The 114,464-nt window shown below is 68.5% G+C and carries 104 protein-coding genes, 1 tRNA gene and 1 pseudogene (2 of these 106 cut by a window edge); 48 read left to right on the forward strand and 58 right to left on the reverse strand.

Translation table 11 applies throughout. The features are described 5' to 3' along the window. The 3 genes from EV643_RS01600 to hutH all read right to left on the reverse strand — a co-directional run. Positions 1–223, reverse strand: partial view of an ABC transporter ATP-binding protein gene (locus EV643_RS01600; RefSeq protein WP_133798114.1) — the beginning only. It extends 785 nt beyond the left edge of the window; 223 of the gene's 1,008 nt are visible here — the first part of the coding sequence; its start codon is at positions 221–223; its stop codon lies off the left edge, out of view. A gap of 138 nt (positions 224–361) precedes the next feature. Beyond that, positions 362–2,017: a urocanate hydratase gene (gene hutU, locus EV643_RS01605; RefSeq protein ID WP_133798115.1), complete on the reverse strand. Its 1,656-nt coding sequence runs from the start codon at positions 2,015–2,017 to the stop codon at positions 362–364. A gap of 15 nt (positions 2,018–2,032) precedes the next feature. Then, positions 2,033–3,577 carry a histidine ammonia-lyase gene (gene hutH, locus EV643_RS01610; RefSeq protein ID WP_133798116.1) on the reverse strand — a complete coding sequence of 515 codons (1,545 nt, stop codon included), beginning with the start codon at positions 3,575–3,577 and terminating at the stop codon, positions 2,033–2,035. Positions 3,578–3,683: 106 nt separating this feature from the next. Between hutH and EV643_RS01615 the strand changes: the two genes are divergently transcribed. From EV643_RS01615 to EV643_RS01630, 4 genes are all read left to right on the forward strand, one after another. Next, positions 3,684–4,583 (forward strand): GNAT family N-acetyltransferase, encoded by a 900-nt coding sequence (locus tag EV643_RS01615; protein WP_238165282.1) that lies wholly within the window; start codon positions 3,684–3,686, stop codon positions 4,581–4,583. A 1-nt stretch (position 4,584) separates the two neighbouring features. Further along, positions 4,585–4,779: a hypothetical protein gene (locus EV643_RS01620; RefSeq protein ID WP_133798117.1), complete on the forward strand. Its 195-nt coding sequence runs from the start codon at positions 4,585–4,587 to the stop codon at positions 4,777–4,779. 24 nt (positions 4,780–4,803) lie between these two features. Continuing rightward, complete coding sequence (locus tag EV643_RS01625; RefSeq protein ID WP_133798118.1) at positions 4,804–5,562, forward strand: IclR family transcriptional regulator; 759 nt, start codon at positions 4,804–4,806, stop codon at positions 5,560–5,562. 67 nt (positions 5,563–5,629) lie between these two features. Next, a complete protein-coding gene (locus EV643_RS01630; protein ID WP_133798119.1) occupies positions 5,630–7,168 on the forward strand; it encodes a carboxylesterase/lipase family protein in 1,539 nt (512 codons plus the stop codon). A gap of 87 nt (positions 7,169–7,255) precedes the next feature. On the opposite strand, the gene rpsN is transcribed toward EV643_RS01630, so the two are convergent. Continuing rightward, positions 7,256–7,561 (reverse strand): 30S ribosomal protein S14, encoded by a 306-nt coding sequence (gene rpsN / locus EV643_RS01635; protein ID WP_133798120.1) that lies wholly within the window; start codon positions 7,559–7,561, stop codon positions 7,256–7,258. A 4-nt stretch (positions 7,562–7,565) separates the two neighbouring features. Further along, entirely contained in the window at positions 7,566–7,733 is a 168-nt protein-coding gene (rpmG, locus tag EV643_RS01640; protein ID WP_133798121.1) for a 50S ribosomal protein L33, read from the reverse strand. Between the two features lie 142 nt (positions 7,734–7,875). On the opposite strand from rpmG, the gene EV643_RS01645 reads away from it, so the two are divergent. From EV643_RS01645 to EV643_RS01655, 3 genes are all read left to right on the forward strand, one after another. Further along, on the forward strand, positions 7,876–8,985 hold the full coding sequence (locus tag EV643_RS01645; RefSeq protein WP_133798122.1) for a CobW family GTP-binding protein: 1,110 nt from the start codon (positions 7,876–7,878) through the stop codon (positions 8,983–8,985). Continuing rightward, positions 8,982–9,227: a type B 50S ribosomal protein L31 gene (locus EV643_RS01650; protein WP_133798123.1), complete on the forward strand. Its 246-nt coding sequence runs from the start codon at positions 8,982–8,984 to the stop codon at positions 9,225–9,227. The genes EV643_RS01645 and EV643_RS01650 overlap by 4 nt, the downstream gene beginning before the upstream one ends. A 355-nt stretch (positions 9,228–9,582) precedes the next feature. Beyond that, positions 9,583–10,995: an aromatic amino acid ammonia-lyase gene (locus EV643_RS01655; RefSeq protein ID WP_133798576.1), complete on the forward strand. Its 1,413-nt coding sequence runs from the start codon at positions 9,583–9,585 to the stop codon at positions 10,993–10,995. 13 nt (positions 10,996–11,008) lie between these two features. Here the strand turns inward: EV643_RS01655 and EV643_RS01660 are convergent, their stop codons facing one another. The 8 genes from EV643_RS01660 to kdpF all read right to left on the reverse strand — a co-directional run bounded on the left by EV643_RS01660 (position 11,009) and on the right by kdpF (position 21,024). Continuing rightward, positions 11,009–12,256 carry an SGNH/GDSL hydrolase family protein gene (locus EV643_RS01660; protein WP_133798577.1) on the reverse strand — a complete coding sequence of 416 codons (1,248 nt, stop codon included), beginning with the start codon at positions 12,254–12,256 and terminating at the stop codon, positions 11,009–11,011. Positions 12,257–12,323: 67 nt separating this feature from the next. Further along, the gene (locus EV643_RS01665) at positions 12,324–13,175 is read right to left on the reverse strand and encodes a prenyltransferase/squalene oxidase repeat-containing protein (RefSeq protein WP_133798124.1); all 852 of its coding nucleotides are present in this window, start codon (positions 13,173–13,175) and stop codon (positions 12,324–12,326) included. A gap of 53 nt (positions 13,176–13,228) precedes the next feature. Continuing rightward, a complete protein-coding gene (locus EV643_RS01670; RefSeq protein WP_133798125.1) occupies positions 13,229–13,906 on the reverse strand; it encodes a response regulator in 678 nt (225 codons plus the stop codon). Further along, positions 13,903–16,545, reverse strand: a complete 2,643-nt coding sequence (locus tag EV643_RS01675; protein WP_133798126.1) for a sensor histidine kinase — start codon at positions 16,543–16,545, stop codon at positions 13,903–13,905. The genes EV643_RS01670 and EV643_RS01675 overlap by 4 nt, the downstream gene beginning before the upstream one ends. 4 nt (positions 16,546–16,549) lie before the next feature. Then, entirely contained in the window at positions 16,550–17,182 is a 633-nt protein-coding gene (gene kdpC, locus EV643_RS01680; protein WP_133798127.1) for a K(+)-transporting ATPase subunit C, read from the reverse strand. A 16-nt stretch (positions 17,183–17,198) separates the two neighbouring features. Continuing rightward, on the reverse strand, positions 17,199–19,277 hold the full coding sequence (gene kdpB / locus EV643_RS01685) for a potassium-transporting ATPase subunit KdpB (protein WP_133798128.1): 2,079 nt from the start codon (positions 19,275–19,277) through the stop codon (positions 17,199–17,201). After that, a complete protein-coding gene (gene kdpA, locus EV643_RS01690; RefSeq protein ID WP_133798129.1) occupies positions 19,274–20,935 on the reverse strand; it encodes a potassium-transporting ATPase subunit KdpA in 1,662 nt (553 codons plus the stop codon). The genes kdpB and kdpA overlap by 4 nt, the downstream gene beginning before the upstream one ends. Then, positions 20,935–21,024 carry a K(+)-transporting ATPase subunit F gene (gene kdpF, locus EV643_RS01695; RefSeq protein ID WP_133798130.1) on the reverse strand — a complete coding sequence of 30 codons (90 nt, stop codon included), beginning with the start codon at positions 21,022–21,024 and terminating at the stop codon, positions 20,935–20,937. Before kdpF ends, kdpA begins: the two co-directional genes overlap by 1 nt. Before the next feature lie 326 nt (positions 21,025–21,350). Between kdpF and EV643_RS01700 the strand changes: the two genes are divergently transcribed. After that, a complete protein-coding gene (locus EV643_RS01700) occupies positions 21,351–21,977 on the forward strand; it encodes a hypothetical protein (protein ID WP_133798131.1) in 627 nt (208 codons plus the stop codon). Here the strand turns inward: EV643_RS01700 and EV643_RS01705 are convergent. From EV643_RS01705 to EV643_RS01735, 7 genes are all read right to left on the reverse strand, one after another. Then, positions 21,974–22,783 carry a PhzF family phenazine biosynthesis protein gene (locus tag EV643_RS01705; protein WP_133798132.1) on the reverse strand — a complete coding sequence of 270 codons (810 nt, stop codon included), beginning with the start codon at positions 22,781–22,783 and terminating at the stop codon, positions 21,974–21,976. The two genes, EV643_RS01700 and EV643_RS01705, sit on opposite strands and share 4 nt — an antisense overlap. A gap of 91 nt (positions 22,784–22,874) precedes the next feature. Beyond that, positions 22,875–23,270 carry a RidA family protein gene (locus EV643_RS01710; RefSeq protein ID WP_133798133.1) on the reverse strand — a complete coding sequence of 132 codons (396 nt, stop codon included), beginning with the start codon at positions 23,268–23,270 and terminating at the stop codon, positions 22,875–22,877. Positions 23,271–23,408: 138 nt separating this feature from the next. After that, positions 23,409–24,287: a bifunctional helix-turn-helix transcriptional regulator/GNAT family N-acetyltransferase gene (locus tag EV643_RS01715; protein ID WP_133798134.1), complete on the reverse strand. Its 879-nt coding sequence runs from the start codon at positions 24,285–24,287 to the stop codon at positions 23,409–23,411. Between the two features lie 271 nt (positions 24,288–24,558). After that, positions 24,559–25,116, reverse strand: coding sequence for a bifunctional DNA primase/polymerase (locus EV643_RS01720; protein WP_238165283.1), 558 nt, complete (start codon positions 25,114–25,116; stop codon positions 24,559–24,561). Further along, positions 25,109–26,008, reverse strand: a complete 900-nt coding sequence (locus EV643_RS01725) for a class I SAM-dependent methyltransferase (RefSeq protein WP_133798135.1) — start codon at positions 26,006–26,008, stop codon at positions 25,109–25,111. The genes EV643_RS01720 and EV643_RS01725 overlap by 8 nt, the downstream gene beginning before the upstream one ends. A gap of 135 nt (positions 26,009–26,143) precedes the next feature. Beyond that, positions 26,144–26,707 carry a cysteine dioxygenase gene (locus EV643_RS01730; protein ID WP_133798136.1) on the reverse strand — a complete coding sequence of 188 codons (564 nt, stop codon included), beginning with the start codon at positions 26,705–26,707 and terminating at the stop codon, positions 26,144–26,146. 84 nt (positions 26,708–26,791) lie between these two features. Beyond that, the gene (locus EV643_RS01735) at positions 26,792–27,682 is read right to left on the reverse strand and encodes an amidohydrolase family protein (protein ID WP_133798137.1); all 891 of its coding nucleotides are present in this window, start codon (positions 27,680–27,682) and stop codon (positions 26,792–26,794) included. Positions 27,683–27,819: 137 nt separating this feature from the next. Here EV643_RS01735 and EV643_RS01740 point away from each other — a divergent pair, with 137 nt between their 5' ends. Further along, the gene (locus tag EV643_RS01740; RefSeq protein WP_133798138.1) at positions 27,820–28,830 is read left to right on the forward strand and encodes a LacI family DNA-binding transcriptional regulator; all 1,011 of its coding nucleotides are present in this window, start codon (positions 27,820–27,822) and stop codon (positions 28,828–28,830) included. A gap of 99 nt (positions 28,831–28,929) precedes the next feature. Here the strand turns inward: EV643_RS01740 and EV643_RS45330 are convergent, their stop codons facing one another. Beyond that, positions 28,930–29,754 carry an SDR family NAD(P)-dependent oxidoreductase gene (locus EV643_RS45330; protein ID WP_133798139.1) on the reverse strand — a complete coding sequence of 275 codons (825 nt, stop codon included), beginning with the start codon at positions 29,752–29,754 and terminating at the stop codon, positions 28,930–28,932. 266 nt (positions 29,755–30,020) lie between these two features. Next, positions 30,021–30,605, reverse strand: a pseudogene (locus EV643_RS45335) (SDR family NAD(P)-dependent oxidoreductase); the annotation flags it as partial. Positions 30,606–30,739: 134 nt separating this feature from the next. Here EV643_RS45335 and EV643_RS01755 point away from each other — a divergent pair. After that, the gene (locus EV643_RS01755) at positions 30,740–31,333 is read left to right on the forward strand and encodes a PadR family transcriptional regulator (protein ID WP_133798140.1); all 594 of its coding nucleotides are present in this window, start codon (positions 30,740–30,742) and stop codon (positions 31,331–31,333) included. Here EV643_RS01755 and EV643_RS01760 read toward each other — a convergent pair. Beyond that, the gene (locus tag EV643_RS01760) at positions 31,323–32,768 is read right to left on the reverse strand and encodes a helix-turn-helix domain-containing protein (protein ID WP_133798141.1); all 1,446 of its coding nucleotides are present in this window, start codon (positions 32,766–32,768) and stop codon (positions 31,323–31,325) included. The genes EV643_RS01755 and EV643_RS01760 overlap by 11 nt on opposite strands. A gap of 114 nt (positions 32,769–32,882) precedes the next feature. Between EV643_RS01760 and adh the strand changes: the two genes are divergently transcribed. Both adh and EV643_RS01770 read left to right on the forward strand, forming a co-directional pair. Continuing rightward, positions 32,883–34,406 carry an aldehyde dehydrogenase gene (gene adh, locus EV643_RS01765; protein ID WP_133798142.1) on the forward strand — a complete coding sequence of 508 codons (1,524 nt, stop codon included), beginning with the start codon at positions 32,883–32,885 and terminating at the stop codon, positions 34,404–34,406. A 5-nt stretch (positions 34,407–34,411) separates the two neighbouring features. Continuing rightward, positions 34,412–34,792 (forward strand): DUF779 domain-containing protein, encoded by a 381-nt coding sequence (locus EV643_RS01770; protein WP_133798143.1) that lies wholly within the window; start codon positions 34,412–34,414, stop codon positions 34,790–34,792. 194 nt (positions 34,793–34,986) lie between these two features. On the opposite strand, the gene EV643_RS01775 is transcribed toward EV643_RS01770, so the two are convergent. After that, on the reverse strand, positions 34,987–35,400 hold the full coding sequence (locus tag EV643_RS01775) for an RbsD/FucU family protein (protein WP_133798144.1): 414 nt from the start codon (positions 35,398–35,400) through the stop codon (positions 34,987–34,989). Positions 35,401–35,714: 314 nt separating this feature from the next. Here EV643_RS01775 and EV643_RS01780 point away from each other — a divergent pair, with 314 nt between their 5' ends. The 6 genes from EV643_RS01780 (at position 35,715) to EV643_RS01805 (ending at position 45,364) form a co-directional block, all read left to right on the forward strand. Further along, a complete protein-coding gene (locus EV643_RS01780; protein ID WP_238165284.1) occupies positions 35,715–36,545 on the forward strand; it encodes a hypothetical protein in 831 nt (276 codons plus the stop codon). A gap of 138 nt (positions 36,546–36,683) precedes the next feature. Continuing rightward, the gene (locus EV643_RS01785) at positions 36,684–39,554 is read left to right on the forward strand and encodes a M36 family metallopeptidase (protein WP_238165285.1); all 2,871 of its coding nucleotides are present in this window, start codon (positions 36,684–36,686) and stop codon (positions 39,552–39,554) included. Between the two features lie 140 nt (positions 39,555–39,694). After that, entirely contained in the window at positions 39,695–41,854 is a 2,160-nt protein-coding gene (locus EV643_RS01790) for a (Fe-S)-binding protein (RefSeq protein ID WP_133798147.1), read from the forward strand. Positions 41,855–41,944: 90 nt separating this feature from the next. Beyond that, positions 41,945–42,730 (forward strand): SCO4651 family lipoprotein, encoded by a 786-nt coding sequence (locus tag EV643_RS01795; protein ID WP_133798148.1) that lies wholly within the window; start codon positions 41,945–41,947, stop codon positions 42,728–42,730. A gap of 120 nt (positions 42,731–42,850) precedes the next feature. Beyond that, on the forward strand, positions 42,851–44,491 hold the full coding sequence (locus EV643_RS01800) for an alkaline phosphatase D family protein (RefSeq protein WP_133798149.1): 1,641 nt from the start codon (positions 42,851–42,853) through the stop codon (positions 44,489–44,491). An 18-nt stretch (positions 44,492–44,509) separates the two neighbouring features. Beyond that, positions 44,510–45,364 (forward strand): galactose-binding domain-containing protein, encoded by an 855-nt coding sequence (locus EV643_RS01805; protein WP_133798150.1) that lies wholly within the window; start codon positions 44,510–44,512, stop codon positions 45,362–45,364. A gap of 65 nt (positions 45,365–45,429) precedes the next feature. Here the strand turns inward: EV643_RS01805 and EV643_RS01810 are convergent, their stop codons facing one another. Next, complete coding sequence (locus EV643_RS01810; protein WP_133798151.1) at positions 45,430–46,224, reverse strand: SDR family NAD(P)-dependent oxidoreductase; 795 nt, start codon at positions 46,222–46,224, stop codon at positions 45,430–45,432. A gap of 112 nt (positions 46,225–46,336) precedes the next feature. On the opposite strand from EV643_RS01810, the gene EV643_RS44630 reads away from it, so the two are divergent. From EV643_RS44630 to EV643_RS01830, 4 genes are all read left to right on the forward strand, one after another. Further along, positions 46,337–47,095, forward strand: coding sequence for a hypothetical protein (locus tag EV643_RS44630; protein ID WP_202869346.1), 759 nt, complete (start codon positions 46,337–46,339; stop codon positions 47,093–47,095). Next, entirely contained in the window at positions 47,092–47,919 is an 828-nt protein-coding gene (locus EV643_RS01820; protein WP_133798152.1) for a DUF4097 family beta strand repeat-containing protein, read from the forward strand. The genes EV643_RS44630 and EV643_RS01820 overlap by 4 nt, the downstream gene beginning before the upstream one ends. Positions 47,920–48,024: 105 nt before the next feature. Continuing rightward, entirely contained in the window at positions 48,025–48,309 is a 285-nt protein-coding gene (locus EV643_RS01825; protein ID WP_133798153.1) for a hypothetical protein, read from the forward strand. Positions 48,310–48,449: 140 nt separating this feature from the next. Then, entirely contained in the window at positions 48,450–49,985 is a 1,536-nt protein-coding gene (locus EV643_RS01830; protein WP_133798154.1) for a hypothetical protein, read from the forward strand. Positions 49,986–50,071: 86 nt separating this feature from the next. Here EV643_RS01830 and dcd read toward each other — a convergent pair whose 3' ends face one another. Together dcd and EV643_RS01840 are read right to left on the reverse strand one after the other, a co-directional pair. After that, complete coding sequence (dcd, locus tag EV643_RS01835; RefSeq protein WP_133798155.1) at positions 50,072–50,647, reverse strand: dCTP deaminase; 576 nt, start codon at positions 50,645–50,647, stop codon at positions 50,072–50,074. Between the two features lie 102 nt (positions 50,648–50,749). Beyond that, positions 50,750–51,190, reverse strand: a complete 441-nt coding sequence (locus EV643_RS01840) for a MarR family winged helix-turn-helix transcriptional regulator (RefSeq protein ID WP_166665278.1) — start codon at positions 51,188–51,190, stop codon at positions 50,750–50,752. 222 nt (positions 51,191–51,412) lie between these two features. Here EV643_RS01840 and EV643_RS01845 point away from each other — a divergent pair. From EV643_RS01845 to EV643_RS01855, 3 genes are all read left to right on the forward strand, one after another. Next, positions 51,413–51,483: transfer RNA gene (locus tag EV643_RS01845), tRNA-Gly, on the forward strand. A gap of 282 nt (positions 51,484–51,765) precedes the next feature. Then, positions 51,766–52,188, forward strand: coding sequence for a hypothetical protein (locus EV643_RS01850; protein WP_133798157.1), 423 nt, complete (start codon positions 51,766–51,768; stop codon positions 52,186–52,188). Positions 52,189–52,328: 140 nt separating this feature from the next. Next, positions 52,329–54,827: a polysaccharide lyase family 8 super-sandwich domain-containing protein gene (locus tag EV643_RS01855; RefSeq protein ID WP_133798158.1), complete on the forward strand. Its 2,499-nt coding sequence runs from the start codon at positions 52,329–52,331 to the stop codon at positions 54,825–54,827. Positions 54,828–54,838: 11 nt separating this feature from the next. Here the strand turns inward: EV643_RS01855 and EV643_RS01860 are convergent, their stop codons facing one another. From EV643_RS01860 to EV643_RS01875, 3 genes are all read right to left on the reverse strand, one after another. Then, entirely contained in the window at positions 54,839–56,692 is a 1,854-nt protein-coding gene (locus tag EV643_RS01860; protein ID WP_133798159.1) for a DUF8094 domain-containing protein, read from the reverse strand. A gap of 136 nt (positions 56,693–56,828) precedes the next feature. Beyond that, positions 56,829–57,590, reverse strand: coding sequence for an MFS transporter (locus EV643_RS01865; RefSeq protein WP_370452212.1), 762 nt, complete (start codon positions 57,588–57,590; stop codon positions 56,829–56,831). A 16-nt stretch (positions 57,591–57,606) separates the two neighbouring features. Next, positions 57,607–58,680 carry a DNA polymerase III subunit beta family protein gene (locus tag EV643_RS01875; RefSeq protein WP_133798162.1) on the reverse strand — a complete coding sequence of 358 codons (1,074 nt, stop codon included), beginning with the start codon at positions 58,678–58,680 and terminating at the stop codon, positions 57,607–57,609. A 275-nt stretch (positions 58,681–58,955) separates the two neighbouring features. Here EV643_RS01875 and EV643_RS01880 point away from each other — a divergent pair, with 275 nt between their 5' ends. Next, positions 58,956–59,429, forward strand: coding sequence for an AAA family ATPase (locus EV643_RS01880; RefSeq protein ID WP_238165286.1), 474 nt, complete (start codon positions 58,956–58,958; stop codon positions 59,427–59,429). A 9-nt stretch (positions 59,430–59,438) separates the two neighbouring features. Here EV643_RS01880 and EV643_RS01885 read toward each other — a convergent pair whose 3' ends face one another. Together EV643_RS01885 and EV643_RS01890 are read right to left on the reverse strand one after the other, a co-directional pair. Then, complete coding sequence (locus EV643_RS01885) at positions 59,439–60,602, reverse strand: anhydro-N-acetylmuramic acid kinase (protein ID WP_133798163.1); 1,164 nt, start codon at positions 60,600–60,602, stop codon at positions 59,439–59,441. A gap of 1 nt (position 60,603) precedes the next feature. Then, positions 60,604–61,902, reverse strand: coding sequence for an MFS transporter (locus EV643_RS01890; protein ID WP_133798164.1), 1,299 nt, complete (start codon positions 61,900–61,902; stop codon positions 60,604–60,606). Positions 61,903–62,007: 105 nt separating this feature from the next. Here EV643_RS01890 and EV643_RS01895 point away from each other — a divergent pair, with 105 nt between their 5' ends. After that, positions 62,008–62,544: a SigE family RNA polymerase sigma factor gene (locus EV643_RS01895; protein WP_238165287.1), complete on the forward strand. Its 537-nt coding sequence runs from the start codon at positions 62,008–62,010 to the stop codon at positions 62,542–62,544. Continuing rightward, positions 62,541–63,878 (forward strand): hypothetical protein, encoded by a 1,338-nt coding sequence (locus tag EV643_RS01900; RefSeq protein ID WP_133798166.1) that lies wholly within the window; start codon positions 62,541–62,543, stop codon positions 63,876–63,878. Before EV643_RS01895 ends, EV643_RS01900 begins: the two co-directional genes overlap by 4 nt. 39 nt (positions 63,879–63,917) lie before the next feature. On the opposite strand, the gene EV643_RS01905 is transcribed toward EV643_RS01900, so the two are convergent. After that, positions 63,918–64,430, reverse strand: coding sequence for a histidine phosphatase family protein (locus EV643_RS01905; protein ID WP_238165288.1), 513 nt, complete (start codon positions 64,428–64,430; stop codon positions 63,918–63,920). A gap of 112 nt (positions 64,431–64,542) precedes the next feature. Between EV643_RS01905 and EV643_RS01910 the strand changes: the two genes are divergently transcribed. From EV643_RS01910 to EV643_RS01930, 5 genes are all read left to right on the forward strand, one after another. Then, positions 64,543–66,402, forward strand: a complete 1,860-nt coding sequence (locus EV643_RS01910) for an acyl-CoA dehydrogenase (RefSeq protein WP_133798168.1) — start codon at positions 64,543–64,545, stop codon at positions 66,400–66,402. A 244-nt stretch (positions 66,403–66,646) separates the two neighbouring features. After that, positions 66,647–67,906 carry a hypothetical protein gene (locus tag EV643_RS01915; RefSeq protein ID WP_133798169.1) on the forward strand — a complete coding sequence of 420 codons (1,260 nt, stop codon included), beginning with the start codon at positions 66,647–66,649 and terminating at the stop codon, positions 67,904–67,906. Continuing rightward, positions 67,903–68,580 (forward strand): hypothetical protein, encoded by a 678-nt coding sequence (locus EV643_RS01920; protein WP_133798170.1) that lies wholly within the window; start codon positions 67,903–67,905, stop codon positions 68,578–68,580. The genes EV643_RS01915 and EV643_RS01920 overlap by 4 nt, the downstream gene beginning before the upstream one ends. Positions 68,581–68,606: 26 nt before the next feature. Next, positions 68,607–69,842, forward strand: coding sequence for a hypothetical protein (locus EV643_RS01925; protein WP_238165289.1), 1,236 nt, complete (start codon positions 68,607–68,609; stop codon positions 69,840–69,842). 130 nt (positions 69,843–69,972) lie between these two features. Next, the gene (locus EV643_RS01930) at positions 69,973–70,746 is read left to right on the forward strand and encodes a DUF4097 family beta strand repeat-containing protein (protein WP_133798172.1); all 774 of its coding nucleotides are present in this window, start codon (positions 69,973–69,975) and stop codon (positions 70,744–70,746) included. A gap of 1 nt (position 70,747) precedes the next feature. On the opposite strand, the gene EV643_RS43965 is transcribed toward EV643_RS01930, so the two are convergent. Next, the gene (locus EV643_RS43965; protein WP_166665279.1) at positions 70,748–70,885 is read right to left on the reverse strand and encodes a hypothetical protein; all 138 of its coding nucleotides are present in this window, start codon (positions 70,883–70,885) and stop codon (positions 70,748–70,750) included. Positions 70,886–70,958: 73 nt separating this feature from the next. Between EV643_RS43965 and EV643_RS01935 the strand changes: the two genes are divergently transcribed. Further along, positions 70,959–71,207, forward strand: a complete 249-nt coding sequence (locus EV643_RS01935) for a DUF6458 family protein (RefSeq protein WP_133798173.1) — start codon at positions 70,959–70,961, stop codon at positions 71,205–71,207. Between the two features lie 8 nt (positions 71,208–71,215). Here EV643_RS01935 and EV643_RS01940 read toward each other — a convergent pair whose 3' ends face one another. The 9 genes from EV643_RS01940 to paaN all read right to left on the reverse strand — a co-directional run bounded on the left by EV643_RS01940 (position 71,216) and on the right by paaN (position 83,191). After that, positions 71,216–72,991 carry an NHL domain-containing thioredoxin family protein gene (locus tag EV643_RS01940; protein ID WP_133798174.1) on the reverse strand — a complete coding sequence of 592 codons (1,776 nt, stop codon included), beginning with the start codon at positions 72,989–72,991 and terminating at the stop codon, positions 71,216–71,218. Between the two features lie 208 nt (positions 72,992–73,199). Then, positions 73,200–74,834: a hypothetical protein gene (locus tag EV643_RS01945; protein WP_238165290.1), complete on the reverse strand. Its 1,635-nt coding sequence runs from the start codon at positions 74,832–74,834 to the stop codon at positions 73,200–73,202. A 175-nt stretch (positions 74,835–75,009) separates the two neighbouring features. Further along, on the reverse strand, positions 75,010–75,915 hold the full coding sequence (locus EV643_RS01950) for a carbohydrate ABC transporter permease (RefSeq protein WP_133798175.1): 906 nt from the start codon (positions 75,913–75,915) through the stop codon (positions 75,010–75,012). Next, positions 75,912–76,811, reverse strand: a complete 900-nt coding sequence (locus tag EV643_RS01955; protein WP_133798176.1) for a carbohydrate ABC transporter permease — start codon at positions 76,809–76,811, stop codon at positions 75,912–75,914. The genes EV643_RS01950 and EV643_RS01955 overlap by 4 nt, the downstream gene beginning before the upstream one ends. A gap of 43 nt (positions 76,812–76,854) precedes the next feature. Then, entirely contained in the window at positions 76,855–78,132 is a 1,278-nt protein-coding gene (locus EV643_RS01960; protein WP_133798177.1) for an ABC transporter substrate-binding protein, read from the reverse strand. A gap of 216 nt (positions 78,133–78,348) precedes the next feature. Beyond that, positions 78,349–79,380, reverse strand: coding sequence for a zinc-dependent alcohol dehydrogenase family protein (locus EV643_RS01965; RefSeq protein WP_133798178.1), 1,032 nt, complete (start codon positions 79,378–79,380; stop codon positions 78,349–78,351). A gap of 160 nt (positions 79,381–79,540) precedes the next feature. Beyond that, positions 79,541–80,059 carry a flavin reductase family protein gene (locus EV643_RS01970; RefSeq protein ID WP_133798179.1) on the reverse strand — a complete coding sequence of 173 codons (519 nt, stop codon included), beginning with the start codon at positions 80,057–80,059 and terminating at the stop codon, positions 79,541–79,543. 77 nt (positions 80,060–80,136) lie between these two features. Further along, entirely contained in the window at positions 80,137–81,525 is a 1,389-nt protein-coding gene (locus EV643_RS01975) for a serine hydrolase domain-containing protein (RefSeq protein WP_133798180.1), read from the reverse strand. Next, on the reverse strand, positions 81,518–83,191 hold the full coding sequence (paaN, locus tag EV643_RS01980) for a phenylacetic acid degradation protein PaaN (protein WP_133798181.1): 1,674 nt from the start codon (positions 83,189–83,191) through the stop codon (positions 81,518–81,520). Before paaN ends, EV643_RS01975 begins: the two co-directional genes overlap by 8 nt. A 103-nt stretch (positions 83,192–83,294) precedes the next feature. Here paaN and paaI point away from each other — a divergent pair, with 103 nt between their 5' ends. From paaI to paaK, 3 genes are read left to right on the forward strand one after another with little or no spacing between them, the layout of a single operon-like run. Beyond that, positions 83,295–83,720 carry a hydroxyphenylacetyl-CoA thioesterase PaaI gene (paaI, locus tag EV643_RS01985; RefSeq protein ID WP_133798182.1) on the forward strand — a complete coding sequence of 142 codons (426 nt, stop codon included), beginning with the start codon at positions 83,295–83,297 and terminating at the stop codon, positions 83,718–83,720. Continuing rightward, positions 83,717–84,922, forward strand: coding sequence for a 3-oxoadipyl-CoA thiolase (gene pcaF, locus EV643_RS01990; protein WP_133798183.1), 1,206 nt, complete (start codon positions 83,717–83,719; stop codon positions 84,920–84,922). The genes paaI and pcaF overlap by 4 nt, the downstream gene beginning before the upstream one ends. A gap of 18 nt (positions 84,923–84,940) precedes the next feature. Next, the gene (paaK, locus tag EV643_RS01995) at positions 84,941–86,248 is read left to right on the forward strand and encodes a phenylacetate--CoA ligase PaaK (RefSeq protein WP_133798184.1); all 1,308 of its coding nucleotides are present in this window, start codon (positions 84,941–84,943) and stop codon (positions 86,246–86,248) included. A gap of 120 nt (positions 86,249–86,368) precedes the next feature. Here the strand turns inward: paaK and EV643_RS02000 are convergent, their stop codons facing one another. Both EV643_RS02000 and EV643_RS02005 read right to left on the reverse strand, forming a co-directional pair. Continuing rightward, positions 86,369–87,097 carry a MerR family transcriptional regulator gene (locus EV643_RS02000; RefSeq protein WP_133798185.1) on the reverse strand — a complete coding sequence of 243 codons (729 nt, stop codon included), beginning with the start codon at positions 87,095–87,097 and terminating at the stop codon, positions 86,369–86,371. Positions 87,098–87,163: 66 nt separating this feature from the next. Continuing rightward, positions 87,164–87,784, reverse strand: a complete 621-nt coding sequence (locus EV643_RS02005) for a TetR/AcrR family transcriptional regulator (RefSeq protein WP_133798186.1) — start codon at positions 87,782–87,784, stop codon at positions 87,164–87,166. 162 nt (positions 87,785–87,946) lie between these two features. Between EV643_RS02005 and EV643_RS02010 the strand changes: the two genes are divergently transcribed. The 4 genes from EV643_RS02010 (at position 87,947) to EV643_RS02025 (ending at position 92,145) form a co-directional block, all read left to right on the forward strand. After that, positions 87,947–88,744 (forward strand): SDR family NAD(P)-dependent oxidoreductase, encoded by a 798-nt coding sequence (locus tag EV643_RS02010; RefSeq protein WP_133798187.1) that lies wholly within the window; start codon positions 87,947–87,949, stop codon positions 88,742–88,744. Position 88,745: 1 nt separating this feature from the next. Beyond that, on the forward strand, positions 88,746–89,861 hold the full coding sequence (locus tag EV643_RS02015) for a DUF5938 domain-containing protein (RefSeq protein WP_133798188.1): 1,116 nt from the start codon (positions 88,746–88,748) through the stop codon (positions 89,859–89,861). Positions 89,862–89,923: 62 nt separating this feature from the next. Next, entirely contained in the window at positions 89,924–91,507 is a 1,584-nt protein-coding gene (locus tag EV643_RS02020; protein ID WP_133798189.1) for an acyl-CoA synthetase, read from the forward strand. 113 nt (positions 91,508–91,620) lie between these two features. Further along, on the forward strand, positions 91,621–92,145 hold the full coding sequence (locus EV643_RS02025; RefSeq protein WP_133798190.1) for a DinB family protein: 525 nt from the start codon (positions 91,621–91,623) through the stop codon (positions 92,143–92,145). Positions 92,146–92,295: 150 nt separating this feature from the next. Here the strand turns inward: EV643_RS02025 and EV643_RS02030 are convergent, their stop codons facing one another. Continuing rightward, entirely contained in the window at positions 92,296–93,645 is a 1,350-nt protein-coding gene (locus EV643_RS02030) for a serine hydrolase domain-containing protein (protein ID WP_133798191.1), read from the reverse strand. Positions 93,646–93,718: 73 nt separating this feature from the next. Here EV643_RS02030 and EV643_RS02035 point away from each other — a divergent pair, with 73 nt between their 5' ends. Next, a complete protein-coding gene (locus EV643_RS02035) occupies positions 93,719–96,964 on the forward strand; it encodes an ATP-binding protein (RefSeq protein ID WP_133798192.1) in 3,246 nt (1,081 codons plus the stop codon). 36 nt (positions 96,965–97,000) lie between these two features. Here EV643_RS02035 and EV643_RS02040 read toward each other — a convergent pair whose 3' ends face one another. The 5 genes from EV643_RS02040 to EV643_RS02060 all read right to left on the reverse strand — a co-directional run bounded on the left by EV643_RS02040 (position 97,001) and on the right by EV643_RS02060 (position 101,807). After that, complete coding sequence (locus tag EV643_RS02040) at positions 97,001–97,627, reverse strand: TetR/AcrR family transcriptional regulator (RefSeq protein WP_133798193.1); 627 nt, start codon at positions 97,625–97,627, stop codon at positions 97,001–97,003. A 213-nt stretch (positions 97,628–97,840) separates the two neighbouring features. After that, entirely contained in the window at positions 97,841–98,662 is an 822-nt protein-coding gene (locus EV643_RS02045) for an ABC transporter permease (protein WP_133798194.1), read from the reverse strand. Continuing rightward, complete coding sequence (locus EV643_RS02050) at positions 98,659–99,645, reverse strand: ATP-binding cassette domain-containing protein (protein ID WP_133798195.1); 987 nt, start codon at positions 99,643–99,645, stop codon at positions 98,659–98,661. The genes EV643_RS02045 and EV643_RS02050 overlap by 4 nt, the downstream gene beginning before the upstream one ends. A 105-nt stretch (positions 99,646–99,750) precedes the next feature. Beyond that, the gene (locus tag EV643_RS02055) at positions 99,751–101,067 is read right to left on the reverse strand and encodes an MFS transporter (protein WP_133798196.1); all 1,317 of its coding nucleotides are present in this window, start codon (positions 101,065–101,067) and stop codon (positions 99,751–99,753) included. Further along, complete coding sequence (locus EV643_RS02060) at positions 101,064–101,807, reverse strand: GntR family transcriptional regulator (protein WP_133798197.1); 744 nt, start codon at positions 101,805–101,807, stop codon at positions 101,064–101,066. Before EV643_RS02060 ends, EV643_RS02055 begins: the two co-directional genes overlap by 4 nt. 227 nt (positions 101,808–102,034) lie before the next feature. Here EV643_RS02060 and EV643_RS02065 point away from each other — a divergent pair, with 227 nt between their 5' ends. The 3 genes from EV643_RS02065 (at position 102,035) to EV643_RS43970 (ending at position 104,721) form a co-directional block, all read left to right on the forward strand. Then, entirely contained in the window at positions 102,035–102,637 is a 603-nt protein-coding gene (locus tag EV643_RS02065; protein WP_133798198.1) for an NmrA family NAD(P)-binding protein, read from the forward strand. A 135-nt stretch (positions 102,638–102,772) separates the two neighbouring features. Continuing rightward, positions 102,773–104,227, forward strand: coding sequence for a S8 family peptidase (locus EV643_RS02070; RefSeq protein ID WP_133798199.1), 1,455 nt, complete (start codon positions 102,773–102,775; stop codon positions 104,225–104,227). 344 nt (positions 104,228–104,571) lie between these two features. Beyond that, a complete protein-coding gene (locus EV643_RS43970; protein WP_166665280.1) occupies positions 104,572–104,721 on the forward strand; it encodes a hypothetical protein in 150 nt (49 codons plus the stop codon). Positions 104,722–104,775: 54 nt separating this feature from the next. On the opposite strand, the gene EV643_RS02075 is transcribed toward EV643_RS43970, so the two are convergent. The 5 genes from EV643_RS02075 to EV643_RS45340 all read right to left on the reverse strand — a co-directional run bounded on the left by EV643_RS02075 (position 104,776) and on the right by EV643_RS45340 (position 109,730). Then, positions 104,776–106,203, reverse strand: a complete 1,428-nt coding sequence (locus EV643_RS02075; RefSeq protein WP_133798200.1) for a dihydrolipoamide acetyltransferase family protein — start codon at positions 106,201–106,203, stop codon at positions 104,776–104,778. Continuing rightward, the gene (locus EV643_RS02080) at positions 106,203–107,180 is read right to left on the reverse strand and encodes an alpha-ketoacid dehydrogenase subunit beta (RefSeq protein ID WP_133798201.1); all 978 of its coding nucleotides are present in this window, start codon (positions 107,178–107,180) and stop codon (positions 106,203–106,205) included. Before EV643_RS02080 ends, EV643_RS02075 begins: the two co-directional genes overlap by 1 nt. 5 nt (positions 107,181–107,185) lie before the next feature. Then, on the reverse strand, positions 107,186–108,358 hold the full coding sequence (gene pdhA / locus EV643_RS02085; protein WP_133798202.1) for a pyruvate dehydrogenase (acetyl-transferring) E1 component subunit alpha: 1,173 nt from the start codon (positions 108,356–108,358) through the stop codon (positions 107,186–107,188). Between the two features lie 356 nt (positions 108,359–108,714). Continuing rightward, positions 108,715–109,563, reverse strand: a complete 849-nt coding sequence (locus tag EV643_RS02090; protein ID WP_238165291.1) for a phytase — start codon at positions 109,561–109,563, stop codon at positions 108,715–108,717. Next, positions 109,515–109,730 (reverse strand): hypothetical protein, encoded by a 216-nt coding sequence (locus EV643_RS45340; protein WP_238165292.1) that lies wholly within the window; start codon positions 109,728–109,730, stop codon positions 109,515–109,517. Before EV643_RS45340 ends, EV643_RS02090 begins: the two co-directional genes overlap by 49 nt. A gap of 327 nt (positions 109,731–110,057) precedes the next feature. On the opposite strand from EV643_RS45340, the gene EV643_RS02095 reads away from it, so the two are divergent. Beyond that, on the forward strand, positions 110,058–111,044 hold the full coding sequence (locus EV643_RS02095; protein WP_133798204.1) for an EamA family transporter: 987 nt from the start codon (positions 110,058–110,060) through the stop codon (positions 111,042–111,044). A gap of 508 nt (positions 111,045–111,552) precedes the next feature. Further along, the gene (locus tag EV643_RS02100; RefSeq protein WP_133798205.1) at positions 111,553–112,167 is read left to right on the forward strand and encodes a hypothetical protein; all 615 of its coding nucleotides are present in this window, start codon (positions 111,553–111,555) and stop codon (positions 112,165–112,167) included. Between the two features lie 127 nt (positions 112,168–112,294). On the opposite strand, the gene EV643_RS02105 is transcribed toward EV643_RS02100, so the two are convergent. Continuing rightward, positions 112,295–113,044 carry an SDR family NAD(P)-dependent oxidoreductase gene (locus EV643_RS02105; protein WP_370452188.1) on the reverse strand — a complete coding sequence of 250 codons (750 nt, stop codon included), beginning with the start codon at positions 113,042–113,044 and terminating at the stop codon, positions 112,295–112,297. Beyond that, complete coding sequence (gene hisC / locus EV643_RS02110) at positions 113,041–114,129, reverse strand: histidinol-phosphate transaminase (RefSeq protein WP_133798207.1); 1,089 nt, start codon at positions 114,127–114,129, stop codon at positions 113,041–113,043. The genes EV643_RS02105 and hisC overlap by 4 nt, the downstream gene beginning before the upstream one ends. A gap of 262 nt (positions 114,130–114,391) precedes the next feature. Here hisC and EV643_RS02115 point away from each other — a divergent pair, with 262 nt between their 5' ends. Further along, positions 114,392–114,464: the 5' end (the start) of a dimethylarginine dimethylaminohydrolase family protein gene (locus EV643_RS02115; protein ID WP_133798208.1), read on the forward strand. It continues 803 nt past the right edge of the window; the window shows 73 of its 876 coding nt (coding positions 1–73); it begins with the start codon at positions 114,392–114,394; its stop codon lies off the right edge, out of view.

A 114,464-nucleotide genomic window follows, 5' to 3' on the forward strand; every position in this document is an offset into this window, starting at 1 on the left:
GCAGCGACACCGGATCCTTGGCGTTGATGTCCTCGCCGTCGATCGAGATCCGGCCACTGGTCCGCTCGATCGTGCGGTTGATCATCCGCAGCGAGGTCGTCTTCCCGCAGCCCGAAGGCCCCACAAAGACAGTGATCTCGTTGCTCGGGATCCGCAGTGACAGGGTGTCGACGGCGACAGTGCCGTCCGGATACCGCTTGGTGACGTCTTCGAACTCGATCATGGCGCCCCTTCGCGCTAGTCGTAGATCGCCCGAACGATCCTAGGTGACCGAAAGCCCCATGCCACGCGATCAGCGCCTTTCTCAGTCTTCGGGAAAGTGCACCATAGCGGTACGAATTGCTACGGTCGCACTGTGGAGTCAGGACTCCTGCATCGGAATCCTGACCCCCTTGCTCTCGGCCACTTCGGCCGCTTTCTCGTACCCCGCGTCCACGTGCCGGATCACGCCCATACCGGGGTCGTTGGTCAGCACGCGTTCGAGTTTCTGCCTGGCCAGCTCGGTGCCGTCGGCAACCGATACCTGGCCGGCATGGATCGATCGGCCCATCCCGACGCCGCCGCCGTGGTGGATCGACACCCAGGACGCGCCGCTGGCCACGTTGACCATCGCGTTCAGCAACGGCCAGTCCGCTATCGCGTCCGAGCCGTCCAGCATCCCCTCGGTCTCCCGGTACGGCGAGGCGACGCTGCCGGTGTCGAGGTGGTCCCGGCCGATCACGATCGGCGCCTCGAGTTCACCCGAGGCGACCATCTCGTTGAACCGCAGGCCGGCCTTGTCCCGTTCGCCCTGACCCAACCAGCAGATCCGGGCCGGCAGCCCCTGGTACGCGACCCGCTCCTGGGCCATCTTGATCCACCGGGTGAGGTGGTCGTTGTCCGGGAAGAGGTCCAGGATCGCCTGGTCGGTCTTCGCGATGTCGGCCGGGTTGCCCGACAACGCGGCCCACCGGAACGGGCCCTTTCCCTCGCAGAACAACGGCCGGATGTACGCCGGCACGAAGCCCGGGAAGTCGAAGGCACGGTGGTAACCGGCCTTGCGCGCCTCGTCGCGGATGGAGTTGCCGTAGTCGAACACCTCGGCGCCCGCGTCCTGGAAGCCCACCATCGCCTCCACGTGCCGCGCCATCGACTCCTGCGCCCGCTGGGTGAACCCGGCCGGATCCTTCTCCCGCGCGGTCGCCCAGTCGGCGAAGTCCACCCCGACCGGCAGGTACATCAACGGGTCGTGCGCCGACGTCTGGTCGGTCACGATGTCGATCGGCGCGCCCCGCTCCAGCAGGTCCGGCACGATCGTCGCCGCGTTGCCCAGTACGCCGATCGACAGTGGCCGTCGAGCCGCTTTCGCCTCCTCGGCCAACCGCAACGCCTCGTCCACCGAGTCGGCGCGGACGTCGAGGTAGCGGTGCTCGATCCGGCGATGGATGCGCGAGTCATCCACATCGACACAGATCGCCACGCCGTCATTCATGGTCACGGCGAGCGGCTGCGCGCCGCCCATCCCACCGAGTCCGGCGGTCAGCGTGATGGTCCCGGCGAGCGTTCCGTTGAAGCGCTTCGCGGCGACCGCCGCGAACGTCTCGTACGTGCCCTGCAGGATGCCCTGCGTGCCGATGTAGATCCAGGATCCGGCCGTCATCTGGCCGTACATCGTCAGGCCCATCGCCTCGAGCCGGCGGAACTCCTCCCAGTTGGCCCAGTCGCCGACCAGGTTGGAGTTCGCGATCAGCACCCGCGGCGCCCACTCGTGCGTTTGCATCACGCCGACCGGGCGGCCCGACTGCACCAGCATGGTCTCGTCGTCGCGCAACGTGGTCAGGGTGCGGACCATGGCGTCGAACGAGTTCCAGTCCCGGGCGGCCTTGCCCGATCCGCCGTACACGACCAGTTCGTCGGGGTGTTCGGCGACCTCGGGGTCGAGGTTGTTCTGCAACATCCGCAGTGCGGCCTCCTGAGGCCAGCCCTGAGCGGTCAGGGTGGTACCGCGAGGAGCGCGCACGGGACGGGGTCCGGACATGGGTGATCCAGCCTTTCAGTTCAACGGGCCGGTGACGGCCTGGACAGCGGACAAATAGGAGCCGTCGGCAACCAGTCCGACGGAGTACTCGATCTCGGGCCCGAGGTGCCGATCGGTACCGGGCCCGGCGACGTGCTCGCGCAGTACAGCCCGTACTGCGGCTGTGGCGGGCGCCGGCGTCAAGGGGGCGCGCAGGTCGAGCGCGCGTGCTGCGGTGAGGATCTCGATCGCGAGCACCCGCTGCAATCCGTCGATCGCGCGGCGCAGCTTGCGGGCGGCGGACCAGCCCATCGAGACGTGGTCCTCCTGCATCGCGCTGCTCGGGATCGAGTCGACGCTGGCCGGGACCGCGAGCCGCTTCAGCTCGGACACGATCGCGGCCTGGGTGTACTGCGCGATCATGTGGCCGCTGTCGACGCCGGGATCGTCGGCGAGGAACGCGTTCAGCCCGTGGTTGCGGGCGACGTCCAGGAACCGATCCGTACGCCGTTCGCTGATGCTGGCCACGTCGGCCACGGCGATCGCGAGGAAGTCCAGCACGTAACCGACGGGTGCGCCGTGGAAGTTGCCGTTCGACTCGACCCGGCCATCGGGCAGCACGACCGGGTTGTCGATCGCGGCCGCGAGCTCACGGTCGGCCACGGTCGCGGCATGCGTCGCCGTATCCCGGGCAGCTCCGTGCACCTGCGGCGAACACCGCAGCGAATACGCATCCTGGACCCGGTTACACTCCGGCCCTCGATGACTCGCCACGATCGCACTGTCCGCCAGTACTGCGCGGAGGTTGGCGGCCGCTGAGGCCTGCCCCGGGTGCGGGCGGAGTCCTTGGAGGTCGGCCGCGAACACGCGATCCGTGCCGAGCTGGCCTTCCACGCTCATTGCGGCGGCGACGTCGGCGGTCTTGAGCAGGCGATCCAGGTCCGCGAGTGCGAGCACGAGCATCCCGAGCATGCCGTCGGTCCCGTTGATCAGCGCCAGGCCCTCCTTCTCGGCCAGCACGACCGGCCGCAACCCGTGCGCCTCCAACGCGGCCCCGGCTTCGAGGAGGTTGCCGCCGGCGTCGCGGACCTGTCCCTCACCCATCACGGCAAGGGCGACATGGGCCAACGGCGCAAGGTCACCCGAACATCCGAGGCTCCCGTACTCGTGCACGATCGGGGTCAGCTGGGCGTTCAGCAGCCCGGCGTACGCCTGAGCCGTCTCCACCTTCACCCCGGTCCGCCCGGTCGCCAGGGTCGACAAGCGCAGCAGCACGAGGGCGCGGACCACTTCGGTCTCGACCTCGGGCCCCGAGCCGGCCGCGTGCGACCGGACCAGGCTGCGCTGCAACTGCGCCCTCAACTCAGGCGCGATGTGCCTGGTCGCGAGCGCCCCGAACCCGGTCGAGATGCCGTAATGCGGGGTGTCCGCATGCGCCAGCGCCTCAACGGCTGCCCGCGACTTCGCGATCTCCTCCAGGGAGTGATCGTCGATCCGCACTTTGGCGCCGTACCGCGCTACCGCGACCACGTCCGCCGCGGTCAGCGGCCCGACGCCTACGATTACCTCAGCTGTTTCCACCCGTTCATTGCACCGCGCTGCACCGACAGTAGACAGCACTTCCACCGACTTCCCGTCTCGAATTCGAGACACGACGCTGACCCCCAGCGCGGCCTACGCTCAGGGGATGGGGTTCGAGGTGCGCCGAGCGGTGCCGGAGGACGCAGCTGGGATCGCTGCGGTCTGGGCCGCGGCAGTGCCTTATCTGGTGAAAACGGCCAAGGGGATCGAGGCCGAACTGCGGGTGCGTGGGTCGTCCCGGGCGCAGTTGGTGGCTGTCGACGGCGGGCGCGTGGTCGGATCCGGCTCTGCGTATCTGCCAGACCCCGCAGACGTTGCGCCTCGGGTGCGGTTCAGCGTGCAGGTGCCACCGATTGAGCGCGGACGTGGAGTCGGGAGTGACCTGACGACGGCAGCGATCGAGGCCGCGGTCGAGGCGGGAGCACGGTCGTTGCTGGTGGTCGTCGCCGATGACGAGCAGTCCAAGGCGTTCGCCGAACATCGTGGTTTTGCGATCGGACGGGAGATGAGTCACTCGCGGGCGGAGCTGGCCGAGGTGCCCGCGCCGGCGGAGGTGCCGAGCGGGTTGCGGCTGGTCGATTTCGGGGAACTGACACCGCAGCAGGTGTACGACGCGACGACGGCTGTTGCCGGTGGAGATCCGAGTGGACTGTCCCACGTCCCGCCGTACGACGAATGGGTGGCGGGGGGCTGGAGCAATCCGGATCTGCGCCGCGATTTGAGTGTGGCCCTGCTCGACGGGTCGGCCGTCGTGTCGTTCGTGGCCACCACGGCTGACCCGGAGCGCAAGGTGATCTGGTCGAATCTGACCGGCACCGTCCCGGCGTACCGGGGTCGTGGACTGGCGAAAGTGGTGAAGTCGCACGCGCTCAACCGGAGTCACGCGGCCGGGTTCGAGGCGGCGTACACGGGGAACGACGCGAACAACTTGCCGATGCTCGCCGTGAACGCCTGGCTCGGGTATCGGGTGGTCGGATCGGCCTGGACCGCGGAGAAGACGCTCTGAGATGGTCAGACTCACCCTGTCGCTCGTGTTCTTCGCGGGCCTGTCGATCGGTGTCGGCTTCCTGCTGTCCGGCGACGACCAGCTGATCGACTGGCTGCTGGCCGGTGGGCTGTTCGGGATCGCACTGGCCGGCGAGCTGACCCGGCTGCGGATCCGCCGCAGCCGCGCCCAAAATGGTCAATCGACTGGTTTGTGAGGACCCGCCGCTACCCTCGCAGTTGTGAGCGGCAACGTTCCCGCCTCGACCCGCACTCTGCGGGTGCTGACGTTCCTGGCCACCCAGCCCGGTCCGGTACCGATGGAGCGCATCGCCTCCGCGGTCGGACTGCCGCGCTCGTCGACCTATCACTTGCTCAAGGCAATGATCGCCGAGGGCTTCGTCGTGCACCTGCCGGAGGAGAAGCGGTACGGCCTCGGGGTGGCCGCATTCGAGATCGGGTCGGCCTATCTGCGGCACGATCCGCTCGAACGACTGGCCCGACCACTACTCGCCCAACTGGTCGCGGACGTCGGCCAGACCGCCCATCTCGGCGTCCTGCACGGGCGTGAACTCGTTTATCTGCTGAAGGAACAGCCGCCCCGGCCGGTCACCCTCGTCACGGACATCGGCGTCCGCCTGCCGGCCACGCTCACCGCGTCGGGTCGTGCACTACTGGCCGCGCTGCCGCCTGCTCAGGTGCGTGCGTTGTTCCCGACGCCGGAGACCTTTGTACGCCGGACCGATCAGGGACCGCAGACGCTCAGCCAACTGCGTCGATTGCTCGCGGACGAGCGGCGACAGGGCTACGCCGTCGAGGACTCACATGTCACACCTGGCGTCGCGTCGGTCGCCAGTGCCGCCCTCGACCATGCCGGTCACCCGGTCGCCTCGATCAGCGTCTCGTTTCGCAGTGAGGCGATCCCGCCGCCCGAGCGTGCCCTGCTGGCCCGCCGGGTCCGCCAGACCGCGGACGCGTTGACTCGTCGGCTGCGGGGCTGATTTCGCTGCACTAGTGCGCCTGCCTTTCCGGGGTCGAGATACCCGCGATCCGAGGAAAGCTGGCGCAATGAAGAGACGAATCCCGGCAATCGCTGCCTTACTCGCCCTCCCGGCTACCTTGCTCGCCGTCCCCACTGTTGCGGCGGCCTCGGACGACAGCGTCGTGCGGACTGACACCGGTCTCGTGCGCGGCATCGTCGGTGACGAAACCCGAACGTTCCGAGGCATTCCGTACGCCGCGCCGCCGACCGGTGAATTGCGTTGGCGTTCGCCACGTCCGGCCGCGAAGTGGGACGGGGTCCGCGACGCGACGCGGTACGCGGATCCCTGTGTGCAAGGAGAACACCCGGTCGGTGTAGCGAGCACCAGCGAAGACTGCCTCTACCTGGACGTGACCACGCCCACCGAGTCCGGGCAGAACCGGCCGGTCGTCGTGTGGATCCACGGCGGCAGCTTCAAGCACGGCGCAACGAGCGTCTACCAACCGGAACCACTCGTCACCAAGGGTGACGTGGTGGTCGTCGAGGTGCAGTATCGGCTGGGGGCGCTCGGGTTCCTCGCCAGCCCGTTGCTGGAGCGATCCGGCACCTTCGGCCTGGAGGATCAGCAGGCGGCTATGCGTTGGGTCCAGCGGAACGCGGCCGCCTTCGGTGGGAATCCGCGCAACGTCACGATCATGGGCGAGTCCGCAGGTGCCTACAGCGTTTGCGACAACATCGCGTCGCCGACCGCGGCCGGGCTGTTCCAGCGGGCGATTGTGCAGAGCGGTCCGTGTGCGCAGGAGTACTCGGCCATCAACTACGCCGGACCCCGCCCGCGCGAGGTCGCCGAGACGTACGGCCGTGAGCTGGCGGAGTCACTCGGATGTGCGACCGCCGACTGTCTGCGGGAGGTCCCGGCGGACAGGCTGCTGGCCGCGACGGACGAGGCCGAGTTCAGTCCGGTGCTCGGCGGGCCGGTGCTGCCGATCCACCCGGCGAAGGCGTTGCTGACCGGCGGGGTCAACAAGGTGCCGGTGTTGCACGGGATCAACCACGACGAGGAACACGGCCGATACGGAGCGCAAGAGGCCGCGACCGGCGTACCGATCACGACTGCGGAATACGAAGGGGAGGTACGGCGGATCTTCGGCGCCGATGCTGATCGGGTGCTGGAACGGTATTCGGACGTGCAGCCAGCCGGGTTGGCGTTGTCGACCGTGTTGACCGACTCGCAGTGGGCGTATCCGGCCGCCCGGTCGAACCGGTTGCTGTCGCTGCGGATGCCGACGTACACGTTCGAGTTCGCGGGCAAGGCGCCTTGGTACAACGGACTCGCGGAGCCGGGATGGCCGGTCGGGTCGCATCACATGAGCGATCTCGCGTACTTGTTCGACCTTGGCCTGCTGCAACCGCTGAACGCCAGTCAGCAGCAACTGGCGGACGAGGTGATCGCCCGATGGAGTGCGTTCGTCCGGACCGGGAACCCGAACGCCGACGACACGCAGTACTGGCCGCGAGCGACTCCGTCGGACCGGACGGTTCAGTCGCTGAACCCGGCCAGGGTCAAGCGGACCAACTTCCTCGCCGAGCACCGGATCGGGTTCTGGCGGTCGCTGGAGGACTGAGAACGTGACGGCGGGCCGGGAACCACCTGATCCCGGCCCGGGCGTCGCTGGAGGACGGCCCGGCTGATCTCGGCCGGGCTGTCTGGATTACCAGGAGGACTTGGTGATGCCGGGGAGTTCGCCTCGGTGGGCCATGGTGCGGAAGCGGACTCGGGAGATGCCCGCCTTGCGGAGGTAGCCGCGTGGGCGGCCGTCCGCGACGTCGCGGTTGCGGATCCGGATCGGGCTCGCGTCGCGCGGCAGCTTCTGCAGTTTGAGCTGCGCCTCGCCGCGCGCGTCGAACGAGCTGGCCGGGTCGGCGATGATCCGCTTCAGCTCGGCCCGGCGCTCGGCGTACAGGGCGACCTTCTGCTTACGCTGCTCGTTCTTGACGATCTTGCTCGTCTTCGCCACCGGGTTACCGCTCTTCCCGGAAGTCCACGTGCTGCCGGACGACCGGGTCGTACTTGCGCATGGTCAGCCGGTCGGGGTCGTTGCGCCGGTTCTTGCGGGTCACGTAGGTGAACCCGGTGCCGGCGGTGCTCCGCAGCTTGATGATCGGGCGGATGTCGTTGTGCTTGGCCATTGCATCTTCCTTCCGGGCGCTGTCCCGCGCCTTCGCACTCGGTACCGTGAACGTCTGCGCCGGGTTCGCGTATTCCGGTCCGGGCAGGATATGTTCTAATGGTTATCGTTTTCAATAAGATCGTACAGGGAAGAGGGTACGGATGCTGCCGGTCACCTTGGTCGCCGGGGTCGGCGAGACCACCCGCGGAACCGTCGCCGGCACGCTGCTCGGCCCAGGCACGGTCCTGGTCGAGTACGACGTGAGCGGGCTTGCCGGCGGCACGGTGATCCGGATCGCGCGGACCACGTCGGCCGTGATCGACCGTGAGGTGATCCGGATGGGCCACCCGTGCATCTCGTGCGCGATGCGGGGATCCCTGGTTCCGTTGCTGGTCAGCATCGCGGCGGTCGAGCGGTACCGGTCCGTGATCGTGTCGATCCCGGGTGCGGGTGACACGCAGGCGCTGGCCGAGGAGATCGCCCGGGACGCGAGCAAGGATCTCCGGGTGGACGCGGTCCTCGCGGTGATCGACCCGTCTTCCTTTGTGGCCGACGTATCTGGTGACGAACTGCTCCGGGACAGCGGGGTCGCGACCGCCGCCGAGGACGGCCGGGCCCTGGCCGAGGCGATCATCCGGCAGCTCGAGTACGCCGACGCGGTGGTCCTGAGCGAGCCGGACGAAACAGCTCGCGCGTTGGCGCAGGCGATCAACCCGCAGGCGTTGGTACGGACCGGTGACGAGGCGGTCGAGCTGGTCGGCGTACGGCTGCATGATCCGGATGCGGCGGAGACTCGGGTGGAGCCGGGATCGATCAGTGCGCCGCTGGTGGAAGAAGCCGGGCCGGTGCGGACGTTGGTGTGGCAGTCGGATCGGCCGTTCCACCCGGAGCGGCTGTACGACGCACTAGAGGACCTGGTCGCCGGGACCGCGCGAGGCAAGGGCACGGTCTGGCTGGCGTCGCAACCACGGGCTCGGCTCGGCTGGGACAACTTCGGCACCAACATCGCGATCGGCGTACTCGGCCGGTGGCTCGTGGATCTGTCGGCCGATCGGTGGTCCGAGGTGAGCCAGACGCATCAGGCCCGGTCGGCGCTGGAATGGCATCCCGAGCACGGCGACCGGGCGTCGTACCTGTCGATCACCGGGGTCGGGCTGGACCTGTGGGAATTACGGCGGCGGCTGGACGGTTGTGTACTACGTGCGGACGAACCGGCCGAGACGCTGACCGATCCGTTCGCCCCCTATCTGGAAGGAAGTACCGCAGCATGAAGAAGGCTATCCACCCCGACTACCGTCCGGTCGTCTTCCGGGACAAGTCGGCCGGCTTCAGCTTCCTCACCGGCTCGACCCGGGAGAGCGCCGAGACCGTGACGTGGGAGGACGGCAACACCTACCCGGTCGTCGACGTCGAGATCTCGTCGGCCAGCCACCCCTTCTACACCGGCCAGCAGCGTGTGATGGACACCCAGGGCCGGGTGGAGAAGTTCAAGAAGCGCTACGGCCAGAGCTGACCAATCCGATCCGGCCTGGCGCCACCGGCCGGATCAGGTTGTCAGCCGCTGAGCCGACACAGCCTTGGCACGCCTGCCGCTCGCCCGGCGGCGCTGCCACCCAGGGCCCGCCGATCACCTCATGATCGGCGGGCCCTGTTCGTTGTCTCCGTACAGCTCGACATGAGGTAGTCCCCGAAAACGCCGCGGATCGGGATGCGCTGAGCGTGGGACCAGGCCGTCGACCCAACTACCTCATGTCGAGCTGCACAGCCTTGATCAAGCAGGACGCCGTTGTCTCGAATTTGAGACAGAAACTCGGCTGGGGTGATGCGCATTTGGGGGGTGTGAGACTCACACTGGGCGGGTGGAGCCGATGGAGATCTCCGGGGGTGGATTGTCGCCGTTGAACGCCGTGGCGCTGGGGCAGCGGCGGACTCCGGTGCGGCTGGGGGAAACGTCGCGGAAGCGGATGGCCGAGTCCGCGGCCGCGGTGGCGGAGATCGCGAGGCACCGGCCGGTGTACGGGCGGACCACCGGGGTCGGCGCCAACCGGGACGTGCTGACGAACGACCCCGAACACGGTGCGCGGTTGCTGGCGTCCCACTCAACGACCGGGACCACGTCGTACCCGAAGGACGTCGTCCGCCTCGGCCTGCTGATCCGGGTCAACCAGCTCGCCACCGGCGGGTCCGGACTGGCCCCGGAGGTCGCCGACGCGATCGTTGCCCTGCTCAACGAAGACGACCTGCCCGACCTGCATCGCGGTGGCGCGATCGGCACCGGCGACCTCGGCCCGCTGGCCGAACTCGGCCTCGCCCTCGGCGACGTCATCGACGGGACCAGCACACTCCCCCTGCTGTCCAGCAACGCGCTCACCCTGGCCGACTGCTGTCTCGCGTACGTCGAGGCCGCCACCCTGATCAACGTCGTCCCACTCGTCGGCGCCCTGTCGCATGTCGCCCTCCGCGGCAACCTCGAGGTGTACGACGAACGTGTGCACGAGGCGCGACCGCAACCAGGTCAGGTCCGGGTGGCCCGCCGGATGCGCGGCTTGCTCGACGGGCTGCCGATTCCACCGGCCCGGGTCCAGGATCCGTTCGGCCTGCGGGCGTTCGCGCAGGTGCTCGGGCCCGCGGTCGACCATGTCGATGCCCTGGGCAACGCTCTCACGATCGACATCAACGCGTCCGCCGAGAACCCGCTGGTGGCCGGCGACACCGTGCTGCACAACGGCAACTGGCACGCGATGCCGATCGCCCTCGCCCTCGACTCACTCCGGCTCAGCCTGCACAGTGTGGCGACCCTGTCCACGTCCCGAGTGGCGAACCTGGTCGATCCGGACTTCACCGACCTGAGCCGGTTCCTCGCCAGCGGGGCGGAGGCGAGCTCGGGCGTGATGATGATCGAGTACGTCGCGCACGACGCGCTCGCCTCGGTCCGTTCGACGGCCCAGCCCGCCACCCTCGGTACGGCGACCCTGTCCCGCGGCGCCGAACACCACGCCAGCTTCGCCCCGCAGGCCGCCGTCCTGACCAAACAACTGCTGGACGCGCTCCGAGACGTGCTGGCCTGCGAGTTGGTCACCGCGGTCCGGGCGATCCGGTTGGCCGGCCTCACCCCTGAAGATCTGGCGCCCGCGGTGGTCGCAGCCTGGCTGGCGGACGCGCTGGCGGCGTTGCCCGCCGACCTGACCGACCGATCGTTGCGCGACGACCTGGAGATCGCCCGCGGTCTGCTCACGCAGTGGGGCGATCGCCAGGTCGAGCACCCCGCCGAAGCCGGCTAGCGGCGAGGACCGGTCAGTCGCTGGTCAACATCAACAGGTCGACGGCCCGCGCCATCGCCGTGAACCCCTTGGCATTGGGATGCAGGTGATCCCCGCTGTCGTACGCCGGCAGCAACCGCAACGGCTGCTTCGGATCGCGGACCGCGTGCTCGAAGTCCACAAATCCGTCGTACTCACCCGACGTGCGGATCCACTGGTTCAACGCCTGCCGGGCGATCTCGCCGCCGACGGTGTAGTGCGAAGTGGCCCAGTACGGCGTGAGGGTCGCTCCGTACGCCTTCAGGCCGGCCGCGTGCGCCCTTGCGATCAGCTTGCGATGCGCGTTGATCAGCTGGGTCGCGGAGATCGAGCCGCGAGTGGCCCGGATGTCGTTGATCCCTTCGAGGATCAGGACGCCCTTCACACCTGGCCGGCGGATCACGTCCCGCTCGAACCGGGCCAGCCCAGCCTCACCCGAGACGCCGCCGTTGGACAGCAGCCGGTTGCCGCCGATGCCCGCGTTCAACGTGCCGAAGCCCTGCAGGAGAAGGAGATCCGCGAGCTGGTCGGGATAACGCTGGTTGCGGTCCACCGGCGAGGACGCGCCGTCGGTGATCGAGTCGCCGAACATCACCACCGAGCCGACGGCATCCGACCGCACGTCGACCCCTTCCACCACGAACCGCGCCATCCCCGGGATCTTCCGGTACGGCGCTCCGCCGGCGCCGCTCTGATTCCCCCGCGCCATGAACGCGGACGCGTAACCGGCCGGGTGCTGCGTCAACGGACCGGTCGCGCGCGGGAAGTACGTGCTGATCACCACGTCGCTGTCCTCGGCGACCGGCACGTCGATCTGGTCCGAGACGAAATCGGCGCCGGCCGGGATCGTGACGCCCGGCTTGCCGCGGAAGGTGACCGGGACGATCCGGAGCAGCTCCACGTTCGGCGTACCGGCGGCCGAGTCCTTGCGCGGTGCGACCGTCACCCGGCCGACCACGAGCGGCCTGGTGCCGAAGCGATTGGACAACCGGACCCGGATCGAGCTGCCCCCGATGGACAAGTGGGCGACCTGCCGGATGGTCATGTTGCTGACACCGGTCGCGGACAAGCCGGACGGACTCGCCTGGGTCATGGACACGCCCCAGCTACCGACCCAGGTCTTGACCACGGCGGTGGTCGGCTCCGGCTGGGCGGCAGGTTCGGGCGCGGTGGTCCCGGGGAGGGAGGAGGCGATCACAGCGATGGCGGTGACCAACGACTGCAACCAGCTCTCAGCGAGCATCACGGGTTGTCGGCCACCTCCTCACCCGCCGATTCTCCCACAGCCCCCGGTGCAGCCCACCCGCGTTTCAGCTCACCTTCAGCCGCCCGTACGCCTGCAGGGTTCGCAACGCCCCGACGGTCACGATGCCGCGGTACTCCAGCGTTGGGACGGTGCCTGGGGGTTCCCAGGTGAGGGACCAGCCGCCGTCTTGCTGTTGGTCCGCGAGTAGGCGGTCGAGGTGGGCCTCGATTTGCTGGTCGTTGAAGAGTTGGCGCCAGAAACTGTCCGGTGTCGGCGCGAAGTGCAGCGGGGTTACGCCGTACGACGGGTCGGCGGCGTCGGCGCGGTAGTGGGACAGCTTGGGGAGCCAGTCCTTTACCGCGGCGACGTCCACGTCGGGCTGGTGCTCGAGGAATTCCATCGACTCGTGCATCCCGTGCGCGTCCTCGGGGAATCCCTGGGCCAGCTTCGCCTTGCACCACTGTTCGGCCTGATCGCGCCACGGGTGCTTGACTCCGAGTTGGTGCAGCCGTCCGACCAGTCCGGCCGTCGGGTTGAGGTCCGGCTGGTACATCCACTCGCCGATGTGCTCGGCCCGCGGGTAGCCCTCCACCGCCGGTGTCCCGAGTGACACCGCGCCTTCGGGAGTCGCCACCGACTGCAACCAGTCGCAGGCACCGCGCACCAGTTCGTCATCCCGGGCACCGGCCGCGAGCAGTACGTCGAAGGCCATCTCGACGTCGAGACCTTGACTGTCCGGGCATCGCTTGTCCGGTTCGAGCCCGTGCCCGAATCCACCATCGGCGTTCCGGTAACCCCGCAACGCGTCCACCACCCCGGCCGGGTCCGCGCCCTCGAACAAGGTCGCGAACAACCGCCGCTCCACCAACCGGCCCTCACGCCGGACGAACTCACGAGCCGCTTCGAAGATGTCCATACCCCAACCATGCCCGCCGGGCCGGCCCGTCGTCTTGAAGGAATCGGACACTACTAGGGTTCGAAGCGGTAGCCCATGCCCGGTTCGGTGAGCAGGTGCTTGGGGCGGCCGGGGTCGGCCTCGAGTTTGCGGCGGAGCTGGCCCATGTAGAAGCGCAGGTTGCCGCCCGCGTTCTCGTACCCGGGTCCCCAGACCTCGGTGAGCAGTTGCCGCTGGGACATCAGCTTGCCGGGGTGCCGGATCAGCACCTCCAGAAGATGCCATTCGGTGGGAGTCAGCCGGATGTCGTCGCCACCTTCCAGTGTCACGCGTTTGGCGGACAAGTCCACCTGCGCGCCACCGACGGTGACGACGGGCTCGTCCTGGCCGAGGTTGCTCCGGCGCAGTACGGCACGCATCCGGGCCAGCAGCTCGTCGATGCCGAACGGCTTGGTGACGTAGTCGTCCGCGCCCGCGTCCAGCGCCTCCACCTTGTCGGTGCTGTCGGTCCGGCCGGACAGCACCAGGATCGGCGCCTCGGTCCAACCGCGCAGGCCGCGGATCACCTCGACGCCGTCGAAGTCGGGCAGGCCGAGGTCGAGGATGACCAGGTCCGGCGGGTACTGGGCGGCCACCTTGAGGGCGGCCGTCCCGCTGCCGGCCACGTGCACCTCGTACCGCCGGGCCTTCAGATTGATCTGCAGGGCCCGCACGATCTGCGGTTCGTCGTCGACCACCAGCACCCTGGTCATCGGTCCCCTTCCAGCCGGCTCTGTTCGGCTTGGCTCTGCTCCAGCCGGAGCTGCTCAAGCGTGCCGCGCTCGAGCCGGCCGGGGACCGGCGCCTCGGCCTGCCTAGTTGTTGCCGCTGGCATCGAAACGACCATGGTGAGACCGCCGCCGGGTGTGTCCTCCGGCTGCAGCGTCCCGTGCATCGCCTCGGCCAGGCCGCGGGCCAGGGCCAAGCCGAGACCGACGCCGGTGGTGTTGTCCGTATCGCCGAGCCGCTGGAACGGTGCGAACACCCGATCCCGATCCTCCCGCGGAATCCCCGGGCCCCGGTCGATCACCCGGATCTCGACCACGTCACCGAGCGAGCTGCCGGTGAGCAGCGGCGCCTGGCCCGGTGGGGAGTGCCGAATCGCGTTGGCGAGCAGGTTGGCGACCACCCGTTCCAGCAGGGCCGGGTCGACGTCCACCAGGGGCAGGTCTTCCGAGACCTCCACGGTGAGCTGACGCGCCGACTCGCCGAGCTCGGCCAGCACCCCCGGCATGATCTCGTCCAGCGCCGTCGGCCGGGTGAAGACGGGCAGTACGCCGGCCTGCAGGCGGCTCAGGTCGAGCAGGTTGTCCACCAGCCGGCTGAGCCGGTCCAGTGACTCGTCGGCCGTCTCGAGCAGCTCTTCGCGCTCCGCCGGGGTCCAGTCGACGTCGGAACTGCGCAGGCTGGTCACGGAGGCCTTCGCCGATGCCAGCGGCGACCGGAGATCATGGCCGACCGCGCGGAGCAGCGCAGTACGGAGTTTGTCTGCTTCTGCCAATGGCTTCGCCTCCGCTGCCGCTTCGCTCAGCCGGGTCCGGTCGACCAGGGCAGCCGCGTGGGCTGCGAATGCACCGACCAGCCGGCGTTCGTCGGCGGCCAGCTGACGACCCTGCAGAACCAGGACGAGATCCTCCCGCCCGGGGATCTCGGCGTCGCCGTCCTCGGGGCGGCGACAGGTCGGCGTACCGGCCCCGGCAAGCGGGCGCCACGTCTCGCTCATCTCGTCGTCATCGATGCGTTCCATCAGGCAGGCGCCCGTCATCCCGAATGCCTCCCGGACCCGCTCGAGCAGAGCGGGCAGCGCCGTTTCGCCGCGCAGGACGGTGCCGGACAGCGTTGCCAGCGTCTCGGACTCCGCCGCTGCCCGGGCCGCCTGCCTCGTACGCCGGGCGGCGCGGTCCACGACCGAGGAGACCAGCGCCGCGACCGCGACGAAGATGCCCAGGGCAAGCGCGTTGTTCAGTTCGGCGATCGTGAAGGTTCCGACCGGCGGGGTGAAGAAGTAGTTGAGCACCAGCGTGCCCGCGATCGCCATCAGTATCGCCGGCCACAGCCCGCCGACCAGGGCGACCACGACGACCGCCAGCAGGAAGGCCAGCACATTGCTGGTCAGGTTGAGCGTGTCGCCGCCGAGACCCAGCAGCAACGCGAGCAACGGCGGCAGCAGGACGGCCAGGGCGAAGCCGTAGATCAGGCGGCGCTTGGACAGGTTGCCGCCGGTCAGCCGGGGCAGCCGGCCGCGACCCACCTCGGAGTGCGTGACGATGTGGACATCGATGTCGCCGGACTCCTGGATCGAGGTGAATCCGATCCCCGGACCGGTGAGCAGGCTGCCCAGCCAGGTGCGGCGGCTGGCACCGATCACCAGCTGGGTGGCGTTCTCGGCGCGGGCGAAGGACAGAAGTGCGGCCGGGATGTCGTCACCCACCACCTGGTGGTAGGTGCCGCCGATGCTCTCGATGAGCCGGCGTTGCTGGGCCAGCCGGGCCGGATCCACGCCGGTCAGTCCGTCGGACCGGGTGACGTGGACGGCGAGCAGGTCCCCTCCGGAGGACCGGGCGGCGATGCGGGCGGCACGCCGGATCAGGGTCTCGCCTTCGGGACCACCGGTGAGCGCGACGACAACCCGCTCGCGCGCCTCCCAGGTCGAGTCGATGTCATGTTGCTCACGGTACTGCTGCAGACCGGCATCGACCCGGTCGGCGAGCCAGAGCAGCGCGAGTTCGCGCAGCGCGGACAGGTTGCCGACCCGGAAGTAGTTGCCGAGGGCAGCATCCACCTTGTCGGCGGTGTAGACGTTGCCGTGCGCCATCCGGCGGCGCAGCGCCTCCGGGGTCATGTCGACCAGCTCGATCTGGTCCGCGGCCCGGACCACCCGGTCCGGCACGGTCTCCCGCTGCGGCACCCCGGTGATCTTCTCGACGACGTCGTTGATCGACTCCAGGTGCTGGATGTTCACGGTGGAGATCACGTCGATCCCGGCGCTGAGCAGATCGTCGATGTCTTCCCAGCGCTTGTTGTTGCGGCTGCCCGGCACGTTGGTGTGGGCCAGCTCGTCGACCAGCACCACCTGGGGCCGGCGGGTCAGGATGGCATCCAGGTCCATCTCGGTGAAGCTGGCGCCGCGGTGATCCAGGATCTTCCGCGGCACCACCTCCAGCCCTTCGAGCATCTCGGCGGTGTGGGAACGGCCGTGGGTCTCGACGAAGCCGACCACTACGTCGGTTCCGCGCTCATGCCGCCGCTGCGCCTCGCCCAGCATCTTGTACGTCTTGCCGACACCGGGCGCGGCGCCGAGGTAGATCCTCAGATGCCCCCTCGGACGCGCGCTGCCTGCCATACCCCCCATGATCTCAGTTCAGTTCGGCCAGATCGCGGTTCAGGGTGACAACGTTGACCCTGGGCTCACCGAGGAAGCCGAGCGTCCGGCCCTGGGTGTTGTCCTCGACCAGCTGCTTCACCTGGTCGACGCTGAGGTTGCGCTCCCGCGCAATCCGGTTCACCTGCAGCGCGGCGTACTCCGGGCTGATGTGCGGGTCCAGGCCACTGGCGCTCGCGGTGACCGCATCCGCCGGAACCTGTGACTCGTCCACCTGCTCGAGGGCGGCCACCGCCTTCTTCCGCTCCTCGACCAGCGCGAGCAGATCCGCGTTGTTCGGGCCGAGGTTCGACCCCGAGCTGGCGCCGGCGTCGTAGTCGACCGCGGACGGCCGGGTCTGGAACCACTTCGGGTCGGCCTCCATGATGGCGTTGCCGTCGGCGTCCTTCTGCCCGGTGTCGCGGGTGTAGGCCTGGCCGATCAGATCCGAGCCGGCGTCCTTGCCGTCGACCTGGAACATCGAGCCGTTCGCGTTGTCGTTGAACAGGACTTGTGAGACGCCGGTCATCACCAGCGGGTAGAGCACCCCGACCAGCACGGTCAGCACGATCATCGCGCGGACCCCGACGGCCAGCTGGCCCAGGGCGCCCCTTCTTGTGCTTGCCATTCGTCTATGCCTTCTTCTAGCCGATGCCCGGGATGACCGAGATCAGCAGATCGATGAGTTTGATGCCGATGAACGGGCTGACCAGACCGCCGACGCCGTAGATCAGCAGGTTCCGCCGCAGCATCGCCGACGCGGACGACGGCTTGTACCGGACACCCCGCAGGGCCAGCGGGACCAGGGCGACGATCACCAGCGCGTTGAAGATGACCGCCGACAGGATCGCCGACTCGGCCGACTCCAACCGCATGATGTTCAGCTTGTCCAGACCCGGGTACGTCGCGGCGAACAGGGCCGGCAGGATCGCGAAGTACTTGGCCACGTCGTTCGCGATCGAAAACGTGGTGAGCGATCCGCGGGTGATCAGCAACTGCTTGCCGATCTCGACGATCTCGATCAGCTTGGTCGGGTTGGAGTCCAGGTCGACCATGTTGCCGGCCTCCTTGGCGGCCGACGTACCGGAGTTCATCGCGACACCGACGTCGGCCTGCGCGAGCGCGGGCGCGTCGTTGGTGCCGTCACCGGTCATGGCGACCAGCCGGCCGCCCTCCTGCTCCTTCTTGATCAGCGCCATCTTGTCTTCCGGCGTCGCCTCGGCCAGGAAGTCGTCGACCCCGGCCTCCTCGGCGATCGCCTGGGCGGTCAGCGGGTTGTCGCCGGTGATCATCACGGTCCGGATGCCCATCGCGCGCATCTGGTCGAACCGCTCCCGCATGCCCTCCTTGACGACGTCCTTGAGGTGGATCACGCCGAGCGCCCGGACAGCGCCATCCTTGCTGGAGGCAACCACCAGCGGGGTGCCGCCGGAGGCCGAGATGCCGTCCACGACGTTGCCCAGGTCGGCCTCGACGGTGCCGCCGTGGCTCTGGATCCAGGCGCTGACGGCACCGGCCGCACCCTTGCGGATCTGCAGGCCGTCGACATCGACGCCGCTCATCCGGGTCTGCGCGGTGAACTCGACGAACGTTGCATGCGGCAACTCACCGGTGTGCCGCTCACGCAGCCCGTACTGCGTCTTCGCCAGCACCACGATCGACCGGCCCTCCGGCGTCTCGTCCGCGAGGCTGGACAGCTGAGCCGCGTCGGCCAGCTCGGTCTCACTGACATCGCCGAGCGGGATGAACTCCGAGGCCTGCCGGTTGCCCAGCGTGATCGTTCCGGTCTTGTCGAGCAGCAGCGTGTTCACGTCGCCTGCGGCCTCGACCGCACGGCCCGACATGGCCAGTACGTTGCGCTGAACCAGCCGGTCCATCCCGGCGATACCGATGGCCGACAACAGCGCGCCGATCGTGGTCGGGATCAGGCAGACCAGCAGGGCGACCAGGATGACGGTGCTGATCTCGCTGCCCGCATAGTTCGCGAACGGCGGCAGCGTCACGGTCGCCAGCAGGAACACGATGGTCAGGCTGGCCAGCAGGATGTTCAGCGCGATCTCGTTCGGCGTCTTCTGCCGGGAGGCACCTTCCACCAGGGCGATCATCCGGTCGATGAAGCTCTCGCCCGGCTTGGTGGTGATCTGGACGACGATCCGGTCGGACAGCACCTTCGTACCGCCGGTGACAGCACTGCGGTCACCGCCGGACTCGCGGATCACCGGCGCGGACTCGCCGGTGATGGCCGACTCGTCCACGGAGGCGACACCCTCGACGACGTCACCGTCGCCGGGGATGATCTGCCCGGCCTCGACCACTACCCGGTCGCCGAGCTGCAGCGCGGTGGCCGCGACCTCCTCCTCGATGCCGTCGGCCTTGAGCCGGCGGGCCGTGGTCTCGGTCTTGGCCCGCCGCAGCGTGTCGGCCTGCGCCTTACCGCGACCTTCGGCGACCGCCTCGGCCAGGTTGGCGAAGATCGTCGTCAGCCACAGCCAGATGACGATCAGCCAGACGAAGACGCTGGAGTCCGTGAAGGCGAGCACCGTGGACACGACCGCGCCCACCTCGACCACGAACATCACCGGGTTCTTCATCATCACCCGCGGGTCGAGCTTCTTCAGCGCGTCTGGCAATGAGGTGAGCAGCATCTTGGGGTCGAAGAGCCCACTCGGGGCCTTCTTGGCAGGAGCCGCCTTGGACGCGGGCGGCTTCGTCAGCGTGGTCACAGTCCCTCCGCGAGGGGTCCGAGAGTGATTGCGGGGAAGTACGTCAGGCCGGTGACGATCAGCACGACACCGACGAGCATCGTGACGAACAAGGCCTTGTGGGTGGGCAGCGTGCCCTGGGTCACCGGTACCGGCTGCTGCTTGGCGAAAGAGCCGGCCAGCGCCAGTACGAGCATCATCGGGACGAACCGGCCGAGCAGCATCGCCAGCCCGAGCGCGGTGTTGTAGAACAGCGTGTTCGCGCTGATACCGGCGAACGCGCTGCCGTTGTTGTTCCCCGCCGAGGTGAACGCGTAGAGCACCTCGGAGAACCCGTGCGGGCCGCCGGTGTTGAGGATCGACGCGCGAGCGGTTTCCAGTCCCATCGCGATCGCAGTACCGATCAGCACGATCGCCGGCGTGGTCAGGATGTACAGCGAGACCAGCTTCATCTCGCGCGCGGTGATCTTCTTGCGCAGGTACTCCGGCGTCCGCCCGACCATCAGGCCGGCGACGAAGACCGCCAGTACGGCGAGCACGAGCATGCCGTACAGACCGGAGCCCGTACCGCCTGGCGTCACCTCACCCAGCATCATGTGGAACAGCGCCGTACCTCCGCCGAGTGCGGTGTACGAGTCGTGCATGGAGTTGACGGCGCCGGTGGAAGTACCCGTGGTCGAGGTGGCGAACAGCGCGGACGCCCACTCACCGAACCGGGTTTCCTTGCCCTCCATCGCAGCGCCTGCCGCCCGGGCCGCCGTACCGGCACCCTGGTTCTCGAAGAACGTGGCCGAGAAGGTGAACAGGGCCCAGATCGTGCCCATCGCGCCGAGGATCGCGTAGCCCTGCTTCTTGTCCTTGACCATCACGCCGAAGGTGCGGGTCAGGCAGACCGGGATCACCAGCAGCAGGAAGATCTCGAAGATGTCGGACAGCGGGTTCGGGTTCTCGAACGGGTGCGCGGAGTTGGCGTTGTAGAAGCCACCACCGTTGGTGCCCAGTTCCTTGATGATCTCCTGGCTGGCCACCGGGCCACCCGGGATGTTCTGGGTCTGGCCGGCGACCGTGGTCACCTCGTGCATACCGGAGAAGTTCTGCACGACACCCATCGCGACCAACACCAGGGTGCCCACGACAGCGATCGGCAGCAGGACCCGCAGTACGGTCCGGATCAGGTCGACCCAGAAGTTGCCGAGGCGGTCCGTCTTCGACCGGCTGAAGCCGCGGATGAGCGCGATGGCCACGACGATGCCGACGGCGGCCGAGACGAAGTTCTGGACGGCGAGGCCGGCGAACTGGACCAGGTGGCCCATCGTCACCTCGGGCACGTAGCCCTGCCAGTTCGTGTTCGACACGAACGAGGCGGCCGTGTTGAAGGCCGAGCCCTGCTCGACGTTCGGCAGCCCGAGCGACAGCGGCAGCTGCGCCTGGAATCGCTGCAGCAGGTAGAGCAGGATGACGCCGACCGCGGAGAACGCCAGCACCGACCGGGCGTAGACCGCCCAGGTCTGGTCGGCCTTGGAGTCGACGCCGAGGAGCTTGTAGGTGACCTTCTCGACCCGGTTGTCCTTCTCGGAGCTGTAGACCCGGGCCATGTACCCCCCGAACGGCCGGTACGCGGCCGCCAGGAGCAGCACTAAGAGGCCGACCTGGAGTAGGCCGGCTGCGGTGTCCGACATCAGAACCTCTCGGGGAAGATCAGGGCGGCGACGAGGTAGACGACCAGCGCTGCGGCGATCACCAGACCGGCCACGTTTTCGGCGCTCACAGCTTCTCCACTCCCCGCAGGGCGAACCAGATGGTCGCGAAGACGGCTACGGTGACGGCGAGGTAGATCAGGTCCTTCACGGCAGGACCCACCCCTCAGAGAAAGTGCTCATGAGTTCACTGCACACCGCTGGCTGCCCCGTCAGTAGTTCTCTCGCAGGGCTCTCACACCCGCTGACGGAGCTCTCACGGGCCTCTCACATGCCCTCTTTCCGGACAGGACTTCGGTCTGCGGCGCTCAGACCACATACTTACGCCTGGCAACCAGCAGCCCACGCGCCGTCCGGACGATCCGGCGCGGGGCACGACAGTTAGGGACAAGCAGCAGTGACTGAAGTAGACGACCAGCAGCTCAACTCCCAGGGCTTCACCGAAGAGACCCGGAAGGCTCTGGCCGAGGCGAGCCGGCTGCTGGCCGAACGTCTGCAGGCCCACACCGAGGCCCTGCTGGCGATGACCGGCGCCGAGGAGCAGACCGTCCTGTACGAGCAGAACGCCGCCCTCGAGGAACTCGTCGAGGACTGGAACGACGCCGTCTTCGAGCACACCGGCACCGCTCCGTTGCTGCTGGAGGACGATGTCGAGGAAGTTGACGAGGAAGCCGAGGAAGATCAGGAGCAGCTGATCAGCGTGGTCTCCCGGTTCGACCTGCGGGTGGTCGATCTGGACGCGCTGCTCGACGCCGGCCGGTCCGCCCAGCAGCGGCACCCGGTCGAGGCGGAGGAGTCAGGCGACGCCGAACCGGTGGACACCGCCGAGCAGGCGATCTACGAGATCACCCGGGAGACCGGCGAGGCGTGGTTCGAGCTGCCCGGGGTCGACCTGGTCGCCGGCGCCCGCGCGTACGTCGTACCGGAGCACCCGTTCGAGCCGCTGGAGGCGGACGCGGACGACGTGATCACCGAGATCAGCGCCCCCAACGGCACCGTCACCCATGCGGAGACCTGGGCTTAAGCCGATAGTTCTCCGTCCAGCACGGTGACCGCGCGGCCGATCAGGTGGACGCGGTCACCGGCCAGGGCGACCCGTACGACGCCGCCCCGGGCGGACGCCTGGTACCCGGTCAGGTGATCCCGCCCGAGGCGCCCGGCCCAGAAGGTCGCGAGCTCCGTGTGCGCGCTGCCGGTCACCGGGTCTTCCGGGATCCCGTGGTCCGGCGCGAAGAACCGCGAGACGAAGTCGTACTCATCGGCGCCCGCGGCAGTGACGAGAACGCCGCGGTAGTCCTGGCTTCGGGTGAGCTGCGCCACCGCACCGAGATCCGGGGTGAGTGACCTCAGCTGCTTCTCATCGGCCAGTTCGACCAGCAGATCTCCGAGCGGGCTGGTCAGGTAGACGCCGACCGCTTCGCAGCCCAGGATCTTGGTGAGTCCTTCCGGCGGGTCGATCGGCGCGATGGACGAGGCGGGGAAGTCCAGCTTGATCTCGCCGTCGGACGTGGCCGAGGCGACCAGGATCCCGCTGAGCGTGCTGAACCGCACCTGCCCTTTGAGCAAGCCGTCGGTGAGCAGGGCGTGCGTGGTTGCCAGCGTCGCGTGGCCACACATCCGGGATTCGACCGCCGGGGTGAACCAGCGCAGATCCCAGTCGGCGTCGGCCTCGGACGGCCGGGCGAAGGCTGTCTCGGAGAGGTGCAACTCCGCGGCGACCTGCCGCATCCACTTCTCGTCCGGCCACGGTCCGTGCGGCAGCAGGCAGACCCCCGCCGGGTTACCCGCGAACGGCTGGTCGGTGAACGCGTCGATGATCCTGATCCGCATGCGCCTGACGCTAGGTGGTCCGGCAACCCCGGATCCAGATCCACTTGCCGGCGACTGGCCTGCTCGAGGACTGGCCTGCTCGTGGTTCGGATCAGCCGACCGCGACCGCCTCGATCTCGAGCAGCCACTCCTCGGCGTAGATGTCGCAGATGATGATCGTCAGCGCCGACGCGTGGTCGCCCAGCACCTCCTCGCGGATCTTCGAGTTCGCCGCCCGGTACTCCCGGTCGGACAGATAGGTCGTCACCTTGACCAGGTTCCGCACACCCAGATCGGCCTCGGCCAGCACCGCGAGCACGTTGCGCCAGACCAGCCGGCACTGTTCCTCGAAGTCGTCCGGGATCGAGCCGTGCTCGTCCGCCCACGGCACCTGACCGCTGACGAACACCATCCGGCTGCCACCGTCCACCTGGACGCCGTGCGTGTAGTTACCCGTCGCGGCCGGCAGGATCGCCGGGTTCAACGGGCTGATCGCGAGCTCTGACATTCGATCCCCCACCCTTGAGTTCGGTCTCCGGCATGTCTACCCCGAGATCGGTTGAACCGGCCACCCGGTTCTTCCGTGTTAGTTGACATGCGGGTGTGGTTCGAGGAGTCCAGGGAGGGAGCCCCTCGAACCACACCGTCAACCACCGAGCGGCTTCTCGAACCAGTGGTGGGCGTACGGCTCGTCGTTGAAGGCGGGGACCTCGGTATAGCCGGCTGACCGATAGAGCGCGATCGCCTCGGTGAGATTGCGATTGGTCTCCAGCCGCACTACGGACGCGCCGTACGCCGCCGCCTGGTGTTCGAGCTCGGTGAGCAGCCGTCGGCCGAGACCCAGCCCACGAACGTCGGCCGAGACCCACATCCGCTTGAGCTCGGCCGGCTCGTCGCCATGGAACTTGAGCGCACCGCACCCGACCGGCTGGGAGTGCAGGGTCGCGACCAGCAACAGCCCGGCCGGCAAGGTGAGCTCATCGCTCGTCGCGGACAGACTCCGGGCATGCTCGAACCCGTCGTCGAAGCGCGCACCCAACTCGTCGAAGTACGACCGCAGACAGTACTGCGCATCCGCGTGCCGCGGATCGGTGACGGCAACCTCGACCATCGAGGCCACCAACAGCCGCTCGACCTCGCCCATCGCGGTGATCAACCGGGTCCGCTGGGATTCGCTGAGTGGTTCCAGCATGGACGCGGCCAGCTCATCGGAACGCCGGTCGAGCACGCCTCGCTCGGCCAGGCCCTGCCGGGTGAGCCGGGCGGTGCGGACCCGACCGTCCGCGCCGTTCTGCTCGACCACGACCAGTCCGTCGCTCTCCAGCGATCGGAGCAACCGGCTGAGGTACCCGGAATCCAGGTCCAGCCGCGATCGCAGTACTCGCACATCGCAGCCGTCCGCCCCGATCTCCCAGAGCACCCGGGCCTGACCGAGCGGCCGGTCCCGCGCCATATAGGCGTCGTTCAGCGCCCCGATCCGCTGACTGACGGTCCGGTTGAACCTCCTGACCTCATCAATCCCCATTCTCTGACTATAGTCAGAGAAACCCACACACCACAGCCCCGCCCCCGAACCACCAACGCCGCACACCCCAGCCGCCCCGCACCCGACCGCCCCCACCCCCAGGCACCCGGCCGCCCCGCAACTCGGCCGCGCCGCACCCCACCCCCCGGCACCCAGCCGCCCCGCACCCCAGCCGCCCCGCAACCCGGCCGCCACCCAATTTCAGGGGTTGACCACCGGGATCTGGGGTTGCCCCTCCAGATTTCGATGGGGCAACCCCAGATCCCGGTGGTCAACCCCTGAAATTGGGCGCTCCGAGGACCAGGTCGATGGGGTCGCGGCGTTCGTAGGGCTGCCAGGCGGTTAGGTGTGGGTGGACGAGCCAGCGAATCCGACCGCTTCCGTCCAGTACCGTGCCCGGGGCGGGGACCCAGCCGTCGGCGCCCGAGTGGAGTACGCCGCCCGCCTGGCTGACCTGGTCGGGCGAGATCGAGCCCGGCGCCAGGAAGAACCACCAGCGACGCCGGGCCGGTGCCATCGCTGTCGGACACGTTGCCTTGAGCAACTGGTTCAGCAGGGCGCCGTACTCGGGTGGCAGGTCCACCACGTCGAAGTCGGCGGTGACGAGCGCGATGTCCCATGGGCAGGCCCGCCAGGCTCCGGCGGCGAGGAACCCGTTCCGGATCGGTTCGCCGACCAGGTGCGGATCCACGCAGTCGCCCAGGTCGCACGGGCACACCCCGTGCCGCGGGACCGCCAGGGGAGCCACCGGCCACCCGTTGGCGGCGTACCGGGTGGCTCGCTCGAACACGCGCTGGGCGTGCCGGCGATGGGTCAACCGGTCAAACACGCTGGCCGACCGCGAACAGCAGCGAACTGGACGGCACCAGTTCGGGAAAGCGGTCGGCGAGGCGCGAGCACTCCAGCGCGGTCTGCAGCGGATCCGGCTCACACAAGCTCGCCGGCAACACGGCGTCCAATTCCTCTGCCACCCCACCGCCCCGGTCGCTTGAATCCTCCGCCACCCCACCGCACCGGTCGTCTGGTTCCTTCCCCAGCCCACCGCCGTAGTGCGCGTCGATGGTGACCGTCAGCCAGCCGCCCGGACCGGTCAGCCCGTGGACCGTCACGGACCGCAGCCCGGCGCTGACCAGCTCAGTCCGCAGTTGCGTGACCGTGTGGTACGTCGTCTGCGCCATCCGCTCGTTGTCCGGGCTGAACCCGGTCTCCAGGATGTCGGTGACGATCCCCTGTCGCTGCAGCAACTTGTTCGCCAGCGTGGACCCGATCAGGTTGGCTGCCCGGTTGATCGCGATCACCGCGATGAACCCGCCGGGCCGGAGTACCCGGATCGCCTCCCGCAGCGCCAGCCGACGGTCGGCCGCCTCGGGCAGGTGGTACATCGGCCCGGCCAGCAGTACGGCGTCGAAGTACTCGTTCTCCCACGGCAACCGTCGCGCGTCTCCTTGTACTGCGGTGATGCCCGCGGCCGTGGCCTGTTCGATGTGCCGTTCAACCGGGTCGAGGAGCTCGACCGAGTACCCCTGCTCGGCCAGCCAGCTCGCGTGGATCCCCGGCCCGCCACCGATGTCGGCAACCGTCGCCGGCGGCTCGGGCAGATACCGCCCGAGCAGGTCCCGTACCCGGATCGCCTCCAGCCGCCCCTTCAACGTGGAGCTCAGCCGGGCCGCCTCGTCATGCCTGGTGGTGTAGTGCGTCTCGATATCCAGATCAACCGTCATGCCGATCGAGTCTGTGCACCCGAGCCCGCCCCGAGGAGGGCAGATCACGGGCAACCTGGGGCAGATCCCAATCTGCCCCACTCATAGCAAAGCGCCGGACTCCCTTTACTTGTAAGGAATCCGGCGCTTTGATCGTCAGTCGAGGGGGCGCAGTTCGTCGGCGTAGGAGACGGAGACGCGGCGGAGGACGCCGTCCTTGACGGAGTACTGGCCCATCCGCCACAAGGGTGGGCTGTACGCGTGGACGGTGACGGAACCCTTGTCCAGGCCGGTCAGCCGGTGGATGTGATCCGGGCCGAAGCCGTACACGTCGCCGGCGTTGACCTCGGTCTCGACCGACTCGGTGCCGATCGCCAGGTTGTGCTCGACCAGCTTGCCGCGGGCAACGGCCACCGCACCGGACGAGATGTCGTGATCGTGCCAGCCGGTGTCGTTGACCGGGGTCCAGCAGATCAGCCAGACGTCCACGTTGGCGTCCCGGTGCAGCGAGGCGAAGACACGCTCCTCGTCGCTGTAGGCGACCTTGTCCTCCCACAGATGCGGCTGCGCGGCGATGGACGCGGCCAGCTCGGTCAGCTCCGCGGGGTCGAGGTCGCGGCCCGGAAGGTTGTCCAGCGACAAACAGTTGTTGAGCTCCACGAGCCGGCTGGCCTGGCGCGCGGGAACGACGGGTGCGTCTTGAACGGGCTGAGCAGTCACTGCACTCCCCTCTCGGAGAAGGCCGGCCACGGCCGGCGCTTGGTTGGTCACCCGCCGCCGGTTTGGGGCGGGGTCAGGTGGTCATCAGCGGTTCGGCGTGGGGGTGCCGAACAGGAGGCGGTGGGGGTTGTCGTGGCGGATCACCGCGGTGGCGGCTGCGCCCTGACGGAGCTCGGTGATTCCGGCGTACGGGCGGTCGGTGCCGTGTACGACCTGGTCGATGCCGAGGATCCGGGCGACCGCGTCGATCCCCTGCGGGCCGTAGCTCGAGGTGTCGACGTACAGGTTGGGGTCGATGGTGCCGAGCCGGCCGCCGCGGGCAGCGAGGCGTTCATGGTGCACCGGCGCGAGTCCGGCCGCGGCGACGAAGCACAGCCGCAACCGCGGGAACTCCCGACGACCGCCGTACGCATGCCACGCCCACCAGGCCGCCTGCAACTGCAGCGTGTAGTCCACCACCGGTGCCCACCAACCCGGCACCTCAACAGCCGGTACTGCGGGACCGGGGTGCACCAGGATCGGCTTGCCGGCCCCCTCGGCGACGGCTAGCAACGAGCCGACCTCAGCCCAAGCCTCCGGCGTACCGAGAACGTTCGCAGGCAGCTGAAGACCCAGAAAACCCTCGGAAAACAAGGCTTCCAGACCTTCGACATCCGGGGAGAGCAAGTTGACCGAGGCCCAGGCGTGGAACGGTTCGGGCAGGGCGGCGGCGCCCGTGTGCCAGGCATCGAGCAAAGCGGTGTCGCCGAGCTGCTCGATTCCCAGCGGACTGGACAGCGAGACGGCGGCCAGGGTGGTGCCCGCGTCCTGCTCCAACGCGACCCGCTTGTCCACCTCATGGGCGGCGGGGTCGATCTCGTACGGCGCTTCGCCGGCGGTGTGGAGCATCCAGCCGGTCAGGTACGGCGGCTCGGTGCGGGCGCGCAGAGAGTCGATGAACTCGGCCGGCCACAGATGCTGGTGGACGTCGATCACGCGCTCATCTCCTTCCGCCGGCGCTGAATTTGAAGCGCTTCACGCACACCTGAGTGAAGCGCTTCAAAGGAGCCGTTGTCAAGCGGTATCTCACGGCGGACGGAAATGTGTCCATGGTCATGGTTAGGCTCAGCCGCATGTCCGGTACTGGCCGCAGGCCGACCCTCAAGGACATCGCCGCAGACACGGGCCTCTCGATGGCGGCGGTCTCCTACGCGCTGCGCGGTCTGCAGGGCACTCCCGAGACGCGGCAGCGCGTGCGGGAGGCCGCCGAGCGGCTCGGCTACCAGGCCGACCCCGTCGCGCGGGCGCTCGCGTCCGGCCGGAGCGGGTCGGTCGGCGTGCTCTGCGCGTCGCTGGAGGATCTCTGGCAGCAGCGACTCGCCGCCGCACTCGGGCGCGAGCTGCTCAGCCCGGAGCGGAACGCCTGGATCATCGACTCCGCCGGTGACGCCGACCGGCAGCTCGAGCTCGCCCAGCACCTGGTGGACCACCGCGCCGACGCGATCGTGGTGATCCCGATCGACCCGGCCGCCAAGGGCTGGGCCGAGATCGCCCGGCAGGCCCCGGTGATCGCGGTCGGCGACGCGCTGCCCGCGGCCAAGGCGAAGTCCGAGGTGCTGTTCGACAACGAGACAGGCATCAGTACTGCGCTCCGCCGGCTGGCCGAGGCGGGTCACCAGACCGTCGCCGTACTGAGCCCGTCGCGCCGATCCGTGGAGCGACCGGCCGAAGAGATCGCGCAGCGGGTCGCGGTCAGCCTCGGACTGAACGTCAACCTCGTCCCATGCCCGCACGATCTCGCCGGCGCGACCGAGGTCGCCCGCGCGGTGTTGACCGGTACGCCGCGGCCGACCGGGATCCTCGCGTTGGCCGATTCGATGGCGTTCGGGGTCTACGCCGCCTGCTCCGAGCTCGGCATCCGCGTGCCCGACGAGCTGTCCCTTCTCGGGTATGACGACCAGCCGATGTCCCAGCTGCTCACGCCGCCGCTGTCCACCTTCCACTGGCCACTCGACGAACTGGTCACCGACGTCGTCGCCCGCGTCACCTCGGCGATCGACACGAACCGCCGGGTCCGCCGGACCACCGTCGTCCCCGAGCTGATCGAACGCGGCTCGGTCGCCGCCCCGCCCGCGAAGGCCTGACGGCGACCTCCAGTCACCCAGTACAACCACACCCGCGAAACTAGACCAATCTGGTCGACTTAAATCCCACCGTCCACCATGTGAACAACCTGCCCAACTTCAGGGAGATGGGCTGCGGAGTTTCTCTGTGGTCACCCACAAGCGCCTGGCGAGCGACTCGTCGTACGAGGCCGGCGAGGACCGGACGGGGGTGAAGCGTTCGTAGTACCCGCTCGGGACTTCTGGGCCAACGGCCAGGCGGACGACCGGTTCGGCGCCGCGGCGGGCCGACAGGGCGAAGGCGTGGATGGCGGCGACCTGCAACTTCGGGAACTGCCGGCCAAGGTCGGTGCGAACCACACCGGGATGCAGTGCGGTCACCGCCAACTCGGGGCGGCGGCGCTGGAGTTCGTAGCTGAACAGGAGGTTGGCGAGCTTCGTCCGGCTGTAAGTCAGGAACGGGTCGAAGTCGTGCTCACTGTTGAGACTTGCGAAATCGTCGGGGTCGATCCGGACGGGACCGCCACGCATGGGCGACCGGTGGCCCTCGGAGTTCACGTTGACGACACGGCTGCCGGGGCGCATGAGCGGCAACAGGTTTGCGGTCATCGACCAGGGGGCGAGGTGATGGACGGCGAGGTTCAACTCGATCCCCTCTGCCGTCTCCTGCCGGGTGCGCGTCATCACCCCTGCGTTGTTGATCAGTACGTCGACTCGGTCGGTGGCCGCCGCGATCGCGGTGGCCACTCGCTCGACACCTTGTACTACAGAGGCGTCCGCGGCGATGACGGTCGCGGCGGGGAGTTCGCGAGCCAGGTCGGCGGCGCGGTCGGGATCACGGCCGACCAGGAACAGCCGATGACCTTCGCCAGCGAGTTGACGGGCCGCGTGCCTGCCAAGGCCGGAGGTGGCGCCGACGAGTACCACGGTCTTCGGGCCGGCCATCGCGCCTCCGGGGTGATGCGGTTGAGGCCGAGGGCTTGGGCAACCACGCGATCGCGGAGTCCGGCCGGGAGCTTCGTCAGGATGCTCAGACTGCGAGCGTCGCCGACGAGATAGCGGCGCTTCGGACGACGGGCTTCGACGGCGCGCGCGATGGTCTCCGCCACCTTCTCGACCGGACCGGGCTTAAACCGGGCGTTGGCCTTCTCGTAGGCTTCGAGATGTGCTCGGTAGAGCCGCACCCGATCCTGCTCGGCCTGGCTCTGCGCCTCTTTCGCTGCCGCACCCGCCTTGTCGAAGATCGCGGTCGCCGTCGAACCCGGCACCACCACCGACACCGGGATCTTCCAGGCGGCGAGTTCCAGCCGGAGCGCGTCGGACAGGGAATCCAGGCCTGCCTTGCTGGCGGACAGCGCCGACAGCAACGGCATCGCGACCTGACCGGTCGGGGCGCTGACGTTGACGATCCGCCCGGCCCCGCTCCGGATCAGCGGCAGGAACTCACGGATCACGGTCGCCGGGCCCAAGGTGTTGACCTCGAACTGACGACGCCACTCCTCTGCCGGGACCAGTTCCAATGGACCCTGCACGATCACGCCGGCGTTGTTCACCACCGCGTGCAGGCCCTTCACCTCGCCAGCGATCTGCTTTGCCGCCGCCGCGATGCTGGCCGAATCACTCAGCTCGAGCGTCACCACGCGGACCCCCGTGACTCCCTTGAAGAGACTCGTCGCACTCCGAGCCCCGGCGTACACGGTGAAGCCTCGGGTGGCGAGAGCGCGGACGGTGGCGGCGCCGATTCCGCCGGTGGCGCCGGTGACCAGCACCGCGCCTCGCTGTTGCTGCTCAGCCATGCTCACTCCTCATATGGTCTGATGGACATGTCCTAAGGGACATATGATCGAGGATGAACGTGTCCCCAGGGACATGTCAAGATGGCAGCCAGGAAACCCTCGGCCGACGGAGCCGCGGGCGGACAGGAGGCGGTATGTCGTTGCGTCACGGGCTGCTCGGGCTGCTCGCCGAGGGACCGGCCAGCGGGTACGACCTGGCCCGCCGGTTCAGCGAGACGCTCGGCACGATCTGGCCCGCCCAGCACCCGAAGATCTACGCCGAGCTCGGCAGGCTCGCGGCCGACGGCCTGGTCGAGGTGGAGAGCGAGGGCCCTAGACGGCGGAAGGCCTACCGGATCACGGACGCCGGTCTCGCCGAGGTGAAGCACTGGTTGTCCGAGGTCGACGTCGATCACACGATGCGGCTGCAGCCGTTGCTCAGGTCACTGTTCTTCTGGCTGATGGACGCCGACGACCTGCAGCGGCACCTGGCCGCGGAGGCCCGGTTCTACACCGAGATCGCCGAGCAGTACCGGCAGTACGCCGAGCGCAAGGATCGCGGCGAGTTCGGCAACAGTCCCCAGACGCAGTCGATGCGAGTCGCGATCGAGGCCGGCGTCCGGCTGTACTCCGCGCTGGCCGACTGGGCCGAATGGGCGCAAACCGTGCCACCCGCAAAGCCCGCGAAGTCCACGAAGCCTGCAAAGTCCACGAAGCCTGCGAGAGCGGCGAAACCCACTACTCGTTGAGGCGGTTCAGGCGGGCCGAGACGGCGGGGCGGCGACGGTCGACCAGGGGTAGCTCGACGTCGAGGGTCTCGAAGATCTCCAGGTCCTCGGCCCCGATCGACGTCTGCCCGTAGCGCCACAACAGGTCGGCGTCACCGGAGTCCAGTACTGCGCCGCGCAACGTCGCCTCCAGCTCGTCCCGTTCCGCGCGCAACGCCGGCGCGTCCGATCGCTCCAGCAGCGGACCGGCGTACAGGTCGAGCGCCGCTGCCAGGTCGCCGCGCTGGATGGCGGCCTGGACGTCGGTGATGTCGCCGGTGACGTCGGCGACGATCCGGTACGGCTTGGTGTCGAGAACGCCTTCACCGAGGAGGTTCCGCAGTCGGTGCATCTCGGCGCGGACCGTCGTCGGGTTGCCCTCGTCGCCGTACAACTGGAGCATCAACTGCTCGGCGGTCAGCCCGGACGGATGCAGCAACAGCAACGCGAGCACCTCGGCCCGGCGCAACGTCAGGGTGATCTCACGGCCACCGACCACGGCCATCGGCTGACGCGAACCGAGCAGCTTCAACCGCAACGACGCGCGACGGCGTACGGACCCTGGGATGCGCAGCAGGAAGCCCTCGTCGAGTTGCTCGATCACGCCCTCGCGGCCGTCGCCGAGGTCGACCCGGTCGGCGCCGTCCGGCACCACAAGCCGATCCGGCAACCACGCCAGCGGCTGGACCGCGAGGACCCGTCCGGTCGGGGTGAGCAGTGCACCCGCCGAGTCGCCAAGGGCCGCGAGGTGACGCATGTTCCGGGCCCGGAGCAGTTCGTCGGCCGCGGCCATCCGGACCCGCAACTGTCCCTCGGCGAGCTGGGCCGCGGCAGTCACCAACGCCACCATCGCGGGATGGACGGTTCGCAGCGGACCGGAGACGTCGACGGCGCCGATCACCTTGCCGGTGTCGGGATCGTGGACCGGCGCGGCAGCACAGGTCCACGCGTGGATCCGGCGTACCAGGTGTTCGGCAGAGTGGATCTGCACCGGCTGATCGGCGGCGAGCGCGGTCCCCATCCCGTTGGTGCCGATCTTGTCCTCGGACCAGATCGCCCCTTCGGACAAGGCGATCCGGTCCGCCTGCCGCTGGACGTCGGCGGCCCCTTCGCGCCAGAGCACCAGCCCCTGCGCGTCGGTGATGAGCATGATGTGGGACGCGTCGTCCGCGATCGAGGTCAGCGTCTGCCGCAGGATCGGCAGCACCGCGCGCAGCGGGTGGTTCGCTCGCAAGGATTCCAGCTCGTCGCCGGAGACCACCACCGGCGGGGCATCGAGCTCGGGGTCGACCGATGCGGCCAATGACCGCTGCCAGGATTCGGCGACCACTGGACGCGGTACGCCGGGCACCCGGCCACCACCGAGCACCTCGTCGTACAGCTCACTCAGCCGGCGCGCCTGCTCAGGTGCGTCCACGCCTCAGCCTCACCCGGAATCCATACCTGTTCAAGACCGCGGACCAATGCAACGTCGATGCAACGTCGGCCCTTCTACGTTGCAGTCCAACCGGCATCGTAGCCAGGAGGTCCTATGACTATCTACGCATCGCCCGGGCAGGACGGCAGCCCGGTCTCGTACAAGCCCCGGTACGACCACTTCATCGGCGGCGAATGGGTGCCACCGGTCAAGGGTGGTTACTTCGAGAACCCGACGCCGGTCACCGGCGAGAACTTCACCGAGATCGCCCGCGGCACGTCCGAGGACGTCGAGCGCGCCCTGGACGCCGCCCATGGCGTGGCACCCTCGTGGGGCCGGACGTCGCCGGCCGAGCGGGCGAACATCCTGAACAGGATCGCCGACCGGATCGAGCAGAACCTCGAACTGCTCGCCGTCGCCGAGACCTGGGACAACGGCAAGGCGGTCCGGGAGACCCTGGCCGCCGACATCCCGCTCGCGGTCGACCACTTCCGGTACTTCGCCGGCGCGCTGCGCGCGCAGGAGGGGTCGATCTCGACCGTCGACGACGACACCATCGCGTACCACTTCCACGAGCCGCTCGGTGTGGTCGCCCAGATCATCCCGTGGAACTTCCCGATCCTGATGGCGGTCTGGAAGCTGGCTCCCGCACTCGCGGCCGGGAACGCCGTCGTCCTGAAGCCGGCCGAGCAGACGCCCGCCTCGATCCACGTCCTGCTCGAACTGATCCACGACCTGCTGCCGCCCGGTGTGCTCAACGTGGTCAACGGGTTCGGCGTCGAGGCCGGCAAACCGCTTGCCTCCAGCAACAGAGTCGCCAAGGTCGCGTTCACTGGTGAGACCACGACCGGCCGGCTGATCATGCAGTACGCGTCGGAGAACATCATCCCGGTCACCCTCGAACTCGGCGGCAAGAGCCCGAACATCTTCTTCGCCGACGTCGCCTCGGCCCGGGACGACTTCTACGACAAGGCGCTCGAGGGCTTCACGCTGTTCGCGCTGAACCAGGGCGAGGTCTGCACCTGCCCCTCCCGCGCGTTGATCCAGTCCTCGATCTACGACGGCTTCCTGGCCGACGGGATCGCCCGGACGCAGGCGATCAAGATGGGCGACCCACTCGACACCGAGACGATGATGGGCGCGCAGGCGAGCAATGACCAGTTCGAGAAGATCCTGTCCTACATCGACATCGGCCTGGCCGAGGGTGCGCGCGTGCTCACGGGGGGAGCCCGCGCGGAGCTCGACGGGAACCTGGCCGGCGGGTACTACATCCAGCCGACCGTGTTCGAGGGCGACAACAAGATGCGGATCTTCCAGGAGGAGATCTTCGGCCCGGTCGTGTCGGTGACCAGGTTCGACGACTACGCCGACGCGCTGAAGATCGCCAACGACACCCTGTACGGGCTCGGTGCCGGAGTCTGGTCGCGCGACGTCAACACCGCTTACCGGGCCGGCCGGGAGATCCAGGCCGGCCGGGTCTGGACGAACTGCTACCACGCGTACCCCGCGCACGCGGCGTTCGGCGGGTACAAGAACTCCGGGATCGGCCGGGAGAACCACAAGATGATGCTCGAGCACTACCAGCAGACCAAGAACCTGCTGGTCAGCTACTCGCCCACCAAACTCGGGTTCTTCTGATCCTGATGGTTGTCGAGAAGGTGTCCCTGACGGTCGAGGCGGCGGATCTGCTCCGCCGTCTCACCGCCGTGCACGGTCCGCTGATGTTCCACCAGTCGGGTGGGTGCTGCGACGGCAGTTCGCCCATGTGCTACCCGGACGGCGAGTTCCGGACGGGGCCGGCGGACGTGTATCTGGGTGACCTGACCGTCGAGGGTGTGCCGGCGCCGATCGGATTCTGGATGGCCGCGAACCAGTACGAGTACTGGAAGCACACCCAGCTCACCGTGGACGTCGTCAAGGGCCGCGGCAGCGGCTTCTCGGTGGAGGCGCCCGAGGGCGTCCGCTTCCTGATCCGTTCGAGGTTGTTCAGCGGCGAGGAGTCGAGCGAACTTGGTCTGATCTAACTGTGCCTGATCTGTGAACGGGCTCCCGGGCGGCGCTGTCGCGCGCCACACGGCACCGCCGCCCGGGTCAACGGCTCACGCAGACGATGTCGTCGGCCCTCCCCCCGAAGGCGACGTCTGCGTGACCAGCGAGTGCCGGCCGTCCGGTGGCGTTGCCGGACGACCGGCACTCTTCTTTGTCCGCCCGTTCTCGGTCAGACGACCACGCCGAGGGTTAGCAGGATGTTGGCGTACAGGCGTTGTTCTCCGGTCGCGACGGCGACGGCCAGCTCGGGGCCGCGGGCGGTGGCGTAGAAGTCCTCGCGAGCGAGTGGCTGCAGCTCGACTGCCGGAAGGAGTTCTCGGAAACGCGCGTAGATGTCCGGTTCCTCGCCGGTCTCGGTCGCCATCACCCGGGCGGCCTCGACCGGGACGACCCCGAGCAAGGTCTCCAGTACGTCGTCGACCGGGATCTGCCCCGGCCGCAGGTTCAGCCAGATCGTCTCGGCCTGCGGCCCGACCGCGGTGGCGTACGGATAGTTGCCGTCGGCCAGCAGGACGACGGAGCCATGTCCGGCCCGGGCCAGCGCCCCCAGCAACGGCGGATGGATCAGCGGGTAGCGCAGCACCGGGACCTCCAGGAGAAGGGTGGGAAATCGAAATCAGGGTCCCCTCAGGGTAGGTCCAACTCCACCCTCCGGCGGGGTGACAACGCTCCTGTGGACAGCCGTCCTTCGCCCGACGATCGAGGCATGACCACGACCGCCGGACCTGGCACCCCGCCTGCCCGCCCGCTCAGCCTGCCCCGCCCGCACTCCCCATCCCGACCAGACGACTGCATCGGCCGCTGGTCGCCGTCGCGATCGCCCTGGCCGCGTTCACACTCGTCGCCATCGGCGGCGCACTGTTCGACGACCGCGACCTGCTCGGCCACCCGATCTGGATGAAGCCGCTGAAGTTCACCATCAGCTTCAGCCTGTACTGCGTGACGCTGGCCTGGATGTTGTCCCTGCAGACGAAGCGCCGCCGGCCCGGCTGGTGGCTCGGCACGGTGGTCGCCACCGGGATCGCGGTCGAGATGATCCTGATCGTCGGCCAGGTCGCGGTCCGCGGCCGGCAACTGCACTTCAACATGTCCACGCCGGCAGACAAGCTGATCCACTACATCATGGCCGGAACGGTCTACGTGATCTGGGCCGCCGTACTGGTGGTCGCGATCCAGCTGCTGTTCGACAAGCCCGGCGACCGGGCGCTGCGCTGGAGCATCCGGCTCGCGCTCGGCACCACTCTCGGCGGCATGCTGCTGGGCAACCTGATGTTCCACGCGAGTCCGGCCCAGCAGCGGGCGATGGACGCGACCGGCGACGAGAAGTTCTTCGGCACGCACTCGGTCGGTGTCGAGGACGGCGGCCCAGGGATGCCGATCACCGGTTGGAGCACCGAGGGCGGCGACCTGCGAATCGGCCACTTCCTCGGCGTCCACGCGCTGCAGGCGATCCCGTTGCTTGCCCTCGGCCTCGTTCTGCTGGCCCGCCGGTACCGGTCCCTTCGTCCCGAGGGTCCACGAACCGCTCTGGTGCTGATCGGCACCGCGGCGTACGCGGGACTGATCTGGCTTGTCACCTGGCAGGCGCAGCGTGGCGAATCCATCGCGCACCCGAGCGCACCGACACTCTTCGCCTTCGCCGGATTGCTCTGCGCGACCGCTACGCTGTCGCTCGCTGTGCTGGCTCGTGCGCGAAGGAGAACCCTCGTCCCGCCCTCAATCCGGTGAATTTTCCTTCGCCGGGACACCTTCCGCCCTTAGGGTCGGGCCCGGACGGGTCGTGGAGGGCGATCCGCGCACACAACTCCATGGAGCGTTGCTGTGAAAGTTTCAGGCAAAGGACGGGGGCTGCTGGCAGTCTCTGCCGTGTCTGCCACCGCCATGCTGGCCGTCGCGGCCGGAGGAGGCGCGTCGGCATCCACCAGTGCCGACCCCGCCCCGACGGCCGCCGGCGAGGCCGGTGGATCGTCGATCGCCGCGAAGGAGCGCAAGGGCAACTACGACGCCCGTACGCCGAGCGCCCGCGCGACCTACGCCCGGGCCGCGAAGGTGGTCGCCAAGTCGGCCGGCGCGGAGAAGTTCCGCGACTCGCTGGGCAGCCAGGGTGTCGTCGACCTCGACGCGAACACCGGTACGCCGGCCCAGGTGACCAAGCTCAACGGCTTCCTCACCGGCCCCAGCGCCAAGAAGGCGACCCAGATCGCGCTCGGCTACGTCAAGGCGAACCCGGACGTATTCAAGCTGTCGGAGTCCGACCTCGGCACCCTGAAACTGCGCAAGGACTACGTCGACGAACTCGGCACCCATCACATCTCCTGGGTTCAGGTGGTGGACGGGATCGAGGTCTTCGGCAACGGCCTGAAGGCCAACGTGACCAAGAAGGGCCAGCTGATCTCGCTGCAGGGCGCCCCGGTCGCCGGCCTGGTCTCGCAGGCGAAGGCGCGGTCCGCGAAGGCGGCGCTGAGCGCGGCCGGCGCCCGCTCGGCCGCCGCCGAGGACATCGGCGGCAAGGCGAGGACCGCGACCGCGAAGACGTCCGGCATGACCACCAAGTGGGCCAACGGCGACAGCGCCAAGCAGGTCTGGTTCCACACCGCGAGCGGGCTGCGCAAGGCCTGGATGACGTACACCAACGCGGGCGGCTCGCTGATCTACAGCCACGTCATCGACGCCCAGACCGGCGGCCTGCTGTACCGCCGCGACCTGGTCAGCGAGGGCAACGGCGACGCACTGGTCCAGGACAACTACCCGGGCGCGGCCAAGGGCGGCACCCAGCGGACCGAGAACCTGATCTACAACAAGTGGCTGCCGAAGAAGGCCAAGACGCTGCTCGAGGGCACCTCGGTCGCGGCCTGGGCGGACGTCAACGACGACAACCAGCCGAACGGCAACGAGACCGTCAAGGTCCCGGGCACCGCCACCGGTTCGGAGTACAAGCTGACGTCGTTCCAGAGTTCGTCGTTCTGCTCGGCCGCGTTCGTCTGCAGCTGGGACCCGGCCAAGCCGGACTCCTGGAAGACGAACATGAACCAGGACGTGACCAACGGGTTCTACCTGGCCAGCAACTTCCACGACTGGCTGGCCAAGCCGCCGATCAGCTTCACCTCCGAGGCCGGCAACTTCGAGACCGCCGGCGGCGACCCGGTGCTGCTGAACGCGCTGGACGGCGCGGCCACCGGCGAGAACGGCGGGCCGGACGCCAACCATGTCAACAACGCGAACATGTCCACTCCGCCGGACGGCACCTCGCCGACCATGCAGATGTACCTGTTCCACGCGCCGGGCGCCTCCGACGAACAGGACCCGTTCGTACCGAGCAGCTCGTCGAACGACGCGAGCATCCTGTACCACGAGTACACCCACGGCCTGTCGAACCGGCTGGTCGTCGACGCGACCGGCAACTCGACGCTGAACAGCATCCAGGCCGGCTCGATGGGCGAGGCGTGGAGCGACTTCTACGCGATGGACTACCTGGTCGCGCACGGCCTGGAGAAGGACACCACCGCGCCGGGCGAGGTCCTCGAGGGCAAGTACGTCAGCCACGGTCAGCTGTTCCGCACCCAGGCGATGGACTGCCGGGTCAAGTCCAAGGCGGAGACCTGCGTCGGTCTCGACGGGACGCAGGGCGGCTACACCTACGGCGACTTCCCGACCATCGGCGGCGCGCCCGAGGTGCACTCGTCCGGTGAGGTCTGGGCGCAGGCCCTGTGGGACCTGCGGGAGCGGTTCGGCCGGTCGTACGCGCTGAGCCTGATCACCCGCGCGATGGAGCTGTCGACGGCCGACCCGACCATGCTCGACATGCGCAACGCGATCGTGCAGGCCGACCTGGTCGCCAGCGGCGGCAAGAACGCCGACATCATCTGGACCGTCTTCGCCAACCGTGGCATGGGCTGGTTCGCCGGTGTCCTGGACGGCGGCGACTCGCACCCGATCGAGGACTTCCACAAGCCCCCGACCGGTGCCACCACCAGCATCACCGGCACCGTCACCGACAAGGACTCCGGTACTCCGGTGGCCGGCGCGCTGGTCTTCGTCGGCGGTCACGCCTCCGGTTACGCGGGCGACTACTCCGCCGTGACCGGTGCCGACGGCAAGTACACGATCGACAACGTGCTGCCGGGCACCTACGGCAAGTTCGTCGTCTCCGGCCCCGGCTACGAACTGCTGGGCGCCCCGCTGCAGGTCAAGGCCGGCGGCACCACGGCGAACTTCGCGCCGCGGCGCAACTGGGCGGCGGCCTCCGGTGGCGGTACCGTCGCCGGCTTCAACGGCCCGGACTTCAGCCCGCAGTGCGGCCCGGACTACGCGATCGACCTGAGCCAGGGCACCGGCTGGGGCAGCACCACCGGTGACGACGCCGGTACGCCGACCAACGTGATGGTCCCGAAGCACATCGACATCAAGTTGCCCGAGGCGGTCAAGGTGACCAGCTTCTCGGTCGACCCGTCGAACACCTGCGGCGACCCGGGCTCGTCATCGACCGGTCAGTACCGGATCGAGACGTCGGCCGACGGCACCACCTGGGCCACCGCTCAGGAGGGCACCTTCACGGCGGCCAACCGGGGCAAGTACACCGAACTGGCCCCGAGCGGCAACGCGGCCGGAGTGCAGTACGTGCGGTTCTGGATGCTCAGCCCGCAGGTGCCGGACTTCGCCACCAACTGCCCGGCGGGCGCGTTCGGCGGCTGCACCTTCACCGACATGACGGAGATCCAGGTCTTCGGCACCAAGTAACACCCCCGCGTCAGGAGGGACCGGCCGACACCCGTCGGCCGGTCCTTTCGCAGTACGGGGTGGAGTGAGACAGAACACGCGGGCGTGATGAGGGCCTCAGCGACATGACTGCCGAGTAACCAACCAATAACATCGCTGGTATGCAGATCCTCGCCATCGTCGTCTCGCTCACGATCGCGGCCGTCGGCATCGCGCTGTTCGGCCGGACGATCGGGCACATGGTGTCCGTGGTCAAACTGGGGCAGCCGGTGAGCCGGACGGACAACCCGGGGCAGCGGACGGCCACGCTGGCCAAGGAGACGCTGCTGCACACCCGGATGCTGCAGTGGAGCCACATCGGCGTGGTGCACTGGTTCGTCGCGTTCGGGTTCATCGGGCTGTTCCTCAGCCTGGTGACCGCGTTCGGGCAGTTGTTCGACGCGCACTTCGCGTTGCCGCTGATCGGGCACTGGTTCGTGTTCGAGTGGGTGAGTGAGTTCCTCGCCTGGACCGGGCTGCTCGCGATCGCCGCGCTGATCGTGATCCGGCTGCGGCACCTGCCGAGCGGTTCCGAAGGACGGTACAGCCGGTTCTACGGATCGCGCGCCTGGCAGGCGTACTACGTCGAGTACACGATCCTCGGCGTACTGGCCTGCATCGTGTTGCTGCGCGGCCTGGAATACGTGCTCATCGACGGGTCGAAGTTCCACTTCCCGCTGACCTACTTCGTCGGCGAGGGGCTGTTCGGCGGACTGTCCGAGCACGCGCTGGAGAACACGATCTACCTGGTCGCGATGATCAAGATCCTGATCTCGTTCGCCTGGATGATCACCATCTCGCTGAACGCGACGATGGGTGTGGCCTGGCACCGGTTCACCGCCTGGCCGAACATCTGGTTCAAGCGCGAGGCCGACGGCGGTACGGCGCTCGGCGCGTTGCAGCCGATCATGGTCAAGGGCGAGCCGATCGACTTCGAGAACATCGAGGAGCTCGACGAGGACGCCGCGCTGGGAGTGGGCAAGCTCGAGGACTTCACCTGGAAGGGGCTGCTCGACTTCACCACGTGTACCGAGTGCGGCCGTTGCCAGTCGCAGTGCCCGGCGTGGAACACCGAGAAGCCGTTGTCGCCGAAGCTGGTGGTGATGAACCTGCGCGAGCACGCGTATGCCAAGGCGCCGTACCTGCTGGCCTCGTCGGACGACGATCGCAAGTCGCTGCCGGAGCTGGTGCTGGCCGAGCAGGACAAGCCGCTGGTCGGGCCGGCCGATGTCGCGGTGATCGACGAAGAGGCCTTGTGGGCTTGTACGTCGTGTGGCGCGTGCGTGCAGCAGTGCCCGGTCGACATCGAGCACGTGGACGCGATCATGGACATGCGCCGCTACCAGGTGCTGATCGAGTCGTCGTTCCCGTCCGAGCTCAACGGGTTGTTCAAGGGCCTGGAGAACAAGGGCAATCCGTGGAACATGAACCCGTCGGGGAGGATGGACTGGGCCAAGGATCTGCCGTTCGAGGTCAAGCAGGTCGGCACGGACGTGGAGACGCTGGCCGAGGTCGAGTACCTGTTCTGGGTCGGTTGCGCGGGTGCCTTCGAGGATCGCGCGAAGAAGACCACGCAGGCGGTGGCGGAGTTGCTGAACATCGCGGGTGTCTCGTTCGCGGTACTCGGTGACGGCGAGACCTGCACGGGCGATCCGGCGCGGCGGGCCGGCAACGAGTTCGTCTTCCAGCAGCTGGCGATGCAGAACGCCGAGGTGTTCAAGGAGACCGGCGCGAAGAAGGTCGTCTCCACCTGCGCGCACTGCTTCAACACGCTGAAGAACGAGTACTCCCAGCTCGGCGTCGAGCTCGACGTCATCCACCACACGCAGCTACTGAACCGGCTCGTCCGCGAGGGCAAACTGACCCCGGTCGCCCCCGCCGACAGCTCGCTCAACGGCCAGAAGATCACGTACCACGACCCGTGCTACCTGGGCCGGCACAACCAGGTGTACGACGCTCCGCGGGAGCTGCTCGACATCATCCCCGGCGCCGAGTTCGCCGAGATGCCGCGGAACCAGACCAAGTCGTTCTGCTGCGGCGCGGGCGGTGCGCGGATGTGGATGGAGGAGAAGGTCGGCAGCCGGATCAACCTCAACCGCACCACCGAGGCGGTCGAGACCGGTGCCGACAAGATCGCCACCGGCTGCCCGTTCTGCCGGGTGATGCTGTCGGACGGCCTGACCGCCAAGCAGGCGGACGGAACGGCGCGCGAATCCGTCGAGGTCGCCGACGTCGCCCAGCTCCTCCTCACCTCGGTCAAACGCGGCGAAGGTGGACGTTAAAGTTCTGCAGGTTGTGGCAACGACCCTTCCCGGTGACCTGAGCTGAGCCGTAGGATCCGACGGCTCAGCTCAATCTGGAGGGGAAATATCGTGAGGCTTCGCACCCGGGCGGCCGCCGTACTGGTCGCCCTGCCGCTCGCTCTGGGGCTCGTCGCCTGCGGAAGCGAACCGGCGGAACAGTCCAGCGGTCACCTGCCGTCCACGCCGGTACAGACCAAGGCCGCACCGCAGAAGGCGGCCGCGCCCGCCGCCGCCAAACTGACGAAGGCCACCTTCGTCCCGGCGATGAACGCCGCGCTCGGCAAGCAGCGGACCTGGCGGACGGTTGCCAAGATGACCGTCAACGGCCGGCTGTTGATGACGATCACCGGCTTCCAGCAGGCCGAACCACTGGCCTTGTCGATGGAGATGACCGGCGAGGCCTTCCAGGGCAGCAAGGCGAAGATCATCGTCGTCGACGGATTCGCCTACTTGTCGATGCCCGGCAGCACCCCGGCCGGCAAGTTCGTCAAGGTCGACGCGTCCGCCGCCGAGGTCGGCGCGCTGGCCGGCAACGGCGACCCGACCAAGACGTTCAAGGCGTTCGGGAAGTCGCTGCGGGGACTCAAGTTCGTCCGGTCGGAGACCATCGGCGGACAGAAGCTGGATCGCTACGAACTCACCGTCGACACCGCCGCCGTTCTGCGAGCCCAAGGCAAGCCGGTCCCCGACGGCGTTCCGAAGACGCTGAAGTTCAACGTCTGGATGGACTCCGCCAAGCTCGTCCGCCGGATGACCTTCAACCTGGCCGGCGTGAACATGGTGATGACCATGGCCGACTACAACAAGCCGGTCATCATCAAGGCCCCGCCCGCCTCGAAGATCGTCACCCGTTGAGGCCGGATCCGGTCAGATCACACCGTGGCGTGAGAACTTCTCGTAATCTGCTGTTAGTCAGGTAGAAGGTTACCTGTTGCGGAAGTGATCACCTGCGGATGATCGGGTGGGCTGGTGCCGATGAGCGTGCGTGTTGGTAGTACTCGACGAAACTTCGTGACCGTGACCGGGGCGGCGGCCGCGCTGGCCCTGGCCGGCAACCTCCCCGACCTGGACTTCGCCAAGGCCGGTGCGACCGGCGGCGTGGACCGCCGCGATCCGTTCACGCTCGGCGTCGCCTCCGGTGATCCGCTGCCCGACGCGGTGGTGATCTGGACCCGGCTCGCGCCCGAACCGCTCGCGCCGTTCGGTGGGATGGACCGCCGGCCGGTCGAGGTGCAATGGCAACTGGCCGAGGACGAGCAGTTCCACCGCGTCGTCCGGCACGGGACCACGCAGGCCCGGCCGGAGTCGAGCCACTCGGTCCACGTCGACGTCCAAGGACTGCGGCCCTGGCGGCACTACTGGTACCGGTTCCGCGTCGGCAACCAGGTCAGCCCGGTTGGAAGGACGCGCACCGCCCCGGCGTACGACCAGAGTGTGCCGGTGATGTCGATGGCGTTCGCTTCCTGCCAGGCGTGGTGGGAGGGCTGGTACACGGCGTACGCGGACATGGCCCGGCGCGAGCACGACGTGGTGTTCTTCCTCGGCGACTACATCTACGAGTTCGGGATCGACCGTGGCGTCCGGCCGCACTCGAACGAGGACTACGTGACCCGGCAGACCGTCACGTTGGACGAGTACCGCAACCGCTACGCGTCGTACAAGATGGACCCCGATCTGCAGGCCGCGCACGCGTCGGCGCCCTGGGTGGTCACGGTGGACGATCACGAGGTGGTCGACAACTGGGCCGACGAGGCGCATCCGAGTGCACCGCCCGCGCAGTTCCTGGTCCGCCGCGCGAACGCGTTCCGGGCGTACTGGGAACACATGCCGCTGCGGCTCGCGCAGTTGCCGAACGGCCCGGACATGCAGCTCTACCGGCGGATCCGGTACGGCCGGCTCGCGGAGTTCAGCGTGCTCGACACCCGGCAGTACCGCTCCGACCAGGCTTACGGCGACGGTTCGAAGTTCCCCGGGCCGGATGTCCTCGACCCCACCCGGACCCTCACCGGCGACGAGCAGGAACGCTGGCTCCTCGACGGCTGGACCGCGTCCCAGGCCCGCTGGAACGTGCTCGCCCAGCAGAACGCGCTGGCCCGGCTGGACGTGAAGGACGGCCCGGAACTCCTCGTCCCGATGGACACCTGGGACGGGTACGCCGCCTCCCGCGACCGCGTCCTCGGCGGCGCCCACCAGCGCAAGATCCGCAACCTGGTGTCGATCGGCGGCGACCTGCACCGCAGCGTCGCCTCCGACCTCAAGCTGGACTTCGCGAATCCGGACTCGCCGACCGTCGGCAGCGAGTTCGTCGGGACCTCGATCAGCTCCGGGCTGGACGGGATGGACCTCGACCCGGGCGGCCTCACCCTGCTGCGGGAGAACCCGCACATCAAGTACGGCAACTTCCAGCGCGGCTACGTCAGCTGCACGATCACCCCGCGGCAGTGGATCTCCGACTACCGCGTGGTCGACCGGGTCACCGTCCCGAACGGCACCGTCAGCACTCGCGCCAAACTCCTCGTCGAGGACGGGCGCCCGGGCATCCGGGTCGTGGCTGGTGATCCCGCGCCGCACCGAGCACCTGCTCGCTACGGCGCGGGATCACCAGCCACGACCTAACCCTCTGAGGAGAGACCGATGAACCGCTCCGCCCTCGTCCTCATCGGCACGGCCGTTGCCACCGTTGCCGTTTCGTCCGCCGGCTACTCGGTCAGCGGCCGGCCGTCACCGGTCCAGGTGTCCACCAATCCGCAGCAGCTGAGCGTCGTCGGCCTGCCCTGCTTCCCCGGCAACCTCACGCTCACGATGACCAACACCGGCACCGAGTCCCTGTACGCCGACCTGACGCTGAGCCCGACCGGTCCGTTACAGCTGTCGCGCGAACTGTTCTCGTCCTGGCTGCCCGCGGTGGAACCGGATCAGCCGGTGAGCGCACCGGTCGAAGTACGGGTACCCCGCGACACCCACTCCGGCCAGTACAGCATCGACCTCGAGGTGGACCGGACCAAGGTGACCGTGCCCGTGCAGGTGAATCCCCTGCCACCCAAGGGGCCCGGCAGCAACGTCGCGCTCGGCGAACAGGCGACCGCATCCTCGACACACGGCAACTTCGCACTCTGCGGTGCGGTCGACGGCGACAACGACTCGGAGCACTGGGACACCCTGACCGGTTGGAACGACGGCACCCGAGCGGTCTTCCCCGACACGTACGACGTCGCGCTCGCCGAGCCGACCACAATCGACCGGGTGGAGCTCTACACACTCGACTCGATCCGGTACCCGGCCGCCGCGAACGGGCTGCGCGACTGGGACGTCCAGGTCCGGTCCGGCGGCGGTGCGTGGACGACCGTGGCCTCCGTCCGCGGCAACACCGCCGGTCACGTCACCTCGACCTTCACCCCGACCCAGGCCGACGCGGTCCGCATCCTCGCCCTGGCCGGCAACGGCAACACCTACTCCCGCATCGTCGAACTCGAGGTCTACGACAGCTGACGCTCCCCCTTGCGTCCGAAGAACCGAGCGCTACAGGCCGCAGTTCTTCGGACGCAAGCGCCGGGTCAGTGCAGGTAGGAGGCGCCGTTGAAGTCGAGGACGGCGCCGGAGGACCAGCCGGCCGGGCCGGACGCGAGCCAGTGGATGGCTGCGGCGACCTCCTCCGCGGTGGCGGCGCGGTTGAACGGGCTCTGAGCGCGGATCGAATCGCCGTCCGGCCCGGCCAGCCACTCCTGCGTCATGTCCGTGGCGATGAACCCGGGCGCGATTGACGTCACGGTGATGTCATGTGGCGCCAACGAGACTGCGAGCGACTGCCCGAGGGCATGCAGCCCGGCCTTCGAGGCACCGTACGCCGGTACGTCGGGCTCGCCGCGGAACGCCCCGCGCGACCCGACGTTGACGATCGCACCCCGGCGGACCCCGTCGGCGGGCTCGGTGTCGATCATTTGCCGCGCGACGCACCAGGTCAGGTGTGCCGCCCCTTCCAGGTTGACCGCCAGTGTCCGCCGCCACGCGGCCACCCAGTCCTCGTACGACGTCTCGGCCAGCGGGTGACCGATCCGCCGGGACCCGGAAACGGGTTCGTCGACGAACAGTGCGGCGTTGTTCACCAGGACGTCGATCCGGCCGATCGCGGTGACCGATTCCTCAACCAGGGCAGGGATTTCGGCCGCCTCACCGAGATCGGCGGCGACCACTGCATGCCCGTCGCCCGGGAGGGTGCGTAGTACGGCCTCGGCCTTGTCGACGGCGCCGCGGCAGTGCAGCACCACCCGGTCCCCGCCGGCCGCGAACACCTTCGCCACCGCGGCACCGACACCTCGGGACGCGCCGGTCACGAGTACACCTCTGGACACGCTGCTCCACCTCTCCTCGACTGCCCCTCATTCTGCCCGTGACATCAGGTCGGCGACATGGTGACATCAGCTGGGTTGACATTGACGTCACGATGACGTCATGATTGCTGCCATGGAACTTGACCAATACCTCGAGTCGGTCCGCCGCAGCGTGCAGAACGCCACGGCGCTGGCCGACGACCAAACCCGCTCCGTGGCCGAACGCCTCGGAGCCACGCTGGATGACGCCGGCCGCCTGGCCCTCATCGCAGCCCTGTCCGACGCCGCCGGGGAGATCAGCCGCGAGCTGTCCCCCGGTTCGGTCGAGCTCCGGATGGCCGGTGGCCGTCCCGAGTTCGTGGTGACGCCGGCCCCGAGCCAGCTGACCGGTCCGGACGACGACCTGGAAGACGAAGCAGACGAACCGGCCGCGGACGACCTCGCGCCGGACGCCGACGAGCCGACCGCGCGGATCACGCTGCGGCTGCCGATGTCGGTGAAGAACAAGGTCGACGAGGCCGCCGCCGCCGAGGGCATCTCCTCGAACGCGTGGCTGATGCGCACCGTGATGACCGCGCTGGCCGATCGCGGCCGCCGTGGCCCGCGCCCGCCCCGGCCACCGCGTGCGCCGCGAGGTGGGATGTTCGGACCCGACGGACCGCTCGGCCCGGACGGACCGCTCGGTCCTGAGGGTGTGTTCGGTCCGGACGGCGTGTTCGGTCCCGATGGACCCTTCGGACCCGAGGGCGTCTTCGGCGACCGGGACCGTGACCGCGGCCGTGGTCGTGGCCGAGACCACCGCCGGGGCGAGCGCGGACGTGGCGAGCGCGGACGGGGCGAGCGCGGCGAGCGCGGCGAGCGCGGCCAGCGGATGACGGGGTGGGTCGAATGAGCCGCGACTTCGTCAGCAACGAGCTGGTCGACGACATCGACCGGCTCCGGATCGAGATCGGTTCCGGCCTGGTCGAGATCGTCCCGTCCGACGGCCCGCAGACCACGGCCACCCTGGAGGTGGACGGTAGTGGCGCCGAGGAGATCGTCTTCAAGGTGAGCGACGGCGAGCTGATCGTCGACGGTCCGAGGACCAGCCGGCGCGGCCCGGACATCACCGTCCGGATCGCGACCCCGGCCACGCTGGACGTCCGGATCAAGACCGGTTCGGGCGATATCAGCTCGCGGATGCCGTTGGGCGAGTCCCGGCTGGCGACCGGTTCCGGTGACATCTCGCTGACCGCGGTCGAGGGCATCCTCGGCGCGACCACCGGCAGCGGTGACATCCGGGTCGAGCACGCGGCCAAGGCACTCAGCGCGACCACCGGTTCGGGTTCCATCGACATCGCCTCGGCGGCCGCCGCCCTGGGGTTGTCCACCGGTTCCGGTGACGTCCGGGTCGGCGACGTGACCGGCCCGACCACGATCAAGGTCGGCTCCGGCGACATCACCGTCGAGCGGATCCGCGACCACTCGGTCGCCACGTCCGGGTCGGGTGACGTCCGGGTCGAGCTGGCCGACGGCCCGAGCCTCCGGACCGAGACGGCCCGCGGTGACGTGCACATCGGCGTACCGGACGGGGTGCCGACGTATCTCGACCTGAAGACGGTCACCGGCCACATCGAATGCGACCTGGAGCCGTCCCAGCGGCCGGCCGACGGCGAACGCACGCTGAGGCTGCGGGCCCGCACCGTGTCCGGCGACATCACCGTCGCCAAGGTCTGACACCACGCACCGCGCGCAGGAAGGTTTCGCCGGCAACGGTTCGGCGGGACCTGCGCGAAGCACTGCCAAAAACAGCACGGGGACCAACCTGAAGGGAGCAGGACGATGATCACAGAACACCAGGAGATCGCGCGCTACCGGCTCGACGACCGGCTGCGCGCGGCCGAAGCCCATGCCCTCCGCAAGGCGGACCGGGCCACCCGCAAGGCGGACCGGGCCACCCGGCAGAACACCGGCTTGGCAGGCGAGGTGAGCAGCCCCCGGCGCGAGCTGGCCGGGGCACTGCGCCGGCTGGCCGACCGGCTCGAGCCCCGACTCGACGCCCGGATCGAGGCCCGGATCGAGGCCCAGCCGCGGCACCGGCGTACCGGTCTCTCGGTCGTCCGCTGAGGTGGCGGCCATGACCGTCCACTTGACATCCCAGTCACTATGCAGCTTGTTGCAACGCCTGGGACTGGTGAGTCCGAAGACCTGGTGACGCTGCTAGCGTTCGAGCGATCATTCTCGGTCAACTCTTGGGGAGAGCAACGATGCTGCGTCCGATGGCCGCAACCACAGCCGTCACCGCCGCTGTCGTCGTACTACTGGCCGGCTGCGGCGGCGACGACAACAAGTCCGACTCCGGCACTGACGGAGGCGGCGGCCAGTCAACTGCCCCGTCATCGACTCCGTCGGCACCACAGCTGCAATCCTTCGACCCGCCCAAGGCCTTCACCGCGGCCGCGGCCTTCCCGGTGATGCGGTCCGCCAAGCCGGGCAGCCAGACCAAGGACGTCGGCATCGTCGGCCCGACCGCGCTGACCACCAGCAACGACGGCCTCACCGGCCGGAACGTCGCCGGCCAAGGCGAAACCTGGACCGTCCCGGCGCGGTCGGCGGAGACCGTCAAGACCCTCGGCACGACCACGCCGATGGCAGTCAAGCTGGATGGCAAAGAGGTCGTCGCCATGGCCTACGTCCAGAGTGACGAGGGCAACGGCACCCAGAAGCCGAAGGGCCAGGTCGTCTTCCAGTGGATTGACCCGGTCGAGGGCAAGTTGCTCGCCGACGTCGTTGCCGACCTGAGCGCAACGCTCGGTCCTGGCGAAGGCGGCTCGCGGGTGGTCAACCAGGCGTATGACGCCGAGACCGGACAGCTCGCCATCGGGATCGGTGCCCTCGGCGACGCGGCCCGGAAGAAGGCCGGCGAGGTCTTCACCGTCTACGCCGACCCGGCGACGAAGAAGACCAGCCTGGTGCCGTTCGTCAACCCGGCCGGCGTGCTGGACGGCACGATCGTCGGCGCGAAGGGCGACAACCGGGAGGGCGCGGCCAACGGCACGATCGTCCAGGTCGAGGCGGCCAGCGGCAAGGTCACCAAGCAGACGCCGACCGGTCTGGACTACCTGAACGTCGAGGCCGCCGGACCCAAGCACGGTTACCTGGCCGGACACAAGTATGTGAAGGCCCCGCCCGGCTCGTATGACGGCACCTACGACAACCTGCTCTTCTCGGTCGACATCGCCACCGGCGCCGTCGTCCAGACCAAGTCGCAGGTCTCGAACGAGAACGATGCCTCGTTCAAGTGCTGGTCCGACCGCGCGGGCGCCACCGTCTGCGTCGGCAACCAGAACAACAAGGACGTCGAGATCCTCGGCTTCGACGACGCCACCGGCAAGAAGACCTGGGGCTACACCGACAAGTCGGCCAGCCGGATCATCCCCACGATCACCACGGCCTTCCACGGTGTCGTGTATGCCCAGACCGAAGCGCAGCCGGTCCTGATGGACGCCAAGACCGGCCAGGACATCCCGACCGCCACGCCGACCTCGTCGGACAGCACCACACCCGGCTCGACCCCGACCGATGGCTCGACGCCGACCGAGGGCTCGACGCCGACCGAGGCTGGCACGCCGTCGGACGGCGCCGACCCGGGGAGCGCCAACGGTTCGGACATGTCGCTCTACAACGGCAAACCGCGGTCGCCGATCGACGTATCGCCGTACGGCGGCGTCTACCCGCAGGAACCGGGCGGCAGCAACTACAGCATCGACAGCCTGATGATCGTCCTGAAGGCCACCGCCTGATCCGTCCCCCGCGCGGCGATCAACTCGAACACGACGAAGGCTCCGGTCGACCCGACCGGAGCCTTCGTCGCGCTTGGGATGGTTCGTCAGATGTCTGTTCGGTGGAAGTTCTTGTAGGAGCGGGATGGGGTCGGACCGCGTTGGCCCTGGTAGCGGGAGCCGTACTTGCCCGAGCCGTAGGGGTGTTCGGCCGGGGAGGACAGCCGGAAGAAGCAGAGCTGGCCGATCTTCATCCCCGGCCAGAGCTTGATCGGCAGCGTCGCGACGTTCGACAGCTCAAGCGTGACGTGCCCGGAGAACCCGGGGTCGATGAAGCCCGCGGTGGAGTGGGTGAGCAGCCCGAGGCGGCCCAGCGACGACTTGCCCTCAAGCCGCGCCGCCACGTCGTCGGGCAGCGTGACGAGCTCGTACGTCGACCCGAGCACGAACTCGCCCGGGTGCAGGATGAACGGCTCATCGCCGTCCGGTTCGACCATCCGGGTCAGGTCCGGCTGTTCCTCGGCCGGATCGATGTGCGGGTACCTGTGGTTCTCGAAGACCCGGAAGAACCGGTCCAGCCGCACGTCGACACTCGACGGCTGCACCATCGCCTCGTCGAACGGGTCCAGCTGGACCCGCTTCGCCTCGAGCTCGGCCAGGATGTCACGGTCGGAGAGCAGCACGAACGCAACTTACCGCAGCGTGCTGCTCCTCCGCCCACTCCGTCCTCCGGACCCCTCAGCTGTCCGGAACGCGGAATACCTACGGGCCGTCGGCAACTGCCTTCAGTCGGACAGCTTGTTGAACTTCGAGACCTGGCTGGCGAAGGTCTTCACCTGAGCCGGCGACCAGTCCTTCAGCAGGGTCTCGATGACCTTGTGCCGCTTCTTCCGCGCCGCGGCCAGCTTGCGCTTGCCGCTGGCGGTCAGAGTCAGCAGTGTGGCCCTGGCATCCGACTTGTCCGCCGCCCGCTTCAGCAGGCCTTCCTCCTCCAGTCGCGCGCAGGCCCGGCTGACCGGACCCTTGTCCACCTCGAGTGCCGCAACCAGGTCGGCCATCCGGACCGGCGCCAGCTCCTCGACATGATTCAGCAATGCGTACTGCGCCGGCTCCAGGTCCGGGTGCGCCTCATCGGACAGCGTCCGCTGCAGACCACGCAGCCGGCGCGCCATCGTGACGAGCTCCCGTTCCAGGTTGTCCAGCGCGTCGTTTGTGTCAGTTGCCACCTGTTCACCCCTTCGATTCAGTTGCCCCGCAACCATCTTGTCCGGTCCTGGCAAGGACCGCATCCTCACGTTGCGTCGAATGTTGCCCCCGGCAACGCGTTCTAATCTGCCAGAGAACGTCGGCTCTGCCCAGTCTTTGGCGCGCCTTTGTCGAAAACTGCCCACCAACCCCGGGTGCAAACCTGTTCTGCGACCGGGTATGATCCATCGCGTTGTCGTTTCGCGGGTGTAGTTCAATGGCAGAACATCAGCTTCCCAAGCTGACAGTGCGGGTTCGATTCCCGTCACCCGCTCCGATGTCAGAACATTGGTCTGACCAGCCAGAAGGCGTCTTCCCAATTCCGGAAGACGCCTTTTCACTTTGCGCCGCCAACCGATCGCAAACCGCTGGTACGACGCCGGCGCGCGACACCTATTCGAACATCGACTGATCACCGGGTTTGACTTCCCCGGATCCGGGTAGCGCCGGCCGTCTCGAAGTACATGCCCGAGGCAAGCGATTGCTTGATCAGCGTCTACGCTATGGGCTCGCAGCCACATACCGCCCGGATCACGAACGACTGCTGGAGTACTGGATGACACAACCCCCGATGGTGCCGCCGTCGAACGCGCCCGTTCCGCACCAGCCGCCGGCCGAGGGGTACCCGCCGCAGCCGTACCAGCAGTACCCGCCCCACCAGCAGTACGCGCAGCACCCGCAGCCGCCGTACCCGGTGCAGCAGGCCGGCGGATACGTGCAGCCCAACGGCGGGATGGCCGTGGCGCCGAAGAACCCCGGGCTGGCCCTGGTCGCCTCGTTCTTCATCCCCGGACTGGGCTCGCTGCTCAACGGCAACGTCCTGATGGGCATCATCATCTTCGTCTGCGACGTGATCGCCTGGATCTCGCTGACGATCCTGATCGGCTTCGTGCTGGTACCGGTCGTCTGGATCTGGGGGATGATCCACGCGTACCACGGCGCCAAGCGCTGGAACCGCAAGCACGGCATCCTCAGCTAGAAACACAGCGCCCGCCGCCTCCCCACCGGGAGCGGCGGGCCGACTGCCTCGGAACTGACCGGGGGTAAGCGGTTGCCGTGGGATAGTTTCGGCTGGTTGACTCGGGCGGTGAGGTTTTTCCCTTCCGCCCGGGAGTTGTTGTGGAGTTCAGTCGCCGCCGCCTGCTGTCTTTCGTCCCCGCCGCCACCCTGTTGACGGCCGTCAAGCCCGCCGCCGCGGCCGCCACCCCCGCCGAAGCCGCCGCGCGGTCCGCCGCGGAGACGGCGCAGCTGCAGACCAATCTGGTCGGCATCTTCGCCGGTACCGCGGAGGCCAACACCAGGCCCGAGGTCGCCGCAAAGCTCGCCGCGATGGACCAGACCGCCAGGACCTGGCTCGCCGCGATCGACCGGGCCGCGGCCAACGAGGTGTTCGCCGGCCTCCCGCTCGGTACCAGCGACCCCAACCTCAGCGCGTCGTACCAGCACCTGTACGAGATCGCGCTCGCCGTGAAGCGACCGGGTCCGGCGTCCGATCTGCAGGGCAACGCCGCGGTCCGGGCGAAGGTGCTCGACAAGCTGCAGTGGTTGCACACGAACTACTACGGCGACCAGTCGAAGGGGTACTACGGCAACTGGTTCACCTGGGAGATCGGCATCTCCGGTTTCGCCGGCAAGACCCTCGCCCTGCTCGACGCGCCGGCCGACCTGATCACGACGTACGTCGCCTCGATGGACGGCTACCTGCGCAATGGCATCAACGGTGACGTGAACCTCGACTCCCGGTTCCACACCGGCGCCAACCTCGCCGACATCACCACCAACCGGGTCGTCCAGGGCGCCCTGCTCGGCGACGATGCGCGGATCCGGAAGGCGTTGCAAGACCAGTTCACGGTCTTCGCCACGATCGATCCGTACGACCTCCAGCACGGCGTCACCGACGGGCACTACGCCGACGGGTCGTTCATCCAGCACAGCTCGGTCGCGTACACCGGTTCGTACGGCAAGGCCCTGCTCAGCCGCGTCGTGCAGACGGTCAAGATCCTCGACGGCACGGAGTACGCGACCGGCGACGACCTGGTCAAGGTGGTCCAGGGCTGGGTCGAAACCGGGTTCGCACCGCTGATCTTCGAGGGCTGGATGATGGAGATCGTCAAGGGGCGCGCGGTCTCCCGGGTCGCCACCGGGTACGACGACGTGGCGGTCGTGGTCGAGGCGATCGTCGACCTGTCGGACTACGCGACGACCGCGGACGCGAGCCGGCTGAAGTCGTACGTGAAGTTCACCGCGCGCCCGACGCTCAACCCGGCGAGCTTCGTCTCCCCGGTCAGCGTGGCCCGGTTCGCCGACATCGTCGCCGACTCGTCCGTGCAGCCCGCCGATCTGAATCCGGCCGCGAGCAGTATCGCCTTCAACGCGATGGACAAGACTGTGCACCGGCGGCCCGGGCACGCGTTCGCGCTGGCCCGGAACTCGAACCGGATCAGCAAGTACGAGTACATGAGCGGCGAGAACCTGATGCCGTGGTTCCAGGGCGACGGCGCGTACTACCTCTACCTGTCGGGTCAGGACCAGACCCAGTCGTTCGGCGTCGACTACTTCACCACCGTCTCGCCGTACGGGCTGGCCGGCGTCACCGCACCCGTCGAGGAGCGCAGGACGATCCCGCAGCTCTACGGCAAGGCGTTCTACGACAACCCGGCCCATCCGCTGAACTTCACGTCGTCGTCGGAGTCGCAGAACACGTACGTCTATTTCCCGCGTGGCACCAACCAGTACTCCGGCGGCGCAACCCTCGGCCCGTACGGCGCGGCCGGGTGGACCCAGTCGGACGACTTCGCGTACGCGTCCCGGGCCGACCTCCCCGACGACTTCGTGACGTACCAGAACGCGTCGGCGACCAAGTCGTGGTTCCTGCTGGACGACGAGATCGTCGTACTGTCCGCGGGGGTCGGTGACGCAACCCGTCCCGTCACCACCACGATCGACGCGCGTCCTGCTCTGCCGACGGACACGGTCACCCTCGACGGGGTACTGCGCAACGGCCGCAAGTGGTCCGGCACGGGCGATCTGCGCTGGCTTCGCTACACCAGGAACGACACGTCCCTCGGCTACTACTTCCTCCAGCCCGCCCAGCCGACGGTCGACCTCGCCACAGTCACCCGCAGCCGCCGACTGGTCCGCACCGCCAACGCCGACACCGCCGTCACCCGCAACGTCTTCACCCTCACCCTCGCGCAACCCGCGGGCGCATCCACCTCACACGCCTACGCCCTCATCCCCCACGCGACCCCCACCCAGCTCCACACCTACCGCGCGGTCCACGTCCATACCAACACCACCGGCGCCCAGGCCATCCACCACACCCACCTGAACCTCACCGCCGCCAACACCTTCACCCCGGGGCCTCACCACCTCCCGGGCCTTCACGTCGACGGCCCCGCCTCAGTCCTCACCCAACAAACCCGAGGCACCCTGACCGTCGCCGTCTCCGACCCCACGATGACGCGCGGAACCATCACCATCCTGCTCCCCGCCCGCTGGCTCCGCCTCCAAACCGCAGACCCCGGCATCCACCTGACCCACACCTACCAGGGCACCCGCCTGACCTTCCCCACCCACCACCGCCACGGCCAGACCCTCACCGCCACCCTCCGCTGAACCAGGTTGGTTCAGCTGCCGCCGGCGCCTACTAGTTGGCCGTCGATGGAGAGGATGCGGAGTTTGCCTTTGCCCTTGGCGGGGATGACGAGGGCCACCTGGTGGAGGTAGTCGAGGTTGAGGGTCTGGGTGTAGCGGACGCCGCTGCTGAACGCGGTCGCGGAACCACGGGCCCAGTAGGCGTTGGAGCCGGGCTCGATCCGTTGCATGTACTGCTCGGCAACCGAGAGGAAGACGAGCGCCTCACCCGACGACGTGATGAAGGTGAGCGGGTCACCGGATGCCATGAACGTGTCGGTGACGGTGGAGATGTAGGACTCCTTGGCGTCGGCGATCTTCTCCTTCGCGCGGTTGGTCAGCAACCCGACCGTGCCCGGCGACGGGGCGAAGATGCTCGCCTTCGGTGAACGCGTACCGCCGGACAAGTAGGCCGCGAGATTCGTGGCGGCCGACTGCGGCAGGCTGGCGAGTTTGTTCAGGTCAGCCTTCGTGGGCACCCGCAGACCGTCCACCGCGGGCACCTTCATCGTCGCGGCCGGGTAGACGCAGTTCGTGAGCACCCACGGGGAACCGGCGGTCGCGCGCTCCCAGACCGCAAGTGCCTGGTTGTCGGGCTGGCCGGAGACGGTCGAGCTCATCACGAACCGCATCGGGTACGCGCTGAACTGCGGCGCACCGATCTTCGGCTTGGTGTACGTGAACGGCTTGATCTTGTCCTTGCCGGCCACGTCCACCTTGAGGCTGATCTTGAACCCGGCCCGGGTCTGCGCGAGCGTCGGCTCACCCTCGACCGTCTCGGACAGCTTCGCGTCGCGGGCCTGGTTCGCCTTGTTGTTGACCTCGTTGTACCGCTTCACCACGGCCTGCCCGTCGGCCACGGCCACCGCCGGCCGGCTAGCCGCCGCGGTCTTGACGTTCTTGGCCGGAACACTCGCGCAACCAGTTGCCACCAGCAACAAGCCGATCCCACCGGCGATCACCTTGGTACGGCGAACCGGCCCCTTCGGGTACTGCGGCGGCGGGGTGTATCCGGGCGGCGGCGTGTTGTACCCGGGGGGCGGCGTGGACCCGGTCGGCGGGGTGGGTCCATTCGGCGGCGGGGTGTACCCCGGCTGCGGGGTCGACCCGGTGGACGGCGGGGTGTACGCCGGGGGCGGGGTGGACGTCGTCGGCTGGGTGGACGCACTCTGCTGCTGGGCGAACGCCATCGGCTGGTACTGCGGAACGGGCGGACCCATCTGCTCGGGGGTCTCCGGACGGCGCCGGCGCATGAACATCAACAGCAACCCCACAATCAGCAGGACAAGACCAGCCCCTAACACGAGCAGGAACGTCACGAACAACCCGGGCAACTCGACCCCGAGGGTCACCCGCGCATCTGTCCCCGGCCTACCGTCCGCGTTCATCACCACGACGGAGTACCGGCCGTCCGCCATCGGCCAGGCCACGGACTGCTCACCCGAACCGCTCGCCTTCGCTGCCCACCAATCGAGACCGGCCGGCTTGCTCAGCGCCGCGGCGCCGCCCTTCATCTCCTGCGTGTCGAACTTCGGCGGCAGGCTGAGTCGCACGACCTGCGTGTACGCCGACGTGCCGAGGTAGCTGGTCACGTCGAGCTCCTGGCCGACCCCGACGAACACAGGCTTCGGGTTGCCGGTCACGGTCACGTGCAGCGTCGGGCCGTGCCGGTCGATCAGATCCGGTGCGGTGACGACAGCCAGTCCTTTACTACCCAGCTGCTGCTCACCGGTGTCGACCGTATTGTCCGGCCCGACCAGCCAGAACGCGGCGACCGCACCGGCGAGGGCGACCAGCAGGCCCACCAGTGCGAGTAAGAGACCGAGGGCGACGCGGGCGAAACGCATTGAGGGGCTCCCGTTACACGAAATGTCAGGCCCAGGGCGGGGCCGACCCGCAAAGACCATAGCGAGGTGGGATGTCACTCCACCGACCACCCGCCTCAATTAACTGATCAGGCAACGATCTGTTACTCTCCGCCGCCTAATTTCCAAGACCGCTTGGTTGACTGCCTAGGAGGAGACCTGCGGCGGCGGTTGTTGCGGCGGCGGTTGTGAGGGCCAGCGGGATGGAGTGGGTGGCGAGAGTGGAGAGGAGTGGGGTGGTGATCAGGAGCGGGATGGTTTGGGAAAGGGCGAGGACGGACTGGAGACGGGTCAGCTGGGTCGGCGGGGTGGCGGCGACGAAGAGGGGGTTGAGGTGAGAGGTGAACAGGGCGACGCCGATGCCCTGGAGGAATGCGGCGGCTGCGGCGAGGGCGACTGACGGCGCGAAGGCGAGTGCGGTGATGCCGAGCGCGGCGACGAAGCAGCCGACGGCGGCGAGAGCCGGGCGGGCGAACGTGCCGAAGCGGGCGGCAGCGAGGGTGACGAGCAGGCTGGAAGCGGCGGTGCAGCCGATTACGAGGCCGACGGATGAAGCGGACCAGCCGTGCGAACGGGCGAGCAGAGGCAGGCCGAGCGACATCACCGGAAGCACGAACCCCGCGACTACCGCGACTACCAGCAACAGCGGACGTAGTACGGGATCGGTCGCCGCCAGGCGGAGTACCCGGTCAGGAGCACGCGGCGCGGGCCGAGGCGGTCGCCGACGACTCCGCCGGCGAGCAGGAAGATCGCGCGGGGCAGGGTGAACGCGGTCAGCACGAAGCCCGCGACCTGCGGTCCGATCCCGCTCGCGGCCCAGCCGAGCGCGAAGAACACGGCCGCATCCCCGAAGGCCGAAAGTGAGGCGCCCGCCAGCCAGCGGTAGTAGGCGCGGTTCACAGCCGAGTCGGCATCACCAGGGTGGTGAACGTCCCCTGATCGGCGGACCGAACCACCACCGGCCGGTCCTCCGCACAAACCTCCAGCAACACATCCGGCCCCACACTCGCCTCCAACGCAGCCGCCAGCAAGGCCGCCGCGAACCCGATCCGGACCGCCTCCCCCGATCCGATCGCCTCCACCCGCCCCCGCCCCTCAACCTCCACCCTCCCCGAATCGATGCCCAACGCAACAACCCCGTCCCCCAGCAACTCGCGAAGCCGGAGCCGATCGACAACCACCCGGCAAGTAGGCGGAGCCAACCCCTGCAAAATCCCCTGATAGGCCGGAAACTCCTCCCGCCTAACCCCCAGCTCCCGAACCTCACCCCCACCCAGCCCCGCCGCCGCTTCCTCCGCGCCGGCGAGTCGCGCAGTTCCGTCCATCCGGATGAGGGTGGCACCGGTCGGGCCGGTTTCGATTCGGATCTCTGCGGCGGCCGCGACCCAGCGGGCCAGGCCGGTCAGCTCGTCCGCGCGGACCAAGATCGCGCCGGGTGTGCCGGTGAACTCGTGGGGGTGCAGTTTGCGGACCGCCAGGCGGTAGCGATCCGTGGCGACCAGAGTGACCTCGTCCTCGCCGAGCTCGAGCTGCACGCAGGCAAGCGCCGGGATCTCGTCCGTACTCGCGGCCGACGGCGCCACCTGACGAATCGCACTGGCGAGCTCCGGCCCACCGAGCACCACACTGCGCTCCGACGGCACCAGCGATCCGAGGATCCGCGACGCCGCCCGCCGAGCCGCGTCCGCCTTGCCCTCGACCGTGCGCAGATGAGCCCGAACGACGGCCGCCGCCTCCACCGGTCCCCCGTCGAGCACCTGCCGAACCTCGGCCAGCGGCAGGTCGATCTCCCGCAGATCCCGAAGCAGCCGAGCGCGCGGTTCCTGGTCGGGCGCGTAGTACCGGTACCCGTTGCCCTCGTCCACCACGGCCGGCCGAAGCAACTCACAGTCGTCGTAGAACCGCAGCGCGCTCGGTGTAAGCCCCACCCGCCGCGCAAACCCGCTGATCGTCAGCAACCCATCCACCATGCCGACGATCCTCACCCTTCAGCCAACCCGAAGGTCAACCCGGCACCCTCGGCCGTTGGCACGGTACCTGCACCACTCATCAACCACCGCAAACCCGCCTTCCGCAGCGCCGCTCAAGCGTGAGAAGCGGAGGCGCGGCGCACTTGATGAGTGGTGGAGTGACGGGCGCGGACCGCCAGGCCATCACAATCGCCGAGGACCACCGAGGTGAGCGTGATCGAGCCGACTGGCCGAGCGGATTGATGGGGTGGCGGTTCGCCTCGGAAGATGGTGGGGTGACGAGGTTGTACGTGGTGACGGGTGCGCCGGGCTCGGGGAAGTCGACCGTGGTACCGGAGCTCGTGCGGCTGAACCCGGGCGGGCTGATCGTGATGGACATGGACGAACTGCTCGACGACGAGGGCCGGGTGCTCGGGATCGAGATCGCGACCCCCGCTGCCGCGCCGACCTGGCCGGCGTACAACGCGCTCTGGAAGCGCATCACCGAACTGGTCCGCCGGTCCGGGAGTCCCGTGCTGCTGCTCTCCCCGCTCATCCCCAAGGAACTCCCCGAGGGCCGCTGGCTCCACCTCGATTGCCCTGACCGCGTCCGCCGACGGCGGCTGGCCGAGCGCGGCTGGTCGGCAGCCGACATCACCGAAGCACTGAAGGACGCCGCCGAGATCCGCAAGCTCGTCCCCCGCTCGGTCACCGGCGACGGCACCCCCGAGCAGTCCGCCCAACAGATCCTCGCCTGGATCAAGGAGTAGTCCGGTCGGTCAGGGAGTAGCCAGGTCGAGGGCAACTGGATACGGGCCGGGTGGGGAGATCGGCGACGTCCCCCGGCCAGGGGTGATCGAGCCGAGGACGCTCGCGTGCCGGGCTCCCGTGCAGCTCGGTACGGTGCCGGCCAGGCCGTTCACCGTCAGGAAGCCCAGTACTGCGAACGCGTACGCCTCCTTCGCCACCGAAGGCAGACCGAGTTCGTCGGTGCTCAGCAACGGGATCCCACCGAGCTCCAGCTTCAGCAGATCCATCAGCACCGGGTTCCGGATCCCGCCACCAGCAGCGAGCACCTCTGTCCCGCCATAACCCCGCACCGCCTCGGCCACCGTCCGCGCGGTCAACGCCGTCACGGTCGCGACCACGTCATCGGGCGCGATCTCCGGCAACCCGGCCATCTTCTCGGCCAGGTACCCGAGGTGGAACAACTCCTTCCCCGTACTCTTCGGCGCCGCCCGTCGGTAGTACGGCTCAGCCAGCAACCGCTCGAACAACCCCTCGTGGACCCGCCCACGCGCGGCCATCACCCCATCCGCGTCGAAGGCCGAACCAGTCAGCTCCCGGACCACCGCGTCGATCAACGCGTTCGCCGGCCCGGTGTCGAACGCGAGCGGCGCACCCACCGGCGGAACCACAGTGATGTTGGCGATCCCACCGAGGTTGAGCGCGACCGGCGTACCAGGGCGGCCCTGCAACCAGAGCACGTCGAAGATGCTGACCAGCGGCGCACCCTGACCACCCGCGGCGACATCGCGCGACCGAAGGTCCGACACGACCGTCGTCCCGGTAGCCTCGGCGATCCACGCGGGCTGACCGAGTTGGAGGGTGCCGCGGACCGCGCTTTCGTCGACCCAGTGGAACACCGTCTGACCGTGCGACACGATCAGGTCCGCGTGCCCACCGCACAACTGCTCGACCGCCTGCTCCGCGATCCCCGCGAACGCCTGCCCAATGAATGTGTCCAGCCGGCACACGTCCGCCAGTGAAGTGGTTGCCGGGGGCAACGCAGCCGTGATCGCCGCCCGCAGGTCGTCGTCGTACGGGCGGCTGATCAGGCCGAGGGGTTGCAGGACGATCCGGTCGCCGTCCAGCCGGAGATCCGCCGCGGCCGCGTCGATCGCGTCGTACGAGGTGCCTGACATCAGGCCGATGACCCGCATCTCAGTCCCGCAACTCCCGCCGATGGTCGTCGCCGCGCAGGGTGAGCAACGCGATCACGCTGACCGCGCACGTCACCACGACGTACCAGGCCGGGATGTCGATGTTCTTCGTCCGCTTGATCAACTCGGTGATGATCAGCCCCGCGCAACCGGAGAAGACCGCGTTCGACAGCGAGTAGGCCAGTCCGAGACCCGTGTACCGCGCCCGGGTCGGGAACATCTCGGCCAGCATCGCGGGCCCGGGTCCGGCCATCAACCCGACCACCAGGCCGGCCACGAAGACCGCGAACCCCTTCGCCGCGTTGGAACTCTCCTTGTCCTGCAGCAGGTTCATCAACGGGAACGCCAGTACGACGACCAGGGCCGCGCCGGTCACCATCACCGGGCGCCGGCCGATCCGGTCGCTGATCCAGCCGGCCGGCATGATCGACACCGCGAAGCCGAAGTTCGCCAGCACGGTCGCGACCAGGGCCTGCTGGAACGTCGCGTTCAGGGTCGCCTGGAGGTACGACGGCATCACCACGAGGAAGGTGTACCCGGCGGCTGACCAGCCCATCAGCCGACCGATGCCCAGGGCAATCGCCTTCGCCACCTCGACCTTGTCGGCCGGCTGCCGCTCCTGCTCCTGGATTCGGGAGAAGTTCGGCGTCTCGTCCAGCCGGAGGCGCAGCCACAACGCGACCAGACCGAGCGGGAGCGCCAGCAGGAACGGCACCCGCCAACCCCAGTCCTTCAATGCTTCGGTACTCAGCACCGTGGCCAGGATCGCGGCCAGCCCGGCGCCGACCAGCAGGCCGAACGCGACCGTCAGCGACTGCCAGGCGCCGTACAGACCGCGCTTGTTCCGCGGCGCGAACTCCGTCATGATCGCCACCGCGCCGCCGAACTCCCCGCCGGCCGACAACCCCTGCATGGCACGGACCAAGGTGAGCAACCAAGGCGCGGCCGCACCGACAGTCGCGTATGTCGGCAGCAGACCGATCAGCGTGGTCGAGAACGTCATCAGCAGCAGGACCAGGATCAGCGTCGGGCGCCGGCCGATCCGGTCCCCGACCCGGCCGAACACCGCCGCGCCGATCGGCCGGAAGAAGAACGCCAACGCGAACGATGCGTACGTCTTGATCAAGCTCTCGGCATCACTGGTCGAGGTGCTGCTGAAGAAGTTCGCCGCGATCACCGTCGCGAAGAAGCCGTAGGCGCCGAACTCGTACCACTCGACGAAGTTGCCGACCGTGCCCGCCACCAGGGACCGGCGATGCCGCCGGACGTCCAGGGTCGCCGTACCGGATGTGCTGCTCATCGGGTCCTCTCCTGCTCGACCCCCGTAACTTTCCTCCCGCCACCATTTCTATCTTGGTCTATTTCTTCCCCCAGGGCGACCCGGGCAACCTTGACAGGGTGTCCGGTGTCATTACGGGCAACCGAGGAGGAAGGGGGCCGGATGGTCACCCGGGGTGACGAGTTCGACGATTTCGTGCGGGGCAGCTCGACCAGGTTGCTACGCACCGCAGTACTGCTCACCGGCGATCGACCAGCGGCGGAGGACCTGGTCCAAGAGGTCTACGAGCGGGTCTATGTGCGCTGGCGCTGGATCAAGGGCGCACCCGAGCCGTACGCCCGCAAGGCACTGGCCAACCTGGTCGCCAACCGCTGGCGGCGCAAGGGCCGCAAACCCGAGGTCGCACTCGCGGCCGGGCACGACCGCCCGACCCCGGACGGCTCCGACGACTACGCCGTCCGCGACCAACTGCTGACCGCGCTGCAGGAGCTGCCGCCGCGGCAACGAGCGGTGATCGTACTGCGCTACTACGAGGACCTCACCGAACTCCAGACGGCGGACGCCCTCGGGTGTTCCGTCGGGACGGTCAAGAGCCAGACGTCCCGCGGCCTGGAGAAGCTCCGGCTGATCACCGAACCCGCGATCCTGGAAGGACTGCGATGACCGAGCTCGATCTGAAGGACCGGCTGACCGCCAGCGTCGCCAATATCGACGCCCCCGCCGAGCTGCTCGACCGAGCCCGCGCGGGCGGATCCCGGCGGCTGCGCCGACGCCGATTCACCTCACTCGCCACCGGCGCACTCGCCGTCGCCCTGATCGGCGGAATCGCCGTCACCGGCCAAGCGATCCTGGCCGACACCCATCCCGAGGTCGCGGCAGCCCCCGCGGCGGGCGACCCGTACGGCTTCCTGTTGAAGCAGCCGACCCGCGGCGATCTGGCCGGCGACCAGGCCTACTACGACCAGGTGGTCGCCGCGTGGCAAGGCAGCCATGACAAGTCCGAGAACAAGAGCCGCGGCATCTTCGACGACCTCCGCGGTACGCCGCAAGTCGCCTGGGCCGGCAGTACTCCGGCCGGGCGCGCCGCGATCGTGGTCCAGCAGGCCTATCTCCATCATCACGAGGACATCCAGCTAGACCGCGAAGGCCTCTACACGCTGATAGGTTTCGTCGGCCCGGGAACCGACGGCAAACCGAAGGTCGTGGCGGACAGCTACCCCGCGCCCGGTGTCGGCCTGGCGACCGGATTCGTGGTGGGCGACGGGCCGAAGGCGCTGATCGTGCTCGACACCGGACAGCAGGTCGGCTGGTCCAAGGAGCGGCTGTACACCCCCGACGGACACAGCGGCCGCCAGTACACGCCACTGAAGTTCACCGACGGCGTGAGCATCGTGTCGTTGCCCGACGGGGTGAACGTCGACAGCCTCCGGATCAGGGCCTTGCCCGTGACGGGGCCGAGCGGCCTCAACATCCACGGCGTCCCGGGCCAGGGCGCAGAGAGCGTCGGGGACAACCGGCTGTGGAGCGACTCCGGTTCGATGCTCTGGGCAATGACCCCGGGCGCCGAAGGGCTCGCCAAGACCGCCGAGGACACACTCCGGAACACCCTGGACGCCGCCCGCGATCCAGCGGCCTACTCGTTCGGCTTCTCACTGTGGACCGGATACGGCAAGACCGCGAACGGATCCGACCTGTTCATCGGTGAACTCGTCCTCGACCGCGACCTGACCAGGGTCTATGCCGTTCTGAAGAAGGACGGGAAGACCACGATCGTGCCCGGCGGCGTACCGCTGCAGGAGTCGCCGCTCCCGGTGTCGATCAAGCTGCCGGACAACCAGGGCTGGGCCGTCGCCCAGAAGGACGCCGACCTCTCGTACCGCATCGACGGCGGCAACTGGAGCACGCCAAGGAAGAACGCCCTGCTGATCCCGGCCGGCCGCAACGCCGAAGTAAAGGTTGCCACGAGCAACGGAGAGACCACCGTCCAGCTGCACTGACGCCAACGACACGCCGCCCCCCGATCAAGGGGCGGCGTTTCACATCTTGTAGGTCCAGCCCGGTTGCCATTCGAACGGCGCGTCCACCAGGTCCTCCAGCGGAACCCGGGCCAGCAGGTGCTGGATCGCCCAGCGGTTGGCCGAGTGCGCGACCACCAGCACCCGGCGGCCGTCGTACCAGCGTTTGACGTCCTCGAGGAACGACCTGGTCTGTTCCATCACGTCCCAGTAGCTCTGCCCGCCCGGGAACGGCTCGCTGATCCACTTCCGCCGCGGCGCCAACGCGTCCACCGGGGCGCCGTTCAGCTCGCCGTAGTTGCACTCGCGCAGCCGCCAGTCCTGCAGATGCGGAACCTTCAGCCCGGACAGCTCGACCGTCTCGACCGCCCGGCGCAGATCCGAGCTGAACACCACGTCGACATCACCGTGCCGCTCCCCCAGTTGCGCCGCCTGCCGCCGTCCTTGAGCGGACAGTTCCCCCGGCAACCACCCGGTCGCGATCCCCCGCTCGTTGTCGACGCTGGTCGAGTGCGTCTCATAGATCAGCTCCACGCTAACAGGGTCGCCGATCCAGGTCACAGACATATCGCTTTGCCCTCGTTACCGGCGGGTATATACTTAAGTTACTCGTGGGTAAAGTAGCACTGAAGAGGCAGGGGTAGGCGTGAGCCACTACAAGTCGAATCTGCGCGACATCGAGTTCAATCTGCTCGAGGTACTGGGCCGGGACGAGGTGCTCGGACAGGGCCCGTACGCGGACATGGATGTGGAGACCGCGCGCGAGGTGCTCGCCGAGGTCGACCGGCTGGCCAAGCACGAACTGGCCGCGTCGTTCGCCGAGGCCGACCGGACACCGCCGGTGTTCGACCCGGCCGCGCACGAGGTGAGGATGCCGGAGGCGTTCAAGAAGAGCTACCACGCCTACATGGACGCCGAGTGGTGGAAGCTCGAGCTGCCGGCCGAGCTGGGTGGTCAGCCGACGCCGCCGTCGCTGCGCTGGGCCGCCGCCGAGCTGGTGCTGGGCGCCAACCCTCCGGTGCACATGTACGCCGCCGGCCCGAACTTCGCCCACGTGCTCTGGCGTAACGGCACCGAGCGGGACAAGAAGATCGCGCACCACATCATCGAGCGCGGCTGGGGCGCCACCATGGTGCTGACCGAGCCGGACGCCGGTTCCGACGTGGGCGCCGGCCGGACCAAGGCCACCCTGCAGGATGACGGCAGCTGGAACATCGAGGGTGTCAAGCGGTTCATCACCTCGGGTGAGCACGACATGACCGAGAACATCGTCCACCTGGTGCTGGCCCGGCCGCAGGGCATGGAGGGTGTCGGCGGTCCCGGTACGAAGGGCCTGAGCCTGTTCGTCGTACCGAAGCACCACTTCGACCTGGAGACCGGCGAGCCGACCGGTGAGCGCAACGGCGCCTTCGTCACGAACGTCGAGAAGAAGATGGGCATCAAGGTGTCCACCACCTGCGAGGTCACCTTCGGCGAGACGATCCCGGCCAAGGGCTGGCTGCTCGGCGAGGTGCACGACGGCATCGCGCAGATGTTCCAGGTGATCGAGTACGCCCGGATGATGGTCGGCACCAAGGCGATCGCCACCCTGTCCACCGGTTACCTTAACGCGCTGGAGTACGCCAAGGAGCGGGTCCAGGGCGCCGACCTGACGAACCCGGCGAAGGACGCCCCGCGGGTCACGATCACCAGCCACCCCGACGTACGCCGGTCGCTGCTCACCCAGAAGGCGTACTCCGAGGCGCTGCGCGCGCTGGTGCTGTTCACCGCGACCTACCAGGACCGCGCCGAGCAGGCCCGGTACGCCGGTGAGCACGACGACGTCGCCGAGCGGGTGAACGACCTGCTGCTCCCGCTGGTCAAGGGCTACGGCTCGGAGAAGTCGTGGACCCTTCTAGGCACCGAGTCGCTGCAGACCTTCGGCGGGTCCGGCTTCCTGCAGGACTACCCGATCGAGCAGTACGTCCGGGATGCCAAGATCGACACCCTGTACGAGGGCACCACCGCGATCCAGGGCCAGGACCTGTTCTTCCGCAAGATCATCAAGGACCAGGGCAGGGCGCTCGGTCATCTGGCCGAGCAGATTCAGGCCTTCGTCGCCTCCGAAGCGGGAAACGGCCGGCTGAAGGAGGAGCGCGGGCTGCTGGCGAAGGGCCTGGAGGACACCCAGAAGATCCTGGGCGTGATGGGTCAGGCGCTGATGGCGAGCAACCCGCAGGCGGAGAACGGCGACCCGCGCAACGTCTACAAGGTCGGCCTGAACACTTCGCGGCTGCTCTTTGTGCTTGGTGACGTGGTCTGCTCCTGGCTGATGCTGCGGCAGGCCGAGGTCGCGCTGGAGAAGCTGGGCGGCGAGCTGTCGCCGGCCGAGAAGGACTTCTACACCGGCAAGGTCGCCGCGGCCCAGTGGTTCGTCCGGTCCACGATGCCGACGGTTCGCGCCGAGCGGGTCAAGGCCGAGCTGACCGACCTGGACGTGATGGACCTGCCGGAGTCCGCTTTCTGATCCTCGGATTCGGTCGGAGCCGTGGTCCCGGCGGCTCCGACCGATCTGCCCTTGACTGCCCCACGATCTGCCCTGGTGGGACCCGCCCCGATGTAGCAACGTTTTCGCCCGAGGCAAACTCACGACCCTGGCCCGGCTTCCCCTGTCCGAGCCAGGGCCGTGCCATGTCCGGGTCCGGAACCACCGGATCCCTGGTCGCGTCTGGATGAGCGTGCAACCTGCAGGACGTCGTACCCTGAGCGCGATGTTCGTCCGATTGCGCCGCCTCGCCATGCTCCTCGCAGTACTGGTGTATTTGTCTTGGCAGCCGGCGTGGGCGGCGCAGCCCGACGTGCCGGACCGGATCGCCGCCGCTTGGCGGACCGACCGGATCTATGTGGACGACGGACTGCGGCCCGGGTTCCCGCAGGGTGAGTTGGACCGGATCCGGGCGGAGGCTCGCACGGTCGGCTTTCCCGTGTACGTCGCGCTCATCCCGCGTACGCCGTACTCCCTGGCCGCCAGAATCGACCTGCCGACGTTGCTGCAGGCACGGATCGGGCAGCCCGGGCTGTATCTGGTCTGGATGGTGACCGACGACTACTGGACCGGCACCGAGAAGCTGTTCCGGCCGGGTGGGTTGAAAGGGCGCGACCTGATCAGCGTGCAGCTCGACGACGAGCAGGCGGACCAGATCGTCAACGACCGGCCCGCACCCGAGATCGTCCGCACGATCCAGCAGGCCGCGACCGCGTACGACGGGCGCGCGCTGCCCGAAGTCCCCGCGTCGGACCTGGAACCGCCGCGGCGGACCGGCCGTTCGACCACGGACCTGGAGGATTTGTCCGCGTACATCGGCCTGGGCATCGGCGCGCTGATCGGGTTCGTCCTCACCCTCTTCCTGGTGCTACGCCGCCGGCGCAAGCGCGTACGACGCGCCGCGGGCGGCGACGTGACCGCGCAGGCGGATGTCACTGGGAGGTCTGACGTCGCTGCGGCCGGCAGCGTGGGTTCTCAGGCCGATCGGTGGATCGGTAAGGCCGAGCACGCACTCCGCAGCCTCGAGTCCCGGCGGCGGAAATCGGTGGAATTGCTGGATCGGCGGGACGACGCGGTCCGGCGACTCGACGTTGCTCGGGCGCTGCGGGCCGAGGACTCCAATGACGTCCTGGCGATGGCCGGCGCGTTCGTGCTGGCCCGGCAGGCTCAGCAGGTGGCGAGTGGGATGGAGCTCCAGCCGCCCTGCTTCTTCGACCCGACACATCCGCCCGGGATTCGCCGGGCCGCGTGGTCCGACGACGTCGAGGTGCCCGCCTGCCGCACCTGCGCGAACACGGTGGCCCAAGGCAAGACGCCGTACGGTCTGCGGGTGTGGAAGAAGTCCGGTCTGCTCAGAGTGGACCGCGTGCCGGTGCCCTACTGGACCCTCGAGCCGGACGACAGCCCGCTCGTGGCGACCGGCTTCGGCGCTCTCTCGGACGACCTGGTCGACCGGATCGCTGGTGCTTCCGGAGGTGTCCGATGAGGCGTCTCGTTCTGCTTCTGCTGACCTGCGTGTTCTTCGTCGGCATGCCGTTGAACGCTTGGGGGGTGCCGACGGATCCGCGGATCACGGCCGCGGTCGAGACGTGGGAGTACAAGCCGCTGTACGTCGACCCGCAGTACTCGTCGCTGGTCGGATCCCAGCAGGCACAGGTGATCCATCGGTTGCGGACCTTCGGCGTACCGGTCTACGTGGCGGCGATACCGACGGGCACGTGGTTCCAGGAGAAGGGCGACACCGAGTTGCTGGCCGGCTGGCTGGCCGCGGCGAACGGGAAGGCCGGGATCTACCTGGTGATGGACGGCTCGAGCACGACCGGGGTGGCGCACAAGGTGAACGCCTGGGGACCGAGGGACACCTGGGCCGGAGCCGACAAGTCTCTGGACGACCAGCTCGTGACGTACTTGGACAGGGTGAAAGTGGACGACAAGTACGAGGCCGAGCCGGCCCGGACCGAACCGCTGCCGCCCATACCGGAACGGACGTCGAGCCGGGAACGGTTCACGGTCGGCAAGGCGATCAGCAACGGCGTCGGGGGAGGCGTACTCGGGCTGGTCGGCGGCGCGATCCTCGCCGCCGGAGTGCTGGGAGTGGCGGCCCTGGTCGCAGTGCTGGGAGTGGCCGTGGCTGCTCGACGAGGCGGAGGACGGTTGTGAGAGCCAGACTGGTCACACTTCTCCTGGTGTTGACCCTGTTCGCCGTAGCCGCACCTGCCGAGGCCCGAACCACCCAGACGCCGGCTGAGCGGGCTCGGGAGATCGCGGCGGCGTTGGCGAGGGATCCGTTGTACATCGACCCGGCGTACGCGTCGGCGTTGCCGGAGACGATGCGCGCGGACGTTCGGAACAAGGCCAAGGCCCTCGGCTACCCGGTCTACTCGGTCGTCCTGCCGCTCACGCCCAGCGACGCCTTCGAGGGCAAGGAAAGCACCGTCCTCACGCTGGTCATCGACGCACTCCGCCGGCCCGGCCTGTACGTCGTCGTCGACGGCGGCAGCCGATTCCCGTGGTACGAAGTCAACGAGTTACCGCAGCTGGACGAACAGCGGCTGAGTGCTACGCGGGAGCGGGCACTTGACGACACCGGGTACGACGCCGGACCGACCGAGGTGCTGGCCCGGATGTACGAGCTGCTCGCACTCCCGGCGTTGCCCGCGGCGACTCCGACCTCGACCGATCGCGGCGACCGGCGGACGGGTGATGAGGACCACGAGGACGCAGGAACGCCGGGTTGGGTGGTTGCCCTCGGCATCGTTGTGGCCGGGCTCGTGCTGCTGGTGGCGCTCGGTCTGCTGATCGGCCTGCTACGAGGCGGCGGTGGGCGGCCGAGAGGAGGGACCGGTCCGCGGCGGGAGAAGGCGTTCAATATTCCGTCGCATGTGGCCGCGACCGTGGCGGCGGAGCGACGGCGGCGGTTGACGCGGGAGACGACGGCCGAGCTGACCAGGTTGGGTTCGGAGCTCGCGGCTCTGCCCGAGGCAACGGGCGAAGGGGTTCGGCACCAGCAGGCTGCGCTCGACGCACACGATGCCGCCGGACGTGTGCTGGACTCGTCGGAGGATCTCGTCGATGTCGTCGGGGCGATGGTGCTACTGGACCAGGCTCGTCGCGAGTACGACCAGGCCGTTGCGGTGGCCGCCGGGCGGAAGGCGGACGAAGTACAGGGGTTGTGTGCGTTCAATCCTCTGCACGGGCGATCGTTGGGTCGGCCCACGCAGGTCGAGGACGGCGGGACGACGCTGACGTTGCCGTTGTGCGCTGACTGCCGGCGCGCGTTGGAGCGCGGTACCGCACCGGCGTCGCTGCCTGGCGAGGACGGGCCGTACTGGCACGGTGACGACCTCTGGGCGCAGACCTTCTTCGGCAACATCGGTGAGGATCTGGCGTCCGCGGTCGCGCGAGGCGAGCACCGATCCTGAGCTGTCCCTGAGGGGCCTGCGCTGTTTCTGAGGGGTCGGTCAGGGACAGCTGGGGGTCCGCGCCTGATCCAGCCGCGGGTGTGCCCGGCCTACGGTCGTACCGACGATCACGAGAGGCGGGGACGGACTGATGGCTGACGCCAAGCAGGTGGGTGCGCTGCTGGTGCTGACGGGGATCGGGCTGGCGGCCTGGTCGCTCGGCGACAAGGAGTCGACCGATCGGCACGAGGTGAGCGACAAGATCTCCGAGGTCCGGCTGGACTCGCCGGACGCCGACATCACCATCAAGGTGGCCGATGTCGACCAGACCACGGTCGAGGAGAAGCGGCACTACTGGATGGTGAAACGCGGCGACGTGTACGAGGTCGACGGCGAGACGCTGCGGCTGGACGGCGACTGCGGCTGGGGGTGCCGCGCCGACTACATCGTGACGGTGCCGCGCGGGACCAGGGTGTCCGGCGAGCACGGCAGCGGCGACCTGTCCGTCACCGGTGTCAGCGGAGTGGACGCGACCGCGCGGTCGGGCGACATTCTGCTGAAGGACATCACCGGTGACGTGAAGCTGAACATCACCTCCGGCGATGTCACCGTCGACCGGCTGACCGGCAAGCTCGACTTCGAGGCGACCTCGGGCGATCTCGAGGTACTCGGGTTCAAGGGCGGCCCGGTGACGGCCAAGACGACGTCGGGGGATCTGGAGATAGAGCTCGACGAGGCGGCCGATGTCACCGCCGAGGGCACCAGCGGCGACGTCCGGGTGCTCGCCCCGGCCGGCGGCTACCAGGTCACCGCCGATACCAGCAGCGGCGACGTCCAGAACACCATCGGCAACACCTCGGACGGCACGCACACGATCAAGGCCACCACCACCAGCGGTGATGTCGACCTCGTCACCCGCCGCTGAATCACGAGCCGCCGGCTTCGCGCTCTGGACCGGCGCGGGCCCGGCCCCACACCCACACCGACCGGGCGAACTCGGCCAGGGCATCGGAGTACGGGGTTTGCGACCGGGTACTGCGAGTGACATCACGCGTGATCGACACGCTTCATTGATGGATTCCGGGAGCGCCGCAGAGTACTTTCGGAGTGTCGACCGACGTCCTGAGGAGGCTCGTCATGAGTATCGGTGTGGGGATCTTCATCATGGTGGTCGGCGCCATCCTGGCGTTCGCCGTTCAGGACAGTTGGGACGCTGTCAATCTCACCGTCGTCGGCTACATCCTGTTGCTCGCCGGTCTGGCCGGGATCGTGCTCTCCTTCTACATCACCAACCGGCGCCGCCGCGTCTCGAACGAGGCCCTCGACCCGGCGGTCGAGGAGGAGTACCGGGTGGTCGAGGAGCACCACCGCGACGTCCAGGAGTAGAGGGGCGGTCAGCCTCCGGACAGCACCAGTTCCAGCCGGGTGCTGCCGGTCGGGCTGACCCGGACCGGGACACCCCAGTCCTGACGATGCATGTGGCAAGCCGGGAATTCGACCTCGGCCGAGTCGTCGCACGACGCCGCCTGTACTGCGACGTGCAGTACGCCGTCGCCGACGCGTTCGTCGATCACCAGCCGACGGGACAGGTCGGTGCTGTCGCCGGCGCCTTCGCGGATCAGGTTCTCGGGCGTGGAGGAGATCAGCAACCGGGTGGACGGGCCGTACCGATCGTCCAGCTTCTGACCGGGCGGCGGGGTGAAGACCACCTCCAACGTCACCTCACCGGCCGCGAGGTCCATCGGCGGCCGCTGGGTCCGGGTGCTGAACTCGTCCGGCGTCGCCGAGGCGCCCAGCGGTACCCGGGTCAGCCGGTGCGCCGCCGACTCGACCACGAGCAGTTCGTTGCCCACGACAACGGCTCCGCTCGGTTCGGCCAATCCGGTCGCCATCGTCTCGACGATCCCCTGGCGCGTGTCGTAGCGGCGTACGGCGCCGTTGTAGGTGTCCGCGATCGCGATCGAGCCGTCGGGGAGGACTGTCACGCCGAGCGGGTGTTGCAGCAACGCCTCCTCGGCCTTGCCGTCGCGGAGACCGAAGTCGAACAGCCCTGTCCCGACCGCGGTGTGGACCTCGGTGTCGAGCCAGCGGAGCGCCGAGATCTCCGAATCCGCGAGCCAGAGCCGGTCCCCGTCGGCCGCCAACCCGCTGGTCTGGGCGAACCAGGCCTGTTCCTTGGCGCCGTCCCGCAGCCCTTCGTTGGTGGTGCCGGCGGCAACTTCGGTGATCTTTCTGATCGGGTCGAACGTCCACAGTTGGTGTACGCCGGCCATCGCGATCCACACCTTGTCCTGCCACCACGCGATGTCCCATGGTGAGCTGAGGACGTCCGTGCCGTCGCCATCCATCCACTGCTTACCGGTGCCGACCAACGTGGTGACTCGGCCAGTCTCGAGGTTGATTCCGCGGAGCGCGTGGTTGACGGTGTCCGCCACGACCACGTCGTACCCGACTCGCTCGGCCACGTCGGCGGGCAGCAGGGCGAGTCCGTTGGGCTCGGAGAACGTCGCCTCGTCCGCATCACCGTCGTCGAATCCACGTCGCTTGCTGCCGAACCGCCGTACGACAGTCGTCGCGTCCGCCGCGAGCTCCACTATGCTGTGGTTGCCCGCGTCGGCGACGAGGAACCCCTTGTCCAGGGCAACCACCTTCGCCGGGAAGCGCAACTCGGTCGGCTCGGGCTTCGGTGCGACGTACGGCGACTTGCCGCGAGTGAGGGTGCCGGCCTGCTCGTGTTCCGCGACCAATTCGGCCAACTGGGCGTCGAGGGCGTGCGCGTGGCCCTCACCGGAGTACTGCGCGACGATGTACCCGTTCGGATCCACCAGCACCAGCGTCGGCCAGGCACGGGCCGTGTAGTTCTGCCAGGTCACCAGCTCGGGGTCGTCCAGCACCGGGTGCCCCACCTCGTACCGCTCGACGGCCGCCCGGACAGCCGCTTCCTCGCCCTCATGCGCGAACTTCGGCGAATGCACGCCGACGATCACCAGCGCATCCCCGTACTTCTCCTCCAACGGCCGCAACTCATCCAGCACGTGAAGACAGTTGATGCAGCAGAAGGCCCAAAAGTCCAACAGCAAAAACCGCCCCCGGAAGTCGGCGAGGCTGAGCTCCCGCCCTCCCGTGTTGAGCCATCCCCGACCTCTGAGCTCCGGCGCACGAACATGCATCCCACCATTCTCCGCCCCGACCCCAAGCGGACCCGCCGCCGGTCCGCCACCCGGTCCGCCGCTCCCTCCACCACCCCCCGCGGGAATCTCAGAGGCTAACCCGCCAGAGGCAAGGTTGCCCGCTCAGACTCTGGTGGGCCAACCATCCATCCGAGAGGTTAGCCTCTCAGATTCTGCCGGGTGGGAGGGTGCGTGCCAGGCGAGCCGCTCAACGGGGTAGGACGAGGGTTTCGGTGAGGAGGCGGGCGGTTTTGCGGAGGGTGGGGGCTGAGCAGGCTAGTTCGGCGGCGAGGGTGGTGGGGGTCAGGCACTCGCCGGGGCCGACCAGGCGGTGGCGGTGGGCGAGGAGCCAGACGATCGCGCGGGGCCAGGTGGACAGGCGGGCCTTGGTGAGCAGGTCGGGGGCCTCGCGGATGAGGCGTTCGGCGATGTCGAAGGCCTCGCCGGCGTAGTTGGTGCCGAGGGTCTCGCCGGCCAGCAGCCAGGCGTGCGGGGCGAGCACCGACAGTGTGGCGGCGTGGTTCTTGTCCAGGCCGGTGAGGTCCGGGCGCGGTGGCGAACCGAGGCCGGCCAGGATCCGGTAGGCCTCATCCAGGTCGGTGCTCGTCTCGTCGAGGAACACTCGCTCGCCTGACCTCGAGCCGATCGGGTCGGCCAGGGCCGCCGCCTCCAGCGCGGGGGTCCAGACGTCGACGGCGTCGAGCGCCTCGGCGACCACGTCCAGGTCGAGCTGGGTCCGCTCGCCGGCGAACTCCAGCCAGGCCCTCAGCACCAACGGCACCGCGCCGAAGTAGGTGCTGTCGGCAAGCACCTTGCGGGGCAGCCAGGACGCCATGAACAGCTCGACCAGTACGGCGCTGACCCGGAACGGGCCGCCCACCGTCTGGTCCACGGCATGGTCGATCCACAGTCGCGCGATATCGGCAGCGTCGTCCGGCAGACCCACGGCGTACCGGGAGTGCAGGAAGTCGTCGACCAGTTCCTCCCGCTGCCGCGGCGACAGCATCGCGCGGATCGGCGGCCGGATCGGTCGCTCGGGCAGCTGGGTCAGCCTGTTCACCAGCAGCGCGGAGAAGAACTCGAAATCCTCGGTGACCGGCGGATCGTCGTGGTCGCGGGTCTCGCCCAGCGCCTGCAGGATGATCCCCGCCGCGGTGGCCGGCCGGACCGATCGCACGGTGACCCGCCCGCCTCGCTGGTACGCCTCGATCACCCGGTCGACCGGCGGCCCGACGAACACGTCCTTCGCGATCGCGCCGAGGTTGTTGTCCACGAACACCACGACCGTGTGCGGGTGCTGATCGTCGTCGTAGTCGAGCACCACGCTCAACCCGTCGCCGGTGACATCCTCGGACACGATCGCGCTGGTCAGCCGGAACCCGGCGATCCGCGAGATCCACTCGGGCACCCCGTACTGCGAGCGGGCGCGGGACAGGTGCGCACGCTGCAACGGGAGCCGCCCGGCCGGGCCGACCGTGCGGGCAAGACTCGTCAACAGGACAAAGGAATCCGGATCGCGCCGCTCACCGAGGACCCGCGCGGCGTCGGCCCAGAAGAACCGCTCCACCTCGCCGATCTCGTCGGGCTCGCCGGCCGGCCAGAGCTGATCCGCGAGCAGAGCGGCAGACCGCGCGACCGACGCCTCGGCGATCACCGGGTGCAGTTCGGCCGGCGCCGCGGCCAGATCGAGCATCAGCGTTTCCTGCAGGGTTTCCAGCACAGCGACGCTCGGCGTGGTGTCGACATCGGTGACACCCGCCGGTGGCTGGGGGTTGGAGCTGGGAGTGGAGTCGACCAGCCGCAGGTGGCTGCCGCGTCCGTCCCGCCCTCGTGACTTGGTCACCCTGGCGAGATTACCGCCGAAGAGCACCTCGCCGCAGGACAGTGCGCGCGTCCTGTGGATAACCAGCGCGTGACGAACCACTGACAACCTGTGGAAAACATGCCCCACGTCCCCGAAAACACCACAGCCCGCGCGCCCCGGAGTACGAGGGACGCGCGGGCCGTAGTACCGGCTGTCAGCCCTTGAGGGCACCTGCCATCAGGCCGCCGATGAACCAGCGGCCGAGCAGGATGTAGACCAGCAGGGTCGGGAACGAGGTGATCAGCGCACCCGCCATGCTGGCCGCGTAGTCGACCTTCTGCCCGCCGGACAGCGCCGCCAGGCCGAGGGTCACCGGGCCGTTCTGCTGCTGGGTCAGGAACAGCGCGAACAGGAAGTCGTTCCAGACCGAGGTGAACTGCCAGATCAGCGTCACCACGAACCCGGCGATCGAGATCGGCAGGATGATCCGGACGTAGGTCTGGATCAGTCCGGCACCGTCCACCCGGGCCGACTCGATGATCTCGTGCGGCACGATGGTGGCGTAGTAGTTGCGGAAGATCAGCGTGCAGATCGGGATGCCGTAGATGACGTGCGCGATGATCAGCGTCGGCACCCCGCGGGTCACGTTCAGCTCCTGGAATGTGGTTCGCAGCGGCAGCATCACCGCCTGGTAGGGGATGAACATCCCGAACAGGATGAACGCGAACACCAGGTTCGCACCCGGGAACCGCCAGCGGGCCAGCACGAAGCCGTTCGCGGAACCGATCATCGACGAAATGATCGCGGCCGGGACCGCCAGCGACAACGACCGGACCATGTACGGCTGCAGCACGTCCCACGCCTTGCGCCATGGCTCCAGCGTCCAGGTCTCCGGCAGCGACCACTGCTCGGCGGCCGTGGTGTCGGCGGACGTCTTGAAGCTGGTGATCAGCACGACGTAGACGGGAGTCAGCACGAACAACAGGAAGAGCAGCAGCAGGAGGTACTTCACGGTCCGGCTGGTCCGCGTCGTACCGTCCGCGATGCCACCGCGGCGAGGTTTCTGGCGGATCGCGGCGGCAGCCTTACCGGTTGCCGCCTCGGCCTCTACGGCGGTCATTCGTTGCTCTCCTGCCGGACGGTGTACGCGACGTACGGGATGACGAGTACGGCGACGACCGCGAGCATCACGATCGCGATCGCGGCCGCCTTGGCCTGGTCGCTGCGCAGCAGGGTGTTCCACATATAGATGGACGGCACCTCGGTGCGGAACTGGTTCGGTCCGGTGATCGCGTAGATCAGGTCGAACAGCTTCAGCGACATGTGACCGAGGATGATCAACGCCGACAGGGCGATCGGCGACAGCTGCGGGAACAGCACGTGCCGGTAGAGCTTGAACTCGCTCGCGCCGTCGACGCGGGCGGCCTCCCGCAGCTCCGGCGGGATGCCCCGGAAGCCGGCCAGGAACAGCGCCATGATGTAGCCGGACAGCTGCCAGACCGCGGGTAACGCGATGGACATCATGGTTGTCCATCTACTGCCCGCGGTCCACCAGGAATTCTCCAGGAAGTTCAGCTGGAGGATCGAGAACAGCCGGTTCAGGCCACGCGCCTCGTCGCCCTGGGACGGGTTGAGCAACCAGCCCCAGACGACGCCGGAGGCGATCATCGAGATCGCCATCGGGAACAGGAAGACCGACCGGAACACGCTCTCGCCGGGGACCCCCTTCTCCAGCAGCAGGGCCCAGAGCAGGCCGAAGATCAGCGTGCCCACGATGAACGCCACCGTGAGCACGCCGAGGTTCTTCAGCGAGTTGAGGAACCGCTCCTCGCCGAACAGGTTCGTGTAGTTCTCCAACCCGACGTAGTCCGCCGGACCCTTCCGGGCGGTGTGCCGGTCGGTCAGCGAGGTGTTGAACGACCACGCGATCAGCCCGTACACGAAGTATCCGAGCAGCAGCACCGTCGGCAACAGCACCAGGGCACCCGGGCCCCAGGTGCGGATTCTTCCGTGCATGCTCAGTCCTCCGGTCCGACGCCGGTCCGCAACTCGTACGGCATCAGCTCGTCTTCATCGCGGCGCCCAGCGCCGACTGCAGCTTGGCGACGTCCTGGCTACCGCTGAACTGGCTGATCGCGGACAGGATGTCGTTGTTCTGCCCGAGCGAGCAGGCGGCACCGTGGGCGCAGGACGGCACGATCTTGTCCTTCGCCCAGTCCGCCATCGCGGCCTGCTGGTACTTCGGGTAGTCCGACGGCTGCGCGTCCGACCGGGCCGGGATCGAGCCCTTCTTGGTGTTGAAGGCCTTCTGGCCCTCGGCCGAGCCGACGACCTTCAGCCAGCACTTGGCGCCGTCGGGGTTCTTCCCGCCCGTCGGCTGCGTGAAGGAGTCCGCCAGGTACTGGAAGTTGCCCGCCGTACCCGGGGCCGGCCAGTAGGTGTACGCCGAGTCCGGCACCTTGTCGGCCAACTGCTGCGCGGCGACCCAGTCACCCATCAGCGTGTAGCCGGCCTGGCCCTTGTTGACGTACCCCAGCGCGTCCGGCCAGTCGATCGCCTCGCGGTCGGAGTTGGTGTAGGACAGCAGCTTCTTGTACTTGTCCAGCGCGGCGGTGACGTCGGCGCCGGCCCAGTCGGTCTCGTTCTTCCACAGACCGGTGAACTTGTCCGCGCCGAGCTCGGCCAGCAGCACCGCCTCGACCAGCATCTCCTGCGCGAAGCCCTTGGAGATCGCCAGCGGCGCCTTGACCCCGGCGGCCTTCAGCTTGTCCATGTCCGCGATCCACGCGTCCACCGTGGCCGGTGCCGTGGTGCCGTCGATGTTCGCCTTCTTCAGCACGGCCGGGTTGGCCCACACGACGTTCGCGCGGTGCACGTTGGCCGGGATCGAGTAGATCTTGCCGTCGACGGTCAGGTTGTCGATCAGGCTCTGCGGGAAGGCCTTGTCCAGGCCGAATTCCTTGTAGAGGCCGCTGACGTCATCGACCTGGCCGGCCTTGATGTAGTCGCCCAGCTCGGCACCTGCGTGCGCCTGGAACGTGGACGGCGGGTTGCCCGAGGACAGGTCGTTCGCGAGCACCTGCTTGGCGTTCGCGCCGGCGCCACCGGCTACCGCGGAGTTCACGAACTTGAAGTCCTTGCACTCGGTGCCGAACGTCGAGACCAGCCCGTCCAGACCGGCCTTCTCACCACCGTCGGCCCACCAGGTGAAGACGGTGACGTCCTTGCTCGCCGCGGAGTCGCCGCTCCCGCCGTCGTCGCTGTTTCCGCAGGCACTGACCGCGAGAAGACCCGCCGCACTCAGCACCGCGACGGTCCTGCTCAGACCACCACGCATGATTCACTCTCCGCTCAACTCGTGGAGCCGCTTGTGACAACGATCCCCCTTGACGGCCCAACTCTGGGCACGCGGCAGGTCGGGTGTCAACGCTCCGCGCAGGCGCGTTGCGCACCCGTGATGCCGCGCGCACCGCTGGTATGAGAGCGCACACATTCCGCGCCCGCCGCCCAGCCGAAGCCGCCGCCTGAACCAGGGCCGCGACCTCGCCGGGGTTCAGGGCCGGAGCAAGGTCTTGATCGCGCGGCGCTCGTGCATCGCTTTGTAGCCCTCGGCCACATCCGCCAGCGGCAACTCGAGGTCGAAGACCAGTCCGGGGTTGATCTCGCCGGCCAGCACGTCCGCCATCAGTTCCGGCAGGTACGCCCGGACCGGCGCGACCCCACCGGCCAGCCCGACGTTCTTGCCGAACATCCGCCCGATCGGGATCTCCACCCCATGCGGTACGCCGACGAACCCGACCGTCGACCCGGCCCGTGCGACTGCGAACGCAGTCTTGAACGACTGATCCGTCCCGACACACTCCAGTACCGCGTCCGCGCCGACCCCGTCGGTCAGTTCCAGTACCGCGTCCCGGGCAGCGTCACCGCGTTCGGCAATGATGTGCGTGGCACCGAATTCCTTCGCGATCTTCTGCCGTGACTCGTGCCGCGACAACGCGACCACCCGCTCGGCCCCCATCCGAACCGCGGACAGTACGCCGCAAAGCCCGACCGCACCATCACCGACGACCACAACGGTGTGACCAGGTTCCACTCGCGCGGCGCGAGCGGCATGCCAGCCGGTACCCATCACGTCGGACAGGGTCAGCAACGACGGGATCAACGCGTCGTCGGGGACGTCGGGGGTCGCGACGAGCGTGCCATCGGCGTACGGGACCTTCGCCCATTCGCCCTGGCCGCCATCCGCGCGGGGTCCGCCGATGCCGACGATGTTCTGGCAGACGGACTGGTAGCCGGCCAGGCAGTTCGGGCAGGTGCCGTCGCTCGCCACGAACGGCGTGACGACGAAGTCGCCCGGCTTGACGGTCCGGACGTCCGCGCCGACCTCGCGCACGATGCCGACGTATTCATGCCCGATCCGGCTGCCCGGGGTGATCTTGTTCTCGCCCCGATAGGGCCACAGATCCGACCCGCAGATGCACCCGGCCACGATCTCGATCACGGCATCCGTCGGATCCTCGATCACCGGATCCGGCACCTCCGACAGCCGGACGTCGAACGGGGCATGAATAGTCGTCGCTCGCATGCCCGTCACCCTACGACCTCGCGTCCGCCCGCATCTCAAAGGCGGACCTCTGAGCTGCATGGTTAGCCCATCAGATTCCGAGGGGGTAACCATGCGGCTGGAAGGTTAGCCTCTGAGATGTCGGCGGCGGCGGCGGGCGCGGGCGAGTGGGTGGCGGTTGCTAGAGGGCGATGTAGCGGCCTCGGCGGTGGATGAGTGCCGGTTGGTCGTCGGGGAGGAGTTCGACGTGGGCGATTTCGAGGTGGACTTGGAGGGACCAGCCGACTTCGGGTGGGGCGTCGGAGACGAGGCGGCAGCCGGCCCAGGTGGTGACGCCGACCGGGGCCGGACCCCAGTCCGTGTCGGTCCAGTCGATCATGCGGAACGGGCCGCCCGGTGCCGGTGCGACGTAGCCGAAGGCGTCGGCGAGTTGCTGGTGCGGTCCGCCCAATAGCGAAACCACAGCGGTCTTTGCCGAGCGCAACGTTTCCCAGAGGTCGGAGTCCGGGTCGATCAGGCCGACCACGATCCCCGGATCCCCGTCCGCGACCAGCATTGACGACACGGTCAGCCCGGCCCGCGTTCCGCCGTACGAGCTGGTCCACAGCCCGACCGGCGACGGCAGCCGCCCGCGGAACCGGCGTACCGGCTTCCGCTCGGACTCCGCGTCCATGAACGGATGGTCCCCGTGAATCGTCATCCCCGCCACCTTCCCACACTGTGTCTTTCCCACAACGTCCGAAGAACCGCGGCCTAGAGCGCTCGTTTCTTCGGACGCTACGCGGTGCGGACGCGGTCGGGCAGGTGGAACGCGTCGATGGGGTGGAGGAGGAGGCCGCTGGAACCGCGGACGGACTCCACCGCGCCATCACCAGAAAACGTGTAGCGATAGGTCTCGCCGTAGGCGCCATAGCCGGTGCCACCGCCGGTGACCAGGAGACTGCAGTCGTCGATGGGCTCCAGGGTCTGCGGTTCGACCGTCGGATCCAAGGCAGTCGGGTCGAGCGCATACAGCCGGCCGCCGAGGACCGCGATGTCGACCACGCCCCACAGATTCGCGAACCGACCGGTGAAGCGCGCCAGATCCGCACCCTCGCCACGGTCCTTCGACTCAGCGAGGTCGACCAGCTTCAACAGCACCTCGGCGAGCTGTACGGCCGGACCGTCGATCGCGTTGGTCAGCACGGCCACCGCGATCCGGCGTCCCTGGTCGACCAGGGACCGGGTGATGTGCCCCGGATACCCGCCGCCGTGCCCGAACACGTCCCGCTTGGCGACCTTCACGACCATCAATCCCAGCCCGTACCTCGGCCCGTCCTCCGCACCGGTCTGCCAGAGCGGATGCTGCATCAGCCGTTTGGACTTGTCGGACAGGAGCCGGTCGTCACCATGCAGATGCGCAGACCAATAGGTGACCAGATCCCGCGCGGTCCCGTAGAACCCAGTCGCCGCCGCGAGCGCACGCGTATCGACGTGCTCGATCGGCACCCGCGCGGCCGAGTAGGCCAGCGAGCTGTACCCCGACGCGTACTCGGCGCCGCGCGATGGTTCCAGTTCCGGACCGAGATCGTTCAGCCCGAGCTTGCCGACGATCGTGGTCCGCACGTGCTCGGCATACGACGTCCCCGTGACCGCCTCGATCACCAGGCCGAGCAGGCCGTAACCGATGTTCGAGTACTTGAACCGCTCGTTCTCCGGGATCACCGCGGACCCGGCGTCGCGCAGTACGGCGAGCAGCTGGTCGCGATCCGGGAACGGCATCGCGAGCTGCCAGAAGTCGGCCTCGCGGCTGTCCCGGGTAACGCCGCCCGCGTGGCTCAGCAGGTCGCGCAGGGTCAGCTCACCAAGCGGGGTGCCGACAAGCTCGGTGACGTGCATCGCGGCCTTGTCGTCCAGCCGGAGCCGGCCCTGCTCGACCAGTTGCAGCACTGCGGTCGCGGTGAACGTCTTCGAGTGCGACGCGATCCGGAACAGGTGCTGCTCGGTGAGCTCGACGCCTCCTTCGACGTCGGCCAGCCCGTACGCCGCCGAGTAGGCGACCCGATCCGCGGCGTACACGGCCGCCTGGACGCCCGGAATCCGTTGATACCGCTGGTTGAACGCCAACCAGCGGTCGTAGTACGCGAGTGCTTCGGTCACGTTCGCGGGGTCCGGCGCATCAGACATGACGCCTAGACTGAATGACGCGGAAGCGACTCGCAACGTAAGCGCCGTCGGTGTACGTGGCGTTCGCGGCAGGATTCGCGCCGGTGCCGTGGAAGTCGCTGAAAGCAGCCGATTGATTGACGAAGACCTGGCCGGTCAGGTTCTCCGACAGCGCCACGCCGACCTCGAGGGCAGCTTCACGAGCGGTGTCCAAGACGTCCTCGCTGGTCGAGTAGATCCCGGCCGTCATCGCACCACCCGCGGTGACCGTCTGCCGGAACAGCTCGATCGACTCGTCGGTGCCGCCGGTGCGGACCACGAACGACACCGGCCCGAAGCACTCGCGCCCGTAGACCTCCTCGGCCTTCGCGTCGATCGCGACCAGCAGCGGCGTCCGAACAACCGCGGCGGGAAAGGCCGGATGCGTGATCGCGCGGGACTCCAGCACGACGTCGCCGTACTCCGGGGCCTTCTCGAGCCGGGAGATCACGGCGGGGTTCACGATGCCGCCGAGCAGTTCGACCGCGCGGGCGTCGTCAGCGAGCAGCTTGCCGATCGAGTTCGCGATCCCGGCGCCGACCTCGTCGAACGACTTGGGTCCCTCGTCGGTCTGGATCCCACCGGCCGGGACGAACAGGTTCTGGGTCGTGGTGCACATCTGTCCGGAGTACAGGGCGAGGGTGAAGGCGAGGTTGTTGCAGAGCGCCTTGAACGAGTCGGTCGAGTCGATGATGACCGCGTTCACGCCGGCCTTCTCGGTGAAGACCTCGGCCTGGGTGGCGTTCTGCTCCAGCCACTGGCCGAACTCGCTGCCGCCGGTGAAGTCGATCAGCTTCACCTCGGGCCGCTGCGCAAGCGGTTTCGCCAGGCCGTCGCCGGGCTGCTCAGCGGCCAGCGTCACGAGGTTCGGGTCGAAACCGGCCTCGGTGAGCACCTCGCGGCACACGTCGACGGTGATCGCGAGCGGCAGGACGGCGAGCGGGTGCGGCTTGACCACGACGGCGTTGCCGGTGACGAGGGAGGCGAACAGGCCGGGCCAGGAGTTCCAGGTCGGGAAGGTGTTGCAGCCGATCACCAGCGCGACCCCGCGGCCGACGACGGTGAAGTTCTTCTGCATCCGGATCGGGTCGCCCTTGGCCGGCTTCTCCCAGACCGCCTCGGCGGGGTACCGGTTCATCTCCTCGTACGCATAAGCGATCGCCTCCAGCGCGCGGTCGAGCGCGTGCGCGCCGCCGGCCTGGAACGCCATCACGAACGCCTGACCACTGGTGAACTGGACCGCGTTGGCCAGCTCGAAGACGCGCTTGTGCAGCCGGTCGAGGATCTCGCACGTGACCCCGACGCGCGTCTCGATCCCGCCCTTTCGCCAGTCGATCATGCCCTTCCGGGCAGCCGCGAGCAGCTCATCCAGGCCGGCCTCGGTGGTCCGCGGGTACTGCACCTGCAACGGCAGCCCGTACGGCGACTGCTCGGTGCTGACCGTGCCGTCCGACCCCGGCGTCTCGACCGGGTACGTCGTCCCGAGGTGCGCCTCGAACGCGGCCTTGCCGTCCGCGGCGGCGGTCTCGCCGTACACCCGCGGGCTGGGCGACTCCGGGAACGCGGAGTAGTAGCCCCGACTGCGGATCGCGGCCAGTGCGCCGTCCAGGCGGTCGCGGTGCGCGGAGAACCAATCGGTACCGGTCATGAGGTGCGCTCCAAGCTTCGGTGGTCTAGCCAGCCTAAATGTTACAGTCATTGCTCGGTCTGGGGATAGAGTGTCACAACAGCCCTTTCGGTCAGGTGGACTCATGGGTGAAGAACTGGCGGCCCGGGTTGCCGCGGCGATGTGGGCCGAGGACACGGCCAGCGCCGCCCTGGGCATGCGGATCGTCGACGTCGGTGAAGGTACGGCGGAGGTGGAGATGACGGTTCGCGAAGACATGGTGAACGGGCACGGCATCGCGCATGGTGGATTCGTGTTCTGCCTGGCCGACTCCGCGTTCGCCTTCGCCTGCAACTCGCGCAACCAGGTCAGCGTCGCGCAGGCGTGCGACATCGTCTTCGTCGCCCCGGCCCAGCGCGGCGACCGGCTCGTCGCCGAGGCGCGGGAGCGGACGTCGTACGGCCGCAACGGCATCTACGACGTGACCGTCCGCCGCGGCAACGAGGTGATCGCCGAGTTCCGCGGCCGCAGCCGCCAGTTGTCCGGCACAGTCATCAAGGAGGATTCATGACCCGCGTGGCCTACCTGGTCGACGGCGTCCGTACCCCGATCGGCCGGTACGGCGGCGCGCTCGCCGCGGTCCGCCCGGACGATCTCGCGGCGCATGTCGTCTCGTCGTTGCTGGCCCGGTATCCCGGCCTGGACCCGGCGTCGGTGGACGACGTCGTGCTGGGCTGCGCGAACCAGGCCGGCGAGGACAACCGGAACGTGGCGCGGATGGCCGTATTGCTCGCCGGGCTGCCGGAAAGCGTCCCGGGTTCGACGATCAACCGGCTCTGCGGGTCGGGTCTGGACGCCGTCGCTTCGGCCGCGCGCTCGATCATCGCGGGCGACAACTCGGTGGTGATCGCCGGTGGGGTCGAGTCGATGTCGCGGGCACCGTTTGCGATGCCCAAGGCAACTACCCCGTTCTCCCGATCGGCGGAGATCTTCGACACGACGATCGGCTGGCGGTTCGTGAATCCCTTGCTGCAAAGGCAGTACGGGATCGACTCGATGCCCGAGACCGCCGAGAACGTGGCCGCCGACTTCGGCGTATCCCGCGAGGACCAGGACCTGTTCGCGTTGCGCAGTCAACAGCGCGCCGCCAAGGCTCAGGCGAACGGACGGCTGGCCGAGGAGATCGTGCCGGTCTCGATTCCCGGCAAACGTGGCGCGGTCACCGTGGTCGAGGTCGACGAGCATCCCCGCGAGACGTCGCTGGAAGCCCTTGCAGCGTTGAAGACTCCGTTCCGCGAACCCGGCACCGTGACCGCCGGCAACGCATCCGGCGTCAACGACGGAGCCGCGGCGCTGCTGGTGATGAGCGGCGAAGCGGTCGAGCGACTCGGCGTCACCCCGCTGGCCCGGATCGTCGGCACCGCGGCGGCCGGGGTCCCACCGCGGATCATGGGCATCGGCCCGGCGCCCGCGACCCGCAAGCTCCTCGGCCGCACCGGCGTCGCCCTTTCCGACGTCGACGTGATCGAGCTGAACGAGGCCTTCGCCTCCCAATCGCTCGCAGTACTACGTGACCTCGGCCTCCCCGACGACGCCGAGCACGTCAACCCCAACGGCGGCGCCATCGCGCTCGGTCACCCCCTCGGCATGTCCGGCGCCCGCCTCGCTCTGACCGCCGCACTCGAGCTTCGCCACCGCGACGCCGGGTACGCGCTGACCACGATGTGCATCGGCGTCGGCCAAGGCATCGCCACCCTCTTGGCCCGCCCCTGATTTCGGAGGCGTTGTTTCATGACGGACTTCTTAGGAGATCCGTGCCCGGTCGAGCTCCAGGACGACGGCGAGAAGCTGTCGACCGACGAACTCCGAACGCGGCAACTCGTCCAGCTCCAGACGACCGTGCGCGCGGCGTACGAGAATGTGCCGCACTATCGGGCCGCCCTCGACAGTGTGGGGTTCAAGCCGGGCGACCTGCGGGAGTTGTCCGATCTGGGCCGGCTGCCATTCACCGGTAAACAGGATCTGCGGGAGAACTACCCCTTCGGTATGTTCGCCGTACCCCGCTCCGAGGTGGTCCGCATCCACGCCTCCTCCGGTACGACGGGACGGCCGACCGTGGTCGGGTACACCCGGGGTGACATCGATCGATGGGCCGACCTGATCGCCCGGTCGATCCGCGCGGCTGGTGGACGTGCGGGCGACGTTTGCCACGTGGCCTACGGATACGGGCTGTTCACCGGCGGATTGGGCGCGCACTACGGCGCCGAACGGCTCGGGTGCACGGTGGTCCCGGTGTCCGGCGGGATGACCGAACGACAGGTCGACCTGATCCGCGATTTCGGTGCTCAGATCGTCATGGTGACCCCGTCGTACTTCCTGTCCATCCTCGACGAGATGGATGCCCGCGGCATGGATCCGCGCGAAACCTCTTTGCGGGTAGGAATTTTCGGGGCCGAACCGTGGACCGAGCAGATGCGCACCGAGGTGGAGAGCCGGACCGGGATGCACGCGGTCGACATCTACGGGCTGTCCGAGGTGATGGGGCCCGGTGTCGCGCAGGAATGCGTGGAGACCAAGGACGGACTGCACATCTGGGAGGACCACTTCTACCCGGAGATCATGGACCCGGTGACCGGCGAGGTGCTGCCCGACGGCGAACTCGGCGAGCTGGTCTTCACCACGCTGACCAAGGAGGCGTTCCCGGTACTGCGCTACCGCACGCGCGACCTGACCCGGCTACTGCCCGGAACCGCACGGCCGGGGATGCGCCGGATGGAGAAGATCACCGGGCGCACCGACGACATGATGATCGTCCGGGGCGTGAACGTGTTCCCCACCCAGATCGAGGAACAGATCCTGCTGGTGGAAGGCCTCACTCCGCATTACCTGTGCGTCCTGACCCGTCCGGGCCGACTCGACGAGCTCACGGTCCGGGTCGAGGCCGCACCCGGTCTGACCGACCACGGCCCACCCGCGGCGGCCCTCTCACACCGGATCAAGACCCACATCGGCATCACCGCAACCGTCGAGGTTCTGCCTCCGCACGCCCTCGAACGCTCCCTAGGCAAGGCCAAACGCATCAGCGACCAACGCCACTGACGTTGCGCCCTCACCAAATCTCAGAGGCTAACCTCCGCTGTTGATGGTTGCCCACTCAGATTCCCAGGGGGCAACCATCAACCGCGGAGGTTAGCCTTCGAGATTCGGTGAGGAGGGGGGTCAGGTGAGGGGGATTGTGGGGGCGGGGTCGTCGAGGTGGGGGCGCCGGCGGGTTGGGGTGGGGCGGATGTGGGGGCGGACTAGGGCCTCGACTTCGAAGTCTTCGAGGCCGAACTTGGTGGCGATCGCGTGGTACGGCTCGCCGGCGCGCGCGTGGTCGACCACGTCCTCGACCCGGATCAGCTCGACCTCGCCGGGCCCGGCCGCGTTCCCGGCGCCTTCGAGGATGGGCTGGCCGTACGAGCGGAGCGGATCCACCAGCACGTCGACGTCGGAGTACACGACCAGGCGGAGCGTGGCGGCGTACCCGTCGTCGGCCCAGCCCACGGCGGCGGAGCCGCGGCGTACGACGCCGGGGAGACCGCCTTGGCTGTCGCGGATCCGTTCCCAAGCGGGATCCCGGCCCTCGGCGGCGATCTCGATCAGCAGGTCGCGGCCGTCGTGCGCGAGGCCCTGCCAGGCCAGTGGATAGTGGCGACCGGCCTTGGAGCGCAGGGCAACGGCCGCGTCGCCGATCGCCTGCAGGGAAAGGCCCGCCTGCCGCAACTGCCGCAGCATGTGCGTCTCGACCAGACCGGCGAAGGTGATCGTCGCCTCCCCGCGGCCGGGTGACTCGACGGCCTCCAGCGCGCCCGAACGCAGCCAGTGGCCCAGCGTCGTCGCGGGGAGCCCAAGGTGCAGGGAAACCTCGGCCCGGGTGTAGCTGGGCAGGTCAAACCGTGGATCCACGTCACGCAACCTCACTTGCGGAGATGTCACCCTCAGACCGACAGGATGCCAGTCCGGAGGGACATCTCAGGCTTCGAGGAGCTTGGGGAGCGTCTGGACCACACCGGAGCGGAGATCCTCCAACGCGGCGGGATCACCGGACAGTTGGCGGAGCAACGCCTGCTGGAAGAGACCGTCGAGCAGGCCGTACGCCGTGGCCGGGGTAACCGAAGGCGGGCGATCGCTCAGGTCGGCGTACGTGCTGACGATGCGCCAGATCATCGACTCCAGCGACTTGTCGATCTCCAGCACGTCGGTGCGGAAGGACTCCTCGAACAGCGCCTGGTTGCGCAGGTCGTACCAGAGCCGGTGCAGCGCGGCGTCCTCCCGGCAGGTGCCCGCCAACGCCTCGGCGAAGTCCTCGCGCAGGTCCTCGGCGGACTCGGCGGTCGTCACGATCTGGTCGTACCGGGTGACGCACTCGGCCTTGTAGACCTTGACGCAGTGCGTGATCAGCTCGACCTTGTCGCGGAAGTAGTAGTGCAGCACGCCGTGCGAGAACTCGGAGTTCTGGGCGATCTCGCGCAGGCTGGTCCGGGCATAGCCGAGCTCGGACAGTGTGCGCAACGCGGACGTGGCCAGCTGAGCGCGGCGCTCGGCGAACTTGTCCACCTGGCGGCGCGAGATCCGGTCCGTCACCTCGGTCATCGGCGAGCCTCCTGATCGGAGTGTACCCAAGCCAGAGGATTTTCTTGACAGTTGTCCAAGAAAGTCTTGACGACTGTCAAGAACTCGATGACGCTGTGCTCAACGCCCGGTCACCGCCTCACCGGTGACCAGGCGTCCATTGCACCCCCGAGAGGAGCAGCCATGTACGACCTGTCCGGGAGGAAGGCCCTGGTGACCGGAGGCGCGCGCGGCCTCGGCGCCGGGATGGCCGAAGCACTGGCCAGAGCCGGGGCCGCCGTCGTGATCGCCGACATCCAGGAGGACCTCGGCAAGGCCACGGCGGACGCCCTGAAGGACGCCGGCGGGAAGGCCGCGTTCGTCCCGCTGGACGTGACCGACGACGCGAACTGGGAGGCCGCGGTCAACGCCGCGATCGGCGAGCTCGGCGGTCTCGACATCCTGGTGAACAACGCCGGTGTCGAGCTGTCCGGCCTGGTCGTCGATCTCGACCCGGCCGATATGCGGAAGATGCTGGAGATCAACGTGCTCGGTACGGCGCTCGGCCTGAAACACGCGTTCCGGGCGATGCGACCGGGTGGACCGGCGGGGTCTGGTGGCTCGGTGGTCAACATCTCCAGCGTCGCGGCGACCATCCCGTTCCCCGGGATCGCGGGGTACTCGGCGACCAAGTCCGCGGTTGACCGGCTGACCCGGGTCGCCGCGCTGGAATCCGGCAAGCTCGGGTACGGCGTACGGGTGAACTGCGTGTACCCCGGACTGGTGCCGACCGAGATGGGGATGAAGCTGGCGCAGGACATGGTCACGCTCGGACTCTGGCCGTCGGCCGAAGCCGCGGTCGGCGACGTGATCGGGCTGACCCCGCTCGGCCGGCTCGGCGAGGTGTCGGACATGGCCGACGCGGTCGTGTTCCTCGCCTCCGACGCGTCCCGCTTCATCACCGGCGCGGGGTTGCCCGTCGACGGTGGGATGGGGATGTGAGATGACCAAACCCGTTGTCGTGTACGGCGCCTCGGGGTACACCGGACGCCTCGTCTGCGAGTACCTGCGCGAGTACAACGTGCCCTTCATCGCGGCCGGGCGGGACAAGGCCCGGATCCAGGAGGTGCTCGACAAGGTCCCCGGGATCGACACCGTCGACCACGAGGTCGTCGAGGTGGAGCACGAGGTCAGTGCGCTGACCGAGCTGTTCCGCGGCGCTAAGGTGGTCAGCAACATGGTCGGCCCGTTCGTGCGGTACGGCCCGACGGTGGTGGAGTCTGCGCTGGCCGCGGGCTGCCACTACCTCGACACCACCGGCGAGCAGGACTGGTTGCTGGACGCGCAGAGCGGTTGGAGCGACAAGTTCGCCGGTCAAGGCCTGCTGCTCTCCCCCGGCGTCGCTCAGATGTACACCACCGGCGAGATCGCCGCGAACATCTGCCTGGAGACGCCGGGTCTCGACACGCTCGACATTCTCGTGCTCTGGAAGGGATTCCCGACCTACGCGTCGACCCAGACGATCTTCACCATCCTCAAGGCCGACTGGCACTACCTGGAGCAGAACCAGCTGGTGAAGTGGGATCCGCTGACCACGTTCGAGGTGAACGTACCCGGCCAGCATGCTTCGGCGCTCGCTCTGCCTTGGGGTGGTACGAGCCATCCCGTCTGGTTCCGGAACGATCCCCGGGTGGCCAACGTCAAGGTCGCCGGCGGGGTGTTCGACCGGACCGTCATGCAGGGCGTCGTCGAGGCCGTGAAGATGGTCGAGACTCAGATCAAGACGCTGCCGGCCGACCAGCAGGAGGCCGCTCTCGGCGAGGTGGCCGCCTCGGTCCAGGCCAGCATGCCGCCGCGGGAGAACCCTCGGGTGAACACGTCGCTCGACTCCGTCTACGCGACCGGACCGCTCGGCCGGGCGCACTGCGTGATCCACGGCAACAGCAACTACAAGCAGACCGGTCTGCTCCAGGCCTATGCGGCGTACTCGTTGCTGCAGCAGCCGCCGAAGCGGACGGGTCTCGCCTCCGCCTGCCAGGCCTTCGGGCATCGCGAACTGCTCGGCGTACTGCGCAGCTTCGGGCTGGTGCTCGAGCCGGTGCTGACCGTCCATCACTGAAGGACCGGGCGCGGGGGCGTTTCCCCGGGACGCTCCCGCACCTGTTCAACCGAGGAGCACGCGTGAGGTTGCACGACTATCTGGACAAGGGGACGTCGCTGGGGGCGGACCGGCCCTGTCTGACCATGACCGGGACCGACCGGGGCGATGGGGTGGGGAAGGTAGCAGCCAGCCTGAGCTACGCGGAGGTGCAGGAGTTCTCGAACCAGGTCGCGCGGGCGTTGCAGACGTCCGGGATCGCGCCGGGCGACAAGGTGGCGATCCTGTCGGCGAACAACCCGATCGCGTTCGCTTGCGTGTTCGGGATCTCCCGGGCCGGTGCCGTCTGGTGCCCGGTGAACCCGCGGAACGAGGCGGCCGAGAACCAGGAACTGCTCGACGCCTTCGACTGCTCGGCCCTGATCTTCCAGCAGGCATTCCTGCCTTTGGTACAACGGATCCTGCCGCAGCTGCCGAAGTTGCGACTGGTCGTCTGCCTGGACGCCTCGGTGCCTGAGGCAACCAGTCTGGTGACCTGGCTGGACGGCGTACCAGCTGATCCGCTGCCGGAACCGCTGCTCGCCGACGATCTAGCCTTGCTGGTCGGCACGGGTGGGACCACCGGCCGCCCGAAGGGCGTGATGCTGACCGAGCGGAACCTGGAGACCATGTCGGCGATCACGCTGATGAGCTACCCGTTCGAGGGACGCCCGGTCTATCTCGCGCTCGCGCCGCTCACCCATGCGGCCGGTGTCCTCTGCTTCCCGGTCCTCACCCTGGGCGGCGAGATCGTGGTGATGCCTGCACCGGACCTGCCCGAATTCCTCGCGCTGATCGAGCGGCACCGGGTCACGCATACCTTCCTGCCACCGACGTTGATCTACCTACTGCTCGGCCAGGACGCCTTGTCCACAACGGATCTGAGCTCCCTGCAATGCTTCTGGTACGGCGCCGCCCCGATGTCGGCCACTCGGCTGGAAGAGGCATTGGAACGGATCGGGCCGGTGATGGCGCAGCTGTTCGGTCAGAGCGAGGCGCCGATGATGATCTCGACGATGGCGCCGGCCGACCACTTCCACCCCGACTCCTCGCCCGCGGTCGAGCGGTTCGCCTCGGCCGGGCGACCGAGTCCGCTGACGCAGGTGGCGATCATGGCGGACGACGGGCGGCTCCTGGACCGCGGTGAACGCGGGGAGATCGTGGTCCGGGGGTCGCTCGTGATGGCCGGTTACTACCAGAACCCGGAGGCGACGGCAGCCGCATCGGCGTACGGGTGGCACCACACGGGGGACATCGGGTTCCTCGACGACGACAACTACCTCTACATCGTGGACAGGGCGAAAGACATGATCATCACCGGTGGGTTCAACGTGTACTCGGCCGAGGTCGAGCAGGCGCTGATGACGTACCCGGCGATCCAGGATTGCGCGGTCGTGGGGCTGCCGGACGAGAAGTGGGGTGAGCGGGTGACGGCGGTGGTGCAGCTGCATCCGGGGCTGACCGTGTCCGAGTCGGAGCTGCGCAACTACGTCAAGGGCCGGCTGGGCAGCGTGAAGGCGCCCAAGCAGGTGGAGGTGTGGAAGGAGCTGCCGCGCTCGAAGGTGGGCAAGGTGCTGAAGAACGAGGTCAAGACAATTCTGTTGGAGCTCGGCCGATCCGGAGGATAAGGTCTGGTCGAGTCGAGAGGAGGTGAGCCCGATGTCGAGCTGTACCGTCGTGCCACCTGCTCGTCGCGCCCGCGGCTGACAGGTGGCGTTCGTACCACCTTTGGAGAGTCGCAATGACCGCAGTAGTAACCCCGCGTCCGCCCGGTGATTCCGATGAGCGGACGCAGCTCGTCGGCTGGCTGGACGTGCAACGTTCGATCGTCCGGCTGAAGTGTGACGGCCTCAGCGAGGAGGACGCACACCGCAAGGTGCTGCCCGGCTCACCGCTGATGACGATGGCCGGGATCGTCGCCCATCTTCGCTGGGTCGAGTACTCTTGGTTCCACCTGAACTTCCTCGGCGTCCCCGACACCGGGCAGACTCCGTGGACCGAGGACGGTCATCCCGATGCGGAGATGTTCGTCGACGACGTCCCGCTCGCCCAGTTGCTGGACGAGTACGACGAGGAGTGCGCCCGCTCGAACGCGATCGTGGCCGCCCATTCACTGGACCAGCTCGAGAAGGGACCGGTCCGGGCCGCCAACCCAGGCTCCGCCCGCTACATCCTCTGCCACATGATCGAGGAGACCGCCCGCCACTGCGGCCACCTCGACATCATCCGGGAACTCCTGGACGGCCGAACCGGCTACACGAGCTAGCCCGTACGTCCACCACTCATCAAGCGCGGCGGGGCGGACGGCCAGGCCATCACAATCGGCCGTTTCCGCACTCCGCCACGCTCAGGACGGCCGGCCAGATCGCATTGTGATGGGCCGGCCGTCCGCGTTGGTGAGTGGTGGGCGGTCGCTTCAGGACTTGTGCTCGCCGAAGGCCAGCGGTTTGCGGGTGCAGAGGTAGGTTGCCCAGTGCAACGTTGTGGGCAGGCCGGCCTCGTCGCGGGTGATGCGGAGGAGTTCGCCGGTCTCGCGGCCGGAGACGGTGCGGTAGACGTCGGAGGAGACGCGGTCGAACACGGCCGGCTCCTGGTACTCCGGGGCGACCGGGGACTTGGCCTCCAGCCGGCCCTCGCGGACCGAGAAGACGAACGGCTGTCCCTCGGAGAACCAGGTGCCCAGGACCTCGACGAGCTCCGCGGGGACCGTGCTGCCGGGGGTCCACAGCGGCGGCGCGACCGGGTCGTCCTCGAGCACCTTGATGGCGAGGTCGGTGGCGAGCGCGGCCGGGTTCGGTGCGGACGTGGTGTTCATCAGCGCGAGCCCCGCGGTCCCTGAGGGGCGGTGCACGAAGGTCCCGGTGATGTGGCCGGGCATCCCGCCGGTGTGGCCGACGAAGACGCGTTCGCCGATCCGGAACAGCATGAAGCCGAGGCCGAACCCGAGCTGCCAGCGATCCAGGTCCGCCATGATCTGCGGCTGGCACATCTCGTCCAGGGTGTCCTTCGACAGCACCTCGTCGACCGGGTCCGCGAGGAACATGGCCCACTTCGCCAGGTCCTCCGCCGTACTGGCCAGGCCACCGCAGGCGTCCATCGCGCCGATGTCGAGCAACGGCTCCGCGATCGGCACGTCGGTGAACGGCGGCACGTAGTACCCGGAGGCGGCCGGACCGCCGTCCATGCCGACCGTCGTCCGGCGCATCTCCAGCGGTCGCAGGATGCGCGCCTGGATCGACTCGTACCAGGACCGCCCCTCGAGCCGCGCGACGATCTCGCCGAGGATCGAGTAGACCAGGTTCGAGTAGTGGAACCTGTTATGCGGTTTGCCGATCCGCTCGGCCTCGTTCCAGCCCGCGATCAGTTCGGCCCGGTCCGGGAACCTCATCTCGTCCCACACGTCGCCGACGGGTTCGCGCTGCATGCCGGTGACGTGGCTGAGCATCTGCCGCACGGTGATGCCCTCGTGCTTGCTCTCCGGGACGAACGTCTCCACCGTGTCGTCCAGGCTGAGCTTGCCCTCGTCGCGCAACGCCATGATCGTGACCGCGGTGAGCGTCTTGCTCTGCGAGGCGATCAGGAACTGCGTGTCCGCGGTCGGCGCGACACCGGGCTCGTCCAGCGATGCCGACCCCACTCCACCCGACCAGGCGAGCTTGCCACCCCGCGCGACAGCCCCGACCAGGCCAGGCACCCGGCCTTTCGTCTGACGCTCGGTGATGATCCTGGTGAGTGCGGTCTGCGTCTGCGCGGCGATTTCTGTCACGACTGCTGACCCTAAGGGAAGTAAGTGACAAAAGGCAGGGGGTTTGGTGCTGGGGATGTGCGAGGCTTGACGGGTGCGCATAGCGGTGCTCGGTCCACTCGCGATGTGGGCGGCCGACGGTTCTCCGCTGGACGTCCGCGGCGTCCGCCTGCGCGGGTTGCTCGCCCGGCTGGCGCTCAGCGCGGGTCGCCCGGTCGGGGTCGAGACGCTGGTCGACGGGCTCTGGGGCGAAGAGGCGCCCAGCGCGAATGCTCTCCAGTCCCTGGTGTCCCGATTGCGGGCCGGTCTGCCCGTGACCGAGTCGAGCATCTCGGTCCAGTCCGGGCCGGCCGGCTACACGCTGTCCATCGGCCCGGACTGCGTCGACGCTCTCCAGTTCGAAGACCTGGTACGGCGTGGGCGCGGGCTGCTCGGGTCCGATCCGGACCAGGCGCGGGTGTTGCTCACCCAGGCCGAGAGACTCTGGCGTGGTGAGGCGCTGGCGGATCTGCGCGATCTCCCGTTCGCCGCGATCGAGGCGGACCGGCTGGCTGAACTCCGACTGGGCGCCACGGAGGACCTGGCCCAGGCGGCCGTCACCACCGGCCACGCCCGCGAGGTGATCAGCGAGCTCGAGCACCTCGCGATCACCCATCCACTCCGCGAGCGGATGCACGAACTCCTGATCCGTGCCCTGGCCGCCGACGGCCGCCAAGCCGAGGCGCTCGCGGCGTACGAGCGGGTCCGGGCGACCCTGGCCGACGAGCTCGGCGCGGACCCCGGGACCAGGCTGCGCGAGGTCCACGTCGCCGTACTGCGCGGGGACGCGCTCGACCCGGCACCGGCGACCACCGTCAGCGCAGTACCGGCCCGGCCCGCGGCGAGGAGCAACCTGCGGGCGCCGCTGACCAGTTTCGTCGGGCGGTCCGATGACGTGACCGAGCTGACCCGGTTGCTGAGCGACGGGACCAGGCTGGTCACGATGGTCGGTCCGGGTGGCTCGGGCAAGACCCGGCTGGCGACCGAGACCGGGCGGTCGCTGGTGGACCAGAGTGGTGACGGGATCTGGTTCATCGAGCTGGCTCCGCTCGGCGACGCGGCCGACGTGGCTCCGGCGTTGCTCGGGGCGCTCGGGGCCACCGAGTGGGTCGACGAAGTACAGACCGGCCTCACGCCGAAGCACTTCTGGAACAGCCGGTCGGCGACCGGCCGGCTCGTCGAGGTGATCGCGGACCGGCGGGTGCTGCTGGTCCTCGACAACTGCGAGCACCTGGTCCTCGAGGTCGCCGGACTGGTCGATTCGTTGCTGGCCGAGTGCCCCCGGCTGCGGGTGCTGACCACGAGCCGGGAGCCGCTCAGCATTCCGGGCGAGCACCTGCATCAGGTCGGACCGCTCGGGCTGCCGCCGGCCGGTAGCACCGACGACGACTATCCGTCGGTGCAGCTGTTCGTCGATCGCGCCCGCGCGGTCCGGCCGGACTTCGGGATCACCGACGGGAACCGCGAGGCGATCGCCGAGATCTGCCGCCGGCTCGACGGAATGCCGCTGGCGATCGAGCTGGCGGCCGCCCGGTTGCGTGCACTCACCCCAACGCAGATCGTCGAACGACTCGAGGACCGGTTCCGCCTGCTGACCAGCGGCAGCCGAACCGCGTTGCCGCGGCACCAGACGCTGCGCGCGGTCGTCGAGTGGAGCTGGGAACTCCTCGAACCGGACGAACAGGCCGTCGCCAGGCGGCTGTCCTTCTTCTCCGGCGGCGCGACCCTGGAGGCCGCCGAACAGATCTGCTCCGGACCTGGTCTGCCGCCCGAGGCCGTGCTCGGCGTACTGGCATCCCTGGTCGACAAGTCGCTAGTCGAGGCCGCGGCTGACGATCGGTCCGTGCGCTACCGCATGCTCGAGACGGTTAAGGCGTACGGCGCGGAGCAGCTGGCCGCATCGGGCGAGCTCGAGCGGATCCGCGCGACCCACCTGACGTACTTCGCCGACCTGGTCCGGCAGGGCGGGAAGCAGTTGCGAACCGGAGCGCAGTTGCAGTGGATCGCCCGATTCGACGCGGACAACGAGAACCTGCTCGCCGCGCTCCGCAACGCGATCGACGACGGCGACGCGGAGACCTCGCTCGCAGTGGTCGCGGTGCTCGGCGAGTACTGGAACATGCGCGGCCGGCCGGCCGAGGCGCTCGGCTGGTTCGAGGCCGCCCTCGCGCTGACCGGTCCGGCGGATCCGTTGACCAAGGCAACGACCTTGATGCTGTACGCGTTCGGCACCCTGTCGTTCGGTGAGGACCCGTCGCTGACGTTCCGGGAGGCGCTCCGCGGGCTGGCCCGGGTCCGGCTGCTCAGCCGGCGGCACGCGGCCGTCGCCGAGTCGGGAATCGGCCTGTTCACCAACGGGGTCTGGGCGGGGATCCGGCGGGACAGTGCCGAGTGCTTCCGGTATCTGGACGCGGCCCGCGAGCACCCCGACCCGTGGACCCGGGCGATGGCCTTACAACTGCAGGCGGCGTTGCGGGAGAACGAGGGCGACGTCGACCAGATGGCGGCCGACCTGACCAGCGCACTCGACCAGTTCCGTGCCCTCGGCGACCGCTGGGGGATGTCGCTCGCGCTCCACGGCCTGGGCTCGTACCAGGGTTTGACCGGTGACCACCGGGGCGCACTCGAGTCGTACTCCGAAGCCCTCCGGCTGGTCGAGGAACTCGGCACCACCGACAGAGTCGGGCAGTTGATCGTCCAGCAGGCCGCCAGTCGCGCCAACTTGGGCGACTTCGACGGCGCCCGGCAGGATCTGCACCGATCGCTCCAGCTCGCCGAGGAGAACGGCAGCCGCAGCGGCGAGATGATCGCGCTGTGCGGCATGGCCGGACTGGCGCGCTGCGAGGGCCGGCTGGACGAGGCACTCGAGCTGGCCGAGAAGGCCTACACGCTGCTCCACCCTGGGGTGCAGCACCTGGCCCCGCACGGCGAGGCGATGGTGCTCAGCGAAATCGCCCGGATCTTCGTCGCCCGCGAAGACCCGGCCACGGCCGCGGAGAAGAGCAGGCGGAGTGTCGAGCTGGCGCTGACCAGCGAGGACATGCCGCTGATCAGCTCGACGGTCGAGGCAGCTGCCGAGGCGGCCCTGGCCGGAGGCGACGCGGAGGATGCGGCCCGGGTGCACGGGCTCGCCGCCGCGATCCGCGGGATGCGGGCCACGCCGGACCGCGACGTACGGCGGCTGGTCGACCGGCTGCAGGAGATCCTCGGGTCCCGCTACGACGAGCACTACGAGGCGGGCGCGTCATTGCCCCGCGACGAGGCCGTCGCCGAATTGCGCAAGCGAGTCAGCTCGTCCTGACAGTCCAGTCGGTCAGCACAGCCCGGTCGGTACGGCTCAGACGGTCATCAGGCTGACAGCCAGTTCGCGCAGGGCGGCGTGGATCTGTTCCTCCGGTGGTCGCGGATCGGTGATCATCCAGTCGTAGACCACGGTGTTGACCGCACCGAAGAAGCACAACCCGATGAAGCGGAAGTCCTTGGCTCTGATCTCCTGCCGCTCGACCGCCGTCTGGCCGACCTTCACCACGTTCGAGATCAGCAGCTCGCGGAAGGCGATCCGCTGCTCCTCGACCGCCGGGCTCGCGCCGACCACCTCGACGAACGACACCCGGGCCCGGCGCAGGTCAGTCATGATCGTCTGCAGGTAGCCGTCGACGGCGGCGCCGATCCGGTCCCGCACCGGCGCGGCCGCGGTCCGCTCGAGCGCCTCGCCGGTACTCCGGACCGCCAGCTCGATCACCTGGGCGTGCACCGCGAGCAACACGGCTTCCTTGTTCTGGAACTCGTGGTAGAAGTGCCGGGTCGACACTTTCGCCTGTGCACACAGGCGTTCCACCGAGGTGGCGGGATATCCGTCGGTTCCGAACAGCTCCAGCGCAGCGTCCAGCAGACGTTCCCGTCGCGCCGCCTTCCACTCGTCCACCGAGCGTCCGGAGTAACGGCGTACGGAGGGTTCGCTCATTGCACCTCTTGTCGAAGACCCCGTGCGATGTTGTCGATACCCCGTGAGCGTGACGCAGTTCATCTTAGCCACGCGCCGCCGCTGTTCTCACCCCCGTATTCACGCCCGGAACGACAGCTCCCACCCGCCTCCACCGTCACCCCTGCGGATGGTGGAAGCGGATGGGAGGCCGGCCGGCTCACCTGCGCTGTTGTCTCAGGTGCGCCAGCCGGCTCAGGTGCGCTGGCGGTAGGCGCGGATCGCCAGCGGGGCGAAGACGGCGACCAGTCCGACCATCCAGGCCAGCGTGATCAGCAGCGGCCGCTGGATGTCGCCGCCGAGCATCATCCCGCGCATCGCGTCGACCAGGTACTTGATCGGGTTGACGTTCACGAACGCCTGCAGGAAGCCGGGCAGCGTGTCGACCTGCACGAACACGTTGCTGCCGAAGGTGAGCGGGAACATGACCAGGAACGCGATCCCCTGCACGCCCTGGGCGGTCTTGAGCTTCAGCCCCAGCCAGACCCAGATCCAGCACATCGACAGCGCGAAGGCGAGCACCACCAGGCAGGCGAGCAGGCCGTAGCCCACGCCGTTCTGGAATCTGAACCCGAGGATGAACCCGGTGCTCATCAGGATCACGATCGAGAGCGCGTACCGGACCGCGTCTCCCAGAACCGCTCCGACCAACGGTGCCACCCGCGCGATCGGCAAGCTGCGGAACCGGTCGAACACACCCTTGGCGAAGTCGTCGTTCAGCCCGACCCCGGTGCCCATCGTGGAGAACACCACCGTCTGCACCAGCAGCCCCGGTAACAGGTAGGGCAGGTAGTCGTGCCAGGTCCCGCCGTTCGCGATCGCGCCACCGAAGACGAACAGGAACAGCACCAGGAAGATGATCGGCTGGAAGGTCACGTCCGCCAGCGCTTCCGGGTTCTGCCGGATCCGGACAAGGTTGCGCCAGGCAAGCGTCAGGCTCTGCTCGATCCAGGCGAACGGGCGGCTCCGGCGGGCCGCGTGGGCGGCGGGTGCCGCGTCGACAGTTGCGGTGCTCATCGGCTCGCTCCTTCCAGTACGTCGGTGTGAACCTCTTCGGCGGCGTGACCGGTCAGGGCGAGGAAGACCTCGTCCAGGCTCGGCAGCCGCAGGGACAGTTCGGTGACGGCGATACCGGCCTCGTCGAGCCGGCGGACCACCACCGGCATCGAGCTGCCGTCGGTCACCGGCGCGCTGACGACCGCGTTCACCACGTCGACCGTGGGCCGGACGCCGACCGCCTCGGTGACGATCGCGGCGACCCGTTCCAGGTGACCCGGTTCGGCCGGCCGGACGTCGAGCGACTGCCTACCGGCCTGCGCCTTGAGCTCGGCCGGCCGCCCGGAGGCGACCACCTTGCCCTTGTCGAACACCACGATCGAGTCGGCCAGCGCGTCGGCCTCCTCCAGGTACTGCGTGGTCAGCAGCACCGTCGTACCGTCGAGCACCAGGTTCCGGACGGTGTCCCAGACGCCGTTGCGGGCGTGCGGGTCCAGCCCGGTGGTCGGCTCGTCGAGGTAGAGGATGCTCGGGTTCCCGACCAGGCTCGCGGCCAGGTCGAGGCGGCGGCGCATCCCGCCGGAGTACGTCTTGGCGATCCGGTCGCCGGCCTCGCTGAGCTCGAACCGCTCGAGCAGTTCGTCGGCCCGGGTCCGGGCGGCCGGGCGGCCCATTCCGAGCAGCCGGCCGATCATGATCAGGTTGCGGCGGCCGGACAGGTCCTCGTCGACCGATGCGTACTGTCCGGTCAGGCCGATGATCCCGCGAACCTTCCCGGGTTCGCGGACCACGTCGTACCCGCCGACCGTCGCGTGCCCGGCGTCCGGGCGCAGCAGTGTGCCGAGGATGCGGACCGCCGTGGTCTTGCCGGCCCCGTTCGGGCCGAGGACACCGAGGACGGTGCCGGTCGGCACGGTCAGGTCGACCCCGCCGAGTGCGGTGGTGCTGCCATATCGCTTGACCAGACCCTCCGCCTGGATGGCGACCTGGTTCGTTGTGGACATCTTGATTCCTCCCGGTTGGCTCTCCGGGATCAGAGTCCACGCACCGGCTGGCACCGCCCTGGCACTCGGCTGAGAGCCCGTGCCAGGCGGTATCAGCCGCTGGTATCAGCCCTTCAAGGGGACGATCTGGTTGGCGCGGAGGGCTTCGTAGATCTCCGGGTTGTACCGGGCCAGCGTCGCCCGCGCCTTGCGGCGGTACTTGAGGATCTTGACGGTGCCGATCGTCCACAGCACGTACTGGAAGGTCAGCGCCCACTTGAAGTCGGTGATGGTCTGCGGCGCGCCGCCGGACGACGCGTCCAGCAGGACCCCGACCATGCCGATGCAGATCAGCGTGGCGATGAAGCCGCCGGTGTTGACCATCCCGTTCGCCGCCCCGAACCGGGTCGACGGGTTGAACGTGCGGGCGTAGTCCAGACCGAGCATCGACCCCGGACCACCGGCCGCCTGTACGACGATCAACAGGAGCAGCACCGGCATCGGGGCCTGCCCGGGCCAGAGGAGTACGACGGTCCACATCAGCACCGATCCCGCGATCACCGCGAGCACGATCCACGAACGGTAGAAGGGGAACCGGGCGGCGTACCGGCCGACCAGGGGACCGTAGAACAGGCCCGCGAGCACCGGCACGATCAGCATCGCCGCGGCCGTCGTCGGCGCGACCCCTTCACCGCGGACCAGGAACGGATATCCCCAGAGCAGGCCGAAGGTGGAACCGGAGAAGCTGGTGGTGAAGTGGGTCCACAGACCGAGCCGCGTTCCGGGTTCGTTCCAGGCGCGACGGAGGTTCTGCCGGATCTGGTCTAGCGACTGCTTCGCCCGGTGCAGCGGCTCGTCGTACGGGGTGTCCTTGATCATGAACAGTACGGCGACACCGGTGATCAAGCTCAGGACGCTCGCGCCGGCGAAGGTACCGGTCCAGCCGAAGTGGTGGAACGCGGCCGCCATCGGCACGGTCGACACGATCGCGCCGATTCCGCCGAGCATGCCGGTCGCCTGCGACATCACCGGCTGGCGGAGCGCCGGGAACCACGACATCACCACGCGCAGCACGCTGATGAAGACCAGGGCGTCACCGACTCCGAGGACCGCACGGGCTGCGAGCGCAGCGGGGTACGACTCGACCAGGCTGAAGGCCGACTGGGCGGTGAAGAGCAGCACCGAGGCGGCGATCAGCAGCCGCTTCGAGCCGTACCGGTCGAGCAGGACGCCGACCGGCACCTGCATGGCGGCGTACACGGTGAGCTGGACGACGGTGAAGCTCGCCAGTGCGGACGCCGAGATGTCGAACCGCTCGGCCGCTTGCAGACCGGCGACACTCATCGAGCCGCGGTGCAGCACGGTGACCAGGTAGGTGAGGACGGCAGCCGCCCACACCGCCCAGGCGCGCCGGCCGCCCAGGGGGAAGAGGAGCTCCGTCACCGCGCGCCCCGCAGATCCGTCGCGGCGACCTTGATGTGCGCGACCACGAGCTCGCGGAACCGCTTCACGCTGTTGCCGCCGAGCGCGTCGATCATCTCCTGGTGCGCGCCGATCGACTTGTCCATCCGGGCCGGCTGCACCTCGATCCCGGGCACGCCCATCCGGACCTGCCGGTCTCGCAGGCTGTTGTAGAGCTTGGCCAGGATCTCGTTGCCGGCGGCACCGACGATCGCCTCGTGGAAGGCGCGGTCCGCCTCCAGGAAACTCTTCGCGTCACCCGCCTTGCGGTGCGCGCGCATCTCCTCGACCTTCTCGGTCAGCGCCGCGATCAGCTGCTTGCGCCGTGGCCAGACCTTCGCGGCCGCGTGCGTCTCGATCAGCTCGCGCGCCTCCAGGACGTCCTCGATCTCCTGCGGCAGGACCGGCAGGACCAGAGCGCCCCGCTTCGGGTACAGCTTCACCAGGCCGGACTCTTCCAGCCGCAGCAGCGCCTCACGGACCGGAGTACGCGAGACTCCGACCGCGGTCGCGAGCTCGCCTTCCGTCAGCAGCTCGCCGCCCGGGTAGACCCGGTCCAGGATCGCTGCCTTCACGTACGCGTACACCCGCTCGGCGGCAGGGATCTTCTCCGCCTCGGGCGCCGCCTCCGCGACCACCCGGGCGATCTCCGCCGTCTCGTCCCCCAACGTCATCCTTGCCACTTCGCTCGCCGGCTCGTCTCCGGCCACCCCGCTACCCACCGAACTCCTTCACCCATACATCTCGTATCTCTGTTGTATCTATCCTAGCCCAACCACCAACCCGCCCGTTTTCCTTCCCGTACTCCGGACCGGCCCCGACCGCTGTCCACACTTTCCACAGATCACAATCCACAGCTGTGGACAACTCCGGACCAGCCGTAGACGGGTGTCGACGCCGGGACGATGCTGAATTTGCCGCGCGGGGAGGTACGGCTGGGGGGACACGGATGACGATCCTGGTGGTTGGTGGCACCGGAGAACTGGGCGGCCGGGTGGCCGGTCTGCTCCATCAGCAGGGGAAAGAGGTCCGCTGCCTCGTCCGACCCGGCAGCGACGACAAGCGGTTACGCGCCCTCGGCATCGAGGTGACTCGTGGCGACCTCACCGATCCAGCCGGTCTCCCGGCCGCCTGTGCGGGGATCACGGCCGTCGTCGCGACCGCGACCGTGATCGGCCGGCGGCTGGCCGGGGCGCGCCGGCCCACGATTCACGAGGTCGACGAGGTGGGGATGACCGCGCTCGTCAGCGCTGCCGACCAGGCGGACGTCGAGCGATTCGTCGGCGGCCCGGAGGCGATCAGCCGGAACGAAGCAGTCGCCATCGCGGAGCAGGCCACCGGCCGGACCTTCAAGACCCGTCACCTGCCACGAGCGGCAGCGCGTCTCGGCATGCGTTTGCTCGCCCGGCCCAACGACGCTTTGGCCTCCATCTTCGGCACCGGGCTCCTGCAGGACCTGGTCGAATCCCGGAGCGACGACTCGGCGCTACGGCTGCGCGGCATCACGCCCACGGCCGCGAGCGAGTTCATCAGGTCCCAGTCGCTGGGGTGACCTCAGCCGCTCGACCCGGCGCACTGGCGAAGGGTTTCCCCTGCGTCTCGCGGCGATCACCCGCTGAAACGGTTCGGCGCTCTAGAGTCGCGACAGCGTTGCCGCCCCCGATCGCATCGCCTTTGAGGAGAGAGCGTGTCCCTGACCTCCCGTACCCGCCGGCTGAGTGCCGGGCTGGCCGTCGCCGCACTGGCGTTCACCACAGCCGGTACCGCGTCCGCTGTGCCGGCCGTGTCCTTCGCCGGATCGTCCTCGTCGGCCTCGTCGGCCACCGCCGCTTCGGCGGACGGTGTGCTGATGAACTACGTGGTGAACACGAAGGCGAGCCTCGCCCATATCCGCAAGGTCGAGGCGGCGGTGAAGGCAGCCGGCGGCACCGTGGTCCAGTCGTACTGGCAGATCGGCGTCGTGATCGCCCAGTCGACCAGCGCCGACTTCCGCACCAAGGTCCTGGCCAGTGACGACGTACAGTCCGTGGGCGCGACTCGTACCGCGGCCGTCTCCGAGGGGCCGGTCGGATCTGCGAAGGCGTCGGCCAAGGGTCTCGCGGCGGGTGAGGCGACCGTCGTACCGGATCCGGACGAGGCCAAGCAGTGGGACATGGTCCAGATCAAGGCGGACCAAGCCCACCAGCTGACCGACGGCTCCGACCGGGTCCTGGTCGGCATCAACGACAGCGGCGTCGACGACACACACCCCGACCTGGCCCCGAACTTCGACGCCAAGGACTCGGTGAACTGCACCGGCAACGGCGTACCGGACACCACTCCGGGCGGTTGGCGGCCGACCACCAGCTCCCACGGCACCCACGTCGCGGGGACGGTCGCGGCCGCGCGCAACGGCGTCGGCATCGTCGGGGTCGCGCCGGGCGTGCGGATCGCCTCGGTGAAGGTGGTCAACGACGACGGCTACATCTTCCCGGAGTACTCGATCTGCGGGTTCATCTGGGCCGCCGAGCACCACATGGACGTGACGAACCACAGCTACTTCATCGACCCGTGGATGTTCTGGTGCAACGACAACGGTGACCAGGGCGCGGTCCAGGAGTCGGTCCGCCGGGCGGTCGAGTTCGCCACCAAGCGCGGTGTGCTGTCGGTCGCGGCGGCCGGCAACTCGAACTACGACCTGTCGAACAAGACCACCGACTCGTCCAGCCCGAATGACTCGACCCCGGTGACGCGGCCGATCAACAACGGTTGCCTGGACATGCCGACCGAGTTGCCCGGTGTCATCACTGTTGCCAGCACGACCCAGGCGCGGGCGAAGAGCGGCTTCTCCAACTTCGGGCTGAACACCATCGACGTCGCCGCCCCCGGCAGCGGCATCCTGTCGACCCTGCCCGGTGGCGGCTACGGGACCCTGAGCGGTACGTCGATGGCGTCGCCGCACGTCGCCGGTGTTGCCGCGCTGATGAAGTCGGCCCACCCGTGGTGGGGGCCGCGCGACCTCGCGAAGGCGCTCGACCGCCAGGCCGACGACACCGCCTGCCCGGCCACCCCCGACCCGCGGTGCACCGGCACCACGGCCGACAACGCCTTCTTCGGCGAAGGCATCGCGGACGCCTTGGACGCGGTCCAGCGCCTCTGGTGATGCCTGGCCGGCCCCGAGCTCGGCCGGCCCTGAGTCGGCACTGACCGGATGAGGGGGATCTCCCGCCCGAGATCCCCCTCATTCCCTTACTTGCCCTGCTACGCCGCGATCAACACAATCCCGAGCACCGCCAGCAATACGCCCACCGCGTCACCCTCTCATCGACCAAGCGGACGCCCACCACTCACTAACCCCCACCCAGCCGCGACTCGAAGGCTCGGCCGAGCGGGTCTGCCCGGGATTCGGGAACGTTGGTGAGTGCTGGCGGTCCGCACCCGAAGCGAATCAGCTGAAACGATCGCTTTTCCCAACCGATATGTCAGGTGGGAGGAGCAAGGGGACCGGTGACTGGAATCGACGTCGCGCGACGGCTGGTCGCGCTGCTACGGCTGGTGGAGGGCACGTCCGGCGATCAGGCCGACGTGCTCACCGACGACGCCATGCTCGACGCCTGGTTCGGGATCCGGTCCCCCCTCCGCCTGGCCACCGACTGAGACAGCGAACCGGCCCGGGAGGTCGTTCCCCAGGCCGGTCGGTGTGCTGTTGAGTCAGAACATCAGTGCGCGGGCCGGGTCCTCGAGGATGCTCGCGACGTCGGCGAGGAAGGTGGAGCCCTTCTCGCCGTCGATCAGGCGGTGGTCGAAGGACAGCGCGAGCGTGGTGATCCAGCGCGGGACGATCTCGTCGTCCACCACCCACGGCTGCTTGCGGACCGCACCGAAGGCGAGGATCGCGGCCTCACCCGGGTTGATGATCGGCGTCCCGGCGTCGACCCCGAACACACCGACGTTCGTGATCGTGAACGACCCACCCGCTTGGTCCGCCGGCTGTGTCTTGCCGTCGCGGGCGGTGGCGACCAGGTCGTTCAGCGCCTTGCACAGGTCGGGCAGGGTGCGGGAGTCGGCGCCCTTGATGTTCGGCACGATGAGCCCACGCGGGGTGGCCGCGGCGATGCCGAGGTTGACCGAGCCCTTGAGCACGATCTCCTGCGCCTGCTCGTCCCAGGCCGCGTTGATGATCGGTGTACGCCGAACCGCCAGCGTGACCGCCTTCGCCACGATCAGCAGCGGCGAAACCTTGAGATCGCGGAACGCCTTGTCCTGCTTGAGCCGGTCGACCAGTTCCATCGTGGCGCTGACGTCGACGGTGATCCACTCGGTCACATGCGGCGCAGTGAACGCGCTGGCCACCATCGCCTGCGCCATCACCTTCTGCACACCCTTGATCGGAATCCGGGTGTCGCCCACAACCGAAACCACCGGAGCAGCTTCAACCGTCTCGAACACCGGAGCAGCCGCGTAGTTCTCCACGTCGGCGCGGGTGATGATCCCGCCCGCCCCGGTCGCCGGAACCGCCGTCAGATCGATCCCGAGATCCTTGGCGAGCTTCCGCACCGGCGGCTTCGCCAGCACGTGCACCGACCCGTTGCCTCCGGCAACGGATGCAGGGGAGGCGGGGGCCGCGGGGGCGGGTGCGACCGGCGCGGCGGCAGGAGTCACCGGGGCAGCAGGCGCTGGTGCGTCCACCGTTGCCCCAGCACCTCCGCCCTTGCGAGGCCGTCGCTTGGCTTCGGTGGTTTTCGGGCCGTAGCCGACCAGGACTGCTGTACGTCCGCCCGGCGCGGCACCGCCGATCTTGCCGGCTTCGATTTCCTCGCCGGCCGGGATCGACGGGACCAGGTCTTCCTTCGGGGTCCCCTCGGTGACCGGCGGAGTCAGGTCACCCGGCGCGGCCTCGTCGGTCTGCACCGAGATGATCGGCGTACCAACCGGGATCGTCTCGCCCTCCGGCACCAGCAACTCGGTCACCGTCCCGGCGAACGGCACCGGCAGCTCGACCAGCGACTTCGCCGTCTCGATCTCGACCACGGTGTCGTTCAGCTTGACCGTGTCGCCCGGCTTCACCTTCCAGCTGACGATCTCGGCCTCGACCAGGCCCTCTCCCACGTCGGGGAGGCGGAACTGCTGGATGCCCATCAGTACCCCATCACCCGGTCGACGCCGTCGAGCACCCGGTCCAGGTCGGGCAGGTACTCCTCCTCCATCCGCGACGGCGGATACGGAGTGTCGTACCCGGCGACCCGCAGTACCGGCGCTTCGAGGTGGTAGAAGCACTCCTCGGTCACCCGGGCCGCGATCTCCGACCCCGGGCCGAGTGTGAACGGCGCCTCGTGCACCACAACCGCCCGCCGGGTCTTCTTCACCGACGCGAAGATCGTCCGCAGGTCGAGCGGCGAGATCGTCCGTAGGTCCACGACCTCCAGCGAGCGCCCGTCCTCCACCGCGGCCTCGGCCGCCTGCACACACGTCTTCACCATCGGCCCGTAACAGAACAGCGTCACGTCGGTCCCCTCGCGGACCACCTTCGCCTGGTGCAACGGGTACGCCGGCGGCACTGACTCGTCCAGCTCGGCCTTCTCGTGGTACCGGCGCTTCGGCTCGAAGAACACCACCGGGTCGTCCGAGGCGATCGCCTGCTGGATCATCCAGTACGCGTCGACCGGGTCGCCGCACGCGACCACCTTGAGGCCGGCCACGTGCGCGAACAGCGTCTCCGGCGACTCCGAGTGGTGCTCGACCGCGCCGATGCCGCCGCCGAACGGGATCCGGATCACCACCGGCATCCGGATCTTGCCCATCGACCGGTAGTGCATCTTGGCGACCTGGTTGATGATCTGGTCGTACGCCGGGAAGACGAATCCGTCGAACTGGATCTCGCACACCGGCCGGTAACCGCGCAACGCCAGCCCGACCGCCGTACCGATGATGCCGGACTCGGCCAGCGGGGTGTCGATCACCCGGTCCTCGCCGAAGTCCTTCTGCAGACCCTCGGTGACCCGGAAGACACCGCCGAGCTTGCCGATGTCCTCACCCATGATGACGACCTTGGGGTCGCTTTCCATCGCGGCCCGCAGGCCCATGTTGATGCCCTTGCCGAGGCTGATCTTCGTCATTTGTTTCAGCCCTCGCCCTCTGAGTCACTGAACGATGCGGCGTATGCGGCGAACTGCTGCTTCTGCTCGGCCAGCTGGGGTGTCTGGTCGACGTACGCGTGGTCGAAGAAGTCCGTCAGGGTCGGGTCCGGCAGCGACAGGCAGCCCCGCCGCAGCTCGGCCGCGACCTGGTCGGCCTCGGCCTCGATCTCGTCGAAGTACTCCGGACCGACGCCGGCCGAGCGGGTCAGGTACGCCCGGACCCGCTCGATCGGGTCCTTCAGCTTCCAGTGCTCGAGATCCTCGTTCAGCCGGTACTTCGTCGGGTCGTCGGACGTGGTGTGCGCACCCATCCGGTAGGTGTAGGCCTCGACCAGGGTCGGGCCGCTGCCCTCCCGGGCCCGCTTCATCGCCTGCTGGGTGACCGCGTACGTCGCGAGCACGTCGTTGCCGTCGACCCGGACGCCGGGGAAACCGAACCCGGCGGCGCGCTGGTAGAGCGGGATCCGGGTCTGCCGGTCGATCGGCTCGGAGATCGCCCACTGGTTGTTCTGGCAGAAGAACACGATCGGGGCGTTGAACACCGAGGCGTAGATGAAGGCCTCGTTCACGTCACCCTGGCTGGACGCGCCGTCGCCGAAGTACGCGATCGTCGCCTCGCCGTTGTCCGGGTCGCCGATCACGTGGTCACGCTGCTGACCCATCGCGTAGCCGGTCGCGTGCAGCGTCTGCGCGCCGATCACGATCGTGTACAGGTGGAAGTTGTTCTCCCGCGGGTCCCAGGCGCCCTGGTCGACACCGCGGAACAGGCCGAGCAGATTCAGCGGGTTCACTCCCTGGCACCACGCGACACCGTGCTCGCGGTAGGTGGGGAAGACCATGTCCTTGCTGTTCAGCGCGCGGCCGGAGCCGATCTGGGCGGCCTCCTGACCGAGCAGCGAGGCCCAGATGCCGAGCTCGCCCTGACGCTGCAGGGCGGTCGCCTCGGTGTCGATCCGGCGGACCAGGGTCATGTCCCGGTAGAAGCCCTTGACCGCCTCGTCGTCGAGGTCGAAGGAGTAGTCCGGGTGCTCGACGCGCTCACCTTCGGGCGTCAGCAACTGGACGAACTCGACCTCCTCGGAGGCCTGCGGGGGACTGGCGGGCGCCTCGTGGGGCGCGAACACTTCCGGGGCAATCCCCGGTACCGACTCACTCACATGCACTCCTCGGGTTCGAGCGCGGGATCGCCGCGACCGCAACTTGCACGCTGCCCGGCCCGACCAGCCGGGTGAGGCTTCGCAGGCAGGACCACGTGGATCCAGGGGTTGATGCACCGTTCGGGCGGTGAACCTCCTCACTGGTATCACTGCCCATCTTGCCGGACACCGTACCGACCGGCTGCCTGTTCCGCTAACTGTCTGGACTCACGCTCGTACGCCGGTACCGAAAGGCGTTCCTCGCTGAGACACCAGTCCATCCAGTGGTCAGCTCGGAGTGCCCCGTCCCGCGTGATTCCGGCCGGTTGTGACAGCATCGGCGAATTCAGACCAGAAGTGTCACAGGTAGGTACCGATTACGGCACCTGCTCGAGCCGGACCAGCTTGAAGTTCGTCCCTTCTCGATCACCGTCACCCGGTGTGTTCTCACCGTCATGCACAGCGAGCAGACCGTGCGGGAACCGCACTCCGAGCGACTGCGTGACCACCGCCGCGCCGTCACTGTGCTGTACGCCGTCCGCGGCCGATCCGTCGACGACCTCGAACCCGGCGCGATACGTCAGACCCGTAGCTGTCAGCTTGTAGACCGCGAACGTCGAGTCACCCTGACTGGACGCGTAGAGGCTCCGTACGCCGTCCCTCGTGGCGATCGTGAGACCTTCGGCATCCGCACTCAAGTACTTCCCCGCATCTGGGCTCACCGGTCCCGTTGGCGCACATTCCTCGGTCTCCTCGTCATACGCCGCGGGCTGACCGAATTCGCGAGCCTTCTCCACGAGCTTCGCGGGTCCGTGCAGGGGGATCCGCCAGATGCCGACGTCCTCCTGGGCGGCGTACAGGGTGGGGGTGGATGTGTCGAAGGTCATGCCCTCGAACTGCGGCCGGTCGCCGGGCTCCTCGCAGGGAGACCACGTGGTGCCGTCGGTCAGCTTGAAGGCGGCCGGGAAGTCCCACTGGGTGACTGGTTTGTAGGTAACCTTCGTACCGTCGGCGACCAGGCGGAACAGGCCGACGCGGGTCTCACTGCGACGGGTGACGGCGACCAGTGGGCCACCCGTGTCGGCGAGCACCGCCACGCCGTACGCCGTCCGCTGGTCCTGGACCTCTTCGGCGTCTTTGCTGAAGACGAGTGGTGCCGTGGGGCTCGTCACATCGGTCAGCACCTTGTCGCCGGCGTCGGCACCGCGCGGGTCGACGGCGTACACGCGGTCACCTTGGTCAGCCCGGCCGCGGGCCCCTGCTGCTCGGCCCCGCCTGCGCGCTCGGCGCCGTGGGCACCGTTCACCTGGGGCATCGCCTGCGCGGCGGCGGCCGGGCCGCCGATCGCGGCTACGGCGAGACCGCTCACGACCAACACGCTGGTGATTCGCATCTGCTCTCCTCACAGTCCGGCCCCGTGCGGCCGGCCTGCGGGCTCGGCGCTGACGGACAGATTCACCCGTGGCGATGACGGCCGGTTGTCCGCCGGATGAACCCTCGGCTGGCCTGCGGCACCACCCCGTTCACTGCCTGACACGTGCAGGCGCAGACCGAGCTTGACGCTCCCCCACGACGCCCATCTCGGCGGCAGCCGACGTCGGCGGCAGCGGGCTGGCAGGAAAACGCCGTCCGCTGGCAGACAACTCCCTTGCTTGGACCGGCGAATCCTGTCAGCATCGTTTACGCATTACACCCATGACATCACTCCGGAGGTTTCACGATGGCCGCCGCCCCTGCGCCCGCGGTACTGTCCGGCACCGGCGCCCGTCCGGCGTCGGCCGCGATGATCTGGGGCGCGCTCGCGGTGGTGTACGTGGTGTGGGGCTCGACCTACCTGGCGATCCGGGTGGTGGTCGAGGCGCAGATCCCGCCGATGCTCGGGATGGCGGCCCGCTTCCTGACCGCGGCGTTGCTGCTGGCCGCGTTCCTCGTCATCCGCTCGGGTGCCGGCCGGCTCCGCGTCACCGGCCGCGAGTTGCTCGGCGCCGGAGTGGTCGGCCTGCTACTTCTTGCCTTTGGCAACGGCGCGGTCGCGATCGCCGAACAGACCGTGCCGTCCGGACTGGCCGCACTCCTGGTCGCCGCCGTCCCGCTCTGGCTGATGCTGTTGCGCGTCGGCGGTGGCGAACGCCCGCGGCTGCTGACCTGGGTGGGCGTCCTGATCGGCTTCGCCGGCGCCGCGCTGCTGTCGGTCTCGGGCGGCGACACCAGCGCGAAACCGCTGTCGGTCGCGATCCTGGTCCTCGGCACGATCAGCTGGGCTGCCGGCTCCCGGTTCTCGCCGCGTCTCGGCCTGCCCCGCGATCCGCTGGTCGCGACCGTGTATGAGATGGCGATCGGCGGTACGGCGATGATCCTGCTCGGCGTCGTCCGTGGCGAACCCGGCCGGCTCCAGCTCGGCGCGATCGAAACGAAGGGCTGGATCGCGCTGGTCTACCTGGTCGTCTTCGGTTCGTTGCTGGCGTACTCCGCGTACTCGTACCTGCTCGCGAACGCTCCGATCTCCCTGATCGGCACCTACGCGTACGTCAACCCGGTGGTCGCCGTCCTCCTCGGGTGGCTGATCCTCAACGAGCACGTCACCACCACGATCATGCTCGGCGGACTCGTGGTCGTCGTGGGCGTCGCGCTGGTGGTCACGGCCGAACGCCGACCGCAGGTGCCGACCGTGACGCCGGAGTCCACCAGCACGCCGGCCGACAGGTAGCGGTCCGCCGGAAAAGGAAGAACCCGGGCCCCCATGGGGTGCCCGGGTCTCCCACCGCTGCCGATGCGCGCGGCAGCGGGTCCAAATGGCCGGCCACGCCCTGCCCCGAAAAAACACGGCGCGAATATCCCGGCTCTGTTGCAACGACATTCCGATTATTCATCGAAGGTGCCGATTCGACGGCCACCGAGCCCACCGAAAAGAACACCGAAACATCGGACCATCCGTCTCCTGCGATCAGACAACGAGGAAGTCGCGGACGGGTTACGGTCGCGACCAGTAATAGTTTCGCGCTCAGCGGACCCGCTTTCCTGCCCGCGCAGTTACCAGCAAGTTGCCTGGTCAGAGCCGGATTGTTGCCCAGTCAGGGAACTTGGGTGGATACGACTCGGCTGCCCCGATGATTCCCGCCGTGGCAAAAAACCTGACGAAGAAATTTGTAACCCACCCCATCAGGCGTCGTTACCACTAAGACGAATCCGTCAAACCCGAAAGGAAACCTCGCATAATGCAGGTAACACGCAAGATCGCCGCTGCAGCGGCGGTGGCGACCGTCGCCACGCTGGGCCTGGCCACCGTCGTCAGCGCGAACATGATCGACGACGCTACCAAGGGCGCCACGGCCCCCAGCGGACTTGCTGACGCGGCCTCGCTGGCCAGCAAGGGCTACGGCGACAACGGCAAGGACAAGAAGTGGTACTGGGTCAAGGACAACGGCAGCCTCGTTGCCATTGACGACAACAACGTCGGTCCGTTCCAGGCCTGCCACAACTTCGTCCCGGTCAACGGCGTCGGCGGCCAGGTGCCCGTCACCGACATCACCGGCATCATCGGCCTTTGGAACAACGGCAACAGCGCGACCGCCGTCAAGACCTGCGAGCAGGACAGCGAGCAGAACAATGACGGCAAGGGCAAGTGGTACCGCGTTGGCAACGACGGCCTGATCTCGGTCTCCGAGAACAACGTCGGCCCGTTCCAGGTCTGCCACAACGAGGTCCCGGTCAACGGTGTCGGCGGCCAGGTTCCGGTCAGCGACCTCGCCGGCGTCCTGGGCATCGGCAACAACGGCAACTCCGTCGACACGCTGAAGACATGCGAGCAGGAGTCCGAGCAGAACAACTGACCCTCCCTGGTCAGTGATGCAGGACCCGATCAGGTCGCCTCGGTGGGGCGATTGAGTCGGTAGCACCAAAGCGGCACCGGGAAGCAAGCCTCACTACTTCCCGGTGCCGCTTCTCTTTGCCCCGCTGTCAGAGGTCTCGCAGGTCGACCACCGCGCCGTTCTCCAGCGGACGGTCCAGCAGCGCCCAGATCCCCCGCGCCGCCTGCTCCGGACTGATCAACCCACCTGTCTGCTGCAACTCCCGAAACCGCTCCACCGCCGGAAACGCGTGCTCGTCCACCTTCCGGATCTCCCCCTGCATCTCCGTGTCGACCACCCCCGGCGCCACCGCGATCACCCGGCACCCGCGACGCCCAGCCCCACCAACAGCGTCTTGCTCAGCACCGACAGTCCGCACCCAATGCTCAACCGCCGCCTTGCCAGCGTTGTACGCCGACCACCCGGCGTACGGCTTCTTCGCAGCACCAGACGACAGCATCACCAGCACCTTCTCGCACTCCAGCCGCGCAGTCGCCCGCAAGAACGCATCCCCCAGCACCTGCGGCGCGGCCGAGTTCAGCAACACCGACCGCGCGTACGCCGCACCATCCACCTCACCGGCCGACCCGATCGGCACGATGGTGCCCGCGTTGTGCACGAACACCACATGCTCCCCCTCGAACCCGGCCAACTCCTCCACGAAGTGCCGCCCAACCCGCTCCCACTCGGCCGGCTCAGCCAGATCCACCGCGAAGTGCTCCCCAACCCCGGGCCGCCGCGACAGCCCGATCACCCGAGCCCCCTCGAACGGCACCCCCGCCGCCACCGCCGCCCCAATCCCCGCCGACGCCCCAGAAACCCACACCACAGAAGGCCCCGGCCCCTCCGCGTTCGTCACGCGTGGGACTTGCGCCAGGTGCCGGCGACGGTGAGGAACAGGTCGTTCGCCTCGCGCTCGCCGATCGTCACCCGAGCACCCTCACCCGGGAACGGCCGCACCGAAACCCCCTCGGCCTGAACCGCCTCCGCGAACGCCACCGTCTCCTCCCCGAGCGGCATCCAAACGAAGTTCGCATGCGTCTCCGGCACCTCCCACCCGGCCTGACGCAACTCGTCAACCACGCGGGTCCGCTCGACCACCAACGCCTCCACCCGCTCGAGCAGCTCCTCCTCGGCCCGCAACGACGCGATCGCCGCCACCTGCGCGACCTGGCTGACGCCGAACGGCAGCGCACACTTCCGGATCGCCGCGACCACCGGCGGATGCCCGATCGCGTATCCGACCCGGAACCCTGCCAGCCCGTACGCCTTCGAGAACGTCCGCAGTACCACCACGTTCGGCCGATCCCGGTACACCGCGACGCCGTCGATCGTGTCCGGCTCCCGGATGAACTCCCGGTACGCCTCGTCGAGCACGACCAGCACGTTGGACGGCACCACATCGAGGAACGCGAGCAGCTCGTCCCGCCGTACGACGGGGCCGGTCGGGTTGTTCGGCGTACAGATCAGCACCACCCGGGTCCGCTCGGTGAGGGCCGCCTCCATCGCCTTGAAGTCGTGCCGGGTGTCGTCGGTCAACGGCACCCGCACCGACGTCGCGCCGGTCAGCTGTACGGCGATCGGATACGCCTCGAACGAACGCCACGCGTACACCACCTCGTCGCCCTCGGCACATGCCGCCTGCAACAAGTGATACAGCACGGCGACGGACCCGGTCGCGACCGCCAGATCACTCACCGGCACGTCGAACCGCTCCGACAGCGTCTCGAGCAACTCGAGCGCCCCCATGTCCGGGTACCGATTCATCGACGCCGCGGCCTCGGTCGCCGCAGCCAGTACGCCGGGCAACGGCGGATACGGATTCTCGTTCGAGGACAACTTGTACGTCGGCCGTCCGTCGGCGCGCTCCGGCGGCCTGCCCGGCTTGTAAGCCGCGACATCCTCCAGACAAGCGCGAAAGCGAACCTCATCGTCTGCGGTCATGCCCGCAGGCTAAGCCCTCCCCCGCCCCCACAACACCCCCACAAACCTCACACACAGCCCCTCCCGGACCCCCACCTGCCACCAGGACACCCGCCCGGCCCCGCGAGACGTCGCTGGGCCTGCCCGCTCGGTCGCGGCCTCGATCTGGTGGCGATTTCTGGTCTGTGTTGACGTGACCGGTTGCGATCTGCAAACTGACTGATTGTCGGACAATCAGGGGATCTGTCAATCGTGACGATCCGGAGCGCAACGAGGTGAACTCATGGGTCAGCCGCTGGGGTGGGGTCGTCGTCAGCTGATGGTCCGGCCGGACCACTTCCGGATCGACTACGTGA

This window comes from Kribbella caucasensis (assembly GCF_004361855.1).
In the GTDB taxonomy this organism is placed as follows: Bacteria; Actinomycetota; Actinomycetes; order Propionibacteriales; family Kribbellaceae; genus Kribbella; species Kribbella caucasensis.

What these genes read in the sequence shown, in the direction of transcription:
- hutU (WP_133798115.1), bottom strand. Translation starts at nt 2,017, where the DNA reads ATGTCCGGACCCCGTCCCGTGCGCGCTCCTCGCGGTACCACCCTGACC.
- EV643_RS01615 (WP_238165282.1), top strand. Translation starts at nt 3,684, where the DNA reads ATGGGGTTCGAGGTGCGCCGAGCGGTGCCGGAGGACGCAGCTGGGATC.
- EV643_RS01620 (WP_133798117.1), top strand. Translation starts at nt 4,585, where the DNA reads ATGGTCAGACTCACCCTGTCGCTCGTGTTCTTCGCGGGCCTGTCGATC.
- EV643_RS01630 (WP_133798119.1), top strand. Translation starts at nt 5,630, where the DNA reads ATGAAGAGACGAATCCCGGCAATCGCTGCCTTACTCGCCCTCCCGGCT.
- rpmG (WP_133798121.1), bottom strand. Translation starts at nt 7,733, where the DNA reads ATGGCCAAGCACAACGACATCCGCCCGATCATCAAGCTGCGGAGCACC.
- EV643_RS01645 (WP_133798122.1), top strand. Translation starts at nt 7,876, where the DNA reads ATGCTGCCGGTCACCTTGGTCGCCGGGGTCGGCGAGACCACCCGCGGA.
- EV643_RS01650 (WP_133798123.1), top strand. Translation starts at nt 8,982, where the DNA reads ATGAAGAAGGCTATCCACCCCGACTACCGTCCGGTCGTCTTCCGGGAC.
- EV643_RS01655 (WP_133798576.1), top strand. Translation starts at nt 9,583, where the DNA reads ATGGAGATCTCCGGGGGTGGATTGTCGCCGTTGAACGCCGTGGCGCTG.
- EV643_RS01660 (WP_133798577.1), bottom strand. Translation starts at nt 12,256, where the DNA reads ATGCTCGCTGAGAGCTGGTTGCAGTCGTTGGTCACCGCCATCGCTGTG.
- EV643_RS01665 (WP_133798124.1), bottom strand. Translation starts at nt 13,175, where the DNA reads ATGGACATCTTCGAAGCGGCTCGTGAGTTCGTCCGGCGTGAGGGCCGG.
- EV643_RS01670 (WP_133798125.1), bottom strand. Translation starts at nt 13,906, where the DNA reads ATGACCAGGGTGCTGGTGGTCGACGACGAACCGCAGATCGTGCGGGCC.
- EV643_RS01675 (WP_133798126.1), bottom strand. Translation starts at nt 16,545, where the DNA reads ATGGGGGGTATGGCAGGCAGCGCGCGTCCGAGGGGGCATCTGAGGATC.
- kdpC (WP_133798127.1), bottom strand. Translation starts at nt 17,182, where the DNA reads ATGGCAAGCACAAGAAGGGGCGCCCTGGGCCAGCTGGCCGTCGGGGTC.
- kdpA (WP_133798129.1), bottom strand. Translation starts at nt 20,935, where the DNA reads ATGTCGGACACCGCAGCCGGCCTACTCCAGGTCGGCCTCTTAGTGCTG.
- EV643_RS01705 (WP_133798132.1), bottom strand. Translation starts at nt 22,783, where the DNA reads ATGCGGATCAGGATCATCGACGCGTTCACCGACCAGCCGTTCGCGGGT.
- EV643_RS01710 (WP_133798133.1), bottom strand. Translation starts at nt 23,270, where the DNA reads ATGTCAGAGCTCGCGATCAGCCCGTTGAACCCGGCGATCCTGCCGGCC.
- EV643_RS01715 (WP_133798134.1), bottom strand. Translation starts at nt 24,287, where the DNA reads ATGGGGATTGATGAGGTCAGGAGGTTCAACCGGACCGTCAGTCAGCGG.
- EV643_RS01725 (WP_133798135.1), bottom strand. Translation starts at nt 26,008, where the DNA reads ATGACGGTTGATCTGGATATCGAGACGCACTACACCACCAGGCATGAC.
- EV643_RS01740 (WP_133798138.1), top strand. Translation starts at nt 27,820, where the DNA reads ATGTCCGGTACTGGCCGCAGGCCGACCCTCAAGGACATCGCCGCAGAC.
- EV643_RS45330 (WP_133798139.1), bottom strand. Translation starts at nt 29,754, where the DNA reads ATGGCCGGCCCGAAGACCGTGGTACTCGTCGGCGCCACCTCCGGCCTT.
- EV643_RS01755 (WP_133798140.1), top strand. Translation starts at nt 30,740, where the DNA reads ATGTCGTTGCGTCACGGGCTGCTCGGGCTGCTCGCCGAGGGACCGGCC.
- adh (WP_133798142.1), top strand. Translation starts at nt 32,883, where the DNA reads ATGACTATCTACGCATCGCCCGGGCAGGACGGCAGCCCGGTCTCGTAC.
- EV643_RS01770 (WP_133798143.1), top strand. Translation starts at nt 34,412, where the DNA reads ATGGTTGTCGAGAAGGTGTCCCTGACGGTCGAGGCGGCGGATCTGCTC.
- EV643_RS01780 (WP_238165284.1), top strand. Translation starts at nt 35,715, where the DNA reads ATGAAGCCGCTGAAGTTCACCATCAGCTTCAGCCTGTACTGCGTGACG.
- EV643_RS01790 (WP_133798147.1), top strand. Translation starts at nt 39,695, where the DNA reads ATGCAGATCCTCGCCATCGTCGTCTCGCTCACGATCGCGGCCGTCGGC.
- EV643_RS01800 (WP_133798149.1), top strand. Translation starts at nt 42,851, where the DNA reads ATGAGCGTGCGTGTTGGTAGTACTCGACGAAACTTCGTGACCGTGACC.
- EV643_RS01805 (WP_133798150.1), top strand. Translation starts at nt 44,510, where the DNA reads ATGAACCGCTCCGCCCTCGTCCTCATCGGCACGGCCGTTGCCACCGTT.
- EV643_RS44630 (WP_202869346.1), top strand. Translation starts at nt 46,337, where the DNA reads ATGGAACTTGACCAATACCTCGAGTCGGTCCGCCGCAGCGTGCAGAAC.
- EV643_RS01820 (WP_133798152.1), top strand. Translation starts at nt 47,092, where the DNA reads ATGAGCCGCGACTTCGTCAGCAACGAGCTGGTCGACGACATCGACCGG.
- EV643_RS01825 (WP_133798153.1), top strand. Translation starts at nt 48,025, where the DNA reads ATGATCACAGAACACCAGGAGATCGCGCGCTACCGGCTCGACGACCGG.
- EV643_RS01830 (WP_133798154.1), top strand. Translation starts at nt 48,450, where the DNA reads ATGCTGCGTCCGATGGCCGCAACCACAGCCGTCACCGCCGCTGTCGTC.
- EV643_RS01850 (WP_133798157.1), top strand. Translation starts at nt 51,766, where the DNA reads ATGACACAACCCCCGATGGTGCCGCCGTCGAACGCGCCCGTTCCGCAC.
- EV643_RS01860 (WP_133798159.1), bottom strand. Translation starts at nt 56,692, where the DNA reads ATGCGTTTCGCCCGCGTCGCCCTCGGTCTCTTACTCGCACTGGTGGGC.
- EV643_RS01875 (WP_133798162.1), bottom strand. Translation starts at nt 58,680, where the DNA reads ATGGTGGATGGGTTGCTGACGATCAGCGGGTTTGCGCGGCGGGTGGGG.
- EV643_RS01885 (WP_133798163.1), bottom strand. Translation starts at nt 60,602, where the DNA reads ATGCGGGTCATCGGCCTGATGTCAGGCACCTCGTACGACGCGATCGAC.
- EV643_RS01890 (WP_133798164.1), bottom strand. Translation starts at nt 61,902, where the DNA reads ATGAGCAGCACATCCGGTACGGCGACCCTGGACGTCCGGCGGCATCGC.
- EV643_RS01900 (WP_133798166.1), top strand. Translation starts at nt 62,541, where the DNA reads ATGACCGAGCTCGATCTGAAGGACCGGCTGACCGCCAGCGTCGCCAAT.
- EV643_RS01915 (WP_133798169.1), top strand. Translation starts at nt 66,647, where the DNA reads ATGTTCGTCCGATTGCGCCGCCTCGCCATGCTCCTCGCAGTACTGGTG.
- EV643_RS01920 (WP_133798170.1), top strand. Translation starts at nt 67,903, where the DNA reads ATGAGGCGTCTCGTTCTGCTTCTGCTGACCTGCGTGTTCTTCGTCGGC.
- EV643_RS01930 (WP_133798172.1), top strand. Translation starts at nt 69,973, where the DNA reads ATGGCTGACGCCAAGCAGGTGGGTGCGCTGCTGGTGCTGACGGGGATC.
- EV643_RS01935 (WP_133798173.1), top strand. Translation starts at nt 70,959, where the DNA reads ATGAGTATCGGTGTGGGGATCTTCATCATGGTGGTCGGCGCCATCCTG.
- EV643_RS01940 (WP_133798174.1), bottom strand. Translation starts at nt 72,991, where the DNA reads ATGCATGTTCGTGCGCCGGAGCTCAGAGGTCGGGGATGGCTCAACACG.
- EV643_RS01950 (WP_133798175.1), bottom strand. Translation starts at nt 75,915, where the DNA reads ATGACCGCCGTAGAGGCCGAGGCGGCAACCGGTAAGGCTGCCGCCGCG.
- EV643_RS01955 (WP_133798176.1), bottom strand. Translation starts at nt 76,811, where the DNA reads ATGCACGGAAGAATCCGCACCTGGGGCCCGGGTGCCCTGGTGCTGTTG.
- EV643_RS01960 (WP_133798177.1), bottom strand. Translation starts at nt 78,132, where the DNA reads ATGCGTGGTGGTCTGAGCAGGACCGTCGCGGTGCTGAGTGCGGCGGGT.
- EV643_RS01965 (WP_133798178.1), bottom strand. Translation starts at nt 79,380, where the DNA reads ATGCGAGCGACGACTATTCATGCCCCGTTCGACGTCCGGCTGTCGGAG.
- EV643_RS01970 (WP_133798179.1), bottom strand. Translation starts at nt 80,059, where the DNA reads ATGACGATTCACGGGGACCATCCGTTCATGGACGCGGAGTCCGAGCGG.
- EV643_RS01975 (WP_133798180.1), bottom strand. Translation starts at nt 81,525, where the DNA reads ATGTCTGATGCGCCGGACCCCGCGAACGTGACCGAAGCACTCGCGTAC.
- paaN (WP_133798181.1), bottom strand. Translation starts at nt 83,191, where the DNA reads ATGACCGGTACCGATTGGTTCTCCGCGCACCGCGACCGCCTGGACGGC.
- paaI (WP_133798182.1), top strand. Translation starts at nt 83,295, where the DNA reads ATGGGTGAAGAACTGGCGGCCCGGGTTGCCGCGGCGATGTGGGCCGAG.
- pcaF (WP_133798183.1), top strand. Translation starts at nt 83,717, where the DNA reads ATGACCCGCGTGGCCTACCTGGTCGACGGCGTCCGTACCCCGATCGGC.
- paaK (WP_133798184.1), top strand. Translation starts at nt 84,941, where the DNA reads ATGACGGACTTCTTAGGAGATCCGTGCCCGGTCGAGCTCCAGGACGAC.
- EV643_RS02005 (WP_133798186.1), bottom strand. Translation starts at nt 87,784, where the DNA reads ATGACCGAGGTGACGGACCGGATCTCGCGCCGCCAGGTGGACAAGTTC.
- EV643_RS02010 (WP_133798187.1), top strand. Translation starts at nt 87,947, where the DNA reads ATGTACGACCTGTCCGGGAGGAAGGCCCTGGTGACCGGAGGCGCGCGC.
- EV643_RS02015 (WP_133798188.1), top strand. Translation starts at nt 88,746, where the DNA reads ATGACCAAACCCGTTGTCGTGTACGGCGCCTCGGGGTACACCGGACGC.
- EV643_RS02025 (WP_133798190.1), top strand. Translation starts at nt 91,621, where the DNA reads ATGACCGCAGTAGTAACCCCGCGTCCGCCCGGTGATTCCGATGAGCGG.
- EV643_RS02040 (WP_133798193.1), bottom strand. Translation starts at nt 97,627, where the DNA reads ATGAGCGAACCCTCCGTACGCCGTTACTCCGGACGCTCGGTGGACGAG.
- EV643_RS02045 (WP_133798194.1), bottom strand. Translation starts at nt 98,662, where the DNA reads ATGAGCACCGCAACTGTCGACGCGGCACCCGCCGCCCACGCGGCCCGC.
- EV643_RS02050 (WP_133798195.1), bottom strand. Translation starts at nt 99,645, where the DNA reads ATGTCCACAACGAACCAGGTCGCCATCCAGGCGGAGGGTCTGGTCAAG.
- EV643_RS02065 (WP_133798198.1), top strand. Translation starts at nt 102,035, where the DNA reads ATGACGATCCTGGTGGTTGGTGGCACCGGAGAACTGGGCGGCCGGGTG.
- EV643_RS02075 (WP_133798200.1), bottom strand. Translation starts at nt 106,203, where the DNA reads ATGGGCATCCAGCAGTTCCGCCTCCCCGACGTGGGAGAGGGCCTGGTC.
- EV643_RS02080 (WP_133798201.1), bottom strand. Translation starts at nt 107,180, where the DNA reads ATGACGAAGATCAGCCTCGGCAAGGGCATCAACATGGGCCTGCGGGCC.
- EV643_RS45340 (WP_238165292.1), bottom strand. Translation starts at nt 109,730, where the DNA reads ATGCGAATCACCAGCGTGTTGGTCGTGAGCGGTCTCGCCGTAGCCGCG.
- EV643_RS02095 (WP_133798204.1), top strand. Translation starts at nt 110,058, where the DNA reads ATGGCCGCCGCCCCTGCGCCCGCGGTACTGTCCGGCACCGGCGCCCGT.
- EV643_RS02100 (WP_133798205.1), top strand. Translation starts at nt 111,553, where the DNA reads ATGCAGGTAACACGCAAGATCGCCGCTGCAGCGGCGGTGGCGACCGTC.
- hisC (WP_133798207.1), bottom strand. Translation starts at nt 114,129, where the DNA reads ATGACCGCAGACGATGAGGTTCGCTTTCGCGCTTGTCTGGAGGATGTC.